This is a genomic window from Flavobacterium sp. Flavsp81 (genome assembly GCF_059491325.1).
In genome coordinates, this window is the sequence record NZ_CP168505.1 from 403,701 (window position 1) to 519,043 (window position 115,343).

The following is a 115,343-nucleotide window of genomic DNA, read 5'->3' on the forward strand; positions in this document are numbered from 1 at the left end:
ATTTAAGATTTCTTTCTAAAGATACTTCAGACCTGCTTTTTAAAGTAGATCTTTTGGGTCTGATCATCACATCTTTAAATCCTAATTTAAGATCGGTTTCTATTCTCATGATTTTCTAAATTTTGTTACTTTCAAATATATCAATTTTGAAAATGACTGAGTTTATAACATTACTAAAACTAATCCTTAGTTATTAACATTTTAGAAAAATTAAGATTACTGAAATTCGATATGCGTTTTTATTTAAAGGGTATATAATCAGTGCTTTTCTTTTTGATGAAAAATATTTCAGAAAATGATTTCTTTTTTAAATTAAAAACAGAAAACAGTTTATACTTAATTACTTATATTTGTTCACCTAAAAAAAGAATCGGAATAGTGAATCATATTAATAAGTTAAAAATATTTAATGACCCCATTTATGGCTTTATTTCTATACCGAATGAGCTTGTTTATGATTTAATCCAGCATCCGTATTTTCAGCGTTTACGCCGTATTTCACAAATGGGATTATCGTATTTGGTTTATCCCGGAGCTAATCACACACGTTTTCATCATGCCTTGGGTTGTATGCATTTGATGCAAAAGGCAATTGAAACGCTTCGTTTTAAAGGCGTTGCTATTTCAAATGATGAAGAATGTGCTTTATTAATAGCTATTTTATTGCATGATATTGGACATGGACCTTTTTCGCATGCCATGGAAAAAAGTATTGTTGAAGATGTTAATCATGAGGCAATTTCCTTATTATTTATGAATCAGTTAAATGAGGAGTTTGACGGAAGATTAAGTCTGGCAATTCAGGTTTTTAAAGGTGATTATCACAGGAAATTCATGCTGCAATTGATTTCCAGTCAGTTGGATATGGATCGAATGGATTATTTAAAGCGTGATAGTTTTTATACTGGTGTTGCCGAAGGAAATGTCAATTCTGAACGATTGATTCAGATGATGAATGTGGTTGATGGTGTTTTGGTCATTGAAGAAAAAGGAATTTATTCAGTAGAAAAATTTCTGTTGTCAAGACGATTAATGTATTGGCAGGCATATTTACATAAAACCAGTTTGGTAGCAGAACTAATTTTAACGAAAGTTCTAAAAAGAGCCAAGGAATTGACTTTGAAAGGAGTGAGTTTACCTTGCAGCGAATCACTTTTATATTTCATGCAAAACAAGATTACGTTAGAAAATTTTGATGCGGAAATATTAGATTTGTTTTCTCAATTAGATGATTTTGATATTATTAGTGCCTTGAAAGCCTGGCAAAAGCAAGATGACTTTATACTTTCAACCTTGAGTAAAATGATTATCAATAGAGACTTATTGAAAATTAAATTGAGTGGTGAAAAAATTCCGTCTGAAGAAATTCTGGAATTAAAAGAAAAATTTGCCAAAGAACACAATATCTCACAGTTTGAAGCAGATTATTTTATTTTTAGGGGAAAAATTAAAAATCAAGCGTACAGTAAAGAAGCAGAACCGATACGAATTTTAAAAAAAGATAAAACAATTGAAGATGTTGTTGAAGCATCTGACCAGTTGAATTTGAAATCGTTATCTAAATTGGTAACAAAATATTATATCTGTTTCCCAAAACAACTTATCTAAAATTAACATTTAAAACCTATTTTTTATATTTTTGTCGGAATGAAACGAACTAGTACATTTTTTTTTGAATATAAGCAGAACGTTTTGCAGAGAGTTCCATCTTATTCCTAGAAAAAATATAATCAAATAAGATGAAATTTACAGCAGAACAAATAGCAGGAATTTTAGAAGGAGAAGTTGTTGGGAATCCCAATGCCGAGGTTTTTCGACTGTCTAAAATAGAAGAAGGAGAGGAGGGCTCACTGACTTTTCTGGCAAACCCTAAATATCTAAATCATATCTATACTACAAGAGCATCAGTAACAATTGTTAATGATAGTTTTATACCGGAATCTGAAATTACCACGACTTTAATTAAAGTGGAAGATGCATATGTTTCTTTTTCTAAACTTTTAGAATTTTATAATCAGGTAAAATTAAATAAAAACGGAATCGAGCCACAGACTTTTATATCTGAAGGAACTAAATATGGTGAAAACTTATATTTAGGAAGTTTTAGTTATATCGGTCAAAATGTGATTTTGGGAGATAATGTAAAAATATATCCAAACAGTTTTATTGGAGATAATGTTGTTATTGGCAATAATGTATATATTTTTGCAGGCGCTAAAATTTATTCTGAAACTATAATTGGTAATAATTGCACCATTCATTCAGGGACTATTATTGGTGCTGATGGCTTTGGTTTTGCTCCAAATGAAGATGGTGAGTATAATAAAGTTCCACAAATTGGAAACGTTATTATAGAAGATAATGTAGATATTGGTGCCAATACTACAATCGACAGAGCAACTCTTGGTTCTACTATAATTAGAAAGGGAGTAAAATTAGACAATCAGATTCAGATTGCCCATAATGTGGAGATTGGTAAAAATACAGTAATTGCAGCTCAAACAGGCGTTGCAGGTTCTACAAAAATAGGAGAAAACTGTATGATTGGAGGACAGGTTGGAATCGCAGGTCATTTAATAATAGGTAATAATGTAAGGCTTCAGGCTCAATCAGGTGTGGCGAGAAATATTAAAGATGATGAAATTTTGCAGGGAAGCCCAACATTTGGTTATAGCGATTTTAGTAAGTCGTATGTTCATTTTAAGAACTTACCTAAGATTGTTGCCGAATTAGAAGAATTAAAAAAACAAATAATAAACCCAAAAAATGGAAATAATGGTTAAACAGAAGACCATCAAGAATGAAATTTCACTAACAGGAGTTGGATTGCACACTGGAAAAGAAGTTACAATGACTTTTAAACCAGCTCCGATTAATAATGGTTTCACTTTTGTTAGAATTGACTTGCAGGGCCAACCAGTGATTGAAGCTGATGCCAATTATGTAGTTAACACACAAAGAGGTACCAATTTAGAAAAATTAGGTGTAAAAATTCAAACTCCGGAACATGTTTTAGCCGCATTGGTTGGCTGTGATTTAGATAATGTTATTATTGAATTAAATGCTTCTGAGCTTCCCATTATGGATGGTTCTTCAAAATATTTTGTTGAAGCAATTGAAAAAGCAGGAATCCAGGAACAAGACGCAAAACGTAATGTTTATGTAGTAAAAGAAGTAATTTCATTTACAGACGAAACTACAGGAAGTGAGATTTTGGTTATGCCAAGTGATGATTATCAGGTTACTGCAATGGTAGATTTTGGTACTAAAGTTTTAGGGACTCAAAATGCTACTTTGAAAAGCATTGCTGATTTTAAAAATGAAATTTCAAATTCAAGAACTTTTAGTTTTTTACATGAATTAGAATCTTTATTGGAAAATGGATTAATAAAAGGTGGCGATTTAAATAATGCTATTGTTTATGTAGATAAAGAAATTTCTGAGTCTACAATGGAAAACCTTAAGAAAGCTTTTGGAAAGGATGAAATTTCGGTAAAGCCAAATGGTGTTCTTGATAATTTAACTTTGCATTATCCAAACGAAGCTGCAAGACATAAACTTTTGGATGTTATTGGTGATTTATCTTTGATTGGAGTTAGAATTCAGGGAAAAATCATTGCTAACAAACCAGGACATTACGTAAATACACAATTTGCCAAAAAAATGGCAAAAATTATAAAAATCGAGCAAAGGAACCATATCCCTGTTTATGATTTGAATCAGGAACCTTTGATGGATATCCATAAAATCATGGCAGTTTTGCCTCACAGACCTCCATTTTTGTTGATCGACAGAATTATTGAAATGTCATCAAGCCATGTAGTTGGATTGAAAAATGTTACCATGAATGAAAATTTCTTCGTAGGGCATTTCCCTGATGCTCCGGTAATGCCGGGTGTATTAATTGTTGAGGCAATGGCACAAACTGGTGGAATTTTGGTCTTAAGTACAGTTCCGGATCCTGAAAATTATTTGACTTATTTTATGAAAATAGATAATGTTAAGTTTAAACATAAAGTATTGCCTGGTGACACTTTAATTTTTAAGTGTGATTTGATTTCTCCAATAAGAAGAGGAATTTGTCATATGCAGGCAAATGCTTACGCTAACGGGAAATTAGTTGCTGAAGCAGAATTAATGGCTCAAATTGCGAGGAAACAATAATAATTAATCAAATTTATTGTTTACGTTTGTTGCCCTAATTAGATTATTTTAAATTAAAATATAAAAATACAGATGAATCAACCATTAGCATATGTTCATCCCGGCGCTAAAATCGCTAAAAATGTTGTAATTGAGCCTTTTACGACAATTCACAATAATGTTGTTATTGGTGATGGTACTTGGATAGGTTCAAATGTGACCATTATGGAAGGTGCCCGCATTGGGAAAAATTGTAATATTTTTCCGGGTGCTGTAATTTCGGCTGTTCCTCAGGATTTAAAATTTGGAGGAGAAGATTCTCTGGCTATCATTGGTGATAATTGCACGATTAGAGAATGCGTAACGATTAATAGAGGGACAATAGCTTCAGGTCAGACTGTTATAGGAGATAATTGCCTAATAATGGCAACTGCTCACATTGCTCATGATTGTCATGTTGGTAATAATGCAATCATTGTTAACGGAGTTCTTTTAGGAGGGCATGTTACTATTGGTAATTATGCGATTATTGGAGGATTGTCAGCTGTGCATCAATTTATTAGTGTTGGAGATCATGCTATGATTTCGGGAGGTTCATTATTAAGAAAAGATGTTCCGCCATATACAAAAGCAGCAAAAGAACCATTATCTTATGTGGGTATAAATTCAGTAGGTCTTAGAAGAAGAGGCTTTAGTACTGAAAAAATTAGGGAAATTCAGGATATTTATAGAATTTTATATCAAAAAAATTACAATACAACACAAGCGTTGAGTATTATTGAAGGAGAAATGGAAGCTACACCTGAAAGGGATGAGATTTTAGATTTTATTCGAAACTCATCAAGAGGTGTAATGAAAGGATATTCAGGGAATTATTAATTTTAGAGTTTAGATTTCTAACTTCATCATTAAAGCTCAAATAAAATATAAAAAATAATAAATGGAGATTATTAATTCTTTAGGAATCTAAAATCTACATTCTAAAATCTAAAATTAAAAAAATGGCATCTACATCAGATATTAGAAACGGGTTATGTATTAAATACAATCACGATATTTATAAAATTATCGAATTTCTTCACGTAAAACCTGGAAAAGGACCAGCTTTCGTAAGAACAAAATTAAGAAGTTTAACAACAGGAAAAGTATTAGATAATACATTTTCTGCAGGGCATAAAATCGAAGATGTACGTGTTGAAACACAGACATATCAATTTTTATATGCTGAAGGAGATGATTTTAACTTTATGAATACTGAAACTTTTGAGCAAATTTCTTTGAATAAAACTATCCTGGATGCTCCGGGACTATTAAAAGAAGGAACAAATGTAATGGTTCAGATCAACACAGAAACAGATTTACCTTTGTCTGTAGATATGCCTGCATCTGTAATTCTTGAAGTTACTTATGCAGAGCCGGGTGTAAAAGGAAATACAGCTACAAATGCAACTAAATCTGCAACAGTAGAAACCGGTGCAAATGTAAATGTTCCTTTGTTTATCAATGAAGGTGACAAAATTAAAATCGATACAGCTTCAGGTTCTTATATGGAACGTGTAAAAGAGTAGTTTATCTATTAGATAATTTGTCAATGAGTCAATTAGAAGACTAATACACTATTAAAATTGTATAATTTATTTCTAATTGACACATTTTCAAATTGGCACATTTTCTAATTAAAATATATGAAATTTCCAAAAGTTCACTCTTTAGAAGAAATTGCAAATTTGCTTAATTGCGAATTTATTGGTGACAAAAACTTTGAGGTCCTGGGCATGAATGAAATACATGTTGTGGAGTCCGGTGATATTGTTTTTGTTGACCATCCAAAATATTATGATAAAGCTTTACAATCGGCAGCAACTATTGTTTTAATCAATAAAAAAGTTGATTGTCCGGAGGGTAAAGCACTTTTAATCTCTGATGACCCTTTTAGGGATTTTAATACTTTAACAAAGCATTTTAAACCTTTTCAATTTGCCAATGCAGCTATTTCTACATCTGCAAAAATAGGAGAAGGAACTGTTATTCAGCCTAATTCTTTTATTGGGAATCATGTTACAATTGGTAAAAATTGCCTGATACATTCAAATGTTTCTATTTATGATCATACAGTAATTGGTGATAATGTGATTATTCACGCCGGAACTATTTTAGGTGCTGATGCTTTTTATTACAAAAAACGCCCGGATGGTTTCGACCAATTAATTTCTGGCGGAAGGGTTGTAATTGAAGATAATGTAGGAATTGGTGCCCTTTGTACGATTGACAAAGGCGTTACCGGTGATACCAGAATTGGTGAAGGAACAAAAATTGATAATCAGGTTCATGTAGGACATGATTCTGTAATAGGAAAAAAATGTCTGATAGCTTCACAAACGGGTATTGCCGGTTGTGTTATTATAGAAGATGAAGTTACTATTTGGGGCCAGGTAGGTACAACAAGTGGTATTACAATAGGAGCGAAGGCTGTTATTATGGGACAAACAGGTGTTACCAAATCGATTGAAGGAGGAAAATCTTATTTCGGAACTCCAATCGAAGAATCAAGAGAAAAGTTAAAACAATTAGCTAATATCAAAAAGATTCCTGAAATTCTAAATAAATTGAAATAATATGTCTATTAAAGAATTTGTTCAAAAATTTTATAAATCGGATGCCTTGATTGATAGTGAAATTTTTAAAACCTATCTGCATCCCAATGTTACTATTGATTGGAATAGCAGTAAAGGGATGATTCATATGGATTACGATTCGATAATAAACATGACTAATGAATTAAACCGCGCATATGTACGCTCAAAAGTTAGGATTAGTCATATAATAGCCGAAGGTGATTTGGTTTCAGTACGTTATTCTCACTTTGTAAAAACGATTGAAAATCCTCGGGAAGAAATGCTGTTGGCTCATTTTTTTACAATTTGGCAAATAAAAGACGGTAAATTGTACAGAGGTTATCAAATGAGTCAATTTTCGTGATATTTTTTGCTAATAAAAAAGTTGAAAATAAGTTACAAAACCTTACTTTTGCATCACAATTTTAAAAACTACATAAAATATATATCATGAGTGTTTTAGTTAATAAAGATTCCAAAATAATTGTTCAAGGATTTACAGGAAGCGAAGGAACTTTCCATGCTTCTCAAATGATTGAGTACGGTACTAATGTTGTTGGTGGTGTTACTCCTGGAAAAGGAGGTACAAGCCATTTGGACCGTCCGGTTTTTAATACAGTAAAAGATGCTGTAGATCAAGCTGGAGCTGATACATCAATTATTTTTGTACCGCCAGCTTTTGCAGCTGATGCAATTATGGAAGCTGCTGATGCCGGAATCAAAGTAATTATTGCTATTACAGAAGGAATTCCTGTAGCAGATATGATTAAAGCAAATAATTATGTTAAAGAAAGAAACTCAAGATTAATCGGACCAAACTGTCCGGGTGTCATTACTCCGGGTGAAGCCAAAGTTGGTATCATGCCAGGTTTTGTTTTCAAAAAAGGAACTGTTGGTATCGTTTCTAAATCAGGAACTTTAACTTATGAAGCTGCGGATCAGGTTGTAAAACAAGGTTTAGGAATTACTACAGCTATCGGAATTGGTGGAGATCCAATTATTGGAACTACTACTAAAGAAGCTGTTGAATTATTAATGAATGATCCGGAAACTGAAATTATCATCATGATTGGTGAAATTGGAGGTCAACTGGAAGCTGATGCTGCTAAATGGGTAAGAGCTGACGGTAACCGTAAGCCGGTTGTTGGTTTTATCGCCGGAGAAACTGCTCCTGCCGGTAGAACAATGGGGCACGCAGGTGCTATTGTTGGTGGTTCTGATGATACAGCTGCTGCTAAAAAACAAATCATGAGAGACAACGGAATCCATGTTGTTGATTCACCAGCTGAAATTGGTAAAAAAGTAAAAGAAGTATTGGGATAATCTCCAATATTTAAAATAACAAATTCCAAAAAGTCTCAATATTTTGTTGAGACTTTTTTACATTTTTAAAATGTATGGAATAAAATTAAAAACTTAGTAACTCAGATTCTCAGAACCTTAGTAACTTAAAAATAAAAAAACATGTATAAAGAATTAAAAAAGTTTAAAATAAGCAACAGTTTTACTTTTACTATTGAAGATAGTTTAGAACAAGCTTGTAATGCTCCAGAATCTGGTGCAGGAGTTTTTGTTGTATATGCTGTTGAAGGTGATGCAAAAGAATTAATTATGGTTGGTTCTACAGGAACTGTTCAGAATGATGGAACTTTAAAAAGCAAAAATGGTGGTCTATACGATAAAATTGTAAACGGACACCAATTTGCTAAAACCGGAAGAAAATATTCATGGCCTGCACAAATGAAATTAGAAAATATTGAAGCTTTAGAAGTTGTTTGGTATGAAACTTTCAATGCTGATGTAAAAGCTATCCCTACTTCTGTTGAAGGACAGGTTTTGCAAAATTTCTTAGATGAAAATGCAAAATTACCAAGATGGAATGTAGCTTTTTAAGCAATACAAAAATAAATTTTATTATTAGCCTTACTTTTTAGTAGGGCTTTTTTATGCTTAGACTTTATTAAATAACATTGCTTTATTAATTAATCAGGGAATACCACTTGTTTAATAACTATTATTCGCACTTATATCTTCACCCACAAAAAAAATGTAGCTTCAGAAAAATCCAATAGATTTTGGAAGTTTTTAATAGTTCCTATTTCTGTTCTCGTTCACAAAAGTTTTTACTATAAATCAATAGTTTAGTCGATGCAATTATTCAAACATAGTTAATTGTAACAAATGAGACAGCTTTTTGATACAAAAGGGTGCCATAACATAGAAAAGTTTTAAAGAGGTTTGCAGATGCGTTTTTTTATCACATGACAAGCTGGAATGGTGTTTTTAACATTGATTCTAATAAGTTCTTCACTCTCCATTAGTGATGAGAACTTAAATTCTTTTTTGTCTAATGATTAAAAGATCGAATGGCATTTTTACTAAAAACATTTTTTTATGAAGACCCAAATCCTGACAATGAAAAACTATGATGATAATAAACTTTGGAATAAACTTAAAGCAGGTGATGAAAAGTCATTTTCTTTGCTTTTTGAAAAGTACTATGGTGATTTAATTAATTATGGAAACTCATTCTCTCCTTTTGCTGAAAAAGTTCAGGACTGTGTTCAGGATGTATTTGCAGATATTTGGTTATATCGTGAATCCTTGCAGGAACCTGATGTGGTAAAGGCTTATTTATTGTCAAGTGTTCGAAAAAGAATTGCACGTTTATACGAACGGGATCATATTTTTAGAAAAACTACAACGACAGATTCTATTGAATTTCTTTTTGATTTTTCGGTGGAGCATGAACTTATAGCTGATGAAGTTACTGCTGAACGTGTTTTGCATCTCAATAAATTATTAAACGATTTGCCTCCTCGTCAAAAGGAGGCTTTATTTTTAAGATATAATCAAGGGCTCACTGTAGAACAGGTTGCAGAAATGTTAGAGGTTAATTATCAATCGGCAAGTAATCTTTTACACCGCGGACTACTTACTCTTCGTAAGGAATGGAAGGGAAGTTTTTCGATTGTTGTATTGCTGTCTTCAGGCGTTTTTTAATTTATTTTAAAAAAAATCCAAATTGGTGAGTATATAATAAGAAAGCTGTCCTCTGTGTTTTTGTAACCTTATTTATAGATGCAAAAACGTAATTATTATATCGAAATTGAAGATTTTTTATCTGACGAATCGTTCCGAACATGGATTTTATCCAAAGTTGATGAACAAGGCTGGGAAGAATGGACTTTAGAAAATCAACAACGCGCTAAATTGGTTGAAGATGCCAGGCTTTTATTGCTGGCAATGAAAGTACCTAATACTGTAATTTCTTCTGAGGAACTTAATGCCGTATTACAATCCACATGGATTAAGATTAAAGAACTAGAAAATAGTAATAAATCCAATAAAAATCTTACGGTTAAATACTTAAAAAAGTATTGGCTAACGGGAGCAGCGGCTGCTGTATTTTTTGCCTTTTTATCGGTTTGGTTTTATCAAAATCAATTTCGGGCCAATCATACTGTTTTGACTTATAAGGAACTTGTTAGTGATAATAATGAAGGACTTGTTGAGCAAACAAATAATTCTGACAAGCCACAAGTAATTACTTTATCTGATGGGAGTTCCGTCTTACTACAACCCAATAGTAAATTAAGTTATCCTAAAATCTTTACCGGAAACGAAAGGAAAGTTTACTTATCAGGAGAAGGCTTCTTCGAAATCAGTAAAAATCCACATAAGCCTTTTTTGGTTTACGCAAACGAAATTATTACAAAAGTAGTTGGTACGAGTTTTAGGGTAAAAGCCTACTCGGATCAACCAAATGTTGAAGTGCTTGTTCGTACCGGTAAGGTAAGGGTAAGATCAAACGAATTGGTTGCAAATTCAGATCAGGAAAAAGAGGTTGTCTTACTTCCTAATCAAGCCTTACGTTTCGTAAGAAGCAACTTAAATTTTAATAAGATAACAGATATTACAGAAGATAAAACATTAGTGAACAGTGTTGGAAATATTGAGCAATTAAGTTTTGAATTTTCTGATATTCCTGTAGATCAGATTTTTAAAACACTAGAGCAGGCATATCTGGTCAGAATTGATTTTCCTAAGGATAAATTAAAAGATTGTCATTTAACAACTTCATTAAGTGACCAGCCACTATCAGAAAAACTTAAGATTATTTGTAAAAGTATTGGTAACGGTACCAGTTTCGAAATGAATGGAAATCAAATCATAATAACATCACAGGGCTGTTATTAAGTAATAATACAATCAAACTATATATAATTAATAAAACCAAATTATTGCCTATGTAAAAAAAATACATAAAAAAAAGTGTCGAAATGCGCTAACATCCGACACTTTATAAAATTAAATAACTCTCTGGAAAGAGTCATTTTATTGCGTTTCTAAAATACGCTTGAACAGTATTAATCAAAACAAATCAAATTTATGAAAAAATCAGTTGGTAAACAACGATTACTCTATCGAATCATGAAAATAACACTATTTCAGTTTGTCTTAGCACTTGTGTTTTCAAGTGTTACTCTGGCAAATAGTGTCAATGGGCAAAGAAAATTAGATACAAAAGTCACTATTGCAGTTGAAAATTTAAGTCTGGATAATGCGTTATCCAAACTTGAAAAATCTGCACATGTAAAATTTTCGTATAATTCAAGATTACCGCAGCTAAATCAAAAAGTTAGTATAAAGGCCAATCAGGAAGCATTGTCAAGTATTCTTAATCGAATCCTGAAACCATTGAATATTACTTATACAGAAATAAGCAATCAGATTATTTTGCAAAATGATCTAAAATTTGAAAGTCATGTTGATCCTGTCATTAAAGGAAAAGTTACAGACCAAAACGGAGTACCCCTGCCAGGGGTAACAGTAACGGCCAAAGGGACTAATACTTTTGCATATACTGATTTTGATGGTACTTTTTCTATCAAAATACCGGTGAATTGTCATCAGCTGGTTTTTTCTTATGTAGGAATGGCAACCAAAGAAGTTGAAGTAGAAGGTACTTCACTAACGATAGTCTTAAATGAATTAGAACAAAGTTTAAAAGAAGTTGTAATTACAGGTTATGAAAAAACATCAAAAAGAACTTTTACGGGAGCTGTTAGTAAAATTGCCATTGAAGAACTTAAAGTTGACGGATTAGCTGATATAAGCAGAGCAATAGAAGGAAAAGCGGCCGGGGTTACTGTACAGAATATTTCAGGAACCTTTGGTACTGCTCCAAAAATTACGGTTCGTGGATCTTCTTCAATTTTTGGGGATACAAAACCATTATGGGTTATTGATGGTGTTGTTCAGGAAGATATTATTAATGTATCTGTATCTGATTTGGCTTCGGGAAATTCTGCAACGTTATTAAGTTCCTCTGTTGCAGGAATTAACCCTAATGATATACAAAGCATTGAAATTTTGAAAGATGCATCAGCAACTTCGATTTATGGGTCAAGATCTTTAAATGGAGTTGTGGTTGTAACTACAAAACAAGGACGAAAAGATTCTCCTTTGAAGATAACATATTCATTAGAGAACACGGCCAGGGCGATACCTAATTATAGCCAGTATGATATTTTGAATTCAAAAGAAACAATGAGTGTTTTGAAAGAAGTTGAAGCAAAAGGATTTTTAGATTTACCTTCAACTGCAGAAGGACGTTATGGAGGAGTTTATAATATTTTAGCCAGAGGAATTAACACGTATGTTCCCGAAACAGACAGCTATTTAGTAAGTAATGATCCGGCTGGACGCAATGCTTTTTTAAGAAAATATGAATTAGCCAATACCAATTGGTTTAAGACATTGTTTAGACCTTCGATTGCCCAAAATCATTCCCTGAGTTTTTCCGGAGGAGGAAAAAATAATACAATGTATGCTTCATTAGCTTATTATAGTGATCCGGGCTGGAGTGTTGCCGATCATGTAAAACAACTTTCATCAAACTTAAAAGGTACTTTTTATATTAATGATGATTTAAATATTACACTAACTACACAGGCTTCTATAAGAAATCAGGGTGCACCAGGAAGTTATGATAGTGAAAATGATGATTTGTATGGAAAGACAACCCGAAATTTTGATATTAATCCTTTTAAATATGCCTTAAATACAAACAGAACTCTAAGGCCTTACGATGACAATGGAAACCTGGAATATTATAGAAGCAATTGGGCACCTTTTAATATTTTAAATGAACTTAAAAATAATTTCATGGAAATCCAGGTAAAAGATATCCGTTTCCAAATGGATCTGGAATATAAAATTAATCCTTACCTGACTTATAATCTTACGGGTTCAGCTCGTTATGCCAATACTGGAAGAGAACATAAAATACTCGAAGATTCAAATATAGTAGGGGCTTATAATGCTGCAGAAACAACTGCTGTCAGAGATGCGAATATTTTTTTATACCAGGATCCAAATGATTTAACGGCACCAAAAGTACCCGTTCTTCCTAATGGCGGAATGTTAAGAAAATTTACGGATGATTTAAATTCATTTTATGTAAGAAATAGTGTGAGTTATAGACGTACTTTAAATTTTAAACATGAATTTGAGGGATTGTTTGGTACTGAGTTAAGATCTTTAAATAGAAAGAGCGACAATTTTACTGCTTACGGTATCCAATACGATAAAGGTCTTACAAGTTTTACAGATCCGAGAATATTGGAGAAGATTATTAATGAGGGAAGTTCTTATTTTGGATTTAACGAAGAAAGAGAAAGAACGGTAGGTTTCTTTGGAAAAGCAGGATATACTTATGATCGCCGTTATACAGCCTCAGTTACCGGACGTTATGATGGTTCAAACAGACAAGGTAACAATAATTCAGCCAGTTGGCTTCCGACTTACACTTTTAGTGGGAAATGGAATATGAAGGAGGAAAATTTTATGAAAGATGTTAAATCTATTAATAATCTAGCATTAAGAGGTTCTTATGGACTTACAGCAACGGCAGGCCCAGCTACGAACTCATTAGCGATTTATAAAAATTTCATCACTGATCGTTTAAATCTTGATGACAGGGAATCAGGTATTAGTATAGATCAATTACAAAATAAGGATTTAACCTGGGAAAAACAATTTGAAACCAACTTAGGTTTTGATCTTGGTGTGTTCAATAACAAACTACAATTGTCAACTGATATATATAGCCGTAAAGCTTTTGATTTAGTTGATTATGTTATAACATCAGGAATTGGCGGACAAAAAGTAAAACAAGGCAATAATGCCGATATGGAAACTAAAGGTCTTGAGATTAGTCTGACCACCAAAAATATAGCAACTGACGATTTTAAATGGTCTACTAATTTTAATTTTTCTGTATATAACCAGAAAATTACAAAATTAGAGAACCAGGCATCCGCTTTTGATTTAATCGAAGGAACGGGAGGAAATACTATTGGTCATCCAAGGAATTCTCTTTATTCATATCAATTTACCGGATTAAACAATCGGGGACTGCCAACTTTTGTAATGAAGGATGGACAATCGGATAATGTTGCCGGAGCAAGTTTTTATGATAGGGATAATGTAACCAAATATTTAAAATATGAGGGTTCAATAGAACCTAATAAATCTTTTGGACTTTCGAACACTTTTACTTATAAAAATTGGTCATTATACGTTTTCGTTGTTGCATCAGCCGGAAATAAGGTACGTTTAAATCCTGTTTATTCCAGCAATTATAATGATTTGACTGTTTTTACAAAAGATTTTACAAATCGTTGGATCAATCCCGGAGATGAAAATAATACCAATGTACCCGTAATTGCAGATAAAGCCTTAATTAATTATTATAGTGCTCAGTCCAAAGAATTGGGGATTGCTTATAACACATATAATTTCTCCGATGTACGTATTGCAGATGGAGATTTTGTAAGATTAAAAAATGTATCCTTAAGTTGGGAATTCCCGAAAGCTTTGAAGCAAAAAATAGGAGTAGCAAATTTCACATTAAAAGGATCAGCAATTAATCCATTATTAATTTATTCTGATAGAAGATTAAATGGTCAGGATCCTGAATTTCGTAATGCAGGAGGTGTAGCATTGCCAATTACAACTCAATATACATTTGCTTTAAACATTTCATTATAATCTATAAATAGTATGAAAAAAATAAAAATTATACTGGCATTATTACTACTTGTAAGTATTAGTAGCTGTGATGAATTTCTTTCTGAAACACCCGATAACAGGACACAAATAGATACCCCGGAAAAAATTTCTGAATTATTGGTTAATGCTTATCCAAACGCATGTTATATGGAGTTTGCTGAAACCATGACAGACAATGTTTTTGATAGTGGTGATCCAGGATTATTTAACACTCAAAATACAGAAAATTATAACTGGGAAATGAACAGTAATAGTTCTGATTTTGAGAGCCAGGAGCGATATTGGGATGCCTGTTATAGTGCAATTGCACACGCTAATGCAGCCCTTAGGGCTATAGAGGAGCTTGGGAGTCCTCCAAGTCTTAATCCACAAAAAGGGGAGGCTCTGCTGGCCAGGGCGTATGCACATTTTATGCTGGTTTCTTTTTGGTCTAAACGTTATGATCCGGCTACAGCCGGTACAGATTTAGGGATACCGTATTTAACAGAACCGGAAGATGTACTGATCAAAAAATACAAAAGAAATTCTATAAAGGAAGTTTTTGACTATCTTGAAAGTGATATCGAAGAAGGCTTAAAATATGTCACCGATGATTACAATCAGCGTAAATTCCATTTTAATAAAGAGGCAGCGAAAGCTTTTGCATCACGTTTTTACCTGATAAAAGGAAATTGGGAGAGAGTTATTGAACTTACAGATCAATTAGCTGCTAATCCGGATGGAAAACTAAGGGATTATACATCTTATCTGAATCTTGATTATAATACTCAATTAAAAATTTATGCAGAGCCAACTCAGGAAACAAATTTATTGATTGCCTCAGAGAGATCTAATTATTCAAGATCTTTTTATCAAAACAGGTTTCAGCTGACGTCAACCAGAATGAACGAAATTTTAGGTTCCGCAACCAATATTTTTAATAAACAATGGCTTTATACAATTTTAAGTTATAATGGTAATACAATATTTGTACCCAAATTTAATGAATATTACAAATATACAAATGCCAATGCAGGTATTGGTAATGCATATGTTGGAATGGTATTATTCAGTAATGATGAACTCTATTTGAATAGGATAGAAGCACTTGTAATGGCAAACAGAATAGATGAAGCCAGAACAGCATTGCAATATTTTATTGGAATACGAACAGCGGAATATGATTCGGCAACTGATATTTTAACTGATGAATCAATAGTTGCTAAATACCCTGTAATTGAAAATGAATATACTCCTTTTTATGCTTTAACTGATTTGCAGACATCATATATAAAGGCTATAGCTGAGTTCCGCAGGAGAGATTTTATACAGGAGGGCATCAGATGGTTTGATATTAAACGATTTAATATAGAGGTTGAACATAAAATATATAATGAGCCAACAAATATTTTAACTAAAGATGACAATCGCCGGGCATTACAAATACCACTTCAGGCATCAACAAATGGTATCGAAAAAAATCCAAGATAAATTAATAGCAAGCATATGAAAATAGTAAAACAATATATAATGACTTTTTTGGCAATAGCGGCAATCGCTTTTTCCGGATGTACACATGAAGATCAGCCTGAAGGGAGTCAATTAGATGTCACAAATTCCCCTCAATCTACGTTAGATAATTGGATTACGGTTAATTATTTAAATCCTTATAACATAAATGTTCAATACAAATGGAACCAGAATGCCGTTGATGTTAATCGCTACCTGTATCCGCCTCAGGAAGAAAAAGTACAGCCCGTTTTAGAAATTATACAAAAAATATGGCTGGATAGTTATACAACAATTGCCGGCCCTGATTTTGTAAAAAAAATTGCTCCCCGGGAAATTGTAATGGTTGGGGGAATGAATTTGGATTTATCCGGAAATATTATTTTGGGTTTGGCAGAAGGAGGGCAAAGGGTAGCACTTTTTGAAACTGATGATGTAGATGTCACAGACAGGGAAAATGTAAAACGATTTATCCATACGATACAGCATGAATACATTCATATTTTGACTCAGCATAAACCATATGATGAAAAATCTATGGCAAAAATAACACCATCCGATTACACGGCAGTCTGGTATCTTACTTCAGATGTGGATGCTAATGAACAAGGGTTTATTACAGCTTATGCGAAATCGAATATTAATGAGGATTTTGCTGAAATGGCTTCTGTTATGTTAACTAATTCTAAAGATGAATATGAGACCTTTTTGGCAGGTATACAGAGTGAGACAGCTGTTGCTGCGATAAGAGCTAAAGAAGCTATTGTTGTAAAATATTTCAAAAAAGAGTTCGATGTGGATTTTTATGCTTTAAGGGATGAAGCGGAAAAAAATACCACTGCTTTACTAAATGGAAATTAAAGCCAATTGAATTTAGGATAACTAAAAAAGAAAACATTATGAAAATAAAAAATATATTTAGGTTTCTAATTATAGCCTTTTTTGCTGCACAATTAGGATCCTGCGATAGTAATGAAGCAGAACAAAAATTTGATAAGACGCCTGTTGAAAGAATAAATGCCAAAAAAAAAGAACTTAATGATGTCTTGCTTTCGTCTGAGTATGGATGGAAGGCAGTTTATTTTACAGATAATACACAACTTGGCGGATTTACACATTTGTTTAAATTTTCTGCTGACGGAAAAGTAGCTATGGCATCTGATTTTGATAGTGATACCAATACTTATAACAGTGATTACAGTATTGAGATGGGCAGCACAGTTAGTTTATTATTCTCTACCAAAAACAGAATACACCTGTTATCCGATTCAAATAATTATCCTACGGAGTTATTGAAAGGTAAAGGATACAAAGGAGATTTTCAGTTTTTATATTACGGACAGGAAAATGGTGAAATAATTTTTAGAACCAATCGTAGTTTTCAGGAATTGCGCTTCGTAAAAGCAACAGCTGAAGATTGGACAGATCTGGAACTACATACTGAAATGGCCCAAAATGTAAAAGGTTCGGATGAGCGCCCTCTTTTTAGATTATTGGAAATTAATGACGGTACCGGGATTCGTAAATTAGACTTTAATTATGCTTCAAATACTCGATTTGCAACTGCAAATTCTGTAGAACAAGGTTACAATATAAGTTATAATATGGGTATTGCTTTCACAAAAACAGGTATTATTGTAAGTCCGGCTGTAGTAGTCAACAACCAGGAATTAACCGAATTTATTTATGATGATAGTACCGGGGGGTTTACTGCAACCGGTACAGACGGAGTGAGTGCTGTAATTAAATATAGTACAAAACCTTTGATTTTAACGGATGATTATAAATTGCTGTTACCCGGAGGAGGAAATAATGTCTATGCTTATCAGCGTGGTCTTACAGAATCTGAAGCAGCAAACTCTCCATTGTTTTTATCTTTATTAGAAGACATAGAGAAAGCCATTGGAGTACCGCTTATAAGAGCACAGCTTTGGTTTAATAATCCTGATGGGACTAATTATATCGAATACAGAAGATCTGTTGACGACGAAACTGAAAAAAGGTATTATCACTACTTTACCGTAAAAGAAGATGATGCAAACAAAACCGTTACATTTATTCCGGGTGTTTGGAAATCAGGTACTGCACTTGCTGGAGCTTCAGGTATGGATCCAGAAGGGCCGGCAATCCCGCGTCCATCTTTCTTAAAAGCGCTTGATGATGAATTTATGAATCCTTATGGTTTTTATTTTGCTGAAATACAGACTATTGGCTTTAGAGGGTATACTTTTACAAGTACTACAATTCCTTTTAGAATGGTTGCTAACTCTCTTTAAAAATTAATTAAACACGATTTAAAAGAAAAACACCATAAGTTTTGTTGTCATGACACTGCTGATTTTATTGGAGAAGAACTTCCAAAAACAAATCGGTCACACTCTTGATGAGAAAACTATGTTCTGATATAAAACGATCCGCATTATACCAATATTTGTCCGGTAAACGCGAGATCAAACAATCCCAACTCTGGTAGAAGTGCCTACTATTTTTAAAAGCCGTCTCAACCTAAAATTTGAGGCGGTTTTTTCATATTAAATAAATTTTACTTTAAAAGGATGAGTATTGAAATACACGTTTAATATACGAAATCGTCTTAGAATTGATATTTCCTCAAAATAACTTAAAACTACTAATTATGAGAATAGCAATGTTTATAATTTTCGTTCTGGTTGTTATCCTGATTTGTGACAATGACGATTACACCAAACACAATTAAACTAACAAAAGAACTACTACTTTAGATAATTACACCGGACACAAAAAGATAAATGGTTTGTATCATTATTATAATGGTGTATATATTCGATTATTATGCCCTGAGTTGAGCAGAGACCGTTTTTTAGTCAGATATAAAATTTAAATGACATTGTTTAAAGGTTATTGCAATTGTTATTTTTTTAAAAAGGGAATTATCATATATTTGACAACTCATTCAAAGCCCCTGAATGAACCTTTTTGTGATGTAATAATCATTAAAAAGATAATAGCTAAAAATAAAAAAAAAATTAATTTTTGAATATGAAATTATTAGAAGGAAAAGTTGCCATTATTACTGGTGCCAGTCGTGGAATTGGAAGAGGAATTGCCGAAGTTTTTGCTAAACACGGTGCTAATGTTGCCTTTACTTACAGTTCATCTGTAGAATCTGCTCAGGCATTAGAATCTGAATTGAACGGTTTGGGTATTAAAGCAAAAGGTTACCAGTCGAATGCGGCGGATTTTAATGAAGCTCAGACTTTTGTTGATGCAGTTTTGGCTGATTTCGGAACAGTGGATATTTTGATTAACAATGCCGGAATTACAAAAGATAATCTGTTGATGCGTATGTCTGAAGCAGATTTTGATCAGGTAATTAATGTTAACTTGAAATCTGTTTTTAATATGACAAAAGCGATTCAAAAAACTTTTCTGAAACAACGTGCCGGTTCAATCATCAATATTAGTTCAGTAGTAGGAGTTTCCGGAAATGCAGGACAAACCAATTATGCAGCGTCAAAAGCCGGTGCAATAGGTTTTACAAAATCGGTAGCATTAGAGTTGGGGTCTCGTAATATTCGCTGTAACGCAATCGCTCCGGGATTTATTGAAACAGAAATGACTGCAAAATTACCTGAAGATGTAGTGAAAGGCTGGAGAGACGGGATTCCGTTGAAACGTGGTGGGACTACTGAAGATGTTGCTAATGCTTGTCTTTTCCTTGCTTCAGACATGAGCGCTTATGTTACAGGCCAGGTTTTAAATGTTTGTGGAGGAATGCTAACATAAGGAACTGAGGTTCTGAGTTGCAAAGGTTCAAAGGTTTTATTTTGAGATCTTTGAATATTAAATCTTTCAATCATTAAATTAACTATATGACTACAAACACGATTCTATTATTATTACTTTCTTTAGTAATAGCTGGCGGTTTGTCGTATTTTCAATATTTTTTCAAAGCCAAAAGTAAATCCAAAGTGATTTTCCTTTTGGCTTTTTTACGTTTTCTGGCCATTTTCGGGTTGTTGCTGTTATTGATTAACCCAATTATTACCAAAAATACACTTGAAGTTACTAAAACACCTTTGGCAATTGCAGTCGATAATTCGAGTTCAATTACCACTTTAAAATCAGATAAAAAAGCAACTGAATTATATCAGAAACTGATTTCAAACCCTGCACTTCAGGAAAAATTTGAAATTCAGTCCTATCAGTTTGATGCTGATTTTAAACCGTCGGATAAGTTTGATTTTAAAGGAAAGCAGACCAATCTTGATGAGGTTGCGAAAAATTTAAAAAGCATCAATAAAAATCTGATTTTTCCAACAGTTATTATTACTGACGGGAACCAGACGACAGGAAACGATTATGTTTATCGTTTTGATCCTGCCAATAAAGTTTATCCTTTGGTTGTGGGAGATACAACCACTTTTTTGGACTTAAAAATTAATCAGCTTAACGTAAATAAATACGCTTTTCATAAAAATAAATTTCCGGTAGAAGTTTTTCTGCAATATGCCGGAGATAAAAGTATAAATGCTGATTTTACAATTTCACAGGGAAACAGCGTCGTTGCGAGAGAAAAAGTTTCTTTTTCACCTTCTAAAAAAACGGCGACCTTAAATTTACTTTTGTCTGCTGATAAAGTAGGTTTACAGGTTTTTAAAGCGACTGTTTCTTCTAACGCAAAAGAAAAAAACAGCTATAATAATGTTAAGAATTTTGCGGTTGAAGTAATCGATCAAAAGTCGACAATTGCTATAGTTTCGTCTATAAATCACCCTGATATTGCGGCACTGAAACGTTCAATTGAAACTAATGCACAGCGTAAAGTGATATTGGCGAAACCTAACGAATTGAATTTACTGCAGGATTGTTCGGTTTTGGTTTTATATCAGCCGAATAGTGCTTTTAAACCTGTTTTTGATAACAACAAATTAGCAGCTGTAAATACTTTTATTATTACCGGAACCAACACCGATTTTAATTTTCTGGACCAGCAGCAAAATAGTCTGGCATTTCAAATGAGTAATCAAAAAGAAGATTATTTATCCGAATTTCAATCCCAGTTTAATTTGTTTGCTATTGATAATATTGGTTTTGAAAATTTTCCGCCGTTGCAGAATCTATTTGGAACAATTACAACTAAGGGAAATATCTCGGTTTTACTTTCGTCTAAAATCAGAAATGTTTCTACGAATGCGCCTTTATTGGCTTTCGCCGAAAATCAAGGCAAGCGAACTGCTTTTCTTTTAGGAGAAAACAGCTGGAAATGGCGTTTGCAAAGTCATATCGATAATCAGTCGTTTGAAAAATATGATGTTTTTATAGACAAGATTATTCAGTATTTGTCAACATCAGCTTCAAAAAAGTCTTTGGTGGTAGAGCACGAAAGTTTTTATAATTCCGGAGAAGCCATTGTAATCAATGCGCAATACTTCAATAAAAACTATGAGTTTGATGAAAAAGCAAGACTTACCATCACCGTTACAAATGCAGAGACAAAGCAAACTAAAAACTATGATTTACTAAAAGGCAATAATTCTTTCTCGGCAAATTTAGACGGTTTACCAGCCGGAAAATATAGTTTTACAGTTAAGGAATTAAATTCAAACACTTCATATTCCAGTCGTTTTGAGATTTTGGATTTCGATATCGAAAAGCAATTTGTAAATCCGGATGTTCAAAAACTGAAGCAATTGGCATTGCAAACCAATGGAAAAGCCTTTTTCGAAAATCAGATTGATGATTTGATTCATACACTTTTAGAAAATAAAGAATACAAATCGATAGAGAAGAAAATCTCAACCAAAACACCTTTAATTGACTGGGTTTGGTTATTAATTTTAATTACTGTTTTATTAACTATGGAATGGTTTGTTAGGAAATATAATGGGATGCTTTAAAATAGTGGCAAAGGTTCATAGAGACAAAGGTTCAAAGTTTTTACTTAACTTGAAACTTGAAACAAAAACAAACAAAAAAATCAAATGGATTTCAGGCTAAAAGTTTTCTACACCGTTGCACTCCGCCTTAACTTTACTAAAGCGGCAACAGAATTGTATATTACGCAGCCAGCCGTTTCCAAACATATTCAGGAACTCGAAGAAACCTATAAAACCAAGCTTTTTGAACGAAATGGTTCTAAAATTGCCTTAACGTCAGCCGGAAAAATTCTGTTGAAACACACTAAAAACATCTTTGAAATTTACCGCGAAATTGATTTTGATATGAGTTCTTTTATCAATGAACGCCAGGGTTTATTGAGGTTAGGAGCGAGTACGACTATTTCGCAATATATTATTTCGCCGGTTTTGGCGCGATTTCATCAAAAACAACAGGATATAAAAGTCAATTTACTGAACGGAAATACGGAGCAAATAGAAAACGCCTTAATCAATAAAGAAATCGAAATCGGAATTGTTGAAGGACAGTCTAAAAATCAGTCCATTAAATATGTTCCGTTTATAAAAGACGAATTGGTTTTGGTTTGCAATACCAAAAATCCTTTGGTAAAACAAAATGAAATTTCATTGAATGATTTAAAATCGATGAAATTCATAACCCGGGAACGTGGCTCAGGAACACTTGAAGTTATAGAATATGCGTTAAAACAGGTTGGTGTAAAATTAACCGACTTGCAAATCGAAATGCAGTTGGGAAGTACAGAAAGTATAAAATCGTATTTGCTGAATTCAGATTGTTTTGCTTTCATGTCAGTACATGCGGTTGATAAAGAGCTTAAAAATAATGAATTGATTGTTTTGGATGTTGAAGGTTTAACTATCGAAAGATATTTTTACATCATTACATTACTCGGAAAATCGGATTCTTTATCAGAATTATTTATTCAAAATATCTCCTCTTACTATAACCTGAAATTATAGCCGATTGTATTTTACGATTGGCGAATTCAATATAAAGGGCTGACCTTTGTAAGGTAAATATCAATTACCTTATTTTGAAAACAGAACAATATACAGCGTCTCATTTATTTGAAGTTAACCTTTTTCTTCAGCAAATTATCTTTGGTGCAGTAATCTTATTATGTCTGTTTTCGATTATTTCACCGCCAATTGCTTTATTATTAGGAGTTTTAATAGTGAATGTTTTTGGAAATCCGTTTCTGGCATTCAATCATAAAGTCATTACATTTTTATTACAATTCTCAGTTGTCGGATTAGGCTTTGGAATGAATGCAGCAAGCGCAGTTTCAGCCGGAAAAGAAGGCTTTTTGCTGACGATATTCTCAATATTCAGCACTTTGGTTTTCGGAACGCTTTTAGGAAAATGGTTCAAAACCGATAAAAAAACGTCACATTTAATTTCGTGTGGAACCGCAATTTGCGGTGGAAGTGCCATCGCAGCTATTTCTCCCGTAATCAAATCAAACGAAAATCAGACATCAATTGCTTTGGGGGTCATTTTTATATTAAATTCAATCGCTTTATTCGCTTTTCCGTTCATCGGTCACCAACTTGATTTATCTCAAAAAGATTTTGGTTTATGGTGTGCCATTGCCATTCACGACACCAGTTCAGTAGTGGGTGCAGCCAATAAATATGGAGCCGAAGCTTTGCAGATTGCAACAACCGTAAAATTAGCAAGGGCTTTATGGATTATTCCAATTTCAATTTTTACAGCCATTTTATTCAAAAATAAAAACAGCAAAATCAAGATTCCTTACTTTATTGGATTGTTTATTTTGGCAATGCTTTTTAATACTTATGTGCCTGCAACTGCCATTATTGCACCGCATATAGTTGGTATTGCCAAAATTGGTTTAACCATTACTTTGTTTCTTATCGGAGCTACTTTAAATGTAAATACTCTAAAATCAGTAGGAGTGAAGCCATTGTTGCAGGGTGTTTTCCTTTGGATATTTATTGCAGGTTTAGGTTTGGTTTCGATTCTCTATTTAGCCTAAACCTGTTAGGTGTAATTCAAAATAGCTGTCAGGCTGAGTCCGTTCGGCTTCGCTCAGATAAACTTAGTCGAAGCCTTTTTGAATCCTAAAGCCTTCGGCTCCGCTCAGGTTGACATTGATTTCTGAAAGTAAAGATGTTTTACCCAAACTTATGCTTTTGATTTATTCTTTTTTATATCAAATAAGATTTTTCATCAATTACACCCAATGGGTTGAGCAAATATTTATTTTACATTTGAAAATTTCACAACAGGTTTGCCTGCGATGTTATAACGTTTTCCTTTAAATGAAAACCGTTTTTCAATTACAAAATTAAATTGTCTTTTCGTCTTGGCCATTTCGGCAACTTCGCTTGGCACATCTACCTCGTAATCATCTTCAGTGCCTTTTGCTTTTTTATAGAATCCGGTTGTTGTAATAGCAAAATCCCTGAAATGTTTTTTGTTATTATCATTAATTACCTTGAAAGAGCTCGACCATTCTGTATTCCCTTCACCATTATTTGAAAGTCTGTAATTATTTACCTCCATTAAGGGTTGGTATTTTCCATCAAAGCCTGCAATAAGATAGAGATAACCGGTATAAGGAGCACCGGCGCCTCCATTGGCATGTATTAATGTAAAAGCATATTGATCTTCTCCAATTTGCACAAGTTTTAAGGCAGGGATACTGGCAAAAGAACCAAAAGCGGCAATTGCGGGTTGAAAAGATTTCATCTCCCATGTATTTCCGTTTTTTGCAAATTTAGCTAAACCCAAAAGTCCTCCGCTAAAACGACTGGTCTGTAATCCATCAGCATCATAAACAGAATGATTAAAAACTAACATTTTGAATTGATTTCCTTTTGAATCCGAATAATTAATGGTAGTATCAAGTCTGGTAGCAACACCTTCTGTATATGGGAATAGCTGGTCTCCTTCAACTTCATTAACATCAGTATAGGCAACAGGTTTACAGCTTTTGCATTTCCAGCTCACAAAAGTATTGTGATCTGACATTTTATATAATTTACCGGGGAATAACTCTTGCATTGTTTTGATTCCATCCAAAGGATCAGTTATTTTCAACGTTCGTTTTGTATTTAAAATGGTATCACTAACATTTTTTAATTGCACAATATCGTCTTGTGCTGAACAAATAGTGAATATCAGGAAAAAAATAACAGATTGAAACAGGCGCATATATTAAAATTTAAAGTAAAACTGTGACGAATTTACAAAGAAACTTTTAATATGAACTTATATCACTCATATGGTTTTAAAAATCACAAAAATTAAATTAACACAATATTAATTAGTATTCTTTTGAATTATCTTTAAATGAAATAAATTTGTGCCTCAAACAAAAACTTCAAATGAAAAACTTTAAAATCAAACCAAAATTCTTTGCTTTTTTTGCATTAGGAATTGGATTTTTGACATTATCATGGGGAATCGTCGGTCACGAACGCATAAATAAAGCGGCAGTTATGGCTTTACCTCAACCACTACAAGTATTTTTTTATAATCATATTGATTTTATTACTCAGGAAGCTTCTGTTCCGGACATTCGTAAGTATGCCTTAAAATACAAAGACGAAAATCCAAGACATTATATTGATCTTGAAAATTTCGGTTCAATTGACAGTCTGCCAAAAACACTGGATGAAGCAACTAAAAAATACGATTCCAAATTCCTGAATGACAACGGAATTTTGCCTTGGTATATCGAAGATATGATGTTAAAATTAACCAAAGCATTCAAAGATAAAAACAGAGCCGAAATTTTGTTTCTGGCTGCAGATTTGGGACATTATATTGGTGATGCACATATGCCATTGCATACTTCTGCAAACCATGACGGACAATTGAGTGACCAAAAAGGAATTCATGCACTTTGGGAAAGCAGATTACCGGAGTTATTCGTTAAAAATTATAAATTGAATGTCCCGGAAGCTCATTATTATGAAAATGTCCACAATGCAATATGGGACATGATTAAAGATACACACAGTTTAGTAGAACCTTTATTGGCAGTTGATAAAAAATTAAGAACTTCGACTCCTGAAAATAAGGTTTTTGTGGTTGATACAGACGGAAAAGTGATTAAAAATAAATACAATTCGGCTAAGTTCTCAGATGAGTATGCAGCAAAATTGCACACTGAACTTAACGGAATGGTCGAAAATCAAATGAAAAAGGCAATCACCGCAACAGCAAGTTTTTGGTACACAGCCTGGGTAAATGCTGGCAAACCCGATTTAAGTGATTTAGATGCTCCGGAATTGACCAAACGTAACAGTAAAGCTTTAAGGCAAGATACAAAACTATATAAAAAAGGAAATCTTTTCGGGATGCAGAATCAAAATGACTAATGTAGTTTCTAAATTTTCTTAATACCAAAAACCCTGTAAAATACTATTTTTACAGGGTTTTTAAATATATAGAATTCTTAAAATCAGGTTTTAATTTAAGCTGGGGGATTCGGGAATCTTAATGTTCCTTTTATGATTTTTTGTAATCAGTAAATAAAAAGTAATACCTCCTAAAACGATAAGCAGAGCAATCTGCAATTGTCCAAAACTATTATTGCTATTATACATTGCATTCGCACTGGCCAGTTTTGCCTTTCCTTCCTTAACCTGAATTTCAGAAAGGTAATTAAGTGTTTTTAAAGCCTCATCACTCGATTGGAGTACCAAATCCCAATTTTTATTTGCTGCCTGCCTGTCAATTTCAGAACAGGATAATAAAAAAGCCTCAAAATGAATTTTTTCTTTTGGTGTCAAAACTGTTTTAACATACAACTTATCAATCGTATGTATAGTTTCTAAAGAAGTACTGATTTCTCTATTTTTATTTACGTCATTTAATTTTGCCTTTTGGGCTTCGGTTTTAATAAAATCAATTTCATTGGCATATTGAAAAATGTAATACGCTACAACAAGTCTGTCATTATAAATCGCATTGATATTTTCATTAACTTTTTTCGAATTTTGCAGCGTATTAAAATTACTCAATATGATGATCAGCATAATAATGAGTAAAATAAAAGCAGCTTTTGTCTTATTACTATATTTTTTCAAAATTTCCCTCATTATACCTTAGTCAATAATTCATAAACATCTCTTTATCAAAGATATAGAATTTACTGCATATTGAAAAATGGCAAGCTACCCTATTTCATATAAGTATTTGTGATTTTTTAAGGAGTTGTTCCTGCTGTCCGCTGTATCTTTTGTGGTCTCGTTCGAAAAAAAACGAGACTACAAAAGGATGCCGCTTCCATCAGGGCTATTATAGATTTTTATCAGAAATAAAAAAGAAAAGAAATTTCCCAATCTAAAAACCCAATAACCTTTGTTTACAAATTTATTAGCTGAAACTACTTTTGATATTTTTTCTCCTTCAACATATACGAAGCAATTTGATAAAACGAAATAGTCTCATTTACCAAATCAGTTCTTTCTGCTTTTAACGGTTTTTCATCATAATGAATCTGATATTCGGGAGCAATACCTTTTTTCTGATTCAAATGCAATTCAAATTGTCTTACTTGTTGTTTAGGAGATAAAATGGTTAAAACATTGTCTTTTATAAAACCTAAATCTTCATAAGTCGCAATAAAAGCTCTTGGTTTATAATCTGACTTTAAAACATCCTGACCAAAAAATTTACTTTGGTAATTGAAATGCAATAACCCAAAAACAGTTGGCATAAGATCAATCTGAGATACTAATTTTGTACATTTTTCAGGTTTGATTTCCGGGCTGTAAATAAAAGCCGGAATCCTGTATTTATCCATTGGTAATTCTGTTTTTCCGGCACTTGATGCGCAATGATCGGCAACAAATACAAAAACGGTATTATTAAACCAGGGTTGTTTACTCGCCATTTCGAAGAATTTCCTTAGCGAATAATCAGTGTATTTTACACCTCCGTTACGTGATTTTATATCGCCGGGAATATCAATTTTATTATTAGGATAGGTAAAAGGCCTGTGGTTGCTCACCGTCATGATATGATTAAAGAAAGGTTTGTTTTCCTTTGCTTCAGCATTCATAACTTTTATGGCTTTATTATACATATCTTCATCACAGACACCCCAAACATTAGAAAATGTGATTTCCTCTGGTGCAAAGCTTGATTTGTCGATGATTTGGTATCCGTTTCCCGAATAAAAATCCTGCATATTATCAAAAAAAGCATCGCCGCCATACATAAATTTCACATTGTAGCCCTTTTGTTTGAAAATAGCACCGGTAGAAAATTTATTTTTATTGTCTTCTCGTTTTACCACACTTTCACCGGCAGTAGGAGGCAAACATAAAGTAACAGCCTCAAGTCCGCGAACAGTACGGTTTCCTGCAGCATATAAATTGGTAAACTGAAGGCTTTTTTGAGCTAAACTATCCAAAAATGGTGTTATGTTTTCTTTGTTTCCATACATTTTCATGAATTCGGCACTGTAACTTTCAATTGTAAAAAGAATTACATTTTTATGATTTTCTGTCGAATCGCTGCTTATTACCCTTATTATATTTTCTCCGGAAATAGCTGGGAGCTGCTGCTTTAAAACAGCAAAAGACCTTTTGCTTTCCAGTGTTTTATAGAATTTAAAATAATCTAATTTGTTATTCTGAAAAGCTAAATAAAATTTATATAATCCGTTAGACTGTAATTCATTAACAAAAACATTTTTAGAATTTTCTGTTTTGGCTAATAGTGGAACAACAGCTAATGAAATCAAAAACAAAATGATATAAAGCGCCGAAATTTTTATTTTTTGGCCTAAAGTTGGAATCTTGTCAATATAAATTCTGGAATTTTTCAGAATAAAATAAGTAACAATTCCCGTTATTAAAAACAAAGCTGAAAATATAGGTACAACTGGATATGACTGCATAATATTCCCGATGACTTCATTAGTGTAAATCAAATAGTTTACAGCAATAAAGTTATATTTTACACCAAATTCATTCCAAAAGAAATATTCGCTTATTGCATTTTGAAGAATCAATAAAACATATAAAAAGATCACAAAGGCAAATAGCCAAAACCTGATTTTTGCCCTTTTTCTTGGTAAAAACAAAAACAACGCAAATAAAATTGTTTTGATTCCGATGAAAATAAGAACAATTTTCGGTAATGCGCCTCCATACTCATCTAAAATACTTTTTCCTGAAGCAACATACAGAAATAAGGTAATAAAAATGCCCAGAATAATATAGCCTGATGGCTTGTTATATTTAGAATCTGAGATAAAAATTAAATAAAGCCATAAAAACAGACTGGCAATTATAAAAACAAAAAAATCCGATAATAAACCCAGACTAAAAATTTTCAGACTTTCAATAAGCGTAAATGAACTTTGTGTAATAGGATGAAAAAATAAAACAATCCGCAATAGGAAACTGATAATAAAATAAAAGACAGCAAGATTGTAAAAAGGAGAAAGTTTTTTGTAAAATATCATGTACTTTTTTTTGTAAAATTAATTTTGACTGATTAATTTCAGATTAAGATGAGCTATTACTTACTTAACACAACCTTAAAATTTACTTAAGATAGCTGTGTTTTTTTATTGTAATGGTTTACGCATTTCCGCAACACAAAATATTTATCTTTGACAGATAGAAAGTATTATAAATATATACATAAAATCTTAATAAAAATAGAAATGCATATTTTAATAATTGAAGATGAGTCAGGAATCGTTCAGTTTTTGCAACAGGGCTTAGAAGAAGAAGGATATCAGATAACAACAGCCAATGATGGTTTGAAAGGATTTGAACTGACTCAAAACCAGCAATTTGATTTGATCTTATTAGATTGGATGCTGCCTAAGATTAATGGTTTGGATTTATGTAAAGCCATCAGGATTAAAAACGCTACAACTCCAATTATTTTTTTGACTGCAAAGGATACCGTTCAGGAAACTGTTGAAGGTTTAAAAGCCGGAGCTAATGATTATATCAAAAAGCCTTTTAGTTTTGAAGAATTAACAGAACGCATTAAAGTTCATTTCAGATATCAAAAAGGATCAGAAATTTTGACTTTGGGAACTATTAAAATTGATTTGTCGAAATATATTGTTTTAAAAAATGAAGAAAAAGTTTCACTAACACAAAGGGAATTCGAATTGTTGTCCTATCTCGTTCAGAATAAAGGAAAAGTGTGTACACGAAACCAGATTTTAAAAGATGTTTGGGAGATAAATTTTGAATATGATACCGGTGTTATTGATGTTTTTATGAATGCCATCAGAAAGAAACTTAATCTGAAGATTGAAGAAGATTATATAAAAACTATACGCGGTGTGGGATACATTGCCAATGATTAAAAAATGACACAGCTTTCCTTTAAAAACAGAATTGCATCAAACTATATTATTACAACCGGATTGTTGATTTTGGTTGTTTTTTTTACACTTTATTCCATAGTAAAGCATGCTGTTTATAGTCATATTGATAATGATATTAAAATAGAAGTGCAGAATCATCTTAATGAAATTAAGATTGTAAATAAGGTTGTAATTCTGGTTGATAAAGAAGAATGGGATGAGCGTGAACATAATACAGTAGATGTTAATCCTGTATTTGTTCAGTTTTTAGATCCAAACAAAAAAGTAATTGAAAAATCGCCAAATCTCAAAAATGAAGTATTGGTGTTTCATGATAGTGTTGAAAATCTTGAACTTTTCGATACGAAAATCAGTAATAACACAATTAGGCAAATTCAGGTTCCGCTTATCATCAAATCAAAAAATATAGGCTATTTGATGGTAGCCATGTCATTAAACGATTCGAGACTGGTGCTCGATAATTTATTTGATATTATGAGTCTGGCTTTTCCGGTCATTTTATTATTGTTGTTTTTTATTGCCCGTTTTTTTGCCGGGAGAAGTATAAAACCTATAAATGCGATTACAAATACATCAAGGAGTATTACAAAAGATAATTTGAAAACAAGAATTCCGTTGCCGAAAAAGCGTGACGAATTGCATACACTTTCTGAAACGATAAACAATTTATTAAATCGTATTGAAGATGCCATAGAACGTGAAAAACAGTTTACCTCTGATGCCTCACATGAACTGAGAACACCTCTAACCGTTATTAAAGGTACTTTGGAAGTGTTGATCCGAAAACCCAGGGATAATAAGGAATATGAAGAGAAAATAAATTATTGTATTAATGAAGTAGACCATTTAAATATGTTGGTTGATCAGTTGCTTTTGCTGGCCCGCTTCGAGAATCAGAAACAAAATATTCTGCCTGAATCGATTTATTTGAATGCTTTGATTTTGGATGTACTGACCTTAAATTCAGATAAAATAAACAATAAAAATATCAATATAAAGCTCGATGTTCAGGATGATTATTACATCAATTCAGATAATTATCTGGTGCTGACAATTCTCAGAAATATTATTTCTAATGCTGTTAAATACACAAATACAGGCGGTGAGGTATCTGTTTCTCTTTCCGGACAAGATGGTGTAGTAATTTGTAAAATTTCAGATAACGGAATCGGAATTGCAAATGAGGACCTGAAAGCTGTTTTCAATCCTTTTTTTAGATCAAATTCATCAGTTCATCCGGAAATAAAAGGAACAGGATTAGGCTTATCAATTGTAAAGCGTTTAACAGAACTGCTTCAGATTACATTTCAGATAGAGAGTAAAATTGATAAAGGAACTACAGTGATTTTAGGGTTTAATGAAAAAATGAAATAGTAACTATTATCTTTAACACATAGGAATATAGATTTGTAAACTCAAAAGAAGGTGTTTCATTGATTTAAAATACACATAGCCAGCTTATGTGAAAGAAATGTATTTCTTTGTATTCTTTTTTTTTAAATAATATCTATGTTTCTATGTGTTAAATCATCCTTTATGAATCACATTCCAATGGGTTATAATAATCTGAGTACAGGTGTCAGTCTGAGCGGAGCCGAAACCCGTTCCAATTGACAAGCCTTCGATTCTCCACAGAATAACAATAATTTCTAAGTATAAGTACTGTGAAAATCTATTAAAAATAGGCCGTAGCTTTTTTTTAACAATAAACTATCGTTAAGTTAAATTAAAAATTGCTTTTTTATGAAATTAACTAGTATATTTGCAACCGAAATCAAAGAATAAAAACAACCAACAATGTTTATAAATCAATTACATCATCATCATTTACATAATTGCTCTCAAGCGATGTGTTAATGATATGGGTGTAAATCATCATATTCTAAAACCCGTTTGAGTACATCAAACGGGTTTTTTATTACCTATTCTTTGTACTCAAATTATTAATTAAACAACAAAAAAGAAAAATGAGTACTTTAAAAATTGCAATTCAAAAATCAGGCCGTTTAAACGAAGACAGCATTCAAATTCTAAAAGATTGTGGTATTTCAATCAATAACGGAAACGATCAGTTAAAAGCAGAAGCTTCCAATTTTCCTTTAGAAGTTTTGTATCTGAGAAATTCAGATATTCCACAGTATTTAATTGACGGAGTGGTAGATCTTGCTATTGTTGGAGATAATTTATTGGTTGAAAAAGGAAAACATATTGAAGTAATCCAGAAACTTGGATTTTCAAAATGTAAAGTTTCTGTTGCTGTTCCTAAGACTTTTGAGTATAACTCTATTCAGGATCTGGCAGGTTTACGAGTTGCAACATCATATCCTAATACTGTAACGGAATATTTTGGTTCATTTGGTTTAACAGTTGATATTCATCAGATTTCGGGATCGGTAGAAATTGCGCCTAACATTGGTCTTGCCGATGCAATCGTAGATATTGTTTCGAGCGGAAGTACCTTGTTCAAAAATAATTTGAAAGAAGTAGAAGTAATTTTGAAAAGTGAAGCAGTTTTAGCGGTTTCTCCAAAGGTTTCTCCGGAAATTCAAAAACACATAGATACCTTAAAATTCAGAATCCAATCTGTTTTAAGAGCCCGAAATTCAAAGTATATCTTAATGAATGTACCAAACGAAAAAATTGACGAAATTGGCAGAATATTGCCGGTTTTGCGTAGTTTGACCGTTTTACCACTGGCTCAGGAAGGCTGGAGCAGTGTTCATTCTGTAATTGACAAAGATACTTTTTGGGATGTTATCGATCAATTAAAAGAAGCCGGAGCTGAAGGAATTCTGGTTTGCCCAATTGAGAAAATGGTTCTTTAGGACTTCGCCCGCTTTAGGCTTTAAGCAATATGCTTTAAGCCAAAAAAACACACAAAGTTAATAAAGCTTATTGCGTATTGCTTAAAGCTTAAAGCATAAAAAAAATGAATAAAATAGACAATCCAAAACCAGATACCTGGTCAGAAATATTGAAAAGACCAACCAAGACTATCGATGATATCGAAGTTACGGTAAAGGAAATTTTTAAGGAAGTACAGAAAAAAGGGGATGAAGCGGTTGCAAAATACACTTCTATTTTTGATGGAATTGCTTTAGATAATTATGAAGTTTCATCAGAAGAAATTGAGGAAGCAATCAATTCAATTTCAACTGAATTAAAAGAAGCAATTCAGTTAGCAAAAAATAATATTTATAAATTTCACACTGCTCAAAAAACAGAAAGAGTTTCAGTTGAAACAATTGAAGGCGTAAACTGCTGGCAGGAAAAAAGACCAATTCAGAAAATTGGTTTGTATATTCCGGGTGGAACAGCACCTTTATTTTCAACAGTTTTAATGCTGGCTGTTCCTGCTGAAATTGCCGGCTGCAAAGAAATTGTTTTATGTTCGCCTCCTGATAAATCCGGAAAAATAAATCCGGCAATTTTATATGCTGCCAATTTATGCGGTGTAACTAAAATATTGAAGGTTGGCGGAATCCAGGCAATTGCCGGAATGACTTTCGGAACACAATCGATTCCGAAAGTGTATAAAATTTTTGGACCCGGAAATCAATTTGTAACCGTAGCAAAACAATTGGCAACACAATTTGGTGTAGCAATCGATATGCCGGCCGGTCCTTCAGAATTGTTGGTTGTCGCTGATGATACAGCTGTTCCGGCTTTTGTAGCATCAGATTTATTATCTCAGGCAGAGCACGGAACAGATAGTCAGGTGATTTTAGTTTCGACTTCAAAAAAACTGATTGATGCTGTTGAAAAGGAAGTTGAGATACAAATTGAGGAACTTCCGAGAAAAGCCATAGCAAAAAAAGCCATAGTAAATTCTAAATTAATTTTTGTTGAAAACGACAAAATTGCGTTGGATTTAATCAATGAATATGGTCCTGAGCATTTTATAATCTGTTCAGAATTTGATGATTTTTATTGTAATGGAGTTCTAAATGCAGGATCGGTTTTTATAGGGAATTATACTCCCGAAAGTGCAGGAGATTATGCTTCAGGAACGAATCATACTTTGCCAACGAATGGATATGCGAAGAATTACAGCGGAGTGAATCTGGATAGTTTTATGAAATCAATGACGTTTCAGAAAATAACAGAACAAGGAATCCGGAATATTGGTAAAGCAATTGAAATTATGGCAGAAGCCGAAGGATTACAGGCACATAAAAATGCTGTAACGTTGAGATTAAAGAGTATTGAACAAAGAAAATAGAAACAAGAAGCAAGATGAAAGAGTTAAAGGTTAGATATGAATCTTTATTTTTATCTCTTGATTCTTTTCTCTTCTCAAAAAATAAAAAAATGGAATTCAATATAAACACCATAACACGTGAAAACGTAAAAACATTAAAACCATATTCTTCGGCCCGTGATGAGTTTGAGGATTTTGATACTGCCGAAATGATTTTTTTGGATGCGAATGAAAATCCGTTTCAAAGTGGCGTGAATCGTTATCCGGATCCACAGCAGAATTCGGTAAAAGTAATTTTGGCAAAAAATAATAATATAAAACAAAGTCAGATTTTGTTAGGAAACGGAAGTGATGAGGTTCTGGATTTGCTTTTCAGGGCTTTTTGCGAACCGAAAACTGACAATATTATTTCGTTACCGCCAACTTACGGAATGTATGGAGTTTTGGCTAATATTAATGCAGTAGAGAACAGAGAGATTTTGCTTTCAACAGATTTTCAGCCACAGGTTGAAAAGATTTTAGACGCTGTTGATGACAATACCAAAATTATTTTTTTATGTTCGCCAAACAATCCGACAGGAAATTCTTTTTCGGATGAAAGTGTGGTGACATTATTGCAAAACTTTAAAGGTCTTGTCGTTATTGATGAAGCGTACATTGACTTTTCGGATAAAGAGAGCTGGCTGACAGAAATCGATGAATATCCAAATTTGGTAATTACTCAAACGCTTTCAAAAGCGTATGGTCTTGCCGGAATTCGTTTGGGAATCTGTTATGCATCTGAAGCGGTGATTACGGTTTTAAATAAAATCAAACCTCCTTACAATGTAAATGAATTGACGCAACAAAGAGCCATTACACGTTTGAAGGATTCTGATAAAATAAAACAGGAAATCACATCTATAATTGAACAAAGAGAAGAATTGCTAAAAGTTTTGGCAGATATTGATTTTGTTGAAAAAGTATATCCAACAGAAGCTAATTTTGTGTTGGTAAAAGTAGATAATGCCAATAAAAGATACGATGAATTAATAGCAAAAGGAATTGTTATCAGAAACAGAACAACTCAGCCTTTATGCGAAAATTGCCTGCGTTTTACAATTGGGATTCCGGAGGAAAATGCAGTTTTGATTAAGGAATTGAAGTCACTGTAAAATTTTTTTGTCACAATTAGTGATGAAATTAGAAATTGAAAATATCTCGAAAACCGTTTGCGTGAGGGATTAAGGCGGTATCCTTTTGTGAAGAGAAACGGAACAAAAGATATAGCCGAAAGACCGACCCGGAGGGACACGCCCAAAATAATATAATATGAAAAAAGTACTTTTTATCGATCGTGACGGAACGATTGTTTTGGAACCTGCAGATTTGCAACTGGATAGTCTGGATAAACTGGAGTTTTATCCAAAAGCGTTTCAATATCTGGCTAAAATTGCCAGTGAATTAGATTATGAATTGGCAATGGTGACCAATCAGGATGGTTTGGGGACTGACAGTTTTCCGGAAGATACGTTTTGGCCAACACAGAATTTTGTTTTGAAAGCCTTTGAAAATGAAGGAGTTTTGTTTAATGAAGTTTTTATCGACAGATCTTTTCCTGAAGATAATGCGCCAACACGCAAGCCGAGAACCGGAATGTTGACAAAATATTTGAATAATCCTGAATATGATTTAGAGAATTCTTTTGTTTTGGGAGATCGTCTGACAGATGTTGAACTGGCTAAAAACCTGGGTGCAAAAGCGATTTTCATGAATATGACGGATGGAATTGGCAGCAATGAAATATCCTCTAAACGTGAGGAACTGAGCGATACGATTATTTTGCAGACAACGGATTGGAAAACAATTTATGAGTTTTTGAAATTAGAAGCACGTTCGGCTTCCATTACCCGAAAAACCCATGAAACGGATATTTTTATTAATGTGAATTTAGACGGAACAGGGAAAAGTAAAATCGATACCGGAATTGCTTTTTTCGACCATATGTTAGATCAGATTTCACGTCACGGTCAAATGGATCTGGAAATTTTGGTAAAAGGAGATTTAGAAGTTGATGAACATCACACGATTGAAGATACTGCAATTGTTTTGGGAGAAGTTTTTGCAAAAGCTTTGGGGAATAAACTAGGCATCGAACGTTATGGTTTCTGTTTGCCAATGGACGATTGTTTAGCTCAGGTTGCTATTGACTTTGGCGGTAGAAACTGGCTGGTTTGGGAAACCGAATTTAAACGCGAAATGGTGGGTAAAATGCCTACTGAAATGTTCTATCATTTCTTTAAATCGTTCTCGGATGGAGCAAAAGCCAATATCAATATCAAAGCAGAAGGAATCAATGAACACCATAAAATTGAAGCGATTTTTAAAGCTTTCGCGAAAGCAATAAAAGTGGCGGTAAAACGTGATACAGAGAAAATGATTTTGCCAAGTACAAAGGGAATGTTGTAATAAATTTGTTTTAAGTTTCATGTTCTGTTGAGCAAGTTGAAACCTTAAACAAAACAAACCTAAAACAAAAGATTATATGGAAGCGAAAAAGTTTGCCAAAGAATGGATTGACTCCTGGAATTCTCATGATTTAGAAGACATTATGAAGCATTATTCGGAAGATATTGAAATTACGACACCAATGCTGAAGCTGGCTGCCGGAATTGAAACTGGTTCTCTTCAGGGAAAAGAGCAGGTAAGGGCATATTGGCAGAAAGCTTTGACCAAAATTCCTGATTTGCATTTTGAATTGGTTGAAGTTACATCAGGAATTGATTCGGTGGCACTGTATTATAAATCGGTTATGAATAAAATGGCGATTGAAGTCATGTTTTTTGATGAAAACGGGTTGGTAAATAAAATGATCGCTCATTATACTGATTTGTAAAATAAAAATTTGTTTAAGATTTTAAGTTCTGTAGAGCAACTTGAAACCTGAAACCTGAAACAAAAGAGAATGAAAATAGTAATTATAAATTACGGTGCAGGAAATATTCAAAGCATTATGTTTGCTATTGAAAGACTTGGTTTTAAAGCCGTTTTGAGCAATAATCCGGAAGAAATTCAGTCGGCAGATAAAGTAATTTTCCCTGGCGTTGGAGAAGCGAGCTACGCTATGCGAAAACTGAAAGAAAGCGGTTTGGACAGTTTGATTCCGAATTTGAAACAGCCCGTTTTAGGAATCTGCCTCGGTATGCAATTGATGTGCCATTCATCTGAAGAAGGAGATACCAAAGGTTTAGGCATATTTGATGTGGATGTGATTAAATTCACACCAAAAGTAAAAGTACCACAAATGGGCTGGAATCAGATTTATGATTTGAAATCGGATTTGTTTAAAGGAATTCCTGAGAATGAATTTATGTATCTGGTGCATAGTTTTTATGCTCCTAATTGTGCTGAAGCCATTGCTACCACAAATTATGATGTTGAATACGCATCGGCTTTGCACAAAAATAATTTTTACGGAACTCAATTTCACCCGGAAAAAAGCGGGAATGCAGGAGAGAAAATATTGGAGAACTTTTTAAAAATGTAAAAGCTCAATAGCAATATCAAAAATCAATCAAAAAATCAATTTTTAGAATCTAAAATCTAAAATCAGAAATCTAAAATATAAAAAATGAGAATAATACCAGCCATAGATATTATTGACGGAAAATGTGTTCGCTTGTCAAAAGGGGATTACAATACCAAAATAATTTATAACGAAAATCCGCTTGAAGTAGCAAAATCATTCGAAGCACACGGAATCGAATATTTACATTTAGTAGATTTGGACGGAGCAAAATCGAGCAAAATTGTCAATTATAAAATTTTGGAGCAAATTGCAATGCAAACCAGTCTGAAAGTTGATTTTGGTGGCGGTTTAAAATCGGATGCTGATTTGAAAATTGCTTTTGAAAGCGGTGCAAACCAAATTACCGGCGGAAGTATTGCAGTGAAAAACAGAGAAATATTTCAAAAATGGATTGCAGAATATGGTTCAGATAAAATTATTTTAGGTGCTGATGCAAAAGACGAAAAAATCGCTGTTTCAGGCTGGCTTGAAGATTCAGATGAAGATCTGATTCCGTTCATTCAGGATTATATGAAAAAAGGAATTGAATATGTAATCTGTACTGATATTGCTAAAGATGGTATGCTTGAAGGACCGAGTTTTGACTTATATGCTAAGATTTTAGCTGAAGCTGAAGGAATAAAATTAATCGCTTCCGGTGGGATTTCAACATTCGATGAATTGCCAAAATTAGCCGAATTAGGCTGTGAAGGAACAATAATCGGAAAAGCAATTTACGAAGGCAGAATTACTTTAAAGCAACTTGAAAATTATATTTTAAATAAATAGGATTATTTCACAAAGACACTCAAAGAAAGCGCAAAGATTCACAAAATTTTGCGTAGCTCTGTGAATCTTTGTGAATCTCTGTGAAACAACTAAAAAAAATGCTTGCAAAAAGAATCATCCCTTGTTTGGATATAAAAAACGGAAGAACCGTAAAAGGCGTTAATTTCGTAGATTTGCGTGACGCAGGAGATCCAGTGGAACTGGCAGAAATTTACTCGGCTGAAGGTGCGGATGAATTGGTTTTCCTGGATATATCGGCTACGGAAGAACGTAGAAAAACTTTGGTCAACATGGTACGAAGTGTTGCGGAGAAAATCAATATTCCGTTTACGGTTGGCGGTGGGATTTCGTCTGTGGAAGATGTCGAAATTCTTTTGAATAATGGAGCTGATAAAGTTTCGATTAATTCATCGGCAGTAAAAAATCCACAGTTGATTAATGATCTGGCTCAGAAATTCGGAAGCCAATGCGTTGTAGTAGCCATTGATGCCAAGCAAATTGACGGACAATGGATCGTCCATTTAGTGGGTGGAAAAGTACCTACAGAATTAAATCTATTCGATTGGGCAGTTGAAGTTGCAGAACGTGGAGCAGGAGAAATTTTATTCACATCAATGGATAATGACGGAACTAAAAATGGTTTTGCAAACGAGGCTTTGGCTAAATTATCAGCATTGATTAATATTCCGATTATTGCTTCAGGAGGTGCGGGAAATATTCAGCACTTTGTGGATTCTTTTAAACTGGGAAAAGCAGATGCAGCTCTGGCAGCGAGTGTTTTTCACTTTAAAGAAATCGAAATTAATGCCTTAAAACAAGAACTTAGAAATAATAATATAGAAGTTAGAATCTGAGTATAGAAAATAGAATAAAGAGAATAGAATAAAACTAAATATAAAATATAGGAGTCAGAATCTAAAATCTGAATTCTAAAATCTAAATTACAATGAAAATAGATTTCTCAAAAAGCAAAGACGGTTTAATTCCAGCAATAATTCAGGATTCAGAGACAAAAAAAGTTTTGATGCTGGGTTATATGAATGCAGAATCGCTTCAAAAAACACTGGATACTAAGAAAGTTACTTTTTTCAGCCGTTCAAAAGACAGACTCTGGACGAAAGGTGAGGAGAGCGGAAATTTTCTGGATCTGGTAGTGATCAAAAATGATTGTGACGGAGACACCCTTTTAATTCAGGCAAAACCTGTTGGGCCAACATGTCACACAGGCGCAGATACCTGCTGGCAGGAAGAAAATGCAGCCAATTACGGGTTTATTTCTGATTTAGAAAATACAATCAAAATCCGAAGAGAAAATGCTGATACAGAACAAAGTTACGTAGCTTCTTTATTCGCAAATGGGATCAATAAAATTGCTCAAAAAGTGGGCGAAGAAGCGGTAGAAGTAGTTATTGAAGCAAAAGATGATAATGACGATCTTTTCCTGAGCGAAAGTGCCGATTTGCTTTTTCACTATCTGATTCTATTGCAGGCAAAAGGTTTTCAGTTAAATGATGTGGTGAATGTTTTGAAAAAACGCCAGAAGTAGTTTCGACCTCAGCTTACAAAATAAAATATTAGAAGCCTGTCAGCAATTTAATTGCTGACAGGCTTCTGAATTATTAAATGCATTACGAATATCAATTTAGAGTTAAAGCCCCTAAAATTTCTTCGTACATAAAAGGGCCTCCCGGATATTGGGCAGTATAATCAAGGTTTAACCATACTTGTCCGCGCTCATCAATGTGATAATGAATTATTTTTCCTTTACTTTCTTTTACAAAAAGCACATTTTTAATCAAAAAATTGACCTTTTCCAGATCAATCAGGGAACCAATAAGTATCTCAGGATAAATATGTCCTTTGGTATGAATTAATCTTGGTGTTCCTCCGATAGAACGAATCGCAGCAGCCATCAAAATTGAATGATCATCACAATCACCCGAAAAATATTGTAATGATTCGCTTGCTGTCGCAATATAATCGCCTTCTTTTGGGTCGTTAACGTAGTTCCATCGATTATTAATTTCTTTAAAAACAGCAAAACACTGAATTGTTGTTCTGTAATCTGAATATCCTTTTATGTTTTTAAAATGCTTTGTAGTAGCCATAATAGCAAAGTTTCGAACCTTTGGATCCTGATATTCTATAGCATTGATGATTTTTGATTTGTTTGGAAAAGGCAACAGTTTTGCTACAATAATATCTTGAGGGTAAGGATTATCAGACATAGTATAGATCATCGAATTATAATCTTCATAGATTTCGTTGAAGCCATAATTTCCAATCACACTTCCATAGAATAAAACCAATAAATAAAGCGCTATGCAAATTATTATGATGGTTCTTAATAACATTAAAAGAAAGAAAACGGCAGCAAAAACAAATAAAAAAATAAAGATGCGATCTAAATTAAAAGGCCATTTTAAATCAATCAGATTTTGATGCAGAATGATAAAAATCGGAATTGTTATCAAAAGACTTAATACCATAATAATAACCCTGTCCCAGGGAGATTTTACCTGTAATTTGGATTTTAATTGCGGAAAGTCAATTTTAGGAATTTTTATCATAGCATTAAAAAGCAGTGTTTTACATTGCTTTCACAGTTTCAACAAAAGTACTTTTTTTATCAATAATTCCCAGATCAAATAACTGATTTTGAATTTTAATAAAGGCTTTTTCAGTTAAATTCTTTTGTGACCATTGTGTAAGCTTTAACCATTCCTGAATATCTTCGAGTTTTTGATTAAAAATATCTGCCAGTGTCTTGTCTATATCAGGGATTTGGGTAAAATCATGGGTAGTGCTGTTTATGATTTCAAGAATTTTTTCTACGATTTTAAGATTTTTTTTCAAAAACTCATCCCGGACTGCAATTACAAATGAAGGCCAAGGTGTAGGACAGTCACCAACACGTCTGAAAATACCTTGATCAACAAGAGGTTTGGTCATAAAATGTTCCCACATAAAATAATCAGCGGTTCCATTGGTTAAAGCTTCAACAGCGCCATCAATTGTATTGATGATTTCAAACTCTAAATTATCAGTTTCCCAGCCTTGTTCAGATGCATTTACATAAGCCATTAATTGTGATCCGGAACCTAATCTTGAGATTGCCACCTTTTTATTCCTGAGATCTTTTATAGTATGGAAATCAGATTTTGCAGCCACATGGATTCCCCAAATAAGAGGTGACTGAACATAAATCTGGACAATTTTACTTGGATTACCGGCAACAATATCTTTTACAATTCCTTCTGTCAGAATAACTGCCATATCAGTTTCACCATCACGAAGCATTTGGCACATTTTACCGGTACCTTCTGGAATATTTTTCCATTGTAAATCTATATTTTCAGCTTCAAATTCGCCATTTTCAATGCATAGCTGCCATGGCAAATTGAAGTGTTCAGGGACACCTGCAATTTTTACTGTTTTCATTATGGTTAAGTTTAAGTTAAGTTTGGTATGCGTATTATATGTTTGTTTGTTTTAGTTTTTTAATAAATCGGCTCGGTGTTTTTCAGAAAGGCAAGGTTCTGCAAAATCTATTACAGAGAGTTCTACATACTCATTTAAAATGTTTTTTACAACAGAATAATCCACTTCCGCGGTTATTTCGACAGCAAAAAGTGTGTCATTCAGACCTTCAGATTCACAATTAACTTCCATTAGTTTATTCCTGATTATTTGTTTGTCAAAACCTTTTTCTAAAATTACAACCTGTACAATTGAGTTTCCGGAAGTTTCTATAGTTTTTCTATAAGTCAGAAATTCTTCATCTTCATCATATTCTGCAAAGAAAATGTCGTCTGTTGCAATTAAAGGTCCAAAAAATGGAATATTATCTAATTTGAAATATCCTTTTTCCAAATCAATAATTTCTGCCCACATAGTTTCTACAACTATATCTTCTAATAAATCACTATAATATCTAAATAGGATTTTTGTGTGTGTTTCTGCCATTCTCTAATTTAATTTGTTGCTTTTAAAGAAGAAATCACAATACGATAACCATCAGGATCGAGGAACATTAGATCATTTGTATGCGGGGCAACTCTTAAAATCATAGTTTTTAATTTTAAATCAAATTATCTAATTATTTCTCCGCCAATTTATTCAACGTATAGTCAATCAACTCATCAACTGCTTTATATGGATCTTCGCTGAAAGTTCCCGAAGCACGATTGGCAATAATGGCATTCAGAGACAATGCATTATGTCCTAAAAGTGCTGAAAGTCCATAAATTGCTGCCGTTTCCATTTCTAAATTTGTGATTCGGTTGCCATCAAAATCAAAATTATCCATTTTGTTATTTAATGCTGAATCCTGAATATTCAGGCGTAAAACACGTCCCTGAGGACCATAAAATCCCCCGGCTGTAGCGGTGATTCCTTTAAAAATTTTATCAGATTCGATTATTTTTTCCAAGGTTTCAGAGCATGGAATTGCATAAGGTCTTCCTTTTCGAATATCCCAATTAGTATGAACAATAAAAGCATCTTCCATAGCATCTTGTGAAACATCATCAATCAAATAGGAGCGAAGCATATTATCCAGACCAAGTCCAAATTTGGACATTACAAAGCTATCCACAGGAATATCTGCCTGCAAAGATCCGGAAGTTCCAATTCGGATAATATTTAAAGAAGTCAGTTTTTCTTTTGACAGACGGGTTTCCAGATCGATATTAACCAAAGCATCTAATTCGTTAAGGACAATATCAATATTATCAGGACCGATTCCGGTTGACATTACTGTTATTCTTTTGCCTTTGTAAATTCCGGTTTGGGTTTTAAATTCTCTTTTTTGGGTCGAATATTCAATTGAATCAAAAAACTGAGTTATTTTTTCAACTCTGTTTTGATCTCCAACAAAAATTATATCGTGGGCTATATGTTCAGGACGAAGGTTTAGGTGATAAACGCTTCCGTCAGGATTAAGTATTAATTCTGATTCTTGTATCATTTTTTTTTGAGGTTCTAAGGTGAAGATTCTAAGTTTTTTTGATTTAATTTCAAAAATCTAAAATTATAAATGTACAATTGTTTATCCGCCTACACGTTTTGTTTTAAAGCCTTTTTCTTTTAAAATAGTCATGATTTTATCACGATAATCTCCCTGAATAATAATGGAATCATCTTTAAAAGTTCCGCCAACACTGAGTTTTGTTTTAATTTCTTTGGCCAGAATTTTAAAATCCTCATTGCTTCCTTCGTAACCCTCGATTATAGTTGTTGCTTTTCCTTTTCGTTTTTCGAATTTACAAATCATAGGCTCTTTTTGTACATAAAGTACATGCTCTTGTTCCTGAATTTCTTCCGGTTCATTTGATTCGATATGCTCTGGAAATAAATTTTTAAGTTGGTCTTGTAAGTCCATTGTGTATTTTTTAAAATTAAAAAGACATTAAGTATGAACCCAATGTCTTTTTATTGATTATCGTAAATTTAAAGATTATTTTTTTATTAAACCTAAATCTACTAAACGTTCGTATAAATAATCTCCTGCGGTAATATCTTCAAATTTCTTAGGGTTTTCTGCATCAATACAGTTTTCTAAGCAATCCAGACGCATATCACTTACAGGATGCATAAAGAACGGAATCGAATAACGAGACGTTCCCCATAATTCTCTCGGTGGATTAACTACTTGATGAATCGTAGATTTTAGTTTGTTGTTGGTATGTCTTGACAACATATCACCAACATTAATCACTAATTCATCGTCTGCTGCAATAGCATCAATCCATTCGCCATCATGATTCTGAACCTGTAATCCTTTGCCCTGAGCACCCATTAATAAGGTAATCAGGTTAATATCACCATGAGCGGCTGCTCGAATTGCATTTTCCGGCTCAGAAGTAATAGGCGGGTAATGTATCGGTCTTAAAATAGAATTTCCTTCTTTTGCATACTGGTCAAAATAAAATTCATCCAGACCTAAATGCAAAGCAAGGGCTCTTAACACATAAACACCTGTTTTCTCCAACATTTGATAGGCTTCTTTCCCTACAATATTAAAACGGGGTAATTCTTTTACTTCAACATTATCCGGATATTCTGAGGCGTATTTGGAATTTTTGTCCACATATTGTCCAAAATGCCAGAACTCTTTCAAATCTCCCTCTTTGCGTCCTTTTGCATGTTCTTTTCCAAAAGATACATAACCTCTTTGACCGCCAATTCCGGGAATTTCATAATTATGTTTGGTTTCTACTGGCAAAGCGAAAAATTTTCGAATTTCGCTATAAAGCTCGTCTACCAGCTGATCATCCAAAAAATGACCTTTTAGGGCTACGAAGCCAATGTTTTCAAATGCACTGCCGATTTCATTTACAAATTTTTGTTTACGTTTCGGGTCGTCCGAAAGGAAATCACGTAAGTCTACACTAGGAATGTTTTGCATACTTTACATTTTTATTAAAGAAAAAAGGTGTTTTGATAACCTTTCATAACAAAGGTATAGAATATTTTAGATTTGCATTTTAAAAGTTATATTAAAATTAAAAATTTTAAACAAAAACAATTGTTATTGTTGTAAAATTTTATCTTTGAAAAAGCAAAAATCTAACTATGAACTTCAACAGAAAAGACCTTACGGATAACCAATTACTGGATTTATATAAAAAAATATTAAAACCCCGTTTAATCGAAGAAAAGATGCTGATCTTAATTCGGCAGGGAAAAGTTTCAAAATGGTTTTCCGGTATCGGTCAGGAAGCAATTGCAGTAGGCGTTACATCGGTTTTGGATGAATCGGAATATGTGTTGCCTATGCATAGAAATTTAGGCGTTTTTACTTCCAGAGATATTCCATTGCACAGATTGTTTTCGCAATGGCAGGGAAAAGCAAATGGCTTTACAAAAGGAAGGGATCGCAGTTTCCATTTTGGAACCCAGGAATATAAAATTATTGGAATGATTTCGCATTTAGGTCCGCAATTGGGTATTGCAGACGGAATTGCTCTGGCCAATAAACTTCAAAGGAATAAGAAAATCACAGCAGTTTTTACCGGTGAAGGGGCAACCAGCGAAGGTGATTTTCATGAAGCACTAAATATTGCTGCAGTTTGGCAATTACCTGTAATGTTTATTATTGAAAACAACGGTTACGGTCTTTCGACACCCACAAACGAACAATACTTTTGTGAAAATCTAGCTGATAAAGGTGTTGGTTACGGTATGGAAAGTCATATTATTGATGGAAATAATATTTTGGAAGTTTATACGAAATTATCCGAATTAAAAACTTCTATGCAGGAAAATCCACATCCTGTTTTATTGGAATTTAAGACTTTTAGAATGCGCGGGCATGAAGAGGCGAGCGGTACAAAATATGTTCCTCTGGAATTAATGGATGAATGGGCTGTTAAAGATCCTGTATCAAATTATAGAAAATATTTAACTGATATCGGAGTCCTGACTTCTGAATTTGATGAAGAATTACATATTGAAATTAAACAGGAAATTGACGAAAACCTGGTTATTGCCAATGCTGAACCTGAAATTGTTCCGACTTATAGCGGAGAGTTAAATGATGTTTATATGCCTTATCAGCATGAAGAAGTTAATCCATCTTCATCGTCAGAAAATATTCGTTTTATAGATGCCATTAGAAAAAGTTTAGAGCAATCTATGAAACAACATCAAAACCTCATCATTATGGGGCAGGATATTGCAGAATATGGCGGAGCATTTAAAATAACAGATGGTTTTGTTGAGTTTTTTGGCAAAGCACGGGTACGAAATACACCTATTTGTGAAAGCGCTGTTGTTTCTGCCGCAATGGGATTATCAATTAACGGTTATAAAGCGATTGTTGAAATGCAGTTTGCCGATTTTGTTTCTACAGGTTTTAATCCAATTGTGAATTTATTGGCTAAATCACATTATCGCTGGGGCGAAAAAGCAGATGTTGTAGTTCGGATGCCTTGTGGCGGAGGAACTCAGGCTGGACCGTTTCATTCACAGACAAATGAAGCCTGGTTTACCAAAACACCGGGTTTAAAAGTGGTATATCCGGCTTTTCCTTATGATGCCAAAGGTTTGTTGAATACTTCGATAAATGATCCTAATCCTGTTTTGTTTTTTGAACATAAACAATTATACAGAAGCGTTTATCAGGATGTTCCAACAGATTATTATACAATTCCGTTAGGAAAAGCAGCTTTATTAAAAGAAGGAAACGCTATAACCATTATTGCTTTCGGTGCTCCTGTACATTGGGCATTAGATACATTAGGGAAAAATCCTGAAATAAAAGCTGATTTAATTGATTTAAGAACCTTACAGCCTTTGGATACTGAAACTATTTTGACATCGGTTAAAAAGACCGGGAAAGTAATTATTTATCAGGAGGATACTATGTTTGGCGGAATTGCAAGCGATATTTCGGCTTTGATTATGGAGGAATGTTTTGAATATCTGGATGCTCCCGTAAAAAGAGTAGCAAGTTTAGATTCACCAATTCCGTTTACAAAAGCATTGGAAGATCAGTTTTTACCAAAAGACAGATTCGAAAAGGAACTTTTTGATTTGCTGGCCTATTAGTAATCAAAAATGAATAGTCCTAAATATTAATATTTTCACCTCATCCATATTAATAATATGAAAAAATTGTTTGTTCCGATTTTTGTAATTACTATGCTTTTTTCCTGCAGCAAAAGCACCAAATCTAATAAAGACAAAGCTTTAGATGAAAAATTTGATAAATATAAAGCAGGTTTTGTTACGGCTTTATGGCAAATTAATCCGGACTGGGCTGCGGCTGTTGGTTATCATAAATTTGATACTATTTTGATAATTCCAGATGCAACAGCAGATAAAAAGCAGCTAGATTTTGTAAATACACAATTAGATTCTTTAAAAAAATATCCTATTGAAGATTTATCGGATAAGAATAAAACTGATTTTCATATGATAAAAAATCACTTGGAAGCCACCATTTTTAATAGTAAAGAATTGAAATCATCTGAATGGGATCTTTCTGAATATAATGTCTGCGGTTCTTTTGCGGAAATTTTAAATGGAAATTACGATACTGCAGAAGTTCGTCTGCGTGCTTTTAATTCAAAAATGGATAATATTCCGGCTTATTACGAAGCAGCTAAAAAAAACATCAGAAACCCAACGATTGAACATACAGAGCTTGCAATAGCACAAAATTTAGGAGGATCATCTGTTTTTGAAGGTGACTTAAACGTTGCTTTGGAAAAAAGTAAATTGACTGCAGCGGAGAAAAAAGAAATGATGGATAAAGCCAAAGTTTCGGTAAAAGCGATAACAGATTATGCAGAATGGCTTAAAAGATTACCAAACAAAACGCCTCGTTCGTTTAGGTTAGGAAATACATTGTATGCTAAAAAGTTCAATTTTGATATTCAATCAGGTTATAGTGCTGACGAAATTTATAAAATTGCCATTGATCACAAAAAAGACTTACATGGCAAAATGTTTGTTCTTGCAGATAAACTTTGGACTAAATATAAAGGGAATGAGCCAAAACCAGCAGATAAATTAGATTTAATCAAACAGGTTATTGATAAGATTTCATTGCAGCATACTACACCGGAAAAATTTCAATCTGAAATTGAAAAACAAATCCCGGAGTTGACTGCTTATGTAAAAGCGAAAGATTTATTGTATATAGATCCTTCGAAACCACTGGAGGTACGTAAAGAACCTGCATATATGGCTGGCGTTGCGGGAGCTTCTGTTTCATCTCCCGGTCCTTATGATAAAAATGCAAAGACTTATTATAATGTAGGAAGCATGTCAGGCTGGACAGCTGAAAATGCTGAAAGCTATTTGCGTGAGTATAACGATTATATTCTTCAAATCTTAAATATCCATGAAGCGATTCCCGGACATTATACACAATCGGTTTACAGCAATCAATCGCCAAGTATTATAAAATCAATTTTTGGAAATGGTGCTATGGTAGAGGGCTGGGCAGTTTATGCTGAAAAAATGATGCTGGAAAGCGGCTATAAAAATTCTGATGAAATGTGGCTGATGTATTATAAATGGAATTTAAGAGCAACTTGTAATACCATTTTAGACATTAGTGTTCATACAAAAAATATGTCTAAAGAAGCTGCGTTGGATTTACTGACCAGAGAAGCATTTCAGCAAAAGGCAGAAGCGAATGGAAAATGGAAACGTGTCACCTTATCGCAAGTCCAATTGTGTTCTTATTTTACTGGTTATACAGAAATTTATAATTTAAGAGAAGAACTTAAAAAAAGGCAAGGGGATAAATTTAATTTGAAGCAATTTCACGAAAAGTTCCTAAGCTTTGGAAGCGCTCCTGTTAAATATATTAAGGAATTGATGTTGTCTGAAGAGTAAGTTAAAATAATTAAAAGCGCATTAAATTTTTAGGATTTAACGCGTTTTTTAATTTTATTGAATTAAATTTTTGAAAAGAAATTTAATCAATCAGTTAAAATCTATTTCGAATCTGATTCCAGCTCAAACAACTGCATCTGACTTTTCAATCGGTCAATCAATAAATTCATCATTCGTTTGTTTAAGCTTGATGAATTTTGAATGTACGTATTGTATTCTTCAGTAGTAAAAAGTGCCATGACGATTCCTTTTAAAGAATTTCTGAACTTAATATCCTTTTGAATGGAATTTTCAATAGTCTGAAGTTTCTTTTCGACTGTATAGGAATAAAAATCAGCCTTGTTTTTATTTACATAATTGATAAAAACGGCTATGAATAAATCATTCTGAAGTTTTAAAATAGGTCTAATTGTTTGATTTTGAAATAACTCATCAGCTGATGATTGAGCACTTACGGCTCCTAAAGTTTCGCCTCTGAATTCTTTTAAAAAAGTGTCTCTGTCTGCCATGGTTTTTCTTTAAAATTATAAAAATATATCTTATAAAAATACTTTCTCCAGATTTAGTTACTGACAAATTCTACAAAAAATAAGTTCATAAATTAAAATATTCGTTGACTGTAATTTTAATAATTTGGACTTTTAAAAATGATTTTTGAAATAATTCAGCAGCAAATTTTCGAATTATTGAAATCTTAAGAATTAATAAAAAAACATAATTCGATTATGGGAGTAAAAAACTATTTTTACTCGTATAAAATAAAAATATGAGATTCCATACCAGAAAATGGGTTAAACCCCAGGATTTAAATCCAAACGGAACTTTATTCGGTGGCCATTTATTAGCCTGGATAGACGAAGAACTGGCTTTATATTCAATTGTACAGCTAGAAAATTCCAGGGTAGTTACCAAACACATGTCCGAAATTAATTTCAAAAGCTCTGCCAGACAAGGTGATATTGTTGAAATTGGAATTGATGTGGTAAAATTTGGTACAACATCCTTAGTTCTTAAATGTGCAGCCCGGAATATGATGACACGCGAAATTATAATTACAATTGACCATACCACAATGGTCAGTCTGGGTGAAGATGGGAAACCAAAACCGCATGGAAAAACTCAAATTGAATTCGTAAAAGATCGTTTGTAAAAATAAATTTTCCACCATATAAGTGATATAAGTTCCTGTAACTTTACGAAAAGTTTATATTTACCTATATCACTTATATGGTAAAAACATTCTTAGAAAATGTGTAAAAATTTTATAACAGTTTCTGTCTTATTTGCTTTTCTAATGTCTTGTAATTCTAAGGAAGAAAAAAAAGGCTACAATCACGTTGTCTACCGGGCTGTAAACAATAAAGACACAGCAATTTTAGCAATCAATAAGAGTAATGAACGTTTTTACGGACGTTATGAAATAGCGTACTATCTGGTAGGAAAAGATTCGGGAGATGTGAGAGGAGATATAAAAGGTGATACTTTAAGAGGAGATTTTCATTACATATCTAATGGAGGAAGCTGGAAAAGAATACCTATCGCTTTATTGAAAAAGGAAAATAAACTTTTTTCAGGAAGTGGAGTAATCGGTACTTACATGAATCTTCCCTGCTTTATGCCGGGAACTCCAATAGATTATAATAATTCAAAATTTGTTTTTGAAGAGATCAAAAAATAGTTTCAGATTTTCTTTGTTTTCATGTTCTCATTATTTTGTCATTCTGAGGAACGAAGAATCTCCGCAAGTAACTCGACAAAGATTGATAAACTTTGCGGATAATTATCGCGGAGATTCTTCGTTCCTCAGAATGACAAACTGTGTGTTAACTGTGAGTGTGATTTCTCCTTTATAGAAATGACATGATTGTGAGTTTCAACTTATGGTCAGCGTAATAACCTGGAACTTGAAACAAAAAAATTATTCTAAACGCCCAATTTTAGAAGGCAATTCGAATATTTCAAGGTCAAAATAGACTACGGAAGCCATTATGTGGTCAAAAATATCGGCCATAATATATTCATAATTTGCCCAGCGTTTGTCGCTCGAAAAGGCATAAATTTCCAAAGGAACACCATGCTCAGTTGATTGTAACTGACGACAGACAATATGCATGTCTTTATTTAAACCGGGATGATCTAACAAATATTGTATAATGTATTTTCTGAACAATCCAAGATTAGTCATATTTCGGCCATTTAGCGAAAGCGTTTTATCAACACCCCGTAAATCATTGTATTTTTCGATTTCGGCTTGTCTGGTTTCGATGTAAGAACTAATCAGCTGTACTTTTTTCATTTGATTCAGATCTTCATCATTCAAAAAACGAATGGTACTGCTTTTAATTAAAACATATCTTTTAATACGCCTTCCATCAGATTTTTGCATGCCTCGCCAGTTCTGAAAAGAATCTGAACTCAAGGCATAGGTTGGAATCGTGGTAATGGTATTATCGAAATTCCGAACTTTTACAGTCGTTAAATTTATTTCGATTACATCTCCATCAGCACCAAATTTATCCATCGTAATCCAGTCACCAATACGAACCATATCATTAATCGCAACCTGGACGCTTGAAACAAAACCTAAAATAGTATCCCTGAAAATTAAAATAATAATTGCCGAAAGCGTTCCTAAAATAGTAAGCAGTTCGCCTTGTTTAATCCCGAATAATTTGGAAATAATAATGGCAATTCCAAAAATCCAAAGGACAATCATAATAACCTGAACAAAGCTGTCAATAGGTTTATCGCTGTATTCAGGTTTGTTTTTCAAGTAATCCCGTAAGGCATTAAAAATGGTTCTGATAATCCATAAACTAATCAAAACGATGTAAACGCCCACTATTTTTCCAAAAACGGATTCCCAATATTCATATTTATCTAAAATAACAGGAACTGCTTTGTAAATAAAGAAAAATGGAATTAAATATGCCGTATATTTTGTTGTTTTATTGTGAATTAAATAATCATCAAATTTAGTTTTGGTACGCTGTGCAAAAATGGCTGTCAGCGTGACCAAAACAAACTTGGCCACATAATAAATGGCATAAGCCAAAACTACCATGATGGCAATATTAAAGATCAGGCTGATATAAGACGCAAAGTTGCGGCTCATTCCCCAATCCCTGAAAACAGGATATAAAAAGTTGAATATTTTATCCAAAAGCTTATGCATTATTATTTTCTAAATATTTTCTCTCAATGTAGAAAGTTCCAAAAGGAATAAGTGAAGCAACCAAAATGATTCCGAAGGTTTTTAAATCCCAGTTTTGAGATTTTAAAAGTAAAAATGCCAAAATTATATACCCAATAAATAATACACCATGTGCCATTCCCAGAGGACGCAGTAAAGTATGATAAAGTTCAGGGTTATTCGTTTTGATAAAAAGCATATTGGCAAATAATACTAAATAAGAGATTCCTTCTAAAATTGCGGTAACTTTAAAAATCTTAAGCATGTGTATGTTTTTTTTGAGTTTGTGCCGCAAAATTAAGTATTATCGTTGATTATTGAAGTATGAATAGTAAAAGTAATTTACTTTTGTATTCTTAAACTTTGAGTATGAGCAAGCGCGATTTAAAAAAATATCTGGCAGAATTAAATAAAGAACAGCTCGAAGAACAAATTATTGAGTTGTATGAAAAATTTAGTCCCGTGAAAGTTTTTTACGATTTTGTTTTTAATCCAAAAGAAGATAAACTTTTGCAGGAAAGTAAAACTAAAATTTCTCATGAGTATTTCCCTGTAAAAAAGCCAAATGCCAAATGGAAACCAAAAGCAAAAATGCGGCGTTCTGTGGCTCAAAAGTATATCAAACATTTCATTTTACTCGGTGTAGATCCTTTCGTAACTGCCGATGTTATGTTTTATAATATCGAAATTGCACAGACTTATTCATCCGGAAATTTTATAAAGCAGGAATTGTTTTATAAAAGCATGTTGAATTCTTTTGAACAGGCTGTGAATTTTGTAATTTCTAACGGAATCTTAAATGAGTTTAAAGAAAGGATTATTAAAATTCAACAAGAAACTATTCAGCAAAAATGGAAGAACAGGTATGATTTTGAAGCAATAGCAGATAAAATTGACTTATAGAGCTTTTCTTATAAAAAAAACTTATTTAAAAAAATCATTTATTTTAAGTTAAAATAAGATGAATAACTGTTTTTTAGGTGTATTTTTGCAAAAATCCAAAAAAATACAATGTCTCAAAACACTTTAGAAATAGAAAGAGAAGAGAAAAAAGAACTTTATGCATACCAAAAGGGCGACATAGATGCCATTTTTGAACGTTTAGACAATGCTCCTTCGCAACATCATCTGTTATATCAATTGCCAACCGGTGGCGGAAAAACAGTAATTTTTTCCGAAATTGTTCGCCGTTATTTAACTCATAATGATAAAAAAGTAGTGGTTCTGACACACCGTATTGAACTTTGTAAGCAGACTTCAAAAATGCTGAAAGGTTTTGGTGTTTCCAATAAAATCATCAACAGCAAAGTAAAAGAATTACCGGATCAGAACGATTATTCGTGTTTTGTTGCGATGGTTGAAACCTTAAAAAACCGTATCAATGACGAAAAATTACATTTAGATAACATTGGTTTGGTGATTATTGATGAGGCACATTATAATTCCTTTAGAAAATTATTAAACTCATTCAAAAATGCTTTTATTCTTGGAGTAACGGCGACACCTTTAAGTTCGAATATAAAATTACCAATGCACCAGAGCTACGATGAACTTATTGTGGGTGATACCATTAGCTCATTGATAGACAAAGGATTTTTGGCCAAAGCAACTACATATAGCTATGATGTTGGCCTGACCTCTTTAAAAGTGGGTATCAATGGAGATTACACCGTAAAATCGTCAGATGATTTATATACCAATACCGTTATGCAGGAGAAATTACTGCATGCTTACACAGAGCGCTCATTAGGTAAAAAAACCCTGATTTTCAACAATGGTATTCATACTTCGTTATACGTTTATGAAACTTTTAGAGAAGCCGGTTACGATATCAGGCACCTGGATAATACCAGCAGTGCCGAAGAACGTAAAGATATTTTGGCATGGTTCAAAAAAACGCCTGATGCTATTCTGACTTCGGTTGGAATCTTAACGACAGGTTTTGATGAGCCAACCGTTGAAACTATTATCTTAAACAGAGCAACAAAATCACTAACGTTGTATTATCAGATGATTGGTCGTGGATCTCGTAAATTACCTGGTAAAGACGAGTTTACGGTTATTGATTTGGGTAACAATGCCGCACGTTTTGGTTTATGGAGCGAGCCGGTAAACTGGCAGCACATTTTTAAATCACCTGAGTTTTATTTAGAAAATCTGCGTGATGATACAGAAATCGAATTGTATTTTAAATATACTATGCCACCTGAATTACGTGCTAAATTCAGCAAAACAGCCGATGTTACTTTTGACGTTGATGAAGAACACAAATTAATCATCAAGCAAAACTCGCGTTCCAAAGTAGTTTTAGATAAATCCTTAGAACAGCACGCAGCAATGTGCGTCGATAACACCGAAACATTGCAGGAAGCAAAATCACTCGGAAAAGAATTAGATGACGATATCGAATGCCGTATCAAGCGTTATGCAAAATGTTTGAGCCAGTGCAGTAAAAACTACCGCGAATGGCTGGTTGACGACTACAAACTAAAAATGGTTTTACTGATAGGTAAAAAGTATCGGGAGAAAATCATGAACGAACCGGATTGATTAGTGGCATAAAATTTGAAAAAGTTAAGTTTGTTGCGCTGAGCGAAGTCGAAGCGCATTGATATTAATTTTGACATTGATATTAATTTCCATCAGGGCTAAAACGTATTAATCCATAAAAGATGAATTTGAAGAAAATATTTGTTTTGTTTTTAATTAGTTCTTTTTATAATGCTTTTGCGCAAAAAGATGGCTATTGGGACAAAGAAAGAGCGACTACAAAAGAAATAATCGTTTCAGCAGGTGACAGGATTACCGTAAAAACCGAGGACTTACCTGTAGGAACAACTGAAATTGTTTACCGCATAACACTTTTGGATGAAAATCAGCAAATGGCAAATAGTTTGGTTTCAGTACTAAAAGCTATTCCAGATCCATATGGCATTGGTCAGGGCTCAGCCGGAGCTGTATTTTTAATGTCAAAAATTTCAGGAGATGACAAATGTACCTATGCACTTTTTACCTCCGATGCAAATGCAAAAAAATACGTTGCTGATGGCAAAACCAAGGATGCGTGTTTTTTTCAGGCTGAACCATTAAGCAAGGATGCCAAACGTCTTTCACTTGATAAATCTTCTTGTTTAGAAGTAAATACCAATACAATCTGGTTTGGTTTTGAAAGCAAAAACTGGCTGTTGAAACAAAAAATAGTTTTAGAAGTGGTGCCCTGGGTTGACACGAAGCTTAACCGTGGCTGGAACCAGGACAATAAAAATGAAATTATCAGTTTGTGCAAAACTTCTACAATGGCTCAAAAAATGGCTAACTCTGATGATTTTTGTGTCTGTATTTTAGAGAAAATCATGAAGCAATATCGTTATGGTGAATTTCAAAAATTGCTTTCAATAGAAAAAAACAAAGCCTATAAAGATTTCGGAAGTGTGTGTTACAATGATGCAGCCATTTCTAAAAATGTTTTTAATGATTTAAGAACTCAGGCAAATACTTTAATTAAGCTGCAGAAATACAACGAAGCTATTCCTAAGTTAAATACAATTATTAATGCCGGAAAAGCCGCTGCAATTGACTACGGGACTATTGGTTATTGTTATATTCTGACCAAACAATACGGAAAAGCAATTAAGTTTTTAAAAGAAGGCGAGAAATTAGACGATACCGAATTATTGGTAAAACTAAATCTGGCACATGCTTATCTGGTAAGTGATAAATATAGCGATGCAAAAGCAATTTATAAAAAATACCAATCACAAAACGTTACCGACTCCGTGAGCTGGAAAGATAAAACAAAACAGGATTTTATTATTTTTCAAAAAGCAGGATTGCCTTCGTCAGACTTTGAGAGGGTTTTGAAATTGTATAATTAAAAAATGTTTTCCACCATATATTTCATTTACCATATAAGTGATATAAGTTCATTTAAATTTAAAGCTGCGATCTGGTATCAGGCTGAGCGAAGTCGAAGTCCTTTCTCAAAGCCAAACTTAATTTTTCTTATAATCACTTATATGGTTTAAAAAAAAATACCACACATGAAAGCAACTTACCATAAATACATGCTCGAATTTAAGCGTCCTTCCGGGACATCTCGCGGGATTATGACAGAGAAAGAAACCTGGTTTATTGTACTCGAAGAAAATGGTAAAAAAGGAATAGGAGAGTGTGGTATTTTAAGAGGACTCAGTGCAGATGACAGAGATGATTATGAAGAAAAACTAAATTGGGTTTGCCAAAATATTCATTTAGGAGAAACAGTTCTTTGGGAAAAATTATTACAATTCCCTTCAATTCAATTCGGAATCGAGATGGCTTTTTTATCTCTAAAAAGCAAAAATCCATATCTTTTATTTCCTTCAGACTTCACGGATAATTCTAAATCAATTGCAATAAATGGTCTGGTCTGGATGGGCGAGGAAGCTTTCATGAAGGAGCAGATTGAAGAAAAATTAACACAGGGATTTACCTGTATAAAACTCAAAATTGGAGCTATTGATTTTGAGAAAGAATTGCAATTATTGCACTTTATTCGGAGTCATTTCTCAGAAAAACAAGTTGAAATCCGTGTTGATGCTAACGGTGCTTTTTCTTCAGATAAAGCTTTAGATAAATTAATTCAATTATCTGGTTTTAAACTTCATAGTATAGAGCAGCCTATTCAAAAAAACAATACTGACAGGATGGCAGAGCTATGCAAAACAACACCTTTTCCTATTGCTTTGGATGAAGAACTGATAGGCGTCTTTTCTTTAGAAGAAAAAGAAGCGCTTTTGCAAAAAATCATGCCGCAGTACATCATTTTGAAGCCGAGTTTTGTAGGTGGTTTTCGAGGTACACAGGAATGGATCACGTTAGCGGAAAAATACAATATCGGATGGTGGATCACGTCTGCATTAGAAAGTAATATTGGATTGAATGCAATTGCGCAATGGACATTTTTACAAAACTCAGATATGTCTCAGGGTTTGGGAACCGGAGCACTTTACACAAATAACTTTGATTGTCCGCTGGAAGTTTTAAACGGACAATTGTGGTATAATAATTCTAAAAATTGGGACTCTTCTTTTTTGGAAAAAGCCTAATAAAATCGTTTTTGTTATCTCATAATTTACAAACTGAAATTGGAATTTTGAAATTATCTCTGAATTAAATTGAGTAACTTGCATAAAATTTAATTATCAGAAGAAATGATTGAGATTGAAAGAAAGTTTCTTGTAAAATCAGACCAATTCAAAGCACAGGCTTTTGCCCAAAATAAAATTGCTCAGGGCTACTTAAGTTCGCTGCCGGAACGAACAGTTCGTGTTCGGATTAAGGGCGAAAGAGGGTTTCTTACCATTAAGGGAATTGGGCATCATGGCGGGATGTCGCGTTTTGAATGGGAGAATGAAATTCCGCTTAGTGAAGCACAGGAATTGCTCAAATTATGTGAAAAAGGAAAGATTGAGAAAACGCGTTTCGAAATAAAATCAGGAAATCATGTTTTTGAAGTTGACGAGTTTTATGGCGAAAACGAAGGTTTGGTCATGGCTGAAATTGAGTTAAAATCAGAAGAAGAGTCCTTTGAAAAACCGGATTGGCTGGGTGAAGAGGTAACAAATGACGAACGATACTACAATGCTTATTTAAGTAAAAATCCTTTTAAGGATTGGGAAAAATAATATTTTATGGCACAATCATACGATCTGATAATTGTTGGTGGCGGACCAATTGGACTGGCCTGCGCAATTGAAGCTCAAAAGAAAGACCTCAAATACTTGATTATAGAGAAAGGCGCAATTGTCAATAGTATTTTTAATTACCCTTTGTATATGACTTTCTTTTCTACAGCGGAAAGACTTGAAATTGGCAATATTCCTTTTAATTGCCTGGCACCAAAACCGGGACGTCAGGAAGCATTGGAATATTATCGAAATATTCATCGCTACTTTAACTTCAATATAAATTTATTTGAAAAAGTTATTGAAATTCAGAAGATTAAGGATGAGTCTTTTAAAATCACAACAGATAAAGATCTTTACGAAGCCAAAAACGTGATTATAGCGACGGGTTTTTATGATATTCCGATAGGAATGAATGTAAAGGGAGAAGAGCTGCCTAAAGTTCGACATTATTACAAGGAAGCTCATGAATATGCCTTTAGAAACGTCTTAATTGTCGGAGCCAATAATTCATCTGTTGATGCAGCTTTGGAATGTTGGAGAAAAGGCGCAAATGTGACAATGGTAATTCGTAAAAGCGAAATCAATAACCGCGTAAAATACTGGGTCAAACCGGATATAGAGAACAGAATTGCCGAAGGAAGCATAAAAGGCTATTTTGAATCGAATATTACTGAAATCAGGGAGAATGAGGTAGAAATTGAAACTCCGAACGGCAAAGTAATTGTTGAAAATGATTTTGTTTTGGCCCTGACCGGCTACAAACCTGATCTGTCTTTTCTTGAAAAAATGGGTATCAGGCTTTCTGAAGATGAGTTAAAAACACCAACATACAATCCTGAAACGATGGAAACGAATGTAAAAGGATTGTTTTTAGCCGGCGTAGTGTGCGGTGGAATGCAGACTCATAAATGGTTTATTGAAAACTCCCGCGTTCATGCCAATATGATTGTAGATTATATTACTTCGAAATAAAATGTTTGCCACGAATTTCACAAATTTGCACGAAACAGATTGGGTTAAAACTGAATTACACCAATTGTGTATGAGTACAATATTTTTTTTAGTGAAAATTAGTGAAATTTGTGGCGAAAAAAAATTAAGAACTACAAGAAAGCATTGAGCAGCCTACTTTTAAGCGTGCCCAATCCGGTCTTTTTGCAAACCACTTTTCGTATTCAGGCTGTTCATCATAAGGTTTTTTCAATAATTCATATAATTCGGCAATTAGAGAATAATCCTCTTTATCAGCTTCATCAATTGCTAATTGCGCCATGTAGTTTCGTAATACATATTTCGGATTAACTGAATTCATAAGTTGGATTCTTTCCTCATCTAAAGTGTTTTCCTGAATGAGACGTTCCAGATAATCCGTAAACCACAATAGCCAATTATCCAGAATAGTATCTTTAATTTCATTCAGATTATAGAAAGCATCTTCAATCGCTTTTAAAGCTTTTTCTGCTGAATCAGTTTTTTTAATTTTGTTAAGATTGCGATAAAAAATAGTCATATCGGTTTCTGATAGTTGTAAATTCGATTCCAAATAAGTGATAAATTCATCGTCACTTTCAGTTGAAGTGGTTAATCCTAATTTGCTTAAGATCATTTTTTTATAATCAGAATTAAAATCAGAAATAAATGATTCCAGTATTTTTTCCAATGGCTCCGCTTCATTGATCAATGGATAAAGAGAATTAGCCAATTGATACAAATTCCATTGTGCAATCTGGGGCTGATTTCTGAAACGATATCTTCTGTTTTGGCTGTCGGTTGTATTAGGCGTCCAGTTTGGATCATAATTTTCCAGCCAGCCATAAGGTCCGTAATCGATCGTAATTCCGTGAATCGACATGTTATCTGTATTCATTACGCCATGTACAAACCCAACGCGCTGCCAATGCAAAATCATTTCACGGGTTTTGTCAGCTACGGTTTTGAAAAACTGTAAATATTGTTCCTTTGGTTCGCCTTTAATTTCCGGGAAGTAATATTTGATATTGTACTCTGTAAATTGTTTTAAATTTTTCAATTCGTTTCGGGCTGTAAGCATTTCAAAACTTCCAAAGCGAATAAAAGAAGGAGCGACACGGCAGACGATGGCACCTTTTTCATAAGCAGGATTTCCGTTGTATAAAATATCACGCAGCACTTCGTCTCCTGACAGCATCAGTGAAAGCGATCGGGTGGTAGGAACTCCTAAATAATGCATTGCTTCTGCAGACAAATATTCCCGGACGGAGGATCGTAAAACGGCTAAACCATCAGCGGTTCTGGAATAGGGTGTTTTTCCGGCACCTTTTAATTGTAAAGTAAAAAAATGATTGTTGTGTTCAACCTCGGTTAAATTGATGGCGCGGCCATCTCCCAATTGTCCGGCCCAATTTCCGAATTGATGCCCTGCGTAACACATCGCATACGGACGTGTATCCGGTAAAATTTCTTTTCCTGAAAAAACATTCAAAAATTCTTCAGATTGAATTTCATCAGCTGAGATTCCAATCAATTCGGCTACTTCCTCAGAAGCATGAATTAGTTTAGGTTCGGAGGGTTTTGTGGGATTCACATAGGAAAAAACCGCTTTCGAAACCTGGCGAACTTCATTGGTTTCATTAGGATCAGCAGGCAATTCCGAGGTAAATCGATTATTTATTTTTAGATATTTCATTCTGATTTATTCAATTAATTTATCAGCGTACATTTTTTTTAATTTTTGTACTTTAGGATCGATTACCATTCGGCAATAACCGGCTTCCTGATTGTCGTTATAATAATTTTGATGCACTTCTTCAGCTTCATAGAAAACCTGAAATGGTTTCAATTGTGTTACAATCGGATCTGAAAAGAATGGCGCTATTTCCTGAAAAACCTGTTCTGCAACTGATTTTTGAGCTTCATCATGGTACAAAATGATAGATCGGTATTGTGTTCCGCTGTCTGCACCTTGTCTGTTTAAGGTAGTTGGATCATGACTTGTCATAAAAATGGTAATCAAATCATGATATGAGAGTACGTCAGGATCAAAAGTAACCTGTATGACTTCAGCATGGCCGGTTCTTCCTGTACATACTTCTCTATAGGCAGGATTTTTTATCTGACCATCTGAATAACCTGACTGTATGGTTTCAATTCCTTTTAAACGCTGAATTACAGCTTCTATACACCAAAAACAGCCACCTCCAAAGGTCGCTACTGATACGTCTTTCATTTGTGCTTGTGTTTTAATCGATTTGTCCTATTAGTTATGTAGGGTATTTTATTAAATTGCTTGTAAAAAGTGTGTTTGATTAAATATATTAAAAAATAACTTAAAATTTAAAGTTTATAATTGATAAATTCTCAATTTTTGTAAAAAAATAATACATTTGCTCTCAAACAAAAGATACACTCATGAACAGCAAAAATAATACCATGACTTTAGAAACTTATTTTAAAAATTTTCGAAAAAATATTGTTGGAATTAATCAGGAGTTTACTTCACCTTACGGAAAAAAACAAATTATTTATACAGACTGGACTGCCAGCGGGAGGTTGTATCGCCCAATTGAAGAGAAACTTTTAAATGAATTTGGCCCTTTTGTTGCGAATACACATACAGAAACCACTGTGTCAGGTACTGCCATGACAAAAGCGTATCATCATGCCAGACATATTATAAAACGTCATGCTAATGCCAGTTCTGATGATGTTTTGATTACAGATGGTACAGGAATGACAGGTGTTGTAAATAAGTTTCAGCGAATTTTGGGGTTGAAAGTTCCTGAAAACCTGAAAGCTTTTACCAATATCCCTGCAGAGAAAAAACCAATAGTTTTTATTTCGCATATGGAACATCATTCCAATCAGACTTCATGGCTGGAAACTATTGCAGATGTTGAAATTATTCCGTCATGTGACAAAGGCCTTTTTTCTCTGGAGAATTTAGCGGAATTATTGAAAAAATATAAAGACAGAACCATAAAAATTGCTTCGATAACATCTTGTTCGAATGTAACGGGTTTAAAAACACCTTTTCATGAAGCTGCCAAATTAATGCATCAGCATAATGGTGTTTGTTTTGTTGATTTTGCCTGTTCAGGTCCTTATGTGCAAATTGATATGCATCCTGAAGATCCGGAAGCGTATCTGGATGCAATTTTCTTTTCTCCACATAAATTTTTAGGAGGTCCCGGAACTTCGGGAGTATTAATTTTTAATAAAAAATTATACAATAATATGATTCCGGATTGCCCGGGCGGAGGAACGGTAAGCTGGACCAATCCCTGGGGAGAACATAAATATATTGAAAACATCGAAGACCGTGAAGATGGGGGAACTCCTGGTTTTCTGCAAGTCATGAAAACGGCATTGGCAATTGAGCTTAAAGAAGAGATGGGTATTGAAAATATCCTGCAGCGTGAACATGAAATTGTGGATTTTATTTTTAATGAATTAAATGATGTCCCAAATATTAAAATTCTGGCAGGACAGCATCAGAATCGTTTGGGAGTTATTTCGTTTTTTATTGACGATTTGCATTTTAATCTGGGTGTAAAACTGCTGAATGACAAATTTGGGATTCAAACCAGGGGAGGATGCAGCTGTGCCGGAACTTATGGGCATTTTTTACTGCATGTTGATCAGGAAGCTTCAAATAAACTGGTTGATGAGATTACGATTGGCGATTTGATGAAAAAGCCGGGCTGGATCAGAATGTCAATTCATCCAACAACTACAAACAAAGAAATTGCTTTTGTTTGTGAAAGCATCAAAGATTTGGCTAAAAACCATGAAGTATGGAAACAGGATTATTTGTATGATAAAAAAACGAATGAGTTTATTCATAAAAATGCCAATTCGTTTGAGGATGAATTGGTGGCTGGGTGGTTTGCTTCTTAGTTAGAAATAATAAATTTTATGTACCCCGACAGGTTTTTTAGAATCTGTCGGGTTTTGTTTAAGTAGGTATAGAACTTAAAAATCGCAAAACTTCTAACCTAGCCCCGATAGAGCTGATATCCTTTCATGGTTTCGTTTTTGGTACGAGACCATGAAAGATATAGGCGAAAGCGGGACTTTTGGCCTCGAAAAGCCTTAAAAGTTGTGCTTCTAAGCAATTGACTGATAATCATATTGATTTTAGTTTGCTATTACAAATAAATGTATTAATTTTGCAGACCTTTTGGCAAAGAAGAGTTTCCATTAGGTATCAACTATTTATGTAAAACAACTTCTGTTTTTTCTACTGCTTTATGAAACTCGAGGGAAACAGAATACAAATTTTTTATCAGCATATGTCTGAACAATTAAAATCACAAGAAGAGTTTTTAGCAAATTTTAACTGGCACAATTTCGAAGAAGGTATTGATGCAGTAGATGAAAAAAACTTACAAGAGTTTGAAGACTTAGTATCTAAAACTTTCATCGCTACAGATCAGGAAGAAGTAGTTGAAGGTGTTGTTGTTAGAATTACAGATAGAGACGTTATCGTTGATATCAATGCTAAATCTGAAGGTGTTATTTCTTTAAACGAATTCCGTTACAACCCAAATTTAAAAGTTGGTGACAAAGTAGAAGTATTAATCGACATCCGTGAGGATAAAACAGGTCAGTTAGTATTATCTCACAGAAAAGCACGTACTATTAAATCATGGGATAGAGTTATTTCTGCAAATGAAACAGGAGAAATCGTTAATGGTTTTGTAAAATGCAGAACTAAAGGTGGTATGATCGTTGACGTTTTCGGAATTGAAGCTTTCTTACCTGGTTCTCAAATTGACGTTAAGCCAATTAGAGACTACGATGTATATGTAAACAAAATGATGGAATTCAAAGTGGTAAAAATTAACCACGAATTCAAAAACGTTGTTGTATCTCATAAAGCGCTTATCGAAGCTGATATCGAAGTACAGAAAAAAGAAATCATCGGTCAATTACAAAAAGGACAAGTATTAGAAGGTGTTGTTAAAAACATTACTTCTTATGGTGTGTTCATTGACTTAGGTGGTGTTGACGGATTAATTCACATTACTGACCTTTCTTGGAGCAGAATCAATCACCCAAGTGAAGTTCTTGAATTAGACCAAAAATTAAACGTTGTAATCCTTGATTTCGATGATGAGAAAACAAGAATTCAATTAGGATTGAAACAATTAAACGCTCACCCATGGGATGCTTTAGATGCTAATTTAACTATTGGTGATAAAGTAAAAGGTAAAGTAGTTGTAATCGCTGATTACGGTGCATTTATCGAAGTTGCTGAAGGTGTTGAAGGTTTAATCCACGTTTCTGAAATGTCATGGTCAACTCATTTACGTTCTGCTCAGGATTTCGTAAAAGTTGGAGATGTTGTTGAGGCTGTTATCTTAACTTTAGATAGAGATGACCGTAAAATGTCATTAGGTATCAAACAATTGACTCAGGATCCATGGACTGATATTACTTCTAAATACCCGGTAGGTTCTAAACATACAGGTATCGTTAGAAACTTTACAAACTTTGGTATTTTCGTAGAATTAGAAGAAGGAATTGATGGATTAATTTACATCTCTGACTTATCCTGGACTAAGAAAATCAAACACCCATCTGAATTTGTAAATGTTGGTGAAAAATTGGATGTAGTTGTATTAGAATTAGATGTTGAAGGACGTAAATTATCTTTAGGTCACAAACAAACTACTGCTAATCCTTGGGATCAATACGAAGATTCTTTCGCTGTAGGAACTATCCACAATGGTGAAATTTCTGAAATCGTTGACAAAGGAGCTACTGTAGAATTCGGAGATGATATCGTTGCTTTCATTCCTACTCGTCACCTTGAAAAAGAAGACGGAAAGAAATTGAAAAAAGGTGATACTGCTGATTTCAAAGTAATTGAATTCAACAAAGAATTCAAAAGAGTAGTTGCTTCTCACACTGCTATCTTCCGTGAAGAAGAAGAGAAAAACGTGAAAGCTGCAACTGAAAATACTTCATCTAACTCTTCTAACACAAATGCACCAGCTGCAACTTTAGGAGATAACAATGATGTATTAGCTGCATTAAAAGCTAAAATGGAAAAAACTGAGAAAAAATAATTCTTAGTAGAGACGCACTGCAGTGTATCTCTACATCCATATAAAAAGTCCCATAGCGATGTGGGACTTTTTTTTATGCCTTATAATTTATTTTTAACAAATAAAATTGTATTATTACTTTGAAAAGTTACTTTTGTGTGAAAATTTATATATATGAAGAAAATTTACTTTTTGGTTCTGGCTTTATGCTTTTTTAATGGATTGAGTGCGCAGGTTATTAACTTTCCTGATGCTAAATTAAAAGCAAAACTTTTAACTGCAGCTGTCGGAAATACTGTACCGGTTGCATCTGTGCAATATTTTAATCCAGGATATCCAACTTATTACAATAAGATTGATACAAATAATGATGGTGAAATTCAAATTAGTGAAGCATTATTAATTAAATCATTAGATATTTCTAATGCAAATGTTACTGATTTAACAGGCTTATCGTATTTTAGTAATTTGCATACACTTTTTTGCCATAGTAATAAAATATCAAATTTATCTGAACTTAACTTAATTCCAAGTTTAGTGCAATTTCAAATGAATAACAATACTGGTAGTTTAAGTCAAATTGATTTATCTAATTTAATTAATTTAAAAACACTTACTTGTATATCTGATAAATTAACCGTGATAAATGTTTCTAAGAATGTAAGCTTAGAAAATATTTCTTGTCAAGACAATAAACTTACTTCGTTAGATGTATCAAATTGCCCAAATTTAAATTGGTTAGTATCTTTTTATAATCAATTAGAATTTTTAAATATTAAAAATGGCAACACCAAAGATTGGGCAAATTTATTTATTCATAATGGTGAACGATATTTAAGATATATATGTTCAGATGAAGAAGATGTAGCATTGGTTCAAAAGGAGACTTCAAATTTACCAAATTGTCATGTAAATACTTATTGTAGTTTTACACCTGGAGGTACGTTTTATACTATTGAAGGTAACCAAAAATTAGATTTTTTAAATGACGGTTGTGATAGTGATGATAATTTAATTCCATATTCCAAATACTTATTAAGTGATGGTACTTCTACTCAAATACTATTTGCAAACAATTTTGGATCCTATTATATTCCTGTGCAAGCTGGAGAATACACGCTAACACCACTACTAGAAAATCCAAGCTATTTTTCTATAACTCCTCAAAATATTACAGTTAATTTTCCAACACAAACTAGTCCGTTTATTCAAAATTTCTGTGTTTCTAATTTTGACAAACATGATGTTGAAGTAATAGTTGTTCCTGTTAACTCTGCCAGACCAGGCTTTGAGGCTAATTATAAAATCATCTATAAAAACAAAGGAAACAGAATAGAAAACGGGACAATTAATTTACAATTTAAAGATGCAGTTTTGGAATTGGTTGATGCTAGTCCTGTAGCTTCTACTCAAACTGAAGGTAACTTATCCTGGATTTTTTCTAATTTAAAACCATTTGAGACTAGAGAAATTACTTTTACATTAGATGTAAATTCGCCAATGGAAATACCTGCAGTAAACAACGGTGATATATTAAAATTTGTAACAACAATAGCATCACAAAACGCAGACGAAACTCCACTTGATAACACATTCACTTTAAATCAGACAGTTGTAGGCTCTTATGATCCAAATGATAAGACTTGTTTAGAAGGTTCTGTTATTACTCCAAGTTTAATAGGCGAGTATGTGCATTATATGATTCGTTTTGAAAATACCGGAACTTATCCAGCTCAAAATATTGTTGTAAAAGATATGATTGATTTAACGAAATTTGATATTTCGACTTTGATCCCAACAAGTTCAAGTCATCAATTTGTTACTAAAATCTCTGAGAATGATAAAGTAGAATTTATATTCGAAAATGTCAATCTTCCTTTTGATGATGCGAATAATGATGGATATATTGCTTTTAAAATTAAGACACTTCCAACATTAAAAGTAGGAGATTCATTTACTAACGAAGCGAATATCTATTTTGATTATAATTTTCCGATACTTACTAATAAAGCTACATCAAAATTCCAAACGACTTTAAGTAATCCCGATTTTGAGTTTTCAAATTATTTTACTTTATATCCAAATCCTGTAAATGATGTTTTGAGCATTAGTGCTACTCAAAATATAGAAATGCAATCATTGGCAATTTATGATATTTTAGGACAATTGGTTATTGCTGTTCCAAATGCAAAATCTGTTTCTAATATTGATGTTTCTAAGCTTAGAACTGGTACATACTTTATAAAAGTAAAGTCAGATAAAGGAAGTTCGAGTATGAAGTTTATCAAGAAATAAAACAATGCTTTTTAAATAGAAAGTCCCACAGGAATGTGGGACTTTTTTTGTCTTTTTGTTTTGGTTCATGTTTGTCAGTTCGAGCGGAGTCGAGAACTTATTTGCATTTCGACTTCGCTCAATGTGACAGCTAAGGGAAATGCAATAGATAATTTGAAAGTTCTTTTTAAGAAGCTATTTCTGGCTATCATTCAAATCTTTTATGCCGAACCCCGGAAAAGGATTTTTCCTTCTATCCGGGCTAGGAAAATCATTTCATAAGAAGTTTAGATTATTTTACAGCCAATAATTTTGATTCTTCCGGAGTATAATAATCAACAATAGAGTAGGAGTTTATTCCTGTAATTTTCATCTCATCAAGAATATCTACCAAATTACCATAATTTGAATTCTTACTTGGTTTAATGATTACTGTTACATCTCTTTCTGGTTTACCTTTTTCTGCTGAATATTCAAGTACTTTTTTATTTCTTTCTAATAATTCTTTTCTAATTCCATTTTTTCCGTATTGCACTTCTTTTGGTGCTTCAATTGGAAAAAATAATAATCCTGAATAAGTAATTATTTTGTTATCATCACCAAGCAAAAGTGTTAGAGTACGATTTTCATCATGAAGTATACAACCTGTAAAGCGCCATCCATCATCATAATCGTTGTCGGGCGAACTTAAATCCATTGCTTGAGGTTTTGATAATTCAGCAGCGACCATAAAAAAGATAATTAATAAAAAAGAAACGCTGACCATTGCAGTTAAATCAACTCTTGGACTTAACTTTTACTTCTTACTTTTTTAGGCAGACTTTCCATATACAATAATTTTTTAAGAAAGTTAACTATAAAAAGTAGACAAAAACGTTAAGATTTGAAATTTTTAAAAATAAATTATTACAGAAAAAGGTCCTGTATATTTATACAGGACTTTTTTACTTATAAAATTAGGAATGATTATCGTTTAGCTGTTAATGTCGATCCTGCAGAAGCAATTACAACACAAACAACTGCCAAAATTTCATAAAAACTCAAGCTCTCCTGTAAAAAAATAAAAGCACAAATAGCCGCTGCAGCCGGTTCTAAACTCATTAAAATACTAAAAGTACGGGGAGGAAGCTGACCCAAAGCTTTCATTTCGAGAGTAAACGGAATAGCACTTGATAAGAGTGCCAACGCGATACCCATACCAAAAAGTTTTGGAGTAAGATTTACAAGTCCGTTTTCGTAAAAACCAAATGGAAGGATTAAGATGGCAGCAAAGAGCATTCCGGTAGAAACTGCCTGACCGCCATTCATAATTTTTGAAATTTTTCCACCTAAAACAATATAAGCAGCCCAAAGTGCTCCGGCTAAAAGGGCGAATAAAACTCCTAAAGCATCAATTCTGTTATTGCTCCACGGGGCAATTAGAACAATTCCGGTTGCTGCCAGTAAGACCCAGCAATAATCAATCAAACGTCTGGATCCGATTATAGCGACCAATAATGGTCCGATGAATTCTAAAGTAACGGCCAACGCAATTGGAATTCTTTGAATGGCCAGATAAAAAATTAAATTCATCGCTCCCAAACACAAACCATACGGAACTACAAGTTTCCATTGTTTTGGTGTAATTTGAAATAAATTGGGTCTATACGCTAAAAGTAATAGTATGGCTGAAATGCCTATTCGGATTGAAGTAGTTCCTATCGCACCAATAACAGGAAAAAGACTTTTAGCAATTGCAGCACCACATTGCACACTAATAATGGCTAAAAGTACTGCTGGAACAGGAGGGAGGTTTAATTTTTTATTTTTCATAAATTTTTAAGCAGGGAGCTTAGGATTAGTTTAGAAAAGCGCGAATAATTTCAAACTTTCTATTCTTTCCAATTGAGTTGTAGCGCAAAACATGTTTTGTCTTCTTTGGTAATACTGAAAGTAGTATTGGTTTCCGTTTCGCTTTCATGAATAACTACATTGTCATTTAACGACAATTCTTTCATGAAATTCATTTCAAAGCTTGCAATTTTCTGGTTTAAAATCATGGTTGGAGCTACATGATCTAAACACCATTCCAGGTATTTTACATTATTGGCATGATTTACAATATCCAAATCCGATAAATAAACTGTTTTCACAAAAATGGATTCCTTTTCGGGATTGACATTTATTTTGGAGAAACCTTCAATTGTGGCTTTGTTCTCAGGGAATAATTCAAAATGGTCGTATGGTAATGCCAAAGCTTCCGGACGGCGGGCTTTGGTATTAAAAACTGCCCAAAATGTTTCGCTTCCAACTATTTTTTTGCCGTTTACATACATTTCCAATGCACGGACTGATCGGGAATTTTCGAGGCTGTTAATCCATGTTTTTACAGTTACCATATCCTGCCATTTTGGTAAAGCAGTTATTTCTACCCGCATTCGGCTTAAAACCCAGGCCTGGTCGAATTCCTGCATATCGGTAAAACTGATACCTCCAACTTCAGAATGTGCTGCTGCTGTTAATTGCAAAAGATTACACAAATCGGTATATTTTAAATAACCGGTTGGTGTACATTGTGTGAAATTAATTTCCCAGTCTTTGCTTAAAACGGATGTGAAATTTGGAGATATAGGCATTTTGTAATTTTTTAGAATATAGAAAATAGAGGAAAGAAAATAGATTTTTCGGAGCTTTATCTTAAAAGAGTTTCAATGTAATTTATAATTTCTTTTTTATCTATAGAATAATCAAACCATTCTGTACTTTCGTTTCGCTTAAACCAAGTGAGTTGACGTTTGGAAAAACGCCTGGTATTTTTTTTGATTTCTTCGATGGCAAACGGCAGTGAAAATTCTCCGTCAAAATAACTGAATAATTCTCTGTAACCAACTGTTTGCAGTGCATTTAACGCTTTGTTTGGGTATAAAGTTCTTGCTTCTTCCAATAAACCTGCGTTAATCATGATGTCAACACGCTGATTGATTCGATTGTAAATTACTTGCCTGTCAGCTTCTAAACCAATCAGGACAGGAGTGAAGTTTCTGTTATTTTTCTTCTGATTTAAAAACGACGAATAAGGTTTTCCTGTTCCGATACAAACTTCTGTAAAACGCATTATACGTTGTGGGTTTTGCAATGTCTGCGGATTCTCTATTGTTATCTTTTGATAATAATCGGGGTCTAAGTTTTTCAATTGTTCCTGTAAATAGCTAATTCCGAGTTTTTCATAATTAGAGTTTACTTCGGAACGTACTGTAGGATCAATTTCAGGAAATTCATCGAAACCTTTTAAAATAGCATCAACATATAATCCGGAACCACCAATTAGAATGGCAAAATCATTATTTTGGAATAATTCTTCTATTTTAAGAAGTGCCTCTTTTTCGTAATCTCCAACGGTATAATTTTCGAAAATAGATTTGTTTTGGATAAAATGATGTGTGGCTGCTTGTAATTCTTCCTGACTGGGAACTGCTGTTCCAATAGTCATTTCTTTGAAGAATTGGCGACTGTCACACGAAATGATTTCACATTTGAAATGTTGTGCCAAAGCAATACTCAAGGCTGTTTTGCCTATAGCTGTTGGTCCGACAATGGTGATTAAGTATTTCATATTTTTTAGCCCGGATGGAAATGGAAACCCCGGACTTATGTTTGTTAGTTTTTTTTGGAATAAAAGAGCGACTTTAGAAGCTCCTTTTATGACTTTAAAAAACAATAAAGATAAGGAGGAGTTACAATGTACAACCGGAATTGCTTCATAAATTAGTATGTAATTCACTTCCGCATTCATGACAGTATTTTGCATTGTCAAAATGAAGCTGTGAACCACATATCTGACAGGAGTTTTTTGTACTGACAGTATTATTTCGGAGGCTTTTTTTAGCAAATTCAGCTGTTACGATTCCGGTTGGAACGGCTATGATTCCGTATCCTAAAATCATAACTAAAGAAGCGACAAACTGCCCTAATGGTGTTCCGGGAGATATATCACCGTAACCAACTGTTGTTAACGTTACTATTGTCCAATAAATACTAATGGGAATACTTGTAAAACCCGTTTCTTTGCCTTCAATCATGTACATGATGGAACCAATTATTACCGTACTGATGAGTACAAAATAGATAAAAACCAGGATTTTTTCCTTGCTTGCTTCTATCGCTTCCTTAAGTTGTATGGATTGATGTGAAATTTGTGGAATGTGCAGTATTTTGAATAGCCTGAAGAAACGTAATGCCCTGACAATTGATAAGATGCTTGCGCCCGGGAAAAATATTGACAGATACATGGGCAATACTGCCAGCAAATCGATAATACCATAAAAACTAAAAATATATTTGACCGGTTTTTGAATGGATATGATGCGTAAAATATATTCGATGGTAAAGAAAACAGTAATCACCCATTCGCAAATCATGAGTTCAGAATGGTATTTTTGGTTTATTCCCTGTACGGTTTCCATCATGACCAAAAGGACGCTGAATAAAATTAATCCCAGTAAAACCAAATCGAAAAGCCTTCCCAAAACAGTATTTGTACCGTAAAGAATTATCTTGATTTTTTCTCTAAAAGTTTCGTATTTCGATTTAATTTTTCCCATACCCACTAAGATAATCAAAATTAGGTTATTTTAAAAATGAAGAATTTTTAGTGATTTGCTTTTGCGGATGTAATTCTGAATAATGTTTTTAACATCACGATTGTTTTGCATTGGAATCAGGATATTTTTCAGAATATCAATATTCATGATTTGATAATTCAGATCAAAATATGCATATCCCTGATAAACTCCATTTTCGATTAGTACAGCGCTTCTCTCGTTTACAGTTCTTCCTCTGTCAATTAGGATCATGCTTTTGTTTTCGAAACTATTTTCGGATATGAATTGCTGTACGCGGGTGTTATAAATTTCTGGAGTAATTTCGCCCAGGCAGGCACCGTCGCATTCTTTTAGTTTATATTGAAAGCATTCTTTTTTGGTTAAATATAAACCAGTTAGTTTTTGGCACAGATTATATTTTGCTGTGAATTTGAAAAGTGCATTTTTACCTTCCTGTAAAGTGGCAAAAGAAGTAATTTCTTTTTTGCGCCCATCTGCTTTTTCAAGCTTTATATTGATATAGCCATTTGTATCTTTCTCAGCATATAAAGCATATTGAAAAATTGTTTTTCGCTGAGAACGATTATATATTGGGCGGTTTATTTTAATTTCTTCACTTTCTTTTAAAAGTGCAATTAATTCACTGCCGGTTTCATCGTAGGTAATCGTAAAAACTTCAGCCTGTATTTTTTTACTTTTGGTAGTAATCCCGGTAAAATGCTGGTTAACCCGTTTTCGAATATTTTGGCTTTTGCCGATGTAAATCAGCTTACCAATTTCATTATGGATGTAATATGTGCCGGTTTTTGCAGGCATTTGGCCCAAAAGATCCATTAATTTTGGAGCAATTCCTTTTTCGATTTCGAATTTTATAAAATCTTTTACGATTGTTTTCTCCAAATCTTTTTCTAAAAGCATTTTAAAGAGCTTTGTCGTCGCTATTGCATCTCCGCTGGCACGATGTCTGTCTGCCATTGGAATTCCGAGGGCACGGACTAATTTTCCTAAACTATAAGATGGCTGTTCGGGAATAAGTTTTTTGGCAAGTTCAACTGTACAAAGGGTTTTTGCTTCAAAATTATAGCCTAAACGTCTGAATTCGGTACGGAGGATTCTATAGTCGAATGAAGCGTTGTGTGCTACAATAATACAATCAGAGGTAATTTCTATGATTCGTTTGGCAACTTCAAAAAATTTAGGCGCAGAACGCAGCATAGCATTATTGATTCCGGTTAATTTAACCACAAAAGGCTGAATCGGAATTTCAGGATTGACAAGACTGATGAATTGGTCAACTACTTCATGACCATCAAATTTATAAATGGCGATTTCAGTAATTCCTTCTTCATTAAACTGGCCTCCGGTAGTTTCTATGTCTAGTATTGCGTACATTTTCAATGTCAATTTCAAAAATCAATGGCAATGTCAATTACAAAAATCAATTTCAATTTTTGTAATTGTTATTGTAATTGCCATTGTTATTGTAATTGAATTTATTTTTTATTTATTATCATTTTTGAAGAAATTGCAACTAGTTGCTCAACTTCAATCAAAAGTAAATTTCTTTTCCCGTTATCACCTTCTTGTATGTAATCTAAAATTTTTAACGAGTTTCTTGATTCTTTTAACTCTTTCACAACTAATGAAACTTTAAAAATAAAATCTTTATCAGTTATGGTACCTTGAGCTTCTCCAAAATTTAAAGAAGCGCTTCCAGAGGATCTAATTAATTGATTTTTATAATATTCATTTTCAAATAATTTGTCTAATTGTCTTGTAAAGAAAATACATTCTCCTGCAAAGCGAACTAATCTATCTTCAAAATTGAATATTTTTTCCACTTAATATTTTAATTTTTTTATTTTGAATTGATATTGCAATTGATTTTTGCCATTGCCATTGAATTCTATCTTCCTCCAAATATACTGCTCCCAATTCTTACCATTGTGCTTCCACATTCAACAGCAAGTTGATAATCACCTGACATTCCCATTGATATTATTGAAAAATTATCCATTGCAGAGGCGTAGTTCTGTACATCTTTGTTTTGTTGTAACGAATCAAAAATAGACTTTAAATGTGTAAATTCCTTTTTAATTTGATTTTGATTTTCTGTAAAAGTCGCCATTCCCATTAATCCTAGAATTCTAATATTTTTCATTTCCTTAAATTCGGCTGAAGACAGGAGTGAATTCAATTCGTTTTCGTCAAGACCAAATTTAGTTTCTTCTTCGGCAATATACATTTGCAGCAGACAATCAATAATCCGGTTATTTTTTAATGCCTGTTTATTAATTTCCTGTAATAATTTTAAGCTGTCAACGCCATGAATCAAACTTACAAACGGCGCCATAAATTTGACTTTATTAGACTGTACATGACCAATCATATGCCATTGAATATCTTTTGGCATTTCTTCGTACTTGTCAGCCATTTCCTGAATTTTATTTTCTCCAAAAATTCGCTGGCCGGCTTCGTAAGCCTGCATTAAATCAGAAACAGGTTTGGTTTTTGAAACTGCAACTAAAGTTACATGTTCTGGTAAACCTGCTTTAATACTATTTAAATTTGATGCGATTGACATGTTTTTTTCTTTTTTATGAAAGAACAAATTGTTTCGAAATTTTCTCGGCTTTTTTACTTTCACTGTAATCATAAAAACCTTCACCGGATTTCACGCCTAATTTTCCTGCTCTTACCATATTTACCAATAGTGGGCAAGGAGCATATTTTGGGTTTTTGAAACCTTCGTACATTACATTCAAAATGGCCAAACAAACATCAAGACCAATAAAATCAGCTAATTGAAGCGGTCCCATTGGGTGTCCCATTCCTAATTTCATTACGGTATCAATTTCATAAACTCCGGCAACTTTGTTATATAACGTTTCAATTGCCTCATTTAGCATAGGCATCAAAATTCTATTTGCTACAAAGCCCGGATAATCGTTTACCTCAACAGGGGTTTTACCTAGTTTTTCAGATAAATCCATGATAATTTTAGTTACCTCATCGCTGGTATTATAGCCACGGATGATTTCAACCAGTTTCATAATGGGAACCGGATTCATAAAATGCATTCCGATAACTCGTTCCGGATGTGCAACAACCGCCCCAATTTGTGTGATAGAGATTGAAGATGTATTGGTGGCTAAGATTGTGTTGTGAGAACAGGCTTCATTTAATTGTTTGAAAATATTCAATTTTAATTCGACATTTTCAGTTGCAGCTTCTACTACTAAATCAACTCCAACAACACCATCTTTTATATCTGTGTACGTAATAATATTGGTGATCGTTTTGGCTACATCTTCCTGAGTAATAGTGCCTTTTGATAGCATTCTGTCAAGATTGGCAGCAATAGTTGCCATTCCTTTGTCTAATGATTTTTCAGAAACATCAATGAGTTTTACAACAAAACCACTTTGTGCAAAAGTATGGGCAATTCCGTTACCCATTGTTCCTGCACCAATTACAGCTATAGTTTTCATTCTATTTTGGTATTTAAATTTTAAAATTTAAGGTTTAAAGTTACTTTTCAGCAAGCTTTAAACCTTAAAGATAATGAGTTTGTATTTTAATTATTGATCAAAACAATTTATAATTTGGTAGGCTACGCGCAAGGCATCAGTTGCCTGTTCAAGAGTTACAACTGGCGTAGTATCTGTAATAATTGCATTTGCAAATGATTCTAATTCATCTAAAATTGCATTATTTTGTTCTACGTCAGGATTTGTAAAGTAGATTTGTTTTTTTACACCTTCGGCATTCTGCAGGATCATATCAAAATCACCGGGTACTTCCGGAGCATCTTTCATACGTACTACTTCACATTTTTTCTCTAAAAAATCAACAGAAATATAAGCGTCTTTTTGAAAAAAACGTGTTTTACGCATGTTTTTCATCGAAATTCTGCTGGCTGTTAAATTAGCGACGCAACCATTTTCGAATTCAATTCGGGCATTGGCAATATCAGGAGTATCACTAATAACTGAAACACCACTGGCATTGATGTTTTTTACTTTTGATTTTACGACACTTAAAATTGCATCAATATCGTGAATCATTAAATCTAAAACCACAGGAACATCAGTACCGCGAGGGTTAAACTCGGCTAAACGATGTGTTTCTATAAACATTGGGTTTTCGATCATGTTTTTCGTAGCAATAAATGCTGGATTAAAACGCTCAACATGACCAACCTGACCTTTTACATTATATTCTTTTGCCAAAGCAATAATTTCTTCTGCTTCTTCAACGGTATTGGCGATGGGTTTTTCTATAAAGATATGTTTACCGGATTTGATCGCCACTTTAGCACATTTGTAGTGTGAAAGCGTTGGAGTCACAATATCGATTACATCAACGGCATGGATTAATTTAGCAATAGTGCTGAAGTTTGTATAGCCAAATTCTTTTGAAATTCTTTCGGCGTTTTCCTGATTTTCGTCATAAAATCCAACTAATTCGTACTTGTCAGATTGTTGTAATAAACGTAAATGTATTTTCCCCAGATGACCAGCACCTAAAACTCCCACTTTTAACATGATAAAGTATTTTGAACAAAAATATAATTTATTTGTTGAAAGTAAAAGTGAATGCATTAAAGATTTAGCGATTTAATAATTAAAAATCAATATTTGATTTACTATTTAGTTTATTAATTTTACCAAAATAAAATAAACCTATTTTGAAAGATACTGCCAAACATCAAGGACTTCGTAATCAGTTAGTAAACACTTTGGAGCAAAAAGGAATTACTGATAAAGCTGTCCTGGATGCGATAAAAAAAATTCCAAGACACCTTTTTTTAAATTCAAGTTTTGAAGATTATGCTTATCAGGACAAAGCTTTTCCGATTGGGGCAGGACAGACTATTTCGCAGCCTTACACGGTAGCTTTTCAATCGCAATTATTAGAAGTAAAAAAAGATCACAAAATTTTAGAAATTGGAACAGGATCTGGTTATCAAACAGCAGTTTTGTGTATGTTGGGTGCTAAAGTCTACAGCGTCGAAAGACAAAAAGAGCTATTTAAGCAAACTTCGAATTTATTTCCTAAGCTAAATATCCGTCCTAAACATTTATCTTTTGGAGATGGTTACAAAGGGTTACCGAGTTATGCTCCGTTTGACAGTATTATTGTGACAGCTGGAGCACCAATAATCCCTAAACCCTTGATGGCGCAGCTAAAAATAGGAGGCAGGCTTGTCATTCCACTTGGGGAAGATGTTCAGATTATGACTTTATTAATCCGAAAAAACGAGACACAATTTGAGAAACACGAGTTTGGGGAATTTCGATTTGTTCCTTTGTTAGAAGATAAAAATTAGAAAGGATTTGTGTATCCTTAAACCACAATCTTGTCATTCCGTAGGAATCTCAACGTCACATAATCTATAAAATTAGATTCCTACGGAATGACAAACAAGTGTTTATTTCAATTTAAAAAAGTGTTATTTAATTCTCCCAATTGAACCTACAACTGAAGGAAGGAGTTCAAAAACTGAAGTAGGAGCAAGACCTGCTTCGATTCTGTGAGAAACATATAAAATTGTCACATTCGTTTCCTGTTTAATCGTATTGATAAGCTGAATAACCAGATTAACATTTTCATCGTCCAGGCCTTCAACAGGTTCGTCTAAAATCAGTAATGGCGGATGTTTTAAAACGGCGCGCACAATAAGTGCTATTCTTTGCTGCCCGATCGAAAGATCAATAAAACGTTTCTTTTTTAAATGACTCATTTCAATTACCTCCAGCCATTGCGCAACAATTTGTTTTTGTAAAGTAGTCGGCTCCGTATATAATCCGATAGAATCGAAGAAGCCTGAAAGAATCATTTGTTCTAAAGTGTGGCTTTTCTGAAACAGATCGGTCATAGAAGTGGCAAAGATTCCGATTTGTTTTTTGATATCCCAGACACTTTCGCCGCTACCTTTTTTTCTTCCAAACAAAAATAAATCCTGACCAAATCCTTTAGGATTATCGCCGGTAATTAAAGATAAAATAGTGCTTTTTCCGGAACCGTTCGGACCTATTAATTGCCAGAATTCACCTTGTTTTATTGTCCATGAGATATTGTCTAAAATTTTTCGATCATCATAACTTACAGAGACCTTATCCATTTTTATCAATACATTTTCATGGAAAGTATGATTTTCCAATGCTTTTGGAATTGATGAAGTTTCTAAGGTCTTAAAATGATTTTCGTTTTTTGAAATCGGATGCAATTGAAATGAATTGTCCTGAATCTGGGCTTTATTGGGAACAAAATCAAGTACATCAGCAACACGGTTTACTAACTGGATAATGGCAACATTCTCTGTTAATTTTTCCAGCGAATGAGCCAGATTTATACGTGAGGCCTGGTCCAAGTGATCGAAAGGATTATCAAATATGATAAAATCAGGATTTTGATTGATACAGTATTTTAAAAATTCCTTTTTGCGTTCTCCTGATGAAAAGGTTCTTAATTGTCTGTGAGAGTCGGGAGATGCTTCAACAACGTCATATTGGTATTCTTTTTCGATGAATTTTTCGATGGTAATATCCGAAAAAAGGATTCCTTTCTGATGGTTTAAAAACGACAATTCCTCTTTGGCTTCTCCTGAAAGTAAGGAATCTATATATTTTTTTTTATTTACCTGATTGGATAAAAGAATGTCCCAATGTTGCATTTTATGTTTTATGTTTTAAAATTTCTATTTTGTTTCTTGGACAGCCATTGGCAAATCATTGCGTGACCACTCGCTCCATGATCCAACGTACAGTCTTGGAATCGGAATTCCGGCATAATCCATTGCTAATAAAGTATGACAGGCTGTAACCCCGGACCCGCAATGAACAATGATGTTTTCAGGTTTTTTGTTTCCAATTATTCGGGAATATTTTGCAGATAATTCTTCTGGAGAATGGTAAAATCCGTCTTCGTTTAAATTTTCGCTAAAGGGTACATTAATGGCACCCGGGATATGACCAGCAATTAGATCAAGAGGTTCCGTGAGGCCGTCAAAACGATTTTTATCCCTCACATCAATTACTATATTTTCGGTATTATTTCTGGCTTTTTCGACTTCTTTGATATCGGCTAAACCTAATTTCCATTCTGATACTGGGTATTTTTCAGTTGTGCCAAAATTTTCAATTTCTGAACTTATCGGAAAACCTGTTTTTATTGCGGCCTGTAAACCTCCGTTTAAAACCTGTACTTTTTCATGCTCAATGGCACGTAGCATCCACCAAAAGCGTGCTGCGGCATTTGATCCGTTTTTATCGTCATAAATTATAATGTGACTTGAAGGCTGAATTCCAATTTTTGAAAGCACTTCAGAAAACTTTGTAAAAGAGGGTAAAGGATGTCTTCCGCCGTTTGCAGGATTATCTTCAACAGCAGCTAAATCCCGATTCAGGTCAATATATCGCGCACCTTTTAAATGCTCATTTTGGTAATTTTCTTCAGCATTAACTCCGGCTCTGGCATCAATTAAAATAATTTCAGCTGAATCCTTTAGGTTTAATAATTCTTCAGGGTTTATAATTGGAGAAAGTTTATCTGACATATTTTATAAATTTACTTTGAAACTTCATCTGAAAAGAAATCCATTCAAAATTAAACAGATTATTTATTTTTTATTCACCCGGAATCTTTTCTATCAAAATTTCATTTCCTTCCAGATCAAAATAAGTACATGTCATTTCTATAATATCAACTCTCCATTTGGCTATACCGCATTGTGCGGAATGATTGCAGAACGTTAAATAATCGGTCTGTCCATCCTGATGCATCACTAAAAATTCAATAAATCGTTCTTTATTGGCTGATTTGGCAATTTCTATTGGATTATATTTTTCTTCAGAGATAACACTATAATTGTTTACTCCGTAATATTCTACATGACCATCATGGACAAAAGTATCGTAACCTTTTACACCTAAAATGATTAAATCTTGTATATAGTTGGGGAAATCAGCACCACTTTTTACTTTAGCATGGGCTTCTTTTATCTGTTCTATTGTAAACATAGGATTGGTTTTAAGGTTAAAGTTTTTATTGTTTCAAAAATACAATTAATGGTTTTATAAATTGATCAAAAGATTCAATATGTGGTAAATGTCCGGTGTTGGCAACTTCGACTAATTTTGAATTCGGAATTACTTTTTGTGTTTTCTTTCCCAGTTCAGCATAATTACCCATTGTTTTTTTGACTTCTTCAGAAACCAATTGTTTTCCAAGGGCTGTTTTATCTCTTGTTCCGATGATTAAAAGCGTTGGGCTTTTGATGTTTTTAAATTCATATAAAACAGGCTGGGTAAAAATCATATCATACATAAGAGCAGAATTCCATGCAACTTTGTTGTAATCGGGAGCCTTTGTCCAGCCAGCGGCAAGTTCTGCCCATTTTTGAAAATCGGCATTCCATTTTCCGTCATAATAATTTGCCATTTGGTATTTTTTGATGGCTTCATAATTTTGCTTTAATTCGCTTTCATACCACCAATCTACGGTTTTGTACGGAACAACTAATTTCCAGTCTTCCAGGCCAATCGGGTTTTCAAGGACTAATTTTTCGGCAGTTTCAGGATACATCAATGTAAATCTGGTGGCTAACATTCCGCCCATAGAATGTCCTAAAATCGTAGTTTTTTTAATTCCTAAATAATCCAGTAATTTTTTGGTATTCTCTGCAAATTGCTGAAATGTATATTGAAAGTTATCCGGTTTTGATGACTTTCCAAAACCAATCTGATCCGGTACAATAACCCTGAAACCTTCTTTAGTCAGAGCTTTTATTGTAGTTTCCCAGTAGGCTCCGTTGAAGTTTTTACCGTGAAGCAAAACGATGTTTTTATTATTGTAATTATCTGGTTTAATATCCATATATGCCATTTTTAAAATCTGGCGCTGATTGTTTAATTCTAAATATTGAACCGGAAAGGGATATTCGTAATTACTTAAATTGATATCGAGGGCTTTTATATTTTCCTGCTGCGAAAAGCATAGAAAAGGAAGTAAAAGCATTATAAATTTTATTTTTTTCATCTTCAATTCGTATTAAATTGGTATAATAATATAATAAAAAACATTGGTGTAATTGAATTGTCACCCTGAGTCCATTCGACTTCGCTCAGGATAAATTCAGTCGAAGGTTTTTACCATAAAAGGGCTGCGACTCCGTTCAGCCTGACACCTAATAATTTTATTACATCCAACAGATATTAAAATTAAAGCTTACCATTTTAAAACCAAAAATTAAAGTCTTAAAATTATCAGAAAAGATTTATTTTAAATTACGCCATTACTGCAACAATGTTTAAAGCTATTTCTGCCAGTTCTTTATCGCCAAGAATCTCTACTTTTTGTTTTGCTTCATCAGGATCCATTCCTTTTGAGAATAACATCCATGCATCATCAGGGTCAATTTTTATGATTGAAGTTGGTTCTGTATCAAACGATTCAACAAACCGCCAATGCTTTTCTTCTTTGATGATATTCCATCGACCGCCAATTTCAGTATTAACAATTAAGGTTACAATGGTGCCTTCTTTGGCGGGGATATTTTTGTAAACATATGGAAGAGCCTGCATGAAAGTATTAATGAACGGATAAAATAAGGTTTTTGTAAAGAGTGCCTGTTTTCTGACTGCATTTCTAATTTGCTGCTGATGCAGAAATTTTTCTGTGTATTCGCGGGCAATATGAAACCAATTGAGTGAAGTTTCTTCTCCTGCCAATGCAACTGAAAATACAGCATTCTCAAAAACATTTAATGTTTGAAGATGTTCTGAATATTGTTTTCCTGTTGTTTCCAGTAAATCTATTAAAACAGTTGGGCTGAGTCGTTTAGTGGCGTCGGTCCATGTCATATTTAGTTGGTTCAGAAAATCAACAAATCTCTGTAGGAATTAATAGCTGCAGGTTTTTCTCCAAAAAAATGATCTCTGGAAATGGATAAACCTCTTAAATTTCCATCAAGTAAATGAGAAGCAATATCCTTTACCGTCCATTTTTTAGCAACTGTTTGTGCGTTCCATTCTTCTTCTGTTAATGATTTCAAAAGTTCAATCAGTAATTCATCTAATACAGAAAAAAGATGTGATGTTTGTATGGGTATAATTTTTGAATTTTTCATGATATGACAAATGAGTGTTATAAACAAAATTATCGTTTTTAATTGGAAAAAATATTTCTGTAATGTAAACCGTATAATCTTTTGATAATTAGTAAAATAAAATAAAACAGGATAGGACAGGACAGTCTCTTTTTAGCTTATAAGTAAATTCGGTAATAACTAACTTATAACCAAATTTTATGAAAAGAAGGACTCTAACATTTAAGCATGCGCTTAAATTTTTTATGATTTGCGGGCTAATTGCCTCCTTTGGCGATTTAAATGCCCAAACATTGGCATTTCCTGAAGCTACAGGTTTTGGCAGATATACTACAGGAGCAAGAGGTGCTGCAAACCCTCAAATTTATTTAGTAACCAATTTAAATGACAGTGGGACGGGTTCATTTCGCGATGCCGTAAGTCAGGAAGGCAGATTTGTAATATTCAGAGTAGGAGGTATTGTTAATTTGCAGTCTCAAATTGTAGTGGCGGCAAATACAACTATTGCAGGACAAACTGCAACCGGGGAAGGCATTGTGTTTTTAGGACCAAGAGTCACATTTTCAGGAGCAAGCAACACCATTGCAAGATATCTCCGTATTCGTTATGGAGGTACTGCGCAAAATCAGGATGCATCAGGTCTGTCAAATGGGGCAAACATGATTTTTGACCATATGACTTTTACTTGGGGTACAGACGAAGTTTTTTCCATAAATTGGGATAGTAAAGGCTTGAGTCCTGATAACATTACTATTCAGAATTCTATAATCGGGCAGGGGTTACATCGTCATAATCACTCAGCTGGAGGGTTAATGCAGCCTTCTGGAGGTAAAATAAGTTTAATTGGAAATTTATACATCTGTAATAAGACACGTAACAATAAAATTAAAGGTATAAATGAGTTTGTAAACAATGTTGTTTATAATTGGGGAAATTATGGAAATACGTACGGGCATACTGAATCCGGAGATGCCTACATTATGGGTGGGGATTCTGCAGGGAGTTCAGATGTAAATATTATCAATAACTATTTTATTGGAGGTCCAAATACCAGCAATACAGTTTCTACACCTTTTAACAGAGGAAATGCTAATTTCTTTTTATACGGTTCGGGCAACTATTTTGATAATAATAAGGATGGTATATTAAATGGGACTCTGGTACCTGCTGATTTAACAGGGTATCCAACTGAAGATGCTGCATCAATTCTGTCAACACCATATGATTATCCAATGAAAAATACAACGCTGACTGCCGAGGATGCTTATAATAAAATCGTAGCGAATGTTGGAGCTTCTTACCCAAGACGTGATCAGGTAGAAAATTTAATGATTTCAGATTTGATGTCTAAAGGAATAACTGCTACATACGTTTATGTTCAAACTGATTTAACCAATAAATTTGGATTCATCAACGGTGGTGCGGGGCATGTTTATGGCGCACCGGCTCCTCAGGATACCGATAATGATGGTATGCCGGATGCTTGGGAAGATGCCAATGGTTTGAATAAAAATGCTGCTGATGCTTTAGCAGTAAGTACGTCAAATGCACCTTACCTTAATATTGAGGTGTACATTAACGGATTAACAAATGGAACTCCATCGGATTTCATTATTCCGCCATCAAATATCAATTTCACGAATGTAGTTTCAACGGAAGTTCCACCATCCAGTTCTTTAACTGTTAACTGGATTGACGGTGCTGCAAATGAAGATAATTATGTGGTGGAACGTTCTGTTAATGGTACTGATTTTACAGAAATCATTACGCTTGGTGCAAATGTTACAAGCTATAATGATTCAGGTTTGCTTCCAAATACTAAATATTATTATCGTATTAAAGCAAAAAACAGTACAGAATCATCAGTATATGAAACAGGGTCATTAACGACACCGCCAATTCCATCGGCACCAACCAAAGCAATTAATCCAATTCCTGCTTCAGGATTTAATAACGCAGAGCTGACAAATGGTAATTTAACCCTGAAATGGAGCGGCAGTACAAATACTGTAACGTATTCGGTATATTTTGGTACAAATGCTTCAAACTTAAGCAAGTTAGCTGATGTTGCTTATTCAGCCAGTCCCTCTTATCAGGTTACCGGTTTAAGTTCGTCAACAAATTATTATTGGAGAATTGATGCTTCTAATGCTAAAGGAATTGCAACAGGAGATGTATGGAATTTCCGTGCTCTGACGCCAAGCCTTGTAGGTCATTGGCCGTTTAAGGAAGCTGCATCAGAAGGGGAGCAAATTACTGATCTTACCAATTATATTAATCATGGCGTATTGGATGTTGCTTATGATAATGCGAATGTAAGAGTGGCAGGAAAGAAAGATAATGCTTTAGACTTAACAACATCGTCGGGCAGTATGTATATGGCGAGTATTCCAAATCAGGATCATATATTGTTTGATAGGCATTCCTTTACGGTTTCGTTTTGGATGAAAGCAGCGCCAGCTTTGTTGCCAGGTTCTTCAACAACCAGTATATATGTGTTATGTAAAGGCTCGATTACAAAAAACGTGACAACTGGTGCGACAGGCAAGCGTTTTGATGTAGAAGTTAAAGGAGGTCTGTTGCGTTTTGCTATTGATGATGATGTAACTAAAAAAGAAGTTACAACAAGTGCTGCTAAATTTTTTACAGGAAACTGGGTGAATGTAGTTATAATGAGAGATGTTATTGCTCATAAAATAAGAATATATACTGATGGTGTATTTTCATCTGAGCTTGATGAAACTGCAGTTACCGGTATTGGTGAGGCTAGTGATTTTGTAATTGGAAATATTGGTGAATTAGAGTTTAAGGCAGCAACTAATACTCCTGCACCTTATAAAGGAGCATTTGACGAACTTAAAATGTTTAATTATGCCTTAACAGCTCCTGAAGTACTGGCAGCATACACAGAAGCAACATTAAACAATGAAAAATTTAATCAAAACAAAAATAATGTTAGCGTTTATCCTAATCCTGTAAAAGATCAAATTTTCATTACGATTCCAAATTATAACCAACCGTATGTTACAGCAACTTTAAGTGATATAACAGGTAAGGTAATTATTAAGGAAAAAATTGTTTCTGATGGGAACGGAGTTTTTACTTTGAAGATTTCAAACAAAAAAGTAAAAGGACTTTATATATTAAATGTTTCGAGAGAAAATTTAAACAGCAATTTTAAGATGATAACAGAATAAAAGCAAACTATTGATAATTAAAAAAGACCGTTACATTAATTTGTAACGGTCTTTTAATTTATATGTAAACGGATTTTATTTTAAAGTCCGACAAAATCCTCACTTTTTGGGAAAATACTCAAAGCTTCAATAGCAATTTTCGGAGTTGGAGAAGCCAGTTTGCGAAGTTTGGTATCCATCCAGGCACCATCTACAGTAATTACAGCACAAAGGGTATCATCTTCTTTTCTGAATTCGTGAATGATTGACCAGCGGGAAGCATCGGTTTTCATTTTTGAAGTTTTAGTGTGGATAAATATTTTATCTGAAAGTTTTAATTCTTTTCTGAAAACACATTCTTCCCTAAATAAAACAGGACCAAAACTCTGAGTCTGCATTACTCTCAATGTTAAACCTAACTGTTCCAAAATCTCGATACGATGCTGTGCGCCAAAATCATAATAGGCACTGTGACGAACATGAAAATTTGGATCAAGATCTGACCAGCGAAAAGATATTTCTTTAATAAATGAAACCATTTTTTATTTGTATTAATGTTATTCAGACTATCATTTTAGAAATTATTTTCTGAGAAAGCAGTCCTTTTTTTGAAAACCGAAATTACAAATAAAAACTATAAAGCAATAGCTTTGAAAGTTAAAGTATAGCTAATGAAGCTTGTTCCGTTAAGGCTTCACAAACTGATTTATATTGATGAACAGCCTGCACATGAAATGAGTAATAAAGAGTATATTATGAATAAGAATTTTAAAGTTTTATATTGGACATGTAATTAGTTTTACTGATTTAATTCAGATTCTTGTACAGATGACACTACAATATCATCGTCATTTAAGGATTCTAAAAAATCAGCTGCATCAAATACCTCACCCATTGTAGTTACGCCCGTTTTCTTTACTTTTCCGGATAAAATTCTATTTACGGCTTCTACAACCAGGGGAGCAGTGACAGCATATATATCCTGACCCTGAGCTGTAATTGTTCTCTTTGTATTGTCTTTTGTTGCTATGACTTCTATACAAAATTGTTGAGAAGATCTGTTTTTCTCATCAATAGGTTTTGGCTCTGGAGTATCGTTATTCCTAAGATCCGTTAGAGAGTTTTGACTAAGATAGGTATTAACAGTATTTACATTTAAATGACGGGAAATCGTAATGATTTCCGAAAGAGGTAAAGCTACAATTTCCTTAATTCCGATTGGATTTTTAAAATTCCATTCTTTTGGAGCCTCTGGTACAAGTTCTTGTAAACGATGGTCTTTGAAAGTTAATCTTTTATAATGATTTCGATTCCCGGTTAATCTTGTTCCTTTTGTAGGATGCCAGGAATCCAGTCCGATATAAACGTTTATTTCGTCAATCTGATTCCAGTCAGATGTTAATGATGTACTTAATAAATCAGCTAATCCTCCGTAGAATGCAGCGGCAGGAATTACCAGGGTTTTATCGCGTTCTGCCTGTTCAGAAAACTGTTCGAACACATCTAATACTGCTTTTTGTTCGGCACTTAAATCAATATAATGGCTCCCTAACCGCAAAGCAGATTTAATTACAGGTTCTGCTGTGTCTAAATAAGGTCCGGCACAGTTTATAATAATTTTTGAATCAAAAAAAGCATTATCTAATGTTTTGGAATCAGTAATGTCTGCTGTTTTTATTTTTAAATCAGGATATTCTTTGCTTAAAGCTATTAATTTTTCCTGATCTCTTCCGGAAAGAATCAGATCCTTGTAGCCTTGTCTGTAAAGTTGAGATACAATAAATTTTCCGGTGTGTCCATAGGCTCCATAAATTGCAATGCTATTTTTCATTATAAGACTTTACTAAATGATATACTTTTTGAGATACTAATTTAGTTATTTTTAAATCAAAATTATAAACTTTCTAAATTGTCCCACTCATATTCAATTTTATTTAGTTTTAGATAATAAGGAATGAGAAGTAAAATTTCCAGTCTCAAATCAAAATGAGAGGACCCGGATTCAGATATAAACGGAATTATAAACATAGAAGCCGCACAGATAACAATTCCGGCAACAGCATCTATTTTACCAATTGTTATAGCATTTTGTTTTTCAAACCAAAGTGAGTATGCAGCAAATCCTTTGAAAATTAAAATTGTAATAATAAAGACTCCAACTCCGGAAAGGGGTGTATTGGTTTCGAAACCATAAATTGATAATTGAAAGTTTGAAATAAATGGACTTACAATTAATGCCGCAATTGCACCAACACCCATGATCATAAATATCCAGCAGAACATCTTCATCCACCATGGTAATAACTTTCTGCGGATAATTAATGGCTTTTCAAATTCGTCGAAGTTGTTTTCTAATTCTGTATTCATCATTTTATTCTTTATTTTATTCTTTGAATTGTTTTATTATAGTTGGAAATTAATCTTACACCTTTACCATCACAGTTCCGCTAAGAATGTCATGAATAGCTCTTTTTTTTGAACTGGAAAAGATAGTGATAAAAGAAAGCCAGCCGAATAACAATTTAAAAAAATATCGGATTAATGCCTGAAAAATATTGATTTGTTTTGTGTCATCTGAATCTTTTCTAACCCTTATTCTTTTTATATTATTGCCTATTGTACCTCCAAAAGTTGTTGCTATCGGCTCGTACAGAAATAAAGATATAAGCAAAATGGCTCTTAACCAATCCTGTACATTTTTGAAGCCGGCTAAAATATCGGAGAAAATTATCATACATGCGACTATTAAAACAGAGTCAATTAAAATTGATTGTATTCTTTCAAGCATAAAAGGGTATTTTTCCTCCATAATTATATTTTCAACGAATGTAATTAATTTTAATATTATTTACAGGAATATATTTTTCTTGCTATTGTGAAGTTTTAGCACTGATAGCAGCGACATCCTTTTGTGGTCTCGTTTTTTTCTAACGAGACCACAAAAGATACAGCGGGAGCAGGACACGAGCGATAGCGAACTGACGAAGTAAACAGCTCCTGATAATGACACGTAAAGTACTGATATGCCACGGCTGTCAGGTTTTAAAAATGTCATGTTGTCAGATGATTTTTATTGTGCCGACATGAAAACTGACAATTTACTTTGGTTTTTTATATTGGCACAAAGATTGACTTATGCCACCTGAGTTATAAAATGTATATCAAAATTAAATATATAAAAAATGGGTAAAATAATCGGAATTGACTTAGGTACGACGAACTCTTGTGTTTCTGTAATGGAAGGTAACGAAGCAGTTGTTATTCCTAACGCAGAAGGAAAAAGAACAACGCCATCTATCATCGCTTTTGTTGAAGGTGGAGAAATTAAAGTAGGTGATCCTGCAAAAAGACAAGCGGTAACGAATCCTACAAAAACGATTGCTTCTATTAAACGTTTTATGGGACACACTTTTGCTGAAATTACAGAAGAAGCAAAAAGAGTTCCTTACAGTGTTGTAAAAGGTGACAACAATACACCACGTGTGGATATTGATGGTCGTTTATACACTGCTCAGGAGTTGTCTGCAATGACACTTCAAAAAATGAAAAAAACTGCTGAAGACTATTTAGGTCAAACTGTAACTGAAGCGGTTATTACTGTTCCTGCTTACTTTAATGATGCACAACGTCAGGCTACTAAAGAAGCTGGTGAAATTGCAGGTCTTAAAGTTATGCGTATCATCAATGAGCCAACTGCTGCGGCACTTGCTTACGGATTAGATAAAAAAGGAAAAGATCAAAAAATTGCTGTTTACGATTTAGGTGGAGGTACTTTTGATATCTCTGTTCTTGAATTAGGAGACGGTGTATTTGAAGTATTGTCTACAAATGGTGATACTCACTTAGGTGGTGATGATTTTGACCAGGTTATTATCGATTGGTTAGCTGACGAATTCAAATCTGAAGAAGGTATTGATTTACGTTTAGATCCAATGTCATTGCAACGTTTGAAAGAAGCTGCAGAGAAAGCTAAGATTGAATTATCATCTTCTGCTGAAACTGAAATCAACTTACCTTATGTAACTGCTACTGCTTCAGGACCAAAACACTTAGTTAAAAAATTATCAAGAGCTAAATTTGAGCAATTATCTGATACTTTAGTAAAACGTTCTATGGAGCCAGTTGCTAAAGCATTAAAAGATGCAGGTTTATCTACATCTGATATCGACGAAGTAATTCTTGTTGGAGGTTCTACCCGTATGCCAAGAATCGCTGACGAAGTAGAGAAATTCTTCGGTAAAAAAGCATCTAAAGGAGTTAATCCTGATGAGGTTGTTGCTATTGGAGCAGCTATTCAAGGTGGAGTTTTATCCGGAGATGTAAAAGATGTATTGTTACTTGACGTTACACCTTTATCTTTAGGTATCGAAACTATGGGTGGTGTATTGACTAAATTAATCGAGTCTAACACAACTATTCCAACAAAGAAATCACAAGTTTTCTCAACTGCTGCTGATTCTCAACCATCTGTTGAAATTCACGTATTGCAAGGTGAAAGAGCTATGGCTGCTGATAACAAAACTATCGGTCGTTTTCACTTAGATGGTATTCCACCAGCACCAAGAGGAGTTCCTCAAATCGAGGTAACTTTTGATATCGATGCAAATGGTATCATCAAAGTTTCTGCAACTGATAAAGGAACAGGAAAATCTCACGATATCCGTATCGAAGCTTCTTCCGGATTAACAGCTGAAGAAATCGAAAAAATGAAAAAAGATGCTGAAGCTAACGCTGATGCTGACAAAATAGCTAAAGAAAGAGCTGAGAAATTAAACGAAGCTGACAGCATGATTTTCCAAACAGAAAGTCAATTGAAAGAGTTAGGAAGCAAACTTGCTGATGACCACAAAGTTGCTGTAGAGTACGCTTTAACTGAATTGAGAATGGCTCACCAATCTCAAGACATCCCAGCTATTCAAACTGCTCTTGACAACATCAATGCAGCATGGAAAACAGCTACAGAAGCGATGTATGCTCAAGGCGAACAAGGTCAACAAGCAGCTCCACAACAAGAGCAACAATCGCAAGGTGACAATGTTGAAGACGTTGAATTCGAAGAAGTAAAATAATTTACTCGTAGGTAGAGATGCACTACTGTGCATCTTTGCAATTGAATATGAAAATCGGGTCAGAAATGACTCGGTTTTTTTTTTATGAAAAGAAGAATCGTTTGATAATCAGGATAATTGATATTTATGTTGAATTTGGTTATTGTTTATTTTTTATTAATGTGGTTTTTTGATTTTTTTATTAAGAATTTTAATCTTTTATTTGGAAAAAATTAAATCAAAATAAATATTTATGAAAAAAATTCTAGGTTTCGTGTTAATCTTCTTAACAATTTTAATGACAGGATGCAGTAGTGATGACAACAATGACGAAAACAACTCAATTTCAGCGACTATTAATGATGTTAAATGGAAACCAATAAAAATTAACAGTGTAACTTTAATTAAAGTTCCAGGGGAAGGTCAGCGTTTTGATATTAGCATTCAGGACAATTCACAAATGCTTTCATTAGCATTTGAAAGTGAATTAACTACTAATGACGCTATGCCTTTGAGGGTATATAATTTTTACGAAGAAGAAGTGAGTGATGCACTATTTTTAAATACTTATTTAATAGATGGAGCTACATATACAGAGCACTTCCCGGTATCAGGAAAAATAACAGTTACCTCAATGGACCCAGTTAAAAAAACAGTTTCAGGAACATTTAGTTTTAGAACTGAAAAAGTTGGTATATTACAAACTAAAGTAGTAACTCCAGAAGTTTTTGAAGTTACAAACGGGGTATTTACAAATTTATCATACACAGTAATTATAGCGAAATAAATTGATATTTTGTGTGTTATATAGTATAAAACCGGGTCAGAAATGACTCGGTTTTTTTTTATGATTTAATTTTTTATGAAAAAGACGATACCAAAAACTTTTTTTTACAGCAAAAGCACCACCAGCAACAAATGTTTGACAATTATCAATTTCTAACTCTATAGCACCTAAATTGATTGATTTAAATACTCTAGTGTAATAATTAATGTATCCAGCTTTACTAATTAATATCTTATCGTTTTTATTTGCTTTTATGCAGAATTTTCCATCTGCATTGGGATGAAATATTTGGTTTTTGTCATAAAGAACAATATTTACTTCTTCGAAATTTGGATTTGTTTCACCAAGAAAAATTTTTCCTTCAATTTCTATTTCCGTATTGCTACTATCGATTGAAATATTAGCTTGTATTGCCTTTTTATCCGTTTGTTCTATTCTTACATTACCTTGGGCTCTTACAGTTTGGCTTCCAAATCCTAAATAAGCAATTACTGACGCAGCTGCAATCATCCAAATTGATTTTTTAGGATTTGGAATACTAATCTCTCTCTCTAATTGTGATACTTTAAACTGACCGCATAAGTTATCAGTTTTATTATAGGCTAAAAGAATTTCTCTATCAGATGATTTTGTAAAATCAATAACATTTTTTTGACAATTGTTGCAAAATCTGCCTTTTTCGGTTGGAGTCATTTCAAACCAATTTTCATGACAAGGTTCTGGAATTGAGATTTTTATTTTGTTTACCATTCTTAGCTTTTTGTTTCAAATTGAATTCTAAACACATTGATTTTTTAAAAGTAATTATTTTTTTGAATTATCTTAGGATTTCTTCCCATCAAAATGATAATTGTCATTTCCTGTTCAGAATCTTTTTTGTAATATTACTATATAAATCATTTTGATGAGAAAGATAAAATACAAGGAGGGGCGCAAGGTACAGCATACTACTTTAGAATATACAGGTACACATAAAGACCATCAATCTGAGATGCAGCTTTTTGTATACGATGATGCAGATGTGATTGAATATGACAGGTTTAACATTTTGGCTTTAAATACTTGCATCGATTATACTAAAAATAACTGGCTGAATATTCACGGATTAAACGATATCGATTTAATTAAAACTATAGGAGAACATTTTAAACTGGATGATTTTTTATTGGCAGATATTTTAAATACAACAAAAAGGACCAAGTTAGAAGAGCAAAAAGATATTTTATTTTTTAATATAAAATCACTTTTGCCTTCAGAATACTCAGACGGCCTTAAAGTTGAACAGCTTAGTTTTATTTTGAAAGACGGAATATTAATTTCATTTCAGGAAAAGCGAAGCGATTTTTTTACACACATACGAGAACGCATTCGCACACATGCCGGAATTGTAAGAACTAAAAAAGTCGATTACTTGCTTTATTTATTATTGGATGCCGTAATGGAAAACTTTTACATTACTATAGAGGATGAGGAAGAAAGCATTGAAGAACTCATTGATTTAACCAAAAAGGGGGCGGATCCGATTATTCTTGAAAAGATTGAGAACCATCGTGATAATTTTAATTTTTTAAAGCGATCGATTGTTCCACTTCGGGATTCGTTGTACTATTTGAAAACCATTAGAGAGGATGAGACTAATGATCTGATTCAAAAAGAAACTTTTAACTTTTTTATCAGATTGCATCAAAAAAGCCTGGAGCTTTTAGAGCAAATAGATTCGGATATGAGTTCGTTGGAAAGTGCTTCTAATTTCTATTTTTCCGAACAAAGCCGGAAAATGAACGAGATTATGAAAACGCTTACAATTATTTCAGCCATATTTATTCCGTTAACTTTCATTGTTGGAGTATATGGAATGAATTTCGAGAACATGCCCGAACTTAAATATAAATATGGCTATCATAGCGTCATGATTGCGATGTTTTTCCTGGTAATCGCTTTGATCATTTATTTTAAAAAGAGACGCTGGTTTTAAGGCTGTTTATTATAAAAATACTATTTCTAAACATTATTTAGTTTCAAAATATAATTATGAGTAAAGCAATATACATAGCCACAAGCGATCAGAATAGCGGGAAATCAATTATTACCCTTGGGTTGATGAGTATTCTAATTGGTAAAACTGCCAAAGTAGGGTATTTTAGACCCATTGTAGAGGATTTTATTGATGGCGAATTAGACAATCATATTGAAACAGTACTTTCTTATTTTAACCTTGACATTAAGTTTGAAGATGCATATGCGATTACCAAAAGCAAATTAATCAAGAAAAAAAATAAAGGAAAAATAGGAGAGGTTTTAGATTTGATTATTGAAAAATATAAAAAACTTGAAGAAGAGTTTGATTTTGTTTTGGTCGAGGGAACAAGTTTTACAGGTGAAGGAACTTCAATCGAATTGGATCTGAATGTTTTAATTGCAAAAAATCTGGGAATACCTACAATCATTATTGGCTCAGGAGTGGGTAAAACATTGGATGAATTAGTTGACAGCCTTTATTTAGTTTATGATTCTTTTAAAGTAAAAGAAGTAGAGGTCTTATCGGTTTTTGCAAATAAGGTACAGCCGGAAAATATAGAACTGGTAACAAAAGGATTACAAAAAAGTTTGCCTGCCAATGTTCTGGTAAATACAATTCCGTTGATTTCGAGTTTAAACAATCCTACGATGCAGGAAATTGTCAATGAACTTGATGCAAAAGTATTATTTGGCGGCACTTATCTGAACAATGAAATCGGACATTTTAGCGTTGGTGCCATGCAATTGCATAATTATTTGGTTCACTTGCATGATAATGCTTTAGTAATTACTCCAGGTGACCGTTCTGATATTATTTTGGGAGCTCTGCAGGCTAATGAATCAGCTAATTATCCTTCTATTTCTGGTATTATTTTGACCGGTAATATTATTCCGGAAGAGAGTATTCTTAAACTTATTGAAGGACTCTCTGCTATTGTTCCAATTATTTCAGTTGATGGAGGAACCTATAATATTACCAATAAAATAGGTGCTATAAAGTCGAAAATCTATGCTAATAACACCCATAAGATTGAAACATCGATCAGTACTTTTGAGAAATATGTTTCTGTTGAATCTTTATCTGAAAGATTGATAACTTTTCAGGCAGAAGGGATGACACCCAAAATGTTTCAGTACAATATGGTAAAAAGAGCCAAACAACATCGCAAGCATATTGTTTTACCGGAAGGAAGTGATGAAAGAATCATTATCGCTGCTTCAAGATTGCTGGCGATGGATGTAGTTGATATTTCAATTATTGGCGATAAAAAACAAATAGAGAATAAAATAAGTGAACTAGGAATAATATTCGATTTTTCGAAAGTAAATATTATAAACCCTAAAGAGTCTGAGTTTTATGATAATTATGTGACAACTTATTATGAGCTGCGAAAAGCAAAAAAAATGACACTTGAAATTGCCAGGGATTTAATGGAAGATGGTTCTTATTTTGGAACAATGATGGTATATAAAGGTCACGCGGACGGAATGGTTTCGGGAGCTGCACATACTACTCAGCACACTATTTTACCGGCATTGCAATTCATTAAAACAAAACCAAATTGTTCGATAGTTTCTTCTGTATTTTTCATGTGTTTAGAAGATCGTGTTTCGGTTTTTGGTGATTGTGCCATTAATCCGAATCCAACTTCTGAACAATTGGCAGAAATTGCAATTTCATCAGCAGAGTCAAGTCTGGCATTTGGTATTGAACCCAAAATCGCGATGCTTTCTTATTCATCAGGATCTTCAGGAAAAGGGGATGAGGTTGATAAGGTTCGAGCAGCAACCGAAATAGTAAAACAAAAACGTCCCGATTTAAAAATTGAAGGACCAATTCAGTATGATGCCGCAGTTGATCGCGCTGTCGGAAAAAGCAAAATGCCGGATTCTGAAGTTGCAGGGCAGGCGAGTGTCTTAATTTTTCCGGATTTAAATACAGGAAACAATACTTACAAGGCTGTACAACGTGAAACCGGAGCTTTGGCTATTGGACCAATGTTACAGGGATTAAACAAGCCTGTAAATGATTTAAGCCGTGGCTGTACGGTGGATGATATTATAAATACTGTAGTAATTACGGCGATTCAGGCACAGGGACTTTAATCAATTATTAATTGTTAGTTATGAATTATTAGTGATAAATTTTGCAAGGCAAGCTACTGCAAAAAAAACTTGACCTATCTAAAATAAATTAAAAATTGAAATGCTTTGAGCATTTGAAAAAACTCAGAAACTTAGTGTCTTAGTACCTTAGCAACTATAAAAAAAATGAAAATATTAATAATAAACTCAGGAAGTTCATCCATAAAATATCAATTAATGGTTATGCCGGAAAACGAAGTAATTTGTACCGGTATGATTGACAGAATTGGTTTAGAAAGTTCGAATGTTACTTTTAAAGCCTCATTAAATTCATATGAAGAAACAATGCCGATTGCGACTCACAAAATTGGTTTGCAAAAAGTAGCCAGTATGCTTTTGGATCCAGAAAAAGGAGTTATTAAATCGACTTCTGAAATTACTGCTGTTGGGCATCGAGTTGTACATGGAGGAAGTACTTTTACAGAAACAGTAAAAATTGACGAAAAAGTAAAAGCCAAAATAAAACAGCTTTTTGATCTGGCCCCCCTGCATAATCCAGCTAATTTAGAAGGAATTAATGTAGCTGAAGAAATTTTTGATACTGCCCATCAAATTGCTGTTTTTGATACTGCTTTTCATCAAACAATGCCAGAAGTGGCTTATAAATATGCAATTCCAAATGAATTTTTAACAGAGAATAGAATCCGTGTTTATGGTTTTCATGGAACAAGTCACAAATATGTTTCAGAGCAGGCAATTGATTATCTAAAAGATTTACATAATTCAGCGGAGAATATCATTACGATTCATTTAGGAAACGGCTGTAGTATGACTGCCGTAAAAAATGGCAAAAGTATTGATCATTCCTTCGGATTTGGTCCTACGAATGGGTTAATAATGGGTACAAGAGCTGGTGACATTGATCAGTCGGTTATTTTTTATATGTCGAATACATTGGGTTTTTCTTTGGAAGAAATCAATAATATCCTTCAGAAAAGAAGCGGAATGTTGGGACTTACTGGTTACAGCGATTTGCGTGATATTGAATCTCATGCCCAAAAAGGAAACAAGGAATGTCAATTGGCTTTGTTGATGAATGCATACCGTATTAAAAAGTTTATTGGCTCGTATACAGCAGCCTTAAACGGTTTAGACGCCATTGTCTTTACAGCAGGTATTGGTGAGAACTCATCCTATATGCGGAAATTAATTTGTACGGATATGAGTTATTTCGGAATAGAATTAGATGATGATAAAAATCAAATACGTTCTAAAGAAAACAGAATGATTAATACTCCGGATTCTAAAGTTAAAATTTTAGTGGTACCAACAGATGAAGAATTTGAAATTGCAAATCAGGTTTATCATTTGCTGGAGAGTTAAAATGTCATACTGTATTTTATAAAAAAGCTTCTCAGTCTGGAAGCTTTTTTATGCCTTAAAATTCAATATTTGTCATTATATTTGAATATAAATCCGAATATTTTGAAATCGATACTTCCAAAATTATTTTTCCTCTTTTTTATCACTTCACAAATCCAGGCACAAGAATTACTTCCCTTCGTAGAAAATTATAATAAATCAAATTATCAGGGAGACAATCAAATTTGGAATGTCGTTCAGGGAAAAGATAATGCGATGTATTTTGCCAATAATCACTATTTATTGCGATATGACGGAGTGATTTGGGAAAAATATACATTGCCCAATAAAACCATCATCCGTTCGATTATGATTGAAGGTGATAAAATTTATTCCGGATCTTATAAAGAATTTGGTTACTGGTATCGAAAAGAAGGCAAAATGCATTATGTTTCGATTACCAAAAAACTTCGTTTATTTGATGAAAAGGATAACGAAGAAATCTGGAAAATTTTCAGGTTTAACGGGGCAATATACTTTCAGTCTTTTAATGATGTTTTTATTTATAAAAATAATCACATTCAAAAAATCAGATTTCCTTTTTTAATATCGTATTGTTTTGTTGTTGATCAAAATCTGTATGTGGCTTCTGTAGAAAAAGGGGTTTTTAAGATGAATGCTACACGGATTTCAAATCCAAAAAGGTGGGATATATTAAAAAAATGTGTTGTTCATGCTATCGAAAAATATCAGAACAAAACCTATATTTTTACTCAGAAAAAAGGGATTTTTATTGTTGAAAATGATGGAGGCTTAAGGTCTTGGAATAATCCATTGAATGAAATCTTAAAGGCAGCTACAATTAATGTAGCGAAGTTTATTAAAAATAATAAATTAGTGATAGGCACCGGAAACAGAGGTGTTTTTATTTATGATTTCAAAACGGATACCTTCAAAAATATAGACCGGAACAATGTATTGATGAATAACTCAATTTTAAGCATTGGTTTAGATAAAGAAAATGATTTGTGGCTTGGTTTAGATAATGGTATTGCCCATGTAGAAGTAAATTCTCCGGTATCAATTTTTTATGACAATTCGGGAATTTTAGGTTCCGTTTACTCTGTTGCAACAACCAGCAAAGGATATTTAATTGCTTCAAATCATGGTATTTTTGAATATGATTTGGGGAAATTCAAGATGTTGCCCAACACTCAGGGGCAGGCCTGGAATATTACAAAATTTGACAATAAATATATTATTGGGCATAACGATGGAACCTTTTGCTATAATAATGGATCTCTAATTAAAACGAACAATGTAAGCGGCGGTTGGAATTTATCAAAAAGCAGTATTAACAATACTTGTTTTCAATCGACTTATAGCGGGATTTTAGTGTATGATGATATTTCAAAACCAAGTGGATACAAAACAATTAAAGATATTTCGAAGCCTATAAAATATGTAGCGCAGAATAAAAAAAATGAAATTTTTGCTGCGGATAACTATCGTGGTTTATATCGTGTCTTATACGACGATGATTATCAGACCAAGAAAGTCGAAAATATTACTCAGCAAAGCAAGATAGAAAATGATTTTGGGGTTAAGATTTTTGAATTTAGAAAAGAAATCCTTTTTCTAATCAATAATTCATGGTACACTTATAACTCGATTACCAACAAACTCGAGGAAAATGAATTGTTTAATACCAATTTTAAAGATATAACAGATGTTGTAGCAATTGATGAAGAGCACTTTATGGTCCTTCAGGATGGAATTTTATACCATATTTATGCCAGAGGAAATAAGTTTCTCTGGAATATAATTCAGGAGAAATATTATAAAGGAAAGTTAATCAATGACAACTTAAGGATTTTCAAAACTCAAAATCATTATTTATTAAATCTTGATGACGGATTTATTTCTCTTCAGCTGAAATATGAAAATAAACAAAATACAGATGTCAAAATTGAGGCATTTAATAATGGAAATCTGCTTCCGGATGAGTCCAAGATTAAATATAACACAGAATTAAAAATTAATGTAATCTCCGGGATTTACGGGGCCAGTAAGCCTAATTTATTTTACAAAATCAATAAAAACAAGGATTTCATTCCAATTTCTGACGGACTAATTGTACTGAACAATTTAAGCAGCGGCTATCATTCTATAATGGTTTATAAACATGATGGAGCCAATTATGATAAAGTTTCCGGTTTTGATTTTAAAGTTGCTCAGCCGTGGTATTTCTCTGTTTGGATGCTTTTACTGTATTTGTTATTAATAGGTACAGTTTTATTTCTTTATTATAAATGGAATAAGCTTCGTTATATACAAAAGTTAAAACTCCAGGCTGAAGAATTAAAACACCAGCGGGAAATTCTGGAAATGGAATTAAAAGCTGAGAATGAACTGAATATTCAGGAATATGAAAAACATATACTGGAATTGGAATTACAGACAAAATCGTCTGAGGTGGCGGGAAAATCTTTATCTATTGCAAAGCAAAGCGAAATGATTGAAAATATTCAGAGTATTCTTGATTCGGAAAAAGATTTCAATAAACTTAAAAGCGAAATCAAAAAAGCAATTAAGATAAATGAAGTGAATAAACATGAGTGGGAAATTTTTGAAAATAACCTGAATCAAATTCACAATGAGTTTATTATTAATTTATCTAAAAAATTCCCAAACCTGACTCCAAAAGACATAAAACTCTGTATTTATCTTAAAATGAATTTGTCTTCCAAAGAAATTGCTCCACTGATGAATATTTCATTCAGAGGTGTAGAACTACACAGATATCGACTAAGAAAGAAGTTAAATCTCTCTCAGGAAGAAAATCTTTCAAAATTTTTATTAAGTACATAAAGTTTGTATTTGTTTTTTATACATATATTATTTATTAACCCCGTTCATTGTATTATTCCAATACATCATTACTACATCATAATGTTATGTTAATGAAAAATAATTAGCATTTAAATATTTGATTTACATGAGTATACGGTGTTTTTTTAACATAATGATGTATCCGTGTAGTAGTATGATTTGATGTACTACAACGATGTAATTGTTTAATTTGGCTTTACTAACTTAAACGATTACGAACTGTATGAAAAAAATTATTTTTAGCTTTTTAGTGCTCTTGCTGCTTCCGGCTTATATGTCCGGACAGGCAATTAAGGGAAAAGTAGTGGACAATAGCGGAATGGGAATCCCGGGTGCCATTATCAGTGCTGCAGAATCAAGAACTTCTGCTGATACTGATTTCGATGGGAACTTCACAATAAATGCCAAAACCGGTGAAATATTAAAGGTTTCCATGTTAGGTTTTGATGCTGTCTCTGTAGCAGCTACTTCAGGCGTAATGACAATTACCTTAAAAGAATCAGGTGACACTGCCCTAAAAGAAGTTGTTGTTATTGGATACGGAACAAGAAAAAAAGTGGATAATACTACTGCAATTAGTTCTATAAAAGGAGAAGAAATTACAAAAACAAAAGTACTGAATGCCTCGCAAGCCATTCAGGGTAAAGCGGCCGGGGTACAGGTGATTTCATCTGATTTGCCGGGAAGTACGCCTTCTGTAGTAATTAGAGGTTTGGGTACTGCACTAGGAGGAAGATCTCCGTTATTTATTGTTGATGGAATGCCAACAGAAAATATCAATAATATTAATGCAAATGATATTACTTCGTATGATATTTTAAAGGATGCTTCCGCATTAGCAATTTATGGTACAAGGGCTGCTAATGGAGTTATCATTATTACTACTAAAAAAGGAAAAGGAGATAAAGTTTCTGTAGAAATTGAAAGCTTTGCAGGAGTAAGAGAGCCTTTAAAAAAGGTAAAAATGTCTGGAAGTAACAAGTATGCACATTATACGAACTCGGCTTTGCAGACTACTACTTTTTCACAAGATCAGCCTGTAAATACTGATTGGTTTGACGAAATTACCAGAACAGGAAGCTACACTCAAAACAATGTCTCTGTTTCAGGTGGCACTGAAAGTATTAAATATTTTTTCAGTTTAGGAAATTACGAAGAAAAAGCAATCTTAAACGGATTGGATTATGGACGTACTACTTTTAGAAATAACAATGAATATAAGATTTCTAAAAAACTGACTTTAAATCAAAACTTTAGTTTTACCTCTACCAAATCAACACCTAAGCCATTAGATGCCTTTACAAATGCTTATAAACAATCACCATTAGTTCCTGTTCGTTTTGCCGATGGGAAATATGGAGTGTCCAGAGTTGGTCCGGATGGTTTTGTTAGTCAAACAGGTTCAGCATTTAACAATGTTGGTAATCCTGTGGCACAACTGGATTTTAAAAATGAAGAACAAAGAAGTATTATGCTTCAGGGAGGTTTGAAATTGGATTATGAGATTTTGAAATCATTAAAATTCACGTCTCAATTTAATGGGGAATACTATAGCTGGAAACAATATGATTATGCAGATAATAAAAATATTTGGCTGGCTGCAAATCCCAATAAAGTTGAAAGCGATTATGCAAAAGAATTTCCAAATGCGAACTTAAATACATTAACTAAAGGCAGAGAACAATATTACAATTGGAACTTACAAAACTACTTAACTTATAACAAAGTTTTTGCTGAAATTCATGATGTAGAAGTAACAGCAGGTATAGAAACCAGCGTTAAAGGGAATAGAGAGAAACTAACCATTGTGCGTAAAAATGTAGATTCAAATGCTAATTATTGGGGGTTAAAAGACGTAGAATATGCTACTAATGTTACTAGCTATAAGGATGAAGTTTTTAACGAAATAAAACTGGCATCTTATCTGGGTCGTTTCCAGTACAAATTGATGGATAGATATTTGATCACAGGTACTATTAGACGTGATGGATCATCCAATTTTGGTAAAGATTACCGTTGGGGAACCTTCCCCGCTTTTGGTTTAGGTTGGGTTATATCTAAAGAAGCCTTTCTGGCTGATTCAAAAACAATCAATTTGTTAAAATTAAGAGGAGGCTGGGGGCGTTTAGGAAATCAAAATGTACCTCTTAATAACCAAAGTTATACATCTGGTCAAAATGCTTATTTAGGTGGTTCTATTTTAAATCAGGGAACAACTATTAGCTCACAAATTGATCCTAGTTTATCTTGGGAAATTACAGAAGAAACGTCTGCAGGTCTTGATTTTGAATTATTAGATAATAGGTTAAAAGGAACTTTTGATGTGTATGATAAAACAACAACAAATGTAATTTTAAATACTAAACCTTATTTTACATCTGGAATTACAAATGCTTCGCCTGCTCACGTTGGTGAAGTATCTAATAAAGGATATGAAATTTCGTTGCGTTGGGATGATAAAATAGGGGAAAATTTTAATTATTGGATCGGTGGTAATTTTTCGGACAATAAAAATGAACTTACAGGATTAAAAGATGTTGAATTAACAATACAAAATGGCGGAAATTTAGGGAATGGACAAAATACTAAAATTTTAGATAACAGTTCTATAGGTCAGCCGTTAGGAAGTTTTTATATGTATGAATATGCAGGTTTTGATGCTTCAAACGGAAAAATGCTGTACTACAATGCTACAGGTCAAAAAGTTACTCAAGATGCTTTAAATATTAATACTGATAGAAAATACGTTGGTTCAATACTACCAAAATCAAATTATGGAGTAACATTAGGTCTTGCTTACAAAAACTTTGATTTTTCTGTTGATGGTTACGGAACAAATGGAGCAAAAGTATATAATGGTAAAAAAGCACAACGCTTTTCTGGTGAAAACATAGAAGAGTCTCTTGCAGTAGATTTTTGGACACCAAATAATTTGACAGCTTCAAATCCGGCACCATTTAATCAGGTTCCGGTTGCTTCAACTTATTACTTAGAGTCAGGTGATTTCTTCAGAATAAATAATATTACTGTAGGTTATAAATTGCCTTTGCCTGAAGGTGGTTTTATTAGCTCTTGCAGAATTTACGTAAATGCAATTAACCCATTTATTACTCAAAAATTCTCAGGATTTTCTCCAGAATTAAATGATGACGGTAATCCATACAATCTTCAAGGAGTTGAGCTGAATGCTTATCCAACTTTGAGATCATTTGTAATGGGTGCTAACCTAAAATTTTAAAATTATGAAAAAGATATATATAGCAGCGTTTGTAGTATCAGCATTCTTTTTTACAGGATGTGCAGACGATTATTTAGATGTAGATCAAACAGAATCTATTTCTACAAAAGATATTGAATTATTCAATAATGATGCCGGCGCAGCTTCGTTTGTCACGGCAATTTATAACAAGTTTTTAAATTGGGACATGACCTCTTTCGGTTGGATTGGGCTGTCGAGTATTACTTCTGATGATGCTGATAAAGGATCTTCGCCAGGTGATACAGGTACTGATAAAGATGTGTTGGACGCTTTAACTTATAATGCCTCTAATCCTTCTGCCGAGAGTACTTTTATTGCCAATTACGACGGAATAAACAGATGTAATCAGGCATTAAATATTCTTCCGAAACTAGATAAAGCAGATGCTAATTTAAGAGCCAGATTAACCGGTGAAGCAAAGTTTTTAAGAGCTTTTATGTATTTTACTTTGGTAAAATGCTATGGAGGAGTACCTATTGTAGATCATTTACCAATACCGGGTTCAGATACTGACAGGATTATGCAGCTGACCCGTAAAACATCTGCTGAAGTATATGCTTTCATAGAAGCTGATTTAAATGATGCGATTGCTGCCTTACCTGAAAAAACAGCTTATTCAGCTAATGAAAAATCAAGAGCATCAAAAGGGGCCGCTTATGCTTTATTAGCTAAAGTTAGTTTATATCAAAAAAACTGGCAAAAAGTAGTTGATAATTGTAATAAAGTTACAGGTTACTCCATTGTTAATGATTATGCTTCAATGTACAGACCGGCGGGAAAATTTGATTCAGAATCAATTTTCGAAATTTACGCACAAGGTACTGTTCCGGCTAAAGGAATCGAAGGTTATTCTAATACACAAGGCGCTCGTGGTACCGGTGGCTGGGGCTGGGGCTTTAATACACCATCACAAAGTTTAGTGAATGCTTATGAAGCCGGTGATGTCAGAAAAGCAGCTACTATCATTTTCAGAGGAACAACTTTATATGATGGCAGAGTGGTACCGGTAACGGTTGAAAACGAAAGATACAATTACAAAGCCTACTCATCAGCTTACACAGATGCATGGGAAACAGATGTTGATATTAAATACCTGAGATATGCCGAAGTTTTATTGATGAAAGCGGAAGCTTTGAATGAATTAGGACAAACAAGTGAGGCGATTCCGTTATTAAACCAAATCAGACACCGCGCTAACTTAGGGGATACTCCGGCTGTATCACAAGGAGATGTCAGAATTGCAATCTGGAAAGAAAGAAGAGTAGAAATGGCTTTTGAGCATGACAGATTTTTTGATTTAGTGCGTACTGGTCAGGCCAAAGCTGCCTTTGCTGCAGATGGAAAAACCTTCACGGAAAACAAAAACGAATTATTTCCTATTCCGGCAGCATTCCTAAAACAAGCCGATGGTTTATCATCTCAAAATCCGGGTTATTAATCCTTAAAACATTAAAAATGAAAAAAAATAAATCTATTTTCCTGCTTTCTGTTTTAGCTTCAGCATTGTTTGTTGGCTGCGAGGATAGTATTGATAAAGTAAACAGCCCGATTCCGTATGAGTCAATTGGAGGTTATGAAAATTCAGATGAGGTTGCCGCTGCTCATTTAGTATCAAAATTTAGTTTTGACGGGAATATTACTGATTCAAAAAATAGCATAACAGATGGCACAGGAACTAATGTAACATACGAAACAGGTATAAAAGGAGAAGCTTATAAAGGCTCAGCAAGTTCATTTATTGCCTATAATACTGTTGCTAATTCCATAATAAATTTAAAAAGTATTACAGTTTCAATGTGGATTAAAACAGAACCACATACCGGAGGAGCACAATCTCTGTTTATGCTCCCTAAAAAAACAGATTTTTGGGGCAATATTTTTACTTTAATTGAAGGCACAGGTCCGGCAACAACCATGTTGATGAAAAATCATATTCAAAAAGACGTGACACCAAGTATTCCATGGTCTGGTCAGTTTATTGAGCATGGAGGAGCCAATGTTTTAAATAATATGTTTGGTGCATGGAAACATGTGATATGGACGTATAACGGAACCAGTTCTACTTACAGCATGTACATTGACGGACAAAAACTGGATTTACCCGCTTCTATTGCTAAAAGATATGCAAGTGATCCTGCTACAGGAGGTGCCGGGTTTGGTGATTTGGCAAGTTCCGAAGTATCAAAATTCATCATTGGCGGCTATCAACAGCATTTGGGCGCTCCCTGGGGCAGCGCTGACGGCTGGATGCTTCATTATACTGGATCAATGGATGAATTCAGAATTTATGATGCAGCACTAACAGATAATGAAGCTGTAGCCTTATATAAATTAGAAAAAGATAAAAGATAAATTCAATACACCTGGATTGAAAGTATCCAGGTGTTTTTTTAGTGTAATCCGACAAATTTATAAAAATGAAAATCAGCTTATATATCCTTCTTTTTTTGAATGCTTTTAATTCTTGCTCTTCTTCTTCTCCGGAAGGAACGAGTGGAGGAACACCATTGCCAACAAATCCAATTACACCTTTAACGGACACGCAGGCATTGGACCAGGTTCAAAAAGATGCAATGAAATATTTTTGGGATTATGCAGACCCTAATTCAAAATTAGCCCGCGAAAGATATCTTACGGAAAATCCTGATTTTGAGTCAAACATTATAACTACCGGTGGTTCCGGTTTTGGATTAATGACAATTATTGTTGGCGTAGAAAGAGGTTTTTTACCAAGAGCAGAGGCTGTTTCCAGACTTACAACGGCCTTAACTTTTTTAGAAAAAGCAGATCGTTTTCACGGAGCATGGCCACACTGGATGGACAATACAACAGGTAAAGTTATTCCGTTTGGAACAAAAGACAATGGAGGGGATTTGGTAGAAACTTCTTTTGTTTGTCAGGCTTTAATCACCATTAGGGAATATTTTAAAAATGGAAGTACAACTGAAAAAGAATTAGCCGTAAAAGCGGATGAACTCTGGAAAGGTGTTGAATGGGATTGGTATACCAAAGGAGAAAATGCTTTATATTGGCATTGGTCACCTAATTATGGCTGGGAAATGAACTTTAAGCTGGAAGGTTATAATGAATGTTTAATTACCTATGTAATGGCTGCTTCATCACCAACACATCCAATTTCGGCAGAAGCCTATCATCAGGCATGGGCAAGAAGCGGTGCTATTGTAAATGGAAGTTCTCAATATGGATTTCCGGTTGTTTTAAACTATAACGGGGCATCAGGAAATGTTGGCCCTATGTTTTGGTCACATTATTCCTATTTAGGTCTGGATCCAAATACTTTAACAGATAAATATGCAGACTATTGGCAATTGACACAAAATCACGCTAAAATTATGGTTCAGTATAGTATCGCTAACCCAAAGGGATGGAAAGACTATTCAGATAAATGTTGGGGACTCACAGCAAGTTATACTCGTAATCCTGATGGAACAACGGGTTATACAGCTCATCAACCAAATAATGATACAGGTGTTATTTCGCCTACTGCAGCATTATCTTCGTTTCCGTATACACCAACAGAGTCTATGAAGTTTTTACATTATTTATATGATGAAAATAGAGCAAAATATATTGGAATTGCAGGTCCTTACGATGCTTTTTCGCCACAATATGATTGGGTAACAAAATGCTATTTAGCCATTGATCAGGGAACAATTGCACCTATGATAGAAAATTATCGTTCAGGTTTATTATGGAAATTATTCATGAATGCCCAGGAAACTAAACTGGGCTTAGCAAAACTTGGTTTTCATTCAGGAAAATACGGATTTTAATCATTCAAAAACATTAAGAACATAAATACCACATTTATTAAATCGCCATTGGTCCGAACCAAAATAGGAATAAACAATGGCGATTACATAAAAAGAATAATATTATCTAATATGAGAAAGAAATTAATCATACTTTTTTTAGGCTGTACTGTTTTGGGTTTTGCTCAAAAGAAGGATTCTAAAAATGGTGTAAAAATTAAACCAAAAGCCGAATTTGTTGCCGAATTATTGTCTAAAATGACTTTAGATGAGAAATTGGGCCAATTGAATTTACCTACATCAGGCGATATTACAACAGGACAGGCAAACAGCTCAAATGTTGCAAAAAATATTGCAGAAGGTAAAGTGGGAGGTTTATTCAATATAAAATCAGTTCAAAAAATTAAGGAAGTACAAAAGATTGCTGTTGAAAAAAGCCGTTTAAAAATTCCATTGATTTTTGGAATGGATGTTATTCACGGCTACGAAACAACATTCCCGATTCCGTTAGGATTATCTTGTACCTGGGATATGAATTTGATCGAAAGGAGTGCCCAGATTGCGGCTCAGGAAGCAAGTGCCGACGGTATCAACTGGACATTTTCTCCAATGGTTGATATTTCCCGTGATCCTCGCTGGGGGAGAGTTTCTGAAGGTTCAGGAGAAGATCCGTATTTAGGAAGCCAGATTGCAAAAGCAATGGTAAATGGATATCAGCAGCATGATCTTTCAAAAAACAATTCGATTATGGCCTGTGTAAAACATTTCGCTTTATATGGTGCGCCCGAAGCAGGACGTGATTATAATACAGTCGATATGAGCCATATCAGAATGTTCAATGATTATTTTCCTCCATACAAAGCTGCTGTAGATGCAGGCGTAGGATCAGTTATGGCTTCTTTCAACGAAGTTGACGGAATTCCTGCAACTGGAAACAAATGGTTAATGACTTATGTTTTAAGAAAACAATGGGGTTTTAAAGGTTTTGTAGTGACTGATTTTACAGGAATTCCGGAAATGATCGAACATGGAATGGGTAATTTACAAGATGTGTCTGCCCTAGCTTTAAATGCCGGAGTTGAAATGGATATGGTAGGAGAAGGTTTCCTGGGTACTTTGAAAAAATCTCTGGAGGAGAAAAAAATAACCATTGAGCAGATTGATAATGCTGTCAGACTTATTTTAGAAGCAAAATATGATTTAGGTTTGTTTCAGGATCCATACAAATATTGTGATGAAAAAAGAGCTAAAACAGAAATCTTCACAGCAGGCAGCAGGAAAGAAGCAAGAACGATTGCAGCACAGTCATTGGTTTTATTAAAAAATAAAAATCAGTTATTACCTCTTAAAAAATCCGGAACTATCGCACTTATCGGGCCATTGGCAGATGCCAAAAACAATATGTCAGGAACCTGGAGTGTAGCCACGATTGGTGATAAATGTATTTCATTATTACAAGGAATTCAGGAAGCAGGCGGAAAATCAACTAAAGTACTTTATGCAAAAGGAAGCAATTTAGATTACGATGAAACTTTTGAAACCAACGCAACAATGTTTGGTAAAACCTTAAATCGTGATCCTCATTCAAAAGAAGAATTAATTGCCGAAGCCTTAAAAATTGCCAATCAATCGGATGTAATTGTGGCAGCACTTGGAGAATCTGCAGAAATGAGCGGAGAATCCAGCAGCCGTACGAACTTAGAAATTCCACAAGCGCAAAAAGATTTATTACAGGCATTACTTAAGACAGGAAAACCGGTTGTTTTAGTATTATTTGATGGCCGTCCTTTAGTTTTAAAGGAAGAAACAGCAACTGTTCCGGCTATTTTAAATGTCTGGTTTGCAGGAAGTGAAGCAGGTTACGCTATTGCTGATGTTTTATTTGGAGATGTTAATCCTTCAGGAAAATTGACAACAACTTTTCCGAGAAGTATAGGGCAGATACCGATTTATTATGCACACAAAAATACAGGAAGACCGCTTTCCAATGCAGAAGGCAAATTCGAAAAATTCAGGTCAAATTATTTAGATGAGAGAAACGAGCCATTATTCCCTTTTGGTTTCGGATTGAGTTACACCACTTTTGATTATTCAAATTTGAAAATTTCATCTGATAAAATGAACTTCAACGGGAAAATAAATGTGACTGTTGATATTACAAATACAGGGAATTTTGATGGAAAAGAAACGGTTCAGTTATACATTAGGGATTTAGTCGGATCAGTTACAAGACCGGTTAGGGAATTGAAAGGTTTCCAAAAAATAACGCTAAAAAAAGGAGAAAAGCAAACAGTGACTTTCGAAATCACGGTTGAAGATTTAAAATTTTATAATTCTGATTTACAATTCGTAGCAGAACCAGGGCAGTTTGATGTTTTTGTTGGAACAAATTCAAATGCCGATAAGAAAATTAGTTTTGAGTTAACTAAATAAGTGGTTTGTTGATTGGTAATTGCCCTTCGTACTGGTTATACGAAGGGCTTTTTTATAAGCTTGAAACTCTAAAATGTTAAGTTATGCATTTTTTTGTCATTTCGACAAAGGAGAAATCACACAAGAAGAGAATGCACTGTAATAGAATATTGGATGCGATTTACTTCGTCTGTTCGCTAACGCTTGAGTCTCCTTCGTCGAAATGACAAGATTGGGGAGATTACTATTGAATAATAAATTTTAAAGTGAAACAGCGTCTTATGATACTATTAAAAAAAATGAAAAAAGCATATTCAATTCTGCTTTTACTGTTACTGATTGGTTTTAATTTTAAGGCACCAGCACAGAATAAACATGGAAAAACAGAATGGTTTGACCCTGACAAACCGGCAACAACGTATTGTAATCCAATCAATATTGGGTACAATTATACGACTTACAATCATAACGGTATCCCTGAATCCCGACGTTCTAGTGCTGATCCTGTAATTATTACTTATAAAGGGGAGTATTATTTGTTTGCAACCAATCAGGCCGGATATTTTTGGAGCAAGGATATGTCTGACTGGAAATTTATTTACGGAAGCTTTCAGAGAAAACCGGCAGATGATGACCAATGCGCACCAACTGCCTGGGTTGTAAACGATACTTTATTTTATGTAGGCTCAACATGGAAAAAAGATCATCCGGTTTGGAAAACTGCTGATCCAAAATCCGGCAGGTGGACGAGGCATGTAGATGTTGCCATGCTCCCAACCTGGGACCCTGCTATTTTTCAGGACGATGATAAAAAAGTTTACATGTATTACGGTTCAAGCGGAAAGTTACCGCTTGTTGGTGTTGAGGTAGATTATAAAACATGGCTTCCCAAAGGAAATCAGGCAGATTATGCAAAATTGTATGTCGCAACCGAAGTTGAAGATATTCAGAAACCTTATGGCGAAGCAAAAGCGGTTGCAGGCTTGGATCCTGCAGCACACGGCTGGGAACGTTTTGGACCTAACAATGATATGGAGCCTGCGCCTTGGGGAAATTTTATTGAAGGTGCCTGGATGACAAAACACAACGGAAAATATTATATGCAATACGGCGCTCCGGCTACAGAATTTAAAGGCTATGCGAATGGTGTTCATGTCGGCGATAGCCCGCTGGGGCCTTTCACATACCAAAAACACAATCCAATGTCGTATAAACCGGGAGGATTTGTAATTGGTGCCGGACACGGAAATACTTTCGCAGATAATTATGGTAATTACTGGAATACAGGAACCTGTAAAATTTCTATAAAAGACCGTTTTGAACGTCGTATTGATATGTTCCCGGCAGGATTTGATAAGGATGATGTTATGTATTCTATTACTTCTTACGGTGATTTCCCTATTATGCTTCCAACAAGTCAACGCGATCAGACTAAGGGAGCTTCTTCAGGCTGGATGTTACTTTCGTATAAAAAACCGGTAACAGTTTCTTCTTCTGAGGAATGTAAGGATGTCGAAACACACAGAATGGATAACGGAAGCAAAAAAGTCTACGAAAAAATCTGTTATGATGCTTCGAATTTAACGGATGAAAATATTCAGACCTATTGGTCAGCAACAACAGATAAACCAAGCGAATGGCTACAGCTTGATTTAGGTAGAAAGATGGAAATTAGGGCGCTGCAAATCAATTATGCAGATCATAAAGCAACGCAATACAATAAAGCAATGGATATTTATTACCAATATAAAATCTTCATGTCTGATGATGCTGTAAATTGGAAACTGGTAATTGATAAATCCCAAAATGATAAAGATGTTCCCCACGATTATGTAGAATTAACAAAACCAATTGAGACTCGTTACATTAAGATGGTAAATATTCATAATGCATCCGGATTATTTGCAGTTTCAGATTTCAGGGTTTTTGGAAACGGATTAGCAGAAAAACCAAAATTTGTTTCTGATTTTAAAGTTAACAGAAATAAATCTGATTCGCGTAACGCCATTATTTCGTGGAAAAAACAAACTGATGCCATAGGCTATAATATTTATTACGGAATTGCTCCGGATAAATTATATAACAGTATTATGGTTTATGGAGATAACTCGTATGATTTTAGGGGTTTGGACAAAGGCACAAAATATTATTTTGTGATTGAAGCTTTTAATGAAAATGGTATTGGAGAAAAAACAGAAATCAAAAGGGTTGATTAATTAATTTTTAAAAAATTACTATCTTGCGGTTTCATTTTTAGGAAAACCTCAAATACTTTATTTTCTATGAAAAAAACAATTCTTTTAACTGCTTTAATTTTAAGCGGATTGACATCTTTTGCACAATCAAATGATGAAAAAAACATTAAACTGTTTTATAAAAAAGCATTAACTGATTCTAAATGTTATACATGGTTAGAATATCTGTCTAATGATATCGGAAGCCGTTTATCGGGTTCTGACAATGCAGCAAAGGCTGTTCAGTATTGTAAAACGCAATTAGAGACTTTAGGTCTTGATAAAGTATATTTACAAGAAGTTATGGTACCTCATTGGGTGCGTGGTGAAAAAGAGACAGCCTACATTTTAGACAATAAAACGAAAACAGTTGTTCCGATTTGTGCTTTAGGCGGTTCTGTTTCAACTCCAAAGACAGGCCTTACCGCTGAGGTTATCGAAGTTAAGGGAATTAAAGAACTGAATGAATTAGGAGAGAAGGTAAAAGGCAAAATAGTGTTTTTTAACAGACCGATGGATCCTGAAAATATTGAAACTTTTAAATCTTACGGTGCTTGTGTAGATCAAAGATTTGATGGTGCAAAAGAAGCTGCTAAGTTTGGAGCTGTAGGAACAATTGTTCGTTCGATGAATTTACGTTTGGATGATTTTCCACATACAGGAGCACAAAGTTATGGTGATTTACCAAAAGAAAAATACATTCCGACTGCAGCTATCAGTACTAATGGTGCTGAATTATTGAGTGAATCCTTAAAAAATAATCCGGCTTTAAAATTTTATTTTAAACAATCCTGCGAGACATTACCTGATGTATTGTCCTACAACGTGATTGGGGAAATTACAGGTAAGGAGCGCCCTGAGAACATTATGGTTGTTGGCGGCCATCTTGATTCATGGGATTTAGCCGATGGTTCTCACGATGATGGAGCAGGGATAGTGCAAAGTATGGAAGTAGTTCGTATTCTTAAAAACTTAAACTACAAACCTAAAAATACAATTCGTGTTGTATTATTTATGAATGAGGAAAACGGTGGAAAAGGCGGAGCTAAATATGAAGAAGTCTCAAAACAAAAAAGCGAAAATCATATTTTTGCTTTAGAGAGTGATTCAGGAGGATTCAGTCCAAGAGGTTTTTCTATTGATGCAGATGATGCAAACCTGAAAAAAATACAGGGATTTAAAGACTTTTTTGAGCCCTATTTAGTTCACAGCTTTACAATTGGGCATAGTGGTTCAGATATTGATCATTTGACTTCCAAAACAATAGTTAAAGCAGGCTTAAAACCGGATTCACAACGTTATTTTGATTATCACCATGCAGCAAACGATAAATTTGATGCCATAAACAAAAGAGAACTTGAACTTGGAGCAGCTACAATGACAACTTTATTGTATTTAATTGACCAGAACGGAATTATTCTTCCAACTTCTAATTAAGTTTTAAATAAAAAATCTAAAAAGCTATGAGTTTGTACTTATAGCTTTTTTTTATGATTAAATTTTTTTAAAATCAGTGCTTCATAATAATAGTATAATACAAGAGTGCTGTAGGAATATTTGATAGCAATATCAGTATTTTAAGACCTATGTCTTTTCGTTGTTCATACCGTCTTATAAAATTATCTATCAAATGAAACAGCATTACAGCATTCAGAAATACGATTGAAACAACAAACGGGGAAGCAATAACCAAAATGTTAGGACTTTCGTTTGAAATCATATAAAATGCAAATAAAACGGTACTAATGATAAGAGTTCCAACTGCCAATTCAATAGATCGAATTTCTTCAAAAAGTTTGCTGTCGATAGTTTTCATAAGTTTAAATTTTAAAGGTTTTTTGAATAGTCTCAATAGACATAAAAAGCATATTTGAAAAATTCAGATAATAAAAAGAATGTGCGTGACGGCCTCTTTTGTATTGCTGAGCAAAGTACCCGATATGTTTAGGGTAAAACAGTGTACCGGATAATATGACTAAAAACAGATACAAGCTTTTTTTTCCATTTCCCAAAAGATAATACTGCATTCCGATTTCTTCACGAACAGAAATACCTGTATCCGTTAAACATGAATGATGTCATGATCTTCCAGTTTGGGCTGTATATCAAAATGATTTTTATAAAGAAAGTTCCCTAAACCAAGTCCCAGACTACCTTCGGAATAATCCAGAAGTTTTGATTTGTCAATTTCCCAAGGCTTATTTCTTTTAAAGTATTTTTGATAAGGCTGTTTGGTATACTCGTACATTTTCTCGATAATATGGTCTTTCATTGTTTGTTAGTTAAAAGTTCTTTGAATTTCAAAGTAAATTAATAAATAAAAAAGCTAACTGAGTTTTGAATTAGCTTTTATGATTTAATAGTTATCAAATACGGTTATTAATAATTTAGAATCAGCCAGATTAGAAGGGGAGACTACTTTTTCGTTAAGCGGAATATCATTTCCGTATCTTTCTTTCAGTATTTTTTGAACCCTTTTATCCTTCAAATTAAAATCTTTCAGTTCCTGAAGATCACATAATTCTGTATTGGCCCCATTTTTATATATTTTCCAGATTAATTCCGAGCAATAGATTCTGTTATCAGTCCATTCAAAATAGGCATCATATTGCTTACCTATGAATTGATTGCCGTAAGCCTTCATTTTTTTAAGTGTTTCTGCGTTCAAAATAGTGGCAGCATTTTTTAATCTTTTCACTACATATTTGCTGTCTCTTCCGTGTTTTATCCAATCTTCTAAAGGGGTAACTTTTACAGGCTGAACAGCTTCAAGAACCAATTGCTTTCCATCATCTGTAAAGAAAATTATTCCGCAATGGGAAAACTTCGATTTAGTCGCAATCCTTACGGCCTCACACTGACTTGATTCAGAGGTTTGAAAAATAATATCGCCATCCTGAATTTTACCTGAAGCACTATTTTCCGATTTTGTTTTCGAAAACGAATTTATCGGAAAAACCAGCATGGTAACATATAAGGCACAAGCAAAACTTATTAAAAAAGTTATCCCGAGAAATATGTATTTTGTCTTTTTCATTTTAAATATTTAACGGTACAATTAAAGTACTTTGAGATACAAAGTAAATAATAAAAAAAATAGCCGCCAAATAAAATGACAGCTATTTTTAGAAATATAAAATAAAAGTGGTTTTAGGTTTTAAAAATCCTCTAACAGAGCATAATTACTGAAAGAAGAAAAAGTTTTGTGAATCTTTAAAATTATTAAAGATTAATTAGCAGCCAATTCTTTTACTAATTGACTTAGCTGACTGCCATGAATATTTTTTGCAAGGATAATTCCGTTTTTGTCAAGCAGGAAGTTATAAGGCAAAGCTTGTATCATATAATCTGTAGCAGCCTGAGAACTCCAGTATTTTAAATCGCTTACCTGTGCCCATGGGAGTTTTAGCTTTGTTATCATTCCTGTCCATGCCGGCTTTTTTGTATCAAGGGAAACTCCGTAAATTGAAAATTTTTCAGGATAAGTATTGTATAATTTTAAAAGCTCCGGTTGTTCTTTAATACAGGGACCACACCAGGTAGCCCAAAAGTCAACTAATACTATTGAGCCTCTTAAGGATGAAAGAGCAATATTATTTCCTTTTGTATCCGGAAGATCAATTTCAGGGGCAATATCTCCAATTTCAAGTCCTACAACCTGTGCCTGAATATTATTGGCAAAAAAAGACATAAATAAAACGGCAAAAAATAATTTCTTCATATTCAATAATTAATTTTACAGGATAGTTAATCCCGTCATTTTATATTCGGACAAATATAAATAACAGGATTTAACTTTTTAAATAAAATTAAGTGTTTTGAAAAAAAAAAATTGTGCAAAAAACTTAGTGGAAACCTTTTGAGGTAAAGAGCTTTCGAACTCCGCTCAGGATGACAATGATTTCGGGAAGTAAATAGAAGACTGGAAATCGACAAAGGAAATAGTAATAATCATATTTGTTTTGTTTTCAAATCTAATGA

100 protein-coding genes (2 of these 100 cut by a window edge) are annotated in these 115,343 nt (G+C 33.6%); 59 read left to right on the forward strand and 41 right to left on the reverse strand.

Annotated features, from left to right (window positions below):
• Window positions 1-109: the 5' portion of a GMP reductase gene (locus ACEN92_RS01830; protein WP_495640662.1), read on the reverse strand. Its footprint begins 932 nt before the window's first position; only the first 109 of its 1,041 coding nucleotides appear in the window; it begins with the start codon at window positions 107-109; its stop codon lies beyond the left edge, outside the window.
• A 269-nt stretch (window positions 110-378) separates the two neighbouring features.
• Here ACEN92_RS01830 and ACEN92_RS01835 point away from each other — a divergent pair, with 269 nt between their 5' ends.
• The 19 genes from ACEN92_RS01835 to ACEN92_RS01925 all read left to right on the forward strand — a co-directional run bounded on the left by ACEN92_RS01835 (window position 379) and on the right by ACEN92_RS01925 (window position 24,225).
• Window positions 379-1,608, forward strand: coding sequence for an HD domain-containing protein (locus tag ACEN92_RS01835; protein ID WP_495642323.1), 1,230 nt, complete (start codon window positions 379-381; stop codon window positions 1,606-1,608).
• 131 nt (window positions 1,609-1,739) lie between these two features.
• On the forward strand, window positions 1,740-2,783 hold the full coding sequence (gene lpxD / locus ACEN92_RS01840; protein ID WP_495640663.1) for a UDP-3-O-(3-hydroxymyristoyl)glucosamine N-acyltransferase: 1,044 nt from the start codon (window positions 1,740-1,742) through the stop codon (window positions 2,781-2,783).
• Complete coding sequence (locus ACEN92_RS01845; RefSeq protein WP_495640664.1) at window positions 2,776-4,164, forward strand: bifunctional UDP-3-O-[3-hydroxymyristoyl] N-acetylglucosamine deacetylase/3-hydroxyacyl-ACP dehydratase; 1,389 nt, start codon at window positions 2,776-2,778, stop codon at window positions 4,162-4,164. Before lpxD ends, ACEN92_RS01845 begins: the two co-directional genes overlap by 8 nt.
• Window positions 4,165-4,236: 72 nt before the next feature.
• Window positions 4,237-5,022 (forward strand): acyl-ACP--UDP-N-acetylglucosamine O-acyltransferase, encoded by a 786-nt coding sequence (gene lpxA / locus ACEN92_RS01850; RefSeq protein WP_495640665.1) that lies wholly within the window; start codon window positions 4,237-4,239, stop codon window positions 5,020-5,022.
• 122 nt (window positions 5,023-5,144) lie between these two features.
• The gene (efp, locus tag ACEN92_RS01855) at window positions 5,145-5,711 is read left to right on the forward strand and encodes an elongation factor P (protein ID WP_495640666.1); all 567 of its coding nucleotides are present in this window, start codon (window positions 5,145-5,147) and stop codon (window positions 5,709-5,711) included.
• A 117-nt stretch (window positions 5,712-5,828) separates the two neighbouring features.
• Window positions 5,829-6,758 carry a UDP-3-O-(3-hydroxymyristoyl)glucosamine N-acyltransferase gene (locus ACEN92_RS01860; protein ID WP_495640667.1) on the forward strand — a complete coding sequence of 310 codons (930 nt, stop codon included), beginning with the start codon at window positions 5,829-5,831 and terminating at the stop codon, window positions 6,756-6,758.
• A 1-nt stretch (window position 6,759) separates the two neighbouring features.
• A complete protein-coding gene (locus ACEN92_RS01865; RefSeq protein ID WP_495640668.1) occupies window positions 6,760-7,122 on the forward strand; it encodes a nuclear transport factor 2 family protein in 363 nt (120 codons plus the stop codon).
• Window positions 7,123-7,208: 86 nt separating this feature from the next.
• Window positions 7,209-8,081, forward strand: coding sequence for a succinate--CoA ligase subunit alpha (gene sucD / locus ACEN92_RS01870; protein WP_007808093.1), 873 nt, complete (start codon window positions 7,209-7,211; stop codon window positions 8,079-8,081).
• A 141-nt stretch (window positions 8,082-8,222) separates the two neighbouring features.
• On the forward strand, window positions 8,223-8,651 hold the full coding sequence (locus tag ACEN92_RS01875; RefSeq protein ID WP_495640669.1) for a hypothetical protein: 429 nt from the start codon (window positions 8,223-8,225) through the stop codon (window positions 8,649-8,651).
• A gap of 501 nt (window positions 8,652-9,152) precedes the next feature.
• Window positions 9,153-9,761, forward strand: coding sequence for an RNA polymerase sigma factor (locus tag ACEN92_RS01880; RefSeq protein ID WP_495640670.1), 609 nt, complete (start codon window positions 9,153-9,155; stop codon window positions 9,759-9,761).
• A gap of 78 nt (window positions 9,762-9,839) precedes the next feature.
• Complete coding sequence (locus ACEN92_RS01885; protein WP_495640671.1) at window positions 9,840-10,958, forward strand: FecR family protein; 1,119 nt, start codon at window positions 9,840-9,842, stop codon at window positions 10,956-10,958.
• 192 nt (window positions 10,959-11,150) lie between these two features.
• Window positions 11,151-14,816, forward strand: a complete 3,666-nt coding sequence (locus ACEN92_RS01890; RefSeq protein ID WP_495640672.1) for a SusC/RagA family TonB-linked outer membrane protein — start codon at window positions 11,151-11,153, stop codon at window positions 14,814-14,816.
• A gap of 12 nt (window positions 14,817-14,828) precedes the next feature.
• Entirely contained in the window at window positions 14,829-16,307 is a 1,479-nt protein-coding gene (locus ACEN92_RS01895) for a RagB/SusD family nutrient uptake outer membrane protein (protein WP_495640673.1), read from the forward strand.
• 15 nt (window positions 16,308-16,322) lie between these two features.
• A complete protein-coding gene (locus ACEN92_RS01900) occupies window positions 16,323-17,186 on the forward strand; it encodes a substrate import-associated zinc metallohydrolase lipoprotein (protein ID WP_495640674.1) in 864 nt (287 codons plus the stop codon).
• Window positions 17,187-17,224: 38 nt separating this feature from the next.
• The gene (locus ACEN92_RS01905; protein WP_495640675.1) at window positions 17,225-18,601 is read left to right on the forward strand and encodes a DUF4302 domain-containing protein; all 1,377 of its coding nucleotides are present in this window, start codon (window positions 17,225-17,227) and stop codon (window positions 18,599-18,601) included.
• Window positions 18,602-19,343: 742 nt separating this feature from the next.
• Entirely contained in the window at window positions 19,344-20,090 is a 747-nt protein-coding gene (fabG, locus tag ACEN92_RS01910) for a 3-oxoacyl-[acyl-carrier-protein] reductase (protein WP_495640676.1), read from the forward strand.
• A gap of 86 nt (window positions 20,091-20,176) precedes the next feature.
• A complete protein-coding gene (locus ACEN92_RS01915; RefSeq protein WP_495640677.1) occupies window positions 20,177-22,204 on the forward strand; it encodes a hypothetical protein in 2,028 nt (675 codons plus the stop codon).
• 84 nt (window positions 22,205-22,288) lie between these two features.
• Window positions 22,289-23,185: a LysR family transcriptional regulator gene (locus ACEN92_RS01920; protein WP_495640678.1), complete on the forward strand. Its 897-nt coding sequence runs from the start codon at window positions 22,289-22,291 to the stop codon at window positions 23,183-23,185.
• 74 nt (window positions 23,186-23,259) lie between these two features.
• Window positions 23,260-24,225 carry a YeiH family protein gene (locus ACEN92_RS01925; protein WP_495640679.1) on the forward strand — a complete coding sequence of 322 codons (966 nt, stop codon included), beginning with the start codon at window positions 23,260-23,262 and terminating at the stop codon, window positions 24,223-24,225.
• A gap of 224 nt (window positions 24,226-24,449) precedes the next feature.
• On the opposite strand, the gene ACEN92_RS01930 is transcribed toward ACEN92_RS01925, so the two are convergent.
• The gene (locus tag ACEN92_RS01930; RefSeq protein ID WP_495640680.1) at window positions 24,450-25,406 is read right to left on the reverse strand and encodes a hypothetical protein; all 957 of its coding nucleotides are present in this window, start codon (window positions 25,404-25,406) and stop codon (window positions 24,450-24,452) included.
• A gap of 173 nt (window positions 25,407-25,579) precedes the next feature.
• On the opposite strand from ACEN92_RS01930, the gene ACEN92_RS01935 reads away from it, so the two are divergent.
• Window positions 25,580-26,578: a zinc dependent phospholipase C family protein gene (locus ACEN92_RS01935; protein WP_495640681.1), complete on the forward strand. Its 999-nt coding sequence runs from the start codon at window positions 25,580-25,582 to the stop codon at window positions 26,576-26,578.
• Between the two features lie 90 nt (window positions 26,579-26,668).
• Here ACEN92_RS01935 and ACEN92_RS01940 read toward each other — a convergent pair whose 3' ends face one another.
• Window positions 26,669-27,289, reverse strand: a complete 621-nt coding sequence (locus tag ACEN92_RS01940; protein ID WP_495640682.1) for an MCP four helix bundle domain-containing protein — start codon at window positions 27,287-27,289, stop codon at window positions 26,669-26,671.
• 299 nt (window positions 27,290-27,588) lie between these two features.
• Window positions 27,589-29,679 (reverse strand): LTA synthase family protein, encoded by a 2,091-nt coding sequence (locus ACEN92_RS01945; RefSeq protein WP_495640683.1) that lies wholly within the window; start codon window positions 29,677-29,679, stop codon window positions 27,589-27,591.
• Window positions 29,680-29,883: 204 nt separating this feature from the next.
• Between ACEN92_RS01945 and ACEN92_RS01950 the strand changes: the two genes are divergently transcribed.
• From ACEN92_RS01950 to hisIE, 11 genes are all read left to right on the forward strand, one after another.
• Window positions 29,884-30,546: a response regulator transcription factor gene (locus ACEN92_RS01950; protein ID WP_495640684.1), complete on the forward strand. Its 663-nt coding sequence runs from the start codon at window positions 29,884-29,886 to the stop codon at window positions 30,544-30,546.
• A 3-nt stretch (window positions 30,547-30,549) separates the two neighbouring features.
• Complete coding sequence (locus ACEN92_RS01955; RefSeq protein WP_495640685.1) at window positions 30,550-31,941, forward strand: sensor histidine kinase; 1,392 nt, start codon at window positions 30,550-30,552, stop codon at window positions 31,939-31,941.
• A 593-nt stretch (window positions 31,942-32,534) separates the two neighbouring features.
• Complete coding sequence (gene hisG / locus ACEN92_RS01960; protein WP_495640686.1) at window positions 32,535-33,392, forward strand: ATP phosphoribosyltransferase; 858 nt, start codon at window positions 32,535-32,537, stop codon at window positions 33,390-33,392.
• A 104-nt stretch (window positions 33,393-33,496) separates the two neighbouring features.
• Window positions 33,497-34,789 carry a histidinol dehydrogenase gene (gene hisD, locus ACEN92_RS01965; RefSeq protein WP_495640687.1) on the forward strand — a complete coding sequence of 431 codons (1,293 nt, stop codon included), beginning with the start codon at window positions 33,497-33,499 and terminating at the stop codon, window positions 34,787-34,789.
• 89 nt (window positions 34,790-34,878) lie between these two features.
• Window positions 34,879-35,922, forward strand: coding sequence for a histidinol-phosphate transaminase (gene hisC, locus ACEN92_RS01970; protein ID WP_495640688.1), 1,044 nt, complete (start codon window positions 34,879-34,881; stop codon window positions 35,920-35,922).
• Between the two features lie 157 nt (window positions 35,923-36,079).
• Window positions 36,080-37,216, forward strand: a complete 1,137-nt coding sequence (gene hisB, locus ACEN92_RS01975) for a bifunctional histidinol-phosphatase/imidazoleglycerol-phosphate dehydratase HisB (protein ID WP_495640689.1) — start codon at window positions 36,080-36,082, stop codon at window positions 37,214-37,216.
• 76 nt (window positions 37,217-37,292) lie between these two features.
• Window positions 37,293-37,643 (forward strand): nuclear transport factor 2 family protein, encoded by a 351-nt coding sequence (locus tag ACEN92_RS01980; RefSeq protein WP_495640690.1) that lies wholly within the window; start codon window positions 37,293-37,295, stop codon window positions 37,641-37,643.
• Between the two features lie 69 nt (window positions 37,644-37,712).
• A complete protein-coding gene (gene hisH / locus ACEN92_RS01985) occupies window positions 37,713-38,294 on the forward strand; it encodes an imidazole glycerol phosphate synthase subunit HisH (RefSeq protein WP_495640691.1) in 582 nt (193 codons plus the stop codon).
• Window positions 38,295-38,378: 84 nt separating this feature from the next.
• Entirely contained in the window at window positions 38,379-39,104 is a 726-nt protein-coding gene (gene hisA, locus ACEN92_RS01990; RefSeq protein ID WP_495640692.1) for a 1-(5-phosphoribosyl)-5-[(5-phosphoribosylamino)methylideneamino]imidazole-4-carboxamide isomerase, read from the forward strand.
• 98 nt (window positions 39,105-39,202) lie between these two features.
• The gene (gene hisF, locus ACEN92_RS01995) at window positions 39,203-39,958 is read left to right on the forward strand and encodes an imidazole glycerol phosphate synthase subunit HisF (RefSeq protein ID WP_495640693.1); all 756 of its coding nucleotides are present in this window, start codon (window positions 39,203-39,205) and stop codon (window positions 39,956-39,958) included.
• Window positions 39,959-40,050: 92 nt separating this feature from the next.
• Complete coding sequence (gene hisIE, locus ACEN92_RS02000) at window positions 40,051-40,650, forward strand: bifunctional phosphoribosyl-AMP cyclohydrolase/phosphoribosyl-ATP diphosphatase HisIE (protein ID WP_495640694.1); 600 nt, start codon at window positions 40,051-40,053, stop codon at window positions 40,648-40,650.
• A gap of 91 nt (window positions 40,651-40,741) precedes the next feature.
• Here hisIE and ACEN92_RS02005 read toward each other — a convergent pair whose 3' ends face one another.
• The 6 genes from ACEN92_RS02005 to ACEN92_RS02030 form a co-directional block, all read right to left on the reverse strand.
• Complete coding sequence (locus tag ACEN92_RS02005) at window positions 40,742-41,674, reverse strand: transglutaminase-like domain-containing protein (protein ID WP_495640695.1); 933 nt, start codon at window positions 41,672-41,674, stop codon at window positions 40,742-40,744.
• A gap of 19 nt (window positions 41,675-41,693) precedes the next feature.
• On the reverse strand, window positions 41,694-42,545 hold the full coding sequence (locus ACEN92_RS02010) for a substrate-binding domain-containing protein (protein ID WP_495640696.1): 852 nt from the start codon (window positions 42,543-42,545) through the stop codon (window positions 41,694-41,696).
• Between the two features lie 51 nt (window positions 42,546-42,596).
• Window positions 42,597-43,070 (reverse strand): DUF4265 domain-containing protein, encoded by a 474-nt coding sequence (locus ACEN92_RS02015; RefSeq protein WP_495640697.1) that lies wholly within the window; start codon window positions 43,068-43,070, stop codon window positions 42,597-42,599.
• Between the two features lie 133 nt (window positions 43,071-43,203).
• The gene (locus ACEN92_RS02020; RefSeq protein ID WP_495640698.1) at window positions 43,204-44,073 is read right to left on the reverse strand and encodes a nucleoside phosphorylase; all 870 of its coding nucleotides are present in this window, start codon (window positions 44,071-44,073) and stop codon (window positions 43,204-43,206) included.
• A gap of 81 nt (window positions 44,074-44,154) precedes the next feature.
• Window positions 44,155-44,487: a translation initiation factor gene (locus ACEN92_RS02025; protein WP_495640699.1), complete on the reverse strand. Its 333-nt coding sequence runs from the start codon at window positions 44,485-44,487 to the stop codon at window positions 44,155-44,157.
• Window positions 44,488-44,562: 75 nt separating this feature from the next.
• Window positions 44,563-45,513: an isopenicillin N synthase family dioxygenase gene (locus ACEN92_RS02030; RefSeq protein WP_495640700.1), complete on the reverse strand. Its 951-nt coding sequence runs from the start codon at window positions 45,511-45,513 to the stop codon at window positions 44,563-44,565.
• Window positions 45,514-45,680: 167 nt separating this feature from the next.
• On the opposite strand from ACEN92_RS02030, the gene ACEN92_RS02035 reads away from it, so the two are divergent.
• Entirely contained in the window at window positions 45,681-47,657 is a 1,977-nt protein-coding gene (locus tag ACEN92_RS02035; protein WP_495640701.1) for an alpha-ketoacid dehydrogenase subunit alpha/beta, read from the forward strand.
• Window positions 47,658-47,714: 57 nt separating this feature from the next.
• Window positions 47,715-49,457 (forward strand): DUF885 domain-containing protein, encoded by a 1,743-nt coding sequence (locus ACEN92_RS02040; protein ID WP_495640702.1) that lies wholly within the window; start codon window positions 47,715-47,717, stop codon window positions 49,455-49,457.
• Between the two features lie 101 nt (window positions 49,458-49,558).
• Here the strand turns inward: ACEN92_RS02040 and ACEN92_RS02045 are convergent, their stop codons facing one another.
• Complete coding sequence (locus tag ACEN92_RS02045) at window positions 49,559-49,966, reverse strand: glyoxalase (RefSeq protein ID WP_495640703.1); 408 nt, start codon at window positions 49,964-49,966, stop codon at window positions 49,559-49,561.
• Between the two features lie 257 nt (window positions 49,967-50,223).
• Here ACEN92_RS02045 and ACEN92_RS02050 point away from each other — a divergent pair, with 257 nt between their 5' ends.
• Together ACEN92_RS02050 and ACEN92_RS02055 are read left to right on the forward strand one after the other, a co-directional pair.
• Window positions 50,224-50,607, forward strand: a complete 384-nt coding sequence (locus ACEN92_RS02050; RefSeq protein ID WP_495640704.1) for an acyl-CoA thioesterase — start codon at window positions 50,224-50,226, stop codon at window positions 50,605-50,607.
• 144 nt (window positions 50,608-50,751) lie between these two features.
• A complete protein-coding gene (locus ACEN92_RS02055) occupies window positions 50,752-51,135 on the forward strand; it encodes a hypothetical protein (protein ID WP_495640705.1) in 384 nt (127 codons plus the stop codon).
• Between the two features lie 240 nt (window positions 51,136-51,375).
• Here ACEN92_RS02055 and ACEN92_RS02060 read toward each other — a convergent pair whose 3' ends face one another.
• Window positions 51,376-52,632 (reverse strand): mechanosensitive ion channel family protein, encoded by a 1,257-nt coding sequence (locus ACEN92_RS02060; protein WP_495640706.1) that lies wholly within the window; start codon window positions 52,630-52,632, stop codon window positions 51,376-51,378.
• Complete coding sequence (locus ACEN92_RS02065; RefSeq protein ID WP_495640707.1) at window positions 52,625-52,915, reverse strand: DUF3817 domain-containing protein; 291 nt, start codon at window positions 52,913-52,915, stop codon at window positions 52,625-52,627. The genes ACEN92_RS02060 and ACEN92_RS02065 overlap by 8 nt, the downstream gene beginning before the upstream one ends.
• Window positions 52,916-53,019: 104 nt before the next feature.
• On the opposite strand from ACEN92_RS02065, the gene ACEN92_RS02070 reads away from it, so the two are divergent.
• From ACEN92_RS02070 to ACEN92_RS02095, 6 genes are all read left to right on the forward strand, one after another.
• A complete protein-coding gene (locus ACEN92_RS02070) occupies window positions 53,020-53,553 on the forward strand; it encodes a DUF6155 family protein (protein WP_495640708.1) in 534 nt (177 codons plus the stop codon).
• A gap of 108 nt (window positions 53,554-53,661) precedes the next feature.
• Window positions 53,662-55,200, forward strand: a complete 1,539-nt coding sequence (locus ACEN92_RS02075) for a DEAD/DEAH box helicase (protein ID WP_495640709.1) — start codon at window positions 53,662-53,664, stop codon at window positions 55,198-55,200.
• A gap of 122 nt (window positions 55,201-55,322) precedes the next feature.
• Window positions 55,323-56,525: a tetratricopeptide repeat protein gene (locus ACEN92_RS02080; RefSeq protein WP_495640710.1), complete on the forward strand. Its 1,203-nt coding sequence runs from the start codon at window positions 55,323-55,325 to the stop codon at window positions 56,523-56,525.
• 165 nt (window positions 56,526-56,690) lie between these two features.
• Complete coding sequence (locus ACEN92_RS02085) at window positions 56,691-57,737, forward strand: o-succinylbenzoate synthase (RefSeq protein ID WP_495640711.1); 1,047 nt, start codon at window positions 56,691-56,693, stop codon at window positions 57,735-57,737.
• A gap of 105 nt (window positions 57,738-57,842) precedes the next feature.
• Window positions 57,843-58,316: a CYTH domain-containing protein gene (locus tag ACEN92_RS02090; protein WP_495640712.1), complete on the forward strand. Its 474-nt coding sequence runs from the start codon at window positions 57,843-57,845 to the stop codon at window positions 58,314-58,316.
• A gap of 6 nt (window positions 58,317-58,322) precedes the next feature.
• Window positions 58,323-59,291: a YpdA family putative bacillithiol disulfide reductase gene (locus ACEN92_RS02095; RefSeq protein ID WP_495640713.1), complete on the forward strand. Its 969-nt coding sequence runs from the start codon at window positions 58,323-58,325 to the stop codon at window positions 59,289-59,291.
• A 124-nt stretch (window positions 59,292-59,415) separates the two neighbouring features.
• Here the strand turns inward: ACEN92_RS02095 and ACEN92_RS02100 are convergent, their stop codons facing one another.
• Both ACEN92_RS02100 and msrA read right to left on the reverse strand, forming a co-directional pair.
• Entirely contained in the window at window positions 59,416-60,984 is a 1,569-nt protein-coding gene (locus ACEN92_RS02100; protein ID WP_495640714.1) for a protein adenylyltransferase SelO, read from the reverse strand.
• 6 nt (window positions 60,985-60,990) lie between these two features.
• Window positions 60,991-61,524 (reverse strand): peptide-methionine (S)-S-oxide reductase MsrA, encoded by a 534-nt coding sequence (gene msrA, locus ACEN92_RS02105; protein ID WP_495640715.1) that lies wholly within the window; start codon window positions 61,522-61,524, stop codon window positions 60,991-60,993.
• A gap of 182 nt (window positions 61,525-61,706) precedes the next feature.
• Here msrA and ACEN92_RS02110 point away from each other — a divergent pair, with 182 nt between their 5' ends.
• The 3 genes from ACEN92_RS02110 (at window position 61,707) to ACEN92_RS02120 (ending at window position 67,645) form a co-directional block, all read left to right on the forward strand.
• Window positions 61,707-63,194, forward strand: coding sequence for an aminotransferase class V-fold PLP-dependent enzyme (locus ACEN92_RS02110; protein ID WP_495640716.1), 1,488 nt, complete (start codon window positions 61,707-61,709; stop codon window positions 63,192-63,194).
• A 395-nt stretch (window positions 63,195-63,589) separates the two neighbouring features.
• Entirely contained in the window at window positions 63,590-65,371 is a 1,782-nt protein-coding gene (rpsA, locus tag ACEN92_RS02115) for a 30S ribosomal protein S1 (protein WP_074661654.1), read from the forward strand.
• A gap of 153 nt (window positions 65,372-65,524) precedes the next feature.
• Window positions 65,525-67,645, forward strand: coding sequence for a DUF7619 domain-containing protein (locus ACEN92_RS02120; protein ID WP_495640717.1), 2,121 nt, complete (start codon window positions 65,525-65,527; stop codon window positions 67,643-67,645).
• Between the two features lie 271 nt (window positions 67,646-67,916).
• On the opposite strand, the gene ACEN92_RS02125 is transcribed toward ACEN92_RS02120, so the two are convergent.
• The 10 genes from ACEN92_RS02125 to ACEN92_RS02170 form a co-directional block, all read right to left on the reverse strand.
• Window positions 67,917-68,390 (reverse strand): ExbD/TolR family protein, encoded by a 474-nt coding sequence (locus ACEN92_RS02125; protein WP_495640718.1) that lies wholly within the window; start codon window positions 68,388-68,390, stop codon window positions 67,917-67,919.
• A gap of 200 nt (window positions 68,391-68,590) precedes the next feature.
• Window positions 68,591-69,436 carry an EamA family transporter gene (locus ACEN92_RS02130; protein ID WP_495640719.1) on the reverse strand — a complete coding sequence of 282 codons (846 nt, stop codon included), beginning with the start codon at window positions 69,434-69,436 and terminating at the stop codon, window positions 68,591-68,593.
• Between the two features lie 59 nt (window positions 69,437-69,495).
• Window positions 69,496-70,239 carry an acyl-[acyl-carrier-protein] thioesterase gene (locus tag ACEN92_RS02135; RefSeq protein WP_495640720.1) on the reverse strand — a complete coding sequence of 248 codons (744 nt, stop codon included), beginning with the start codon at window positions 70,237-70,239 and terminating at the stop codon, window positions 69,496-69,498.
• A gap of 56 nt (window positions 70,240-70,295) precedes the next feature.
• The gene (gene miaA / locus ACEN92_RS02140) at window positions 70,296-71,216 is read right to left on the reverse strand and encodes a tRNA (adenosine(37)-N6)-dimethylallyltransferase MiaA (protein ID WP_495640721.1); all 921 of its coding nucleotides are present in this window, start codon (window positions 71,214-71,216) and stop codon (window positions 70,296-70,298) included.
• A gap of 145 nt (window positions 71,217-71,361) precedes the next feature.
• Window positions 71,362-72,204 (reverse strand): ion transporter, encoded by an 843-nt coding sequence (locus tag ACEN92_RS02145; protein WP_495640722.1) that lies wholly within the window; start codon window positions 72,202-72,204, stop codon window positions 71,362-71,364.
• A 30-nt stretch (window positions 72,205-72,234) separates the two neighbouring features.
• Window positions 72,235-73,596: an exonuclease domain-containing protein gene (locus tag ACEN92_RS02150; protein WP_495640723.1), complete on the reverse strand. Its 1,362-nt coding sequence runs from the start codon at window positions 73,594-73,596 to the stop codon at window positions 72,235-72,237.
• Window positions 73,597-73,697: 101 nt separating this feature from the next.
• On the reverse strand, window positions 73,698-74,045 hold the full coding sequence (locus tag ACEN92_RS02155; protein WP_495640724.1) for a four helix bundle protein: 348 nt from the start codon (window positions 74,043-74,045) through the stop codon (window positions 73,698-73,700).
• Window positions 74,046-74,110: 65 nt separating this feature from the next.
• Window positions 74,111-74,788, reverse strand: coding sequence for a YggS family pyridoxal phosphate-dependent enzyme (locus tag ACEN92_RS02160; RefSeq protein WP_495640725.1), 678 nt, complete (start codon window positions 74,786-74,788; stop codon window positions 74,111-74,113).
• A 13-nt stretch (window positions 74,789-74,801) separates the two neighbouring features.
• A complete protein-coding gene (locus ACEN92_RS02165; RefSeq protein WP_495640726.1) occupies window positions 74,802-75,695 on the reverse strand; it encodes a 3-hydroxyacyl-CoA dehydrogenase family protein in 894 nt (297 codons plus the stop codon).
• Window positions 75,696-75,785: 90 nt separating this feature from the next.
• Window positions 75,786-76,751, reverse strand: a complete 966-nt coding sequence (locus ACEN92_RS02170) for a Gfo/Idh/MocA family protein (protein WP_495640727.1) — start codon at window positions 76,749-76,751, stop codon at window positions 75,786-75,788.
• 143 nt (window positions 76,752-76,894) lie between these two features.
• Between ACEN92_RS02170 and ACEN92_RS02175 the strand changes: the two genes are divergently transcribed.
• The gene (locus tag ACEN92_RS02175; RefSeq protein WP_495640728.1) at window positions 76,895-77,536 is read left to right on the forward strand and encodes a protein-L-isoaspartate(D-aspartate) O-methyltransferase; all 642 of its coding nucleotides are present in this window, start codon (window positions 76,895-76,897) and stop codon (window positions 77,534-77,536) included.
• A 123-nt stretch (window positions 77,537-77,659) separates the two neighbouring features.
• Here ACEN92_RS02175 and ACEN92_RS02180 read toward each other — a convergent pair whose 3' ends face one another.
• The 6 genes from ACEN92_RS02180 to ACEN92_RS02205 all read right to left on the reverse strand — a co-directional run bounded on the left by ACEN92_RS02180 (window position 77,660) and on the right by ACEN92_RS02205 (window position 82,336).
• Entirely contained in the window at window positions 77,660-78,883 is a 1,224-nt protein-coding gene (locus tag ACEN92_RS02180) for an ABC transporter ATP-binding protein (protein WP_495640729.1), read from the reverse strand.
• Window positions 78,884-78,907: 24 nt separating this feature from the next.
• A complete protein-coding gene (locus ACEN92_RS02185; RefSeq protein WP_495640730.1) occupies window positions 78,908-79,765 on the reverse strand; it encodes a sulfurtransferase in 858 nt (285 codons plus the stop codon).
• 70 nt (window positions 79,766-79,835) lie between these two features.
• Window positions 79,836-80,228, reverse strand: coding sequence for a DUF1398 domain-containing protein (locus ACEN92_RS02190; RefSeq protein WP_495640731.1), 393 nt, complete (start codon window positions 80,226-80,228; stop codon window positions 79,836-79,838).
• A 25-nt stretch (window positions 80,229-80,253) separates the two neighbouring features.
• Entirely contained in the window at window positions 80,254-81,246 is a 993-nt protein-coding gene (locus tag ACEN92_RS02195; protein WP_495640732.1) for an alpha/beta fold hydrolase, read from the reverse strand.
• 248 nt (window positions 81,247-81,494) lie between these two features.
• A complete protein-coding gene (locus tag ACEN92_RS02200; protein WP_495640733.1) occupies window positions 81,495-82,070 on the reverse strand; it encodes a hypothetical protein in 576 nt (191 codons plus the stop codon).
• 11 nt (window positions 82,071-82,081) lie between these two features.
• The gene (locus ACEN92_RS02205) at window positions 82,082-82,336 is read right to left on the reverse strand and encodes a maleylpyruvate isomerase N-terminal domain-containing protein (RefSeq protein ID WP_495640734.1); all 255 of its coding nucleotides are present in this window, start codon (window positions 82,334-82,336) and stop codon (window positions 82,082-82,084) included.
• 179 nt (window positions 82,337-82,515) lie between these two features.
• Here ACEN92_RS02205 and ACEN92_RS02210 point away from each other — a divergent pair, with 179 nt between their 5' ends.
• Entirely contained in the window at window positions 82,516-85,512 is a 2,997-nt protein-coding gene (locus ACEN92_RS02210; protein ID WP_495640735.1) for a LamG-like jellyroll fold domain-containing protein, read from the forward strand.
• Between the two features lie 80 nt (window positions 85,513-85,592).
• Here ACEN92_RS02210 and ACEN92_RS02215 read toward each other — a convergent pair whose 3' ends face one another.
• The 4 genes from ACEN92_RS02215 to ACEN92_RS02230 all read right to left on the reverse strand — a co-directional run bounded on the left by ACEN92_RS02215 (window position 85,593) and on the right by ACEN92_RS02230 (window position 88,300).
• A complete protein-coding gene (locus tag ACEN92_RS02215) occupies window positions 85,593-86,030 on the reverse strand; it encodes an acyl-CoA thioesterase (RefSeq protein ID WP_495640736.1) in 438 nt (145 codons plus the stop codon).
• Between the two features lie 260 nt (window positions 86,031-86,290).
• Window positions 86,291-87,322, reverse strand: coding sequence for a saccharopine dehydrogenase NADP-binding domain-containing protein (locus ACEN92_RS02220; RefSeq protein ID WP_495640737.1), 1,032 nt, complete (start codon window positions 87,320-87,322; stop codon window positions 86,291-86,293).
• A 62-nt stretch (window positions 87,323-87,384) separates the two neighbouring features.
• Window positions 87,385-87,861 (reverse strand): hypothetical protein, encoded by a 477-nt coding sequence (locus ACEN92_RS02225; protein ID WP_495640738.1) that lies wholly within the window; start codon window positions 87,859-87,861, stop codon window positions 87,385-87,387.
• A 52-nt stretch (window positions 87,862-87,913) separates the two neighbouring features.
• On the reverse strand, window positions 87,914-88,300 hold the full coding sequence (locus ACEN92_RS02230; protein WP_495640739.1) for an RDD family protein: 387 nt from the start codon (window positions 88,298-88,300) through the stop codon (window positions 87,914-87,916).
• Between the two features lie 373 nt (window positions 88,301-88,673).
• Between ACEN92_RS02230 and dnaK the strand changes: the two genes are divergently transcribed.
• The gene (gene dnaK, locus ACEN92_RS02235) at window positions 88,674-90,560 is read left to right on the forward strand and encodes a molecular chaperone DnaK (protein WP_495640740.1); all 1,887 of its coding nucleotides are present in this window, start codon (window positions 88,674-88,676) and stop codon (window positions 90,558-90,560) included.
• A 232-nt stretch (window positions 90,561-90,792) separates the two neighbouring features.
• Complete coding sequence (locus tag ACEN92_RS02240; protein WP_495640741.1) at window positions 90,793-91,326, forward strand: DUF6252 domain-containing protein; 534 nt, start codon at window positions 90,793-90,795, stop codon at window positions 91,324-91,326.
• 36 nt (window positions 91,327-91,362) lie between these two features.
• Here ACEN92_RS02240 and ACEN92_RS02245 read toward each other — a convergent pair whose 3' ends face one another.
• Complete coding sequence (locus ACEN92_RS02245) at window positions 91,363-92,076, reverse strand: hypothetical protein (protein WP_495640742.1); 714 nt, start codon at window positions 92,074-92,076, stop codon at window positions 91,363-91,365.
• Between the two features lie 154 nt (window positions 92,077-92,230).
• On the opposite strand from ACEN92_RS02245, the gene corA reads away from it, so the two are divergent.
• The 11 genes from corA to ACEN92_RS02300 all read left to right on the forward strand — a co-directional run bounded on the left by corA (window position 92,231) and on the right by ACEN92_RS02300 (window position 112,799).
• Window positions 92,231-93,301: a magnesium/cobalt transporter CorA gene (corA, locus tag ACEN92_RS02250; protein WP_495640743.1), complete on the forward strand. Its 1,071-nt coding sequence runs from the start codon at window positions 92,231-92,233 to the stop codon at window positions 93,299-93,301.
• 56 nt (window positions 93,302-93,357) lie between these two features.
• Window positions 93,358-95,451, forward strand: a complete 2,094-nt coding sequence (pta, locus tag ACEN92_RS02255; protein ID WP_495640744.1) for a phosphate acetyltransferase — start codon at window positions 93,358-93,360, stop codon at window positions 95,449-95,451.
• Window positions 95,452-95,616: 165 nt separating this feature from the next.
• Window positions 95,617-96,813 (forward strand): acetate/propionate family kinase, encoded by a 1,197-nt coding sequence (locus ACEN92_RS02260; protein ID WP_495640745.1) that lies wholly within the window; start codon window positions 95,617-95,619, stop codon window positions 96,811-96,813.
• A 102-nt stretch (window positions 96,814-96,915) separates the two neighbouring features.
• Window positions 96,916-99,663: a helix-turn-helix and ligand-binding sensor domain-containing protein gene (locus ACEN92_RS02265; RefSeq protein ID WP_495640746.1), complete on the forward strand. Its 2,748-nt coding sequence runs from the start codon at window positions 96,916-96,918 to the stop codon at window positions 99,661-99,663.
• Between the two features lie 244 nt (window positions 99,664-99,907).
• The gene (locus ACEN92_RS02270; RefSeq protein WP_495640747.1) at window positions 99,908-102,922 is read left to right on the forward strand and encodes a SusC/RagA family TonB-linked outer membrane protein; all 3,015 of its coding nucleotides are present in this window, start codon (window positions 99,908-99,910) and stop codon (window positions 102,920-102,922) included.
• 4 nt (window positions 102,923-102,926) lie between these two features.
• Window positions 102,927-104,381, forward strand: coding sequence for a RagB/SusD family nutrient uptake outer membrane protein (locus ACEN92_RS02275; RefSeq protein WP_495640748.1), 1,455 nt, complete (start codon window positions 102,927-102,929; stop codon window positions 104,379-104,381).
• 17 nt (window positions 104,382-104,398) lie between these two features.
• On the forward strand, window positions 104,399-105,295 hold the full coding sequence (locus tag ACEN92_RS02280) for a LamG-like jellyroll fold domain-containing protein (RefSeq protein WP_495640749.1): 897 nt from the start codon (window positions 104,399-104,401) through the stop codon (window positions 105,293-105,295).
• Between the two features lie 65 nt (window positions 105,296-105,360).
• Window positions 105,361-106,737 (forward strand): glucoamylase family protein, encoded by a 1,377-nt coding sequence (locus ACEN92_RS02285; protein ID WP_495640750.1) that lies wholly within the window; start codon window positions 105,361-105,363, stop codon window positions 106,735-106,737.
• A gap of 111 nt (window positions 106,738-106,848) precedes the next feature.
• A complete protein-coding gene (bglX, locus tag ACEN92_RS02290; protein WP_495640751.1) occupies window positions 106,849-109,149 on the forward strand; it encodes a beta-glucosidase BglX in 2,301 nt (766 codons plus the stop codon).
• Window positions 109,150-109,427: 278 nt separating this feature from the next.
• Entirely contained in the window at window positions 109,428-111,344 is a 1,917-nt protein-coding gene (locus ACEN92_RS02295) for a family 43 glycosylhydrolase (protein ID WP_495640752.1), read from the forward strand.
• A 66-nt stretch (window positions 111,345-111,410) separates the two neighbouring features.
• Complete coding sequence (locus ACEN92_RS02300; protein ID WP_495640753.1) at window positions 111,411-112,799, forward strand: M20/M25/M40 family metallo-hydrolase; 1,389 nt, start codon at window positions 111,411-111,413, stop codon at window positions 112,797-112,799.
• 73 nt (window positions 112,800-112,872) lie between these two features.
• Here the strand turns inward: ACEN92_RS02300 and ACEN92_RS02305 are convergent, their stop codons facing one another.
• The 5 genes from ACEN92_RS02305 to ACEN92_RS02325 all read right to left on the reverse strand — a co-directional run.
• Entirely contained in the window at window positions 112,873-113,178 is a 306-nt protein-coding gene (locus ACEN92_RS02305) for a hypothetical protein (RefSeq protein WP_495640754.1), read from the reverse strand.
• Window positions 113,179-113,424: 246 nt separating this feature from the next.
• Window positions 113,425-113,634, reverse strand: a complete 210-nt coding sequence (locus ACEN92_RS02310) for a hypothetical protein (RefSeq protein WP_495640755.1) — start codon at window positions 113,632-113,634, stop codon at window positions 113,425-113,427.
• A gap of 84 nt (window positions 113,635-113,718) precedes the next feature.
• Window positions 113,719-114,399 (reverse strand): YiiX family permuted papain-like enzyme, encoded by a 681-nt coding sequence (locus ACEN92_RS02315; RefSeq protein WP_495640756.1) that lies wholly within the window; start codon window positions 114,397-114,399, stop codon window positions 113,719-113,721.
• Window positions 114,400-114,591: 192 nt separating this feature from the next.
• On the reverse strand, window positions 114,592-115,083 hold the full coding sequence (locus ACEN92_RS02320) for a TlpA family protein disulfide reductase (RefSeq protein WP_495640757.1): 492 nt from the start codon (window positions 115,081-115,083) through the stop codon (window positions 114,592-114,594).
• Between the two features lie 253 nt (window positions 115,084-115,336).
• Window positions 115,337-115,343 carry the final stretch of a glycoside hydrolase family 3 C-terminal domain-containing protein gene (locus tag ACEN92_RS02325; RefSeq protein ID WP_495640758.1) on the reverse strand. 2,624 nt of this gene lie beyond the right edge of the window, so the window shows 7 of its 2,631 coding nt (coding positions 2,625-2,631); the start codon falls outside the window, past its right edge; its stop codon occupies window positions 115,337-115,339.

What these genes read in the sequence shown, in the direction of transcription:
- ACEN92_RS02065 (WP_495640707.1), bottom strand. Translation starts at nt 52,915, where the DNA reads ATGCTTAAGATTTTTAAAGTTACCGCAATTTTAGAAGGAATCTCTTAT.
- ACEN92_RS02160 (WP_495640725.1), bottom strand. Translation starts at nt 74,788, where the DNA reads ATGTCAATCGCATCAAATTTAAATAGTATTAAAGCAGGTTTACCAGAA.
- ACEN92_RS02225 (WP_495640738.1), bottom strand. Translation starts at nt 87,861, where the DNA reads ATGATGAATACAGAATTAGAAAACAACTTCGACGAATTTGAAAAGCCA.
- ACEN92_RS01935 (WP_495640681.1), top strand. Translation starts at nt 25,580, where the DNA reads ATGAAAAACTTTAAAATCAAACCAAAATTCTTTGCTTTTTTTGCATTA.
- ACEN92_RS02080 (WP_495640710.1), top strand. Translation starts at nt 55,323, where the DNA reads ATGAATTTGAAGAAAATATTTGTTTTGTTTTTAATTAGTTCTTTTTAT.
- ACEN92_RS02070 (WP_495640708.1), top strand. Translation starts at nt 53,020, where the DNA reads ATGAGCAAGCGCGATTTAAAAAAATATCTGGCAGAATTAAATAAAGAA.
- ACEN92_RS01890 (WP_495640672.1), top strand. Translation starts at nt 11,151, where the DNA reads ATGAAAAAATCAGTTGGTAAACAACGATTACTCTATCGAATCATGAAA.
- ACEN92_RS02315 (WP_495640756.1), bottom strand. Translation starts at nt 114,399, where the DNA reads ATGAAAAAGACAAAATACATATTTCTCGGGATAACTTTTTTAATAAGT.
- ACEN92_RS01915 (WP_495640677.1), top strand. Translation starts at nt 20,177, where the DNA reads ATGACTACAAACACGATTCTATTATTATTACTTTCTTTAGTAATAGCT.
- lpxA (WP_495640665.1), top strand. Translation starts at nt 4,237, where the DNA reads ATGAATCAACCATTAGCATATGTTCATCCCGGCGCTAAAATCGCTAAA.
- ACEN92_RS02075 (WP_495640709.1), top strand. Translation starts at nt 53,662, where the DNA reads ATGTCTCAAAACACTTTAGAAATAGAAAGAGAAGAGAAAAAAGAACTT.
- ACEN92_RS02120 (WP_495640717.1), top strand. Translation starts at nt 65,525, where the DNA reads ATGAAGAAAATTTACTTTTTGGTTCTGGCTTTATGCTTTTTTAATGGA.
- ACEN92_RS01875 (WP_495640669.1), top strand. Translation starts at nt 8,223, where the DNA reads ATGTATAAAGAATTAAAAAAGTTTAAAATAAGCAACAGTTTTACTTTT.
- efp (WP_495640666.1), top strand. Translation starts at nt 5,145, where the DNA reads ATGGCATCTACATCAGATATTAGAAACGGGTTATGTATTAAATACAAT.
- ACEN92_RS02035 (WP_495640701.1), top strand. Translation starts at nt 45,681, where the DNA reads ATGAACTTCAACAGAAAAGACCTTACGGATAACCAATTACTGGATTTA.
- ACEN92_RS02165 (WP_495640726.1), bottom strand. Translation starts at nt 75,695, where the DNA reads ATGAAAACTATAGCTGTAATTGGTGCAGGAACAATGGGTAACGGAATT.
- ACEN92_RS01950 (WP_495640684.1), top strand. Translation starts at nt 29,884, where the DNA reads ATGCATATTTTAATAATTGAAGATGAGTCAGGAATCGTTCAGTTTTTG.
- ACEN92_RS02270 (WP_495640747.1), top strand. Translation starts at nt 99,908, where the DNA reads ATGAAAAAAATTATTTTTAGCTTTTTAGTGCTCTTGCTGCTTCCGGCT.
- hisA (WP_495640692.1), top strand. Translation starts at nt 38,379, where the DNA reads ATGAGAATAATACCAGCCATAGATATTATTGACGGAAAATGTGTTCGC.
- ACEN92_RS02245 (WP_495640742.1), bottom strand. Translation starts at nt 92,076, where the DNA reads ATGGTAAACAAAATAAAAATCTCAATTCCAGAACCTTGTCATGAAAAT.
- ACEN92_RS01865 (WP_495640668.1), top strand. Translation starts at nt 6,760, where the DNA reads ATGTCTATTAAAGAATTTGTTCAAAAATTTTATAAATCGGATGCCTTG.
- hisF (WP_495640693.1), top strand. Translation starts at nt 39,203, where the DNA reads ATGCTTGCAAAAAGAATCATCCCTTGTTTGGATATAAAAAACGGAAGA.
- ACEN92_RS02020 (WP_495640698.1), bottom strand. Translation starts at nt 44,073, where the DNA reads ATGATACAAGAATCAGAATTAATACTTAATCCTGACGGAAGCGTTTAT.
- ACEN92_RS01945 (WP_495640683.1), bottom strand. Translation starts at nt 29,679, where the DNA reads ATGATATTTTACAAAAAACTTTCTCCTTTTTACAATCTTGCTGTCTTT.
- msrA (WP_495640715.1), bottom strand. Translation starts at nt 61,524, where the DNA reads ATGAAAGACGTATCAGTAGCGACCTTTGGAGGTGGCTGTTTTTGGTGT.
- miaA (WP_495640721.1), bottom strand. Translation starts at nt 71,216, where the DNA reads ATGAAATACTTAATCACCATTGTCGGACCAACAGCTATAGGCAAAACA.
- corA (WP_495640743.1), top strand. Translation starts at nt 92,231, where the DNA reads ATGAGAAAGATAAAATACAAGGAGGGGCGCAAGGTACAGCATACTACT.
- ACEN92_RS02045 (WP_495640703.1), bottom strand. Translation starts at nt 49,966, where the DNA reads ATGGCAGACAGAGACACTTTTTTAAAAGAATTCAGAGGCGAAACTTTA.
- fabG (WP_495640676.1), top strand. Translation starts at nt 19,344, where the DNA reads ATGAAATTATTAGAAGGAAAAGTTGCCATTATTACTGGTGCCAGTCGT.
- ACEN92_RS02305 (WP_495640754.1), bottom strand. Translation starts at nt 113,178, where the DNA reads ATGAAAACTATCGACAGCAAACTTTTTGAAGAAATTCGATCTATTGAA.
- ACEN92_RS02095 (WP_495640713.1), top strand. Translation starts at nt 58,323, where the DNA reads ATGGCACAATCATACGATCTGATAATTGTTGGTGGCGGACCAATTGGA.
- lpxD (WP_495640663.1), top strand. Translation starts at nt 1,740, where the DNA reads ATGAAATTTACAGCAGAACAAATAGCAGGAATTTTAGAAGGAGAAGTT.
- ACEN92_RS01920 (WP_495640678.1), top strand. Translation starts at nt 22,289, where the DNA reads ATGGATTTCAGGCTAAAAGTTTTCTACACCGTTGCACTCCGCCTTAAC.
- ACEN92_RS01980 (WP_495640690.1), top strand. Translation starts at nt 37,293, where the DNA reads ATGGAAGCGAAAAAGTTTGCCAAAGAATGGATTGACTCCTGGAATTCT.
- ACEN92_RS01845 (WP_495640664.1), top strand. Translation starts at nt 2,776, where the DNA reads ATGGTTAAACAGAAGACCATCAAGAATGAAATTTCACTAACAGGAGTT.
- ACEN92_RS02110 (WP_495640716.1), top strand. Translation starts at nt 61,707, where the DNA reads ATGAACAGCAAAAATAATACCATGACTTTAGAAACTTATTTTAAAAAT.
- ACEN92_RS01885 (WP_495640671.1), top strand. Translation starts at nt 9,840, where the DNA reads ATGCAAAAACGTAATTATTATATCGAAATTGAAGATTTTTTATCTGAC.
- ACEN92_RS01900 (WP_495640674.1), top strand. Translation starts at nt 16,323, where the DNA reads ATGAAAATAGTAAAACAATATATAATGACTTTTTTGGCAATAGCGGCA.
- ACEN92_RS02050 (WP_495640704.1), top strand. Translation starts at nt 50,224, where the DNA reads ATGAGATTCCATACCAGAAAATGGGTTAAACCCCAGGATTTAAATCCA.
- hisC (WP_495640688.1), top strand. Translation starts at nt 34,879, where the DNA reads ATGGAATTCAATATAAACACCATAACACGTGAAAACGTAAAAACATTA.
- ACEN92_RS02220 (WP_495640737.1), bottom strand. Translation starts at nt 87,322, where the DNA reads ATGAAAAATAGCATTGCAATTTATGGAGCCTATGGACACACCGGAAAA.
- ACEN92_RS02195 (WP_495640732.1), bottom strand. Translation starts at nt 81,246, where the DNA reads ATGAAAAAAATAAAATTTATAATGCTTTTACTTCCTTTTCTATGCTTT.
- ACEN92_RS02010 (WP_495640696.1), bottom strand. Translation starts at nt 42,545, where the DNA reads ATGAAAACAGTAAAAATTGCAGGTGTCCCTGAACACTTCAATTTGCCA.
- rpsA (WP_074661654.1), top strand. Translation starts at nt 63,590, where the DNA reads ATGTCTGAACAATTAAAATCACAAGAAGAGTTTTTAGCAAATTTTAAC.
- hisH (WP_495640691.1), top strand. Translation starts at nt 37,713, where the DNA reads ATGAAAATAGTAATTATAAATTACGGTGCAGGAAATATTCAAAGCATT.
- ACEN92_RS02230 (WP_495640739.1), bottom strand. Translation starts at nt 88,300, where the DNA reads ATGGAGGAAAAATACCCTTTTATGCTTGAAAGAATACAATCAATTTTA.
- pta (WP_495640744.1), top strand. Translation starts at nt 93,358, where the DNA reads ATGAGTAAAGCAATATACATAGCCACAAGCGATCAGAATAGCGGGAAA.
- ACEN92_RS02025 (WP_495640699.1), bottom strand. Translation starts at nt 44,487, where the DNA reads ATGGACTTACAAGACCAACTTAAAAATTTATTTCCAGAGCATATCGAA.
- ACEN92_RS01905 (WP_495640675.1), top strand. Translation starts at nt 17,225, where the DNA reads ATGAAAATAAAAAATATATTTAGGTTTCTAATTATAGCCTTTTTTGCT.
- ACEN92_RS02185 (WP_495640730.1), bottom strand. Translation starts at nt 79,765, where the DNA reads ATGTCAGATAAACTTTCTCCAATTATAAACCCTGAAGAATTATTAAAC.
- ACEN92_RS02280 (WP_495640749.1), top strand. Translation starts at nt 104,399, where the DNA reads ATGAAAAAAAATAAATCTATTTTCCTGCTTTCTGTTTTAGCTTCAGCA.
- ACEN92_RS02130 (WP_495640719.1), bottom strand. Translation starts at nt 69,436, where the DNA reads ATGAAAAATAAAAAATTAAACCTCCCTCCTGTTCCAGCAGTACTTTTA.
- ACEN92_RS02205 (WP_495640734.1), bottom strand. Translation starts at nt 82,336, where the DNA reads ATGAAAAATTCAAAAATTATACCCATACAAACATCACATCTTTTTTCT.
- ACEN92_RS02005 (WP_495640695.1), bottom strand. Translation starts at nt 41,674, where the DNA reads ATGATAAAAATTCCTAAAATTGACTTTCCGCAATTAAAATCCAAATTA.
- ACEN92_RS01930 (WP_495640680.1), bottom strand. Translation starts at nt 25,406, where the DNA reads ATGCGCCTGTTTCAATCTGTTATTTTTTTCCTGATATTCACTATTTGT.
- sucD (WP_007808093.1), top strand. Translation starts at nt 7,209, where the DNA reads ATGAGTGTTTTAGTTAATAAAGATTCCAAAATAATTGTTCAAGGATTT.
- ACEN92_RS02100 (WP_495640714.1), bottom strand. Translation starts at nt 60,984, where the DNA reads ATGAAATATCTAAAAATAAATAATCGATTTACCTCGGAATTGCCTGCT.
- ACEN92_RS02190 (WP_495640731.1), bottom strand. Translation starts at nt 80,228, where the DNA reads ATGTTTACAATAGAACAGATAAAAGAAGCCCATGCTAAAGTAAAAAGT.
- ACEN92_RS01955 (WP_495640685.1), top strand. Translation starts at nt 30,550, where the DNA reads ATGACACAGCTTTCCTTTAAAAACAGAATTGCATCAAACTATATTATT.
- ACEN92_RS02150 (WP_495640723.1), bottom strand. Translation starts at nt 73,596, where the DNA reads ATGTACGCAATACTAGACATAGAAACTACCGGAGGCCAGTTTAATGAA.
- ACEN92_RS02320 (WP_495640757.1), bottom strand. Translation starts at nt 115,083, where the DNA reads ATGAAGAAATTATTTTTTGCCGTTTTATTTATGTCTTTTTTTGCCAAT.
- ACEN92_RS02210 (WP_495640735.1), top strand. Translation starts at nt 82,516, where the DNA reads ATGAAAAGAAGGACTCTAACATTTAAGCATGCGCTTAAATTTTTTATG.
- ACEN92_RS02285 (WP_495640750.1), top strand. Translation starts at nt 105,361, where the DNA reads ATGAAAATCAGCTTATATATCCTTCTTTTTTTGAATGCTTTTAATTCT.
- ACEN92_RS02060 (WP_495640706.1), bottom strand. Translation starts at nt 52,632, where the DNA reads ATGCATAAGCTTTTGGATAAAATATTCAACTTTTTATATCCTGTTTTC.
- ACEN92_RS02180 (WP_495640729.1), bottom strand. Translation starts at nt 78,883, where the DNA reads ATGCAACATTGGGACATTCTTTTATCCAATCAGGTAAATAAAAAAAAA.
- ACEN92_RS02125 (WP_495640718.1), bottom strand. Translation starts at nt 68,390, where the DNA reads ATGGTCAGCGTTTCTTTTTTATTAATTATCTTTTTTATGGTCGCTGCT.
- ACEN92_RS02200 (WP_495640733.1), bottom strand. Translation starts at nt 82,070, where the DNA reads ATGACATGGACCGACGCCACTAAACGACTCAGCCCAACTGTTTTAATA.
- ACEN92_RS01880 (WP_495640670.1), top strand. Translation starts at nt 9,153, where the DNA reads ATGAAGACCCAAATCCTGACAATGAAAAACTATGATGATAATAAACTT.
- ACEN92_RS02310 (WP_495640755.1), bottom strand. Translation starts at nt 113,634, where the DNA reads ATGAAAGACCATATTATCGAGAAAATGTACGAGTATACCAAACAGCCT.
- ACEN92_RS02145 (WP_495640722.1), bottom strand. Translation starts at nt 72,204, where the DNA reads ATGGGAAAAATTAAATCGAAATACGAAACTTTTAGAGAAAAAATCAAG.
- ACEN92_RS02215 (WP_495640736.1), bottom strand. Translation starts at nt 86,030, where the DNA reads ATGGTTTCATTTATTAAAGAAATATCTTTTCGCTGGTCAGATCTTGAT.
- ACEN92_RS02170 (WP_495640727.1), bottom strand. Translation starts at nt 76,751, where the DNA reads ATGTTAAAAGTGGGAGTTTTAGGTGCTGGTCATCTGGGGAAAATACAT.
- ACEN92_RS02260 (WP_495640745.1), top strand. Translation starts at nt 95,617, where the DNA reads ATGAAAATATTAATAATAAACTCAGGAAGTTCATCCATAAAATATCAA.
- hisD (WP_495640687.1), top strand. Translation starts at nt 33,497, where the DNA reads ATGAATAAAATAGACAATCCAAAACCAGATACCTGGTCAGAAATATTG.
- dnaK (WP_495640740.1), top strand. Translation starts at nt 88,674, where the DNA reads ATGGGTAAAATAATCGGAATTGACTTAGGTACGACGAACTCTTGTGTT.
- hisG (WP_495640686.1), top strand. Translation starts at nt 32,535, where the DNA reads ATGAGTACTTTAAAAATTGCAATTCAAAAATCAGGCCGTTTAAACGAA.
- ACEN92_RS02085 (WP_495640711.1), top strand. Translation starts at nt 56,691, where the DNA reads ATGAAAGCAACTTACCATAAATACATGCTCGAATTTAAGCGTCCTTCC.
- bglX (WP_495640751.1), top strand. Translation starts at nt 106,849, where the DNA reads ATGAGAAAGAAATTAATCATACTTTTTTTAGGCTGTACTGTTTTGGGT.
- ACEN92_RS02030 (WP_495640700.1), bottom strand. Translation starts at nt 45,513, where the DNA reads ATGCAAAACATTCCTAGTGTAGACTTACGTGATTTCCTTTCGGACGAC.
- ACEN92_RS02015 (WP_495640697.1), bottom strand. Translation starts at nt 43,070, where the DNA reads ATGGCAGAAACACACACAAAAATCCTATTTAGATATTATAGTGATTTA.
- ACEN92_RS02055 (WP_495640705.1), top strand. Translation starts at nt 50,752, where the DNA reads ATGTCTTGTAATTCTAAGGAAGAAAAAAAAGGCTACAATCACGTTGTC.
- hisIE (WP_495640694.1), top strand. Translation starts at nt 40,051, where the DNA reads ATGAAAATAGATTTCTCAAAAAGCAAAGACGGTTTAATTCCAGCAATA.
- ACEN92_RS02275 (WP_495640748.1), top strand. Translation starts at nt 102,927, where the DNA reads ATGAAAAAGATATATATAGCAGCGTTTGTAGTATCAGCATTCTTTTTT.
- ACEN92_RS02300 (WP_495640753.1), top strand. Translation starts at nt 111,411, where the DNA reads ATGAAAAAAACAATTCTTTTAACTGCTTTAATTTTAAGCGGATTGACA.
- ACEN92_RS02295 (WP_495640752.1), top strand. Translation starts at nt 109,428, where the DNA reads ATGAAAAAAGCATATTCAATTCTGCTTTTACTGTTACTGATTGGTTTT.
- ACEN92_RS02240 (WP_495640741.1), top strand. Translation starts at nt 90,793, where the DNA reads ATGAAAAAAATTCTAGGTTTCGTGTTAATCTTCTTAACAATTTTAATG.
- ACEN92_RS02090 (WP_495640712.1), top strand. Translation starts at nt 57,843, where the DNA reads ATGATTGAGATTGAAAGAAAGTTTCTTGTAAAATCAGACCAATTCAAA.
- ACEN92_RS01895 (WP_495640673.1), top strand. Translation starts at nt 14,829, where the DNA reads ATGAAAAAAATAAAAATTATACTGGCATTATTACTACTTGTAAGTATT.
- ACEN92_RS01860 (WP_495640667.1), top strand. Translation starts at nt 5,829, where the DNA reads ATGAAATTTCCAAAAGTTCACTCTTTAGAAGAAATTGCAAATTTGCTT.
- hisB (WP_495640689.1), top strand. Translation starts at nt 36,080, where the DNA reads ATGAAAAAAGTACTTTTTATCGATCGTGACGGAACGATTGTTTTGGAA.
- ACEN92_RS02040 (WP_495640702.1), top strand. Translation starts at nt 47,715, where the DNA reads ATGAAAAAATTGTTTGTTCCGATTTTTGTAATTACTATGCTTTTTTCC.
- ACEN92_RS02135 (WP_495640720.1), bottom strand. Translation starts at nt 70,239, where the DNA reads ATGCCTATATCTCCAAATTTCACATCCGTTTTAAGCAAAGACTGGGAA.